Origin of the sequence: Megasphaera stantonii (genome assembly GCF_003367905.1) — a bacterium.
GTDB lineage: Bacteria > Bacillota > Negativicutes > Veillonellales > Megasphaeraceae > Megasphaera > Megasphaera stantonii.
Map to the genome: position 1 here is coordinate 115343 of NZ_CP029462.1, position 115343 is coordinate 230685.

Genomic DNA, 115343 nt, shown 5'->3' on the forward strand with positions numbered 1-115343 from the left:
ACGCTGATAAAAGGTCAGCAATGCCGTATACATGTGCTGAAAGCCGGGGACCCGTTGCTGAGCCCGGCGTCGGGCTGCGTCTATTTCACAGGCATAGCTGTAATAACGTTCTGCCAGGCGACGGGCGCTTTCTTTGTTATGGCAGAGGGAAAATTGGCCGGCGCAGTCGAACAGCTTACCTAAGAGGTAGTATATATCCCACGATTTCTCGTAGGCCTGCTTGGCCTGTATGACGGCGGCCATGTCTTCGATATGGCGCGGCAAGCCTTCTATTTCCAGCACCCGTTCCAAGCAGTCATAGATGCGGCGAAGCCGGGCCAGATGGCCGCCGCGGCTGCCGTATACGCTGCTCGGTACGGAAAATACGAGCATCAGCTCTTCCAGTACGAAGGAGTTAAGGGAAAACGATTCCAGGCCGCAGCGGGACAAGCCGTAGCAGGCGCGGCAGTACAGCCCTTTATCGGCTGGGCCCCATTTTTCCAGCAAGGATACCGTTTCGTCATACACCCTATAGGCTTGCTCCTTTTGCCGGCAGAGAGCGGCAAAATCGCCTTGTCCTTGTCCATCTTTGGCATTTCTGTATAATATCTGCGCATAGCGGTACAGCTGCTCCGGCTGCCGCCCCTTTTCCAGCAAGAGTTCCAACGTATCCCTAGCCTTCTGAAAGCACTCTTGTTTGTCATAGGGCAAGGCGCCGAAAGGCCGGCTCGTAAATCGTACCATATAATCCCGATAGTATAACGAGGCCAATCCTTGGAGCGCGCATCTGTCGTCCCGACGGGCCGGATCTGCCAATACGGCGCAGTAGGCCTGTTCTGCCAGCTGAAGCAGACGTTTCTCTCCGCTTTCTTTACGCAGCTGCTCCGCCAGCTGCAAGCACTCATTCCAGCGCTTCTGCCGGATGTGCTGCATCAGCTGTTGTTCCTGCCGTTCTATCTTGTTCATGCTTGTCGCCTCCTTGTCGATGAAAGGTTATTCTTATCAATAGTATGACGAATAATGATTAAACTTTGACAAGAAAGGCATTAAAGTTATATTAAATTGGATTGGCCTTATCATTTTGCATTTGTCAAGAGGCAACAGAAAAGAGACGATATGCGGTAGTATCCGTTTATCGTCTCTTAGTATGTACAGGTATTACATATTGTTAGCGCGGAGTTCGTTTAAAATAGCTTGCACGCGGGCGGCGCTGTCGGCGATGGCGGCGACTTCTTCATGGCCCGTACGGCGCACCTTAATTTCTACGGTCTGATCGGCGGCGCTCTTCTTGCCTACGGTGATGCGGACGGGATATCCAATGAGGTCGGCGTCGTTGAATTTTACGCCGGCCCGTTCGTTCCTGTCGTCAAAGAGGACGTCGACGCCCATGCCTTTCAGCTGCGTATACAGCCCTTCGGCAATCTTCATCTGTTCTTCGTCCTTGCTGCTGACGGGTACGACGACGACTTCGTACGGCGCGATGGCTACGGGCCACATGATGCCCTTGTCGTCGTGGAACTGTTCGATAGCCGCGGCAATCGTCCGGGTTACGCCGATGCCGTAGCAGCCCATGACATAGGGCTTGGCCTTGCCGTTCTGGTCGAGGAAAGTCGCATTCAGGGCTTCGGAGTATTTCGTGCCCAGTTCAAATACCTGGCCGACTTCAATGCCCCGGACGATGTCGATAGGCGCGCCGCAGTGCGGGCAGACGTCGTCTTTAGTCATGAGGCGGATCGTAGCAACCGTGACGTTTTGGAAATCCCGTTTGGGATTGACGTTCTTATAATGATAGCCGTGCTTATTAGCGCCGGTCACGCCGTTCGGCACGTTCATTGCCGTCGGGTCTACGATGACATAAAAGCTTTCATTATCCGGCGTATCTGCGCCCATGGGGCTCATATAACCGGGCTGGAGGCCGTGAGCCTTCAGTTCTTCGTCTGTCGCCGGTTCAATCGTATTGCCGCCGACAAGATTCTGTACGGCTACGTCGTTTACTTCATGGTCGCCGCGAACCATGCAGAGGACCGTTTTTCCATCTACGTCGAAGGCTACGGCTTTAATCGTCTTTTCTACGGGAATTTGCAGGAAGTTGGCCAGATCTTCGATGGTCGAGCAGTTCGGCGTTTCGATGAGCTCTACGTCGGCTGCGTCTTCAGCCGCCATGTCCAGCGTATTTGGGACGGCCTTTTCAATATCGGCGGCATACTGGCACTTCGAGCAGGAGACGACTTCGGCTTCGCCAGCTGCGGCCAGGGCCATGAATTCATGGGTATGGCTGCCGCCGATTTGGCCGCTGTCTGCTTCTACGGGCTTAAAATTCAAGCCGCAGCGCGTAAATACGCGGTCGTACGCGTCATACATAATCTGATAGGTCTTATGGAGGCCTTCTTCGTCAACATCGAAAGAATAGGCGTCCTTCATGACGAATTCGCGGCTACGCATGAGGCCGAAGCGGGGACGGATTTCGTCGCGGTATTTATTCTGCATCTGCCAAAGGATCAGGGGCATCTGCTTATACGAACGCAGTTCGTTGCGGAGAAGCGTCGTAATCAATTCTTCATGGGTCGGCCCGAGGCAGTAGCCGTTGTCATGGCGGTCCTGCAGCTTGAACATTTCCGGACCGTAAGCGCTCCACCGGCCCGATTCATGCCAGATTTCGGCAGGCTGCATGATGGGCATCATGATTTCCTGGGCGCCTGTAGCGTCCATTTCTTCGCGGACGATCTGTTCTACCTTCAGCGTCACGCGGCGGCCCAAGGGCAGGAAGCTGTACAAGCCGCTGCCGTTTTTCCGCAGCATGCCCGCTTTCAGCATATATTGATGGCTGGCAATCTCAGCGTCTGCCGGAATCTCCCGCAGCGTAGGACTATATAATTTTGATGCTAACATAGACTTAAGACTCCTTTGTAATAGATTTATGTATTTCTTCCAGCAAAGCCGGTACGAGCTGATTTTCAGGCACGCTCTTCAACACCTTGCCGTGGGAAAAGACGATGCCCATTCCCTTGCCGCCGGCGATGCCGAAATCGGCTTCCCGCGCTTCACCGGGACCGTTGACGACGCAGCCCATGACGGCGACCTTAATCGGCGCTGTGATGCCGGATAAGGCTTCCTGTACTTCCTGAGCCAGGCCGATTAAATCGACTTGCGTACGGCCGCAGGTCGGGCAAGAAATCAGCGTCGGTCCGAAGGTCCTGAGGCCCAGGGCTGTGAGAATCGTCTGCCCGGCCGCGATTTCTTCCACCGGATCGCCCGTCAGTGACACGCGGATCGTATCGCCGATGCCGTTGTACAAGAGATGGCCGATGCCGATGGCCGACTTAATGCTGCCCTCACGGACCAGGCCGGCTTCCGTCACGCCTAAATGCAGGGCGTAAGGAACCTTTTCGGCCAGGGCCGTGTAGGCTTCGATCATCAGCGGTACGTCGGACGCCTTCAGGGAAATGACCATATTGCGGTAATCCAGCCGTTCCAGGATACGGATATGGCGCAAAGCCCCTTCCACCATGGCTTCGGCCGTAGGATGGCCGCCGTTCGCTTCCAGCAGGTCTTCCGGCAGCGAGCCGGCGTTGATGCCGATACGGATGGGAATCTGGCGCGAACGCACCTTTTCCACCACCTTTACGACGTTTTCATCGGCGCCGATATTGCCGGGATTGATGCGCAGGGCATGGACGCCGCTGTCTACGGCCTCCAAAGCCAGCCGATAGTCAAAGTGGATATCGGCGACGATCGGCACGGGAGACGCGGCAGTTACAGCCTTCAAGCCCTTAGCGGCAGCCATATCGGGAACGGCAAACCGCACGATTTCCGCGCCGTAAGAGGCCAGGCGGCGCACGTCGGCGACGGCCCGCTCCTCATCGGCAGGAGTAATCGTCGACATCGTCTGTACCGAAATGGGAGCGTCGCCCCCTATCGTAAGATTCCCGACAGTTACGGGAAGTGAATGTCTTCGTTTCATAGTAATCCGGCCTTTCTAAAAACGGCTGATGTCCTGGAACATGGCGAATAAGAACAGCACTCCCAGAATTACCATGCCTGTCGCCTGGATGTACTGCAGCGCCTTTTTAGGCATACGCCGGCCAGAAATTCCTTCTAAAATCAGCAGGATAATATATCCGCCGTCTAACAGCGGAATGGGCAGCAGATTTAAAATGCCCAGGTTGATGCTCAGGAAGGCCGTAAAGACGAGAAGGTTTACAAAGCCTACGGACGCTACCTGCCCGGCCAGCTGGGCTACACCGATGGGTCCGGCCAGGTCAGCCTTCGTTTCGCCGGTAATCATTTCATAGATGCCGACGAGCATGAGCTGGCAAAGCTGCCCCGTCCGCTGAACGGCCATGCCGGCCGATTCAAAAAATCCATGGGACTGTTTCGTTATGACCGGCATGATGCCGAGGGTAGCGCGCTGCGACTGGCTGTCTACCTGAGGGATCATGTCCAGGCTCAGCTCCTTGCCGTCCCGTTCGACGACGACGGTGACGACAGATCGGCTGTGTTCGGCTACGGCCTGAGAAATATCGCTCCACTGCGTAATAGCCGTGCCACCGATGGATACGATGCGGTCGCCCTCCTGCATGTCGGCCTGGCTGGCTGCGGAGTTTTCAATGACCGAGCCGACGACGGCCTGAGGCGATACGGTCATCGTGCCTACGGCAAAGGTAACGCCCCACAAGATGAGAATCGCCAGCAGAAAGTTCATGATGCCGCCGGCGGCAATGACCAGCAGCCGGGACGGAACGGGCTTATTCAAAAACGACCGTTCGTTCAGCGGCTCGTCTTCGGTCATGCCGGCGATGCGGTTAAATCCGCCCAAGGGCACGGCCCGCAGGGAATACAGCGTCGAACCATAGGTGCAGCTGTAAATCTTGGGGCCAAAGCCGATGGCAAATTCGTCGACCTGCATGCCCGTTAATTTTGCTGTAATGAAATGTCCAAATTCATGGACAAATACGATGAGACTGAATACAAATACAGTCGCTGCAATGGTAATACCCAATGTCCCAACACCTTTCTACAGTAAAGACGCCGCGCAGCGACGGGCCCAGGCGTCGGCGCTGCGAATCGCGTCTAAGGAAACGTCGCGGCATACCGTATGGCGTTCCATGACGGTGCGTACGACGTCAAATATGCGTGTAAAAGAAATTTCCCGCCGCAAAAAGGCGTATACGGCGACTTCGTTCGCCCCGTTCAGCACGCAGGGCATCGTGCCTCCCGCCTTCCCTGCTTCATAGGCCAGGGGCAGGGAGGGAAATTTTTCAGGATCCGGCGCGAAGAATTCCAGGCTGCCCAACGTTTTCCAGTCAATAGCCTTAGCTCCGCGCACGGGATAGCGCTGCGGATAGGTAAAGGCATATTGAATCGGCAGCCTCATATCGGGCATTCCCAGCTGAGCCAGGACGGAGCCGTCCGTAAATTGTATCATCGAGTGGATGATGCTCTGGGGCTGGACGACGACTTCGATGCGGTCGTAGGGCATATCGAACAGCCAGTGCGCTTCGATGACTTCCAGGCCCTTATTGAACATCGTCGCCGAGTCAATCGTAATCTTGCCGCCCATATTCCACGTCGGATGCTTGAGGCACTGCTCTACCGTAATGGACGGGAATTCTTCCAATGGCCGGTGAAAATGGGGGCCGCCTGAGGCCGTAATCAGCAGCTTGTCGACTTCACTGCCGCTGCGTCCTTCCAGACATTGGAAAATCGCTCCATGCTCGCTGTCGACAGGCAGGATGCGGACGCCGCGGCGCGCAGCCTCGGCCATGACCAGCTCGCCTGCCGCCACGAGGGTTTCCTTGTTGGCCAGGGCAATATCCAGCCCCTTCTCGATGGCATGGAGCGTCGGCTCAATGCCGGCAGCCCCGACTAAGGACGTCAGCACCATATCGGCTTCGCATTCGTCAATGAGTTTGAGCAGACCTTCAGGCCCGGAAAAAACCGTGCACCTTTCGCCTACTTCCTGCCGCAGCTTTTCGGCTGCCGGCTCGTCGGTCATGCAGGCAAAGGCTGCGCCGTGGGCCTGAATCTGGCGAGCTGCCAGCTCCCAGTTCGAATGAGCGGCAACGGCGGCGAGGGTAAACAGCTGCGGATGAGCTTCAATGACGTCGACGGCCTGGGTGCCGATCGACCCCGTACTGCCGAGGATGATAATTTTCTTCAATGCAGGGCCTCCTCTCAGGCGATGAGTGTGAGATATACATATACGGCCGGAGCGGCGAACAGCAGGCTGTCAAAGCGATCCAGCACGCCGCCGTGCCCCGGAATCAGCGTCCCCGAATCCTTTACCTGGCAGACTCGTTTCAGTATCGATTCTACCAAGTCGCCGAGAGGAGCCGCCACGGCGACGATGATGCCGATAGCTAAGGCGTGGATGAGGGAAAACTGGAAAATAAGCGAAAAGACGAGAGCCGTGACGACGGTGCCGATAAAGCCTCCCAAAGCCCCTTCCTGCGTTTTGCCGGGGCTGATGGACGGGCACAATTTATTTTTCCCCTTAACTTTTCCTACGGCAAAGGCAAAGGTATCGCTGGCCCACGTGGAAAAAATCAGGAGAAACATGAAAAAGCGCGCCGGCTCCAGCATGACGGACGAAAAAGCGTCGGTCATATACGATGCAATCTGCCCGTTTCGCAGCGCCAGCATAGCTAAAAAGCCTCCGCTTACGTACAGCAGGCCGTACAGCGTATAGGCGCTGTCTACAGGCTTTATCTTCCCATGAAACAGGACGGTCTGCAGCAGCAGCCACAGCATGGCGGCTACGGCCAGCAGCATCATCACCTTTACGCTGCCGAACCAATAGGCGGCAAAAAAGCAGACGATCCATCCCGCTCCCATCCGTTCCGACAGATTCGCGCCCAGTTTGCGGACTAAATTACAATACTCATGCCATCCCAAAATAGCCAGCAGGATTATCATGAAAAAAAACAGCCAGTCCCCTTCATAGATAATCCCTATCGTCAGGGCGCCGCCTATGACGCCGGTTATAATTCGTTTTGCCAACATATGTTTCGTTTACCTACCTTATTTCAAACCGCCAAAGCGGCGTTCTCTGCCCTGAAAGGCGAGAATCGCCTCTATGAGCGTCTCTTTTGTAAAATCAGGCCAGCACAAATCGGTATACCAGAATTCGGCGTAAGCCATCTGCCACAACAGGAAATTGCTGACCCGTTTGTCCGCGCCGGGCCGGATGAGCAGGTCCACGTCGTTTTCCGGCGCCGTATACAAATACGAAGCCAGGGAGTCTTCCGTAATATCCTCCGGCTCCAGACGGCCGGCCTTGACGTCGGACGCCAGCTTCTGCATGGCCTGGGTCAGTTCCAGGCGGCCGCCGTAATTGACGGCGACGTTTAAAATCAATCCCGTGTTTCCGGCCATGTTCCGTTCCGCTTCGTCAAAGGCCTGGCGGAGCGACGGGGAAAGGCGGCTCAAATCGCCGATAAAGTGCAGGCGCACATTATGCTCGTTCAGTTCCAGAAGGTTTTTGCTCAGGTACTCCTTCATGAGCTTCATAATATAGGAAACTTCCTCGTCAGGCCGTTTCCAGTTTTCCGTCGAAAAGGCGTATACCGTCAGCACCTTGATTCCTAATTCCCCGGCGGCGGCGACAATTTTCTTCAGCGTGTCCGCGCCGGCCCTGTGGCCGTAGCTGCGCGGCATGCTCCGCCGTTTAGCCCAGCGGCCGTTGCCGTCCATGATGATGGCGACGTGGCGGGGAATGTTGTTCGTATCGAGCAGTTCTATTCCTGTATGCCGTTCTTCCTTCTTCTTTTTTCCTAAAAAGTTAATCATTCTTGCACTTCTCCACCTTGCAGCATGCGAGTTACGCTTTCGCTTTTCTTCAAATTCGCGTTTACCAGAAGATATACGACGCCGTCCCGCTCGCGGGCCCGGACGACGTAGGGATCTTCTTCATCGCGGGGAAAAAAGCGGCTTCGCGCCGTCGTGCGCTCTACTTCATACGGCACGTTTTTTTCCTGTAATACAGATATGGCATACCGTAACGGCATGCCAATAAAATTTCGTATATCCATTATACTTCCATGACTTCTTTTTCTTTTTTCGCTTTGATTTCGTCGATCAGCTTGATCTTCTTGTCCGTCAGCTTCTGGATATTTTCCTGGGCTTCCTTGCTGTCGTCTTCCGTGATTTCCTTCTTCTTTTCCATCTTCTTGATGGCGTCGTTCGCGTCACGGCGGATATTGCGGATGACGACCTTAGAGTCTTCGGCGTCCTTGCTGACCTTCTTGCTTAATTCTTTACGGCGTTCTTCCGTCAGCTGGGGGATTTCCAGGCGGATCATCGTGCCGTCGTTGTTCGGGTTTAAGCCCAGATCGGATTTCAAAATAGCCCGTTCGATGTCGCCGAGCATTTTCCGTTCCCAGGGAACAATCGTAATGAGGCGCGGTTCCGGGGCGGATACGTTTGCAACCTGCTTGACCGGCGTAGGCGTACCATAGTAATCAACGCTGATACGGTCCAGTAGCGTCGTACTGGCCCGGCCAGTGCGAATCGAAGCCAAATCGCGCTTCAATGCTTCTATGGTCTTATCCATCTTTTCTTCGTTCTGCGTTAATAAGGTCTTTACGTCCATACTATTCACTTCCTTAATCGTAATAATGGTATATATGTATATAATACAGCTTTTAGCCTTCTTTGTCGACTAATGTCCCCAAATCTTTTCCGCTGGCGGCGGCGATGATATTGCCTTCGACGTCGATGTTGAATACGACGATGGGAATGTTATTGTTCATGCACAGCGTCGTAGCCGTCGCGTCCATGACTTTGAGCTCTTTATTGATGACATCCATGTAGGACAAGCGGCGGAACATCTTCGCGTCGGGATTGAGCTTCGGGTCGCTGTCGTATACGCCGTCTACGCCGTTCTTTGCCATGAGGATTGCGTCGGCTTCGATTTCTGCAGCCCGCAGTGCCGCCGTCGTATCCGTAGAGAAATAGGGATTGCCCGTACCAGCGCCGAAGATGACGACGCGGCCCTTTTCCATGTGGCGGATCGCCCGGCGGCGGATGTACGGTTCTGCAACCTGCTGCATGTTGATAGCCGTCTGTACGCGCGTCGCAACGCCGTTCTTTTCCATAGCGTCCTGCAGCGCCAGGGCGTTCATGACCGTTGCCAGCATGCCCATGTAGTCAGCTGATACGCGGTCCATGCCTTTTGCGCTGCCCGACAGGCCGCGCCAGATATTACCGCCACCTACGACGATAGCTACCTGAATGCCCAGCTTATTTACTTCTACGACTTGCTTGGCAATTGTTTCGACCGTTTCCGGGTCGATGCCGTATCCCTGGGCTCCCGCCAACGCTTCGCCGCTCAATTTCAATACAATGCGATTATATTTTTTCGTTTCCATACCAAGGCCTCCTGCTCCCGGCGCTGCCGCGCCGTATAAAGTCACATTAGAAAATAAGAGAACACGAAAATGGTGTTCTCTTATATGCAATCTTATTTAGCTTGTGCCATAACTTCGGAAACGAAATCGTCGTTGCGCTTCTGGAGGCCTTCGCCCAATTCGTAGCGGGTGTAACGGCGGATGTCGATTTTTTCACCGATTTTAGCGATATTTTCAGTAATAACCTGCTGAATCGTCTTGTCGGAATCTTTGATGAATTCCTGGTCGAGCAAGCAGTTTTCTTTGTAGAATTTTTCGATACGGCCGACGATCATCTTTTCGACGATTTTTTCCGGTTTGCCTTCGTTCAGAGCCTGCTGGCGGAGAACTTCTTTTTCATGTTCGAGAACGTCTTCCGGAACGTCTTCTCTCTTGAGGTATGCCGGGTTAGCTGCGGCGATCTGCATTGCAATGTCTTTGCAGAGGTCTTTGAAGTTGTCCGTCTGGGCTACGAAGTCCGTTTCGCAGTTGATTTCTACGAGAACGCCGATGCGGCCGTTGCCGTGGATATAGGAGTAAACCAAGCCTTCAGCTGCGATGCGGTCTGCTTTTTTAGCAGCGGCTGCCAAGCCTTTTTCGCGAAGGAAGTCGATTGCTTTTTCCATATCTCCATCCGTAGCTGCGAGCGCTTTTTTGCAGTCCATCATGCCAGCGCCAGTTTTTGTTCTTAAATCTTTTACCATGCTTGCTGTAATAGCCATCTTAGATATTCCTCCTAAACATAATATACAGTTTGAATAAAGGTAAGGAATGAAGCACTCCTTACCTTTATATAATGAGCCATGTAGTTCTCAAAGGGCCGATGTCTTAGTTTTCTTCAGCGACAGCTTCCGTTTCAACGGCTGCTTCTTCAGCGGCGCCTTCTTCAACCTGTTCGCCCTGGTTGCCTTCCAAAACGGCGTCGGCGATTTTGCCGGTCAGCAGTTTTACGGCGCGGATAGCGTCGTCGTTTGCCGGAATCGGGTAGTCGATGAGGTCGGGATCGCAGTTCGTGTCAACCGTAGCGATGATGGGGATGTTCAATTTGCGGGCTTCCGATACGGCGATTTCTTCTTTTTTCGGGTCGATAACGAAGAGAGCGTCCGGAAGTTTCTTCATGTCTTTGATGCCGCCGAGGTATTTCTGGAGTTTTTCCATTTCGTGTTTCAAAATGGTAACTTCCTTCTTCGGCAATACGTCGAACGTGCCGTCTTCAGCCTGTTTTTCCAGCGTCTTCAAGCGTTTTACGCGTTTTTCAATCGTCTGGAAGTTGGTCAGCATGCCGCCGAGCCAGCGTTCGTTTACATAGAACTGATTGCAGCGTTCGGCTTCGTTTTTAATGGATTCCTGAGCCTGTTTTTTCGTGCCGACGAAAAGGATCTTGCCGCCTTCAGCAGCCAGGTCGCGTACGAAATTGTAAGCTTCGTCCATTTTCTTTACGGTTTTCTGCAAGTCGATGATGTAGATGCCGTTGCGTTCCGTGAAGATGAAACGAGCCATTTTAGGGTTCCAGCGGCGAGTCTGGTGACCGAAGTGAACGCCTGCTTCCAATAATTGTTTCATAGATACTACTGCCATAATTGTTACTCCTCCTGTTGTTCCTCCGCCCGGTCATCGCCTGCCGTCACTGCCGAGCAGCACAGCTGCAGGCTCACCAAGCGTGCGTATTTTTAAGCATAGTACTTAAACCTTTGCTATTATATCACATTGTCTTCGACTGCACAAGCCGTTTTTACGCAAAAAAAGCCGCTCCTGCATGTACTGCCCGGAGCGGCTCCGCCTCTATTCCAAAATATATACCGGCACGGTGCGCCGTCCGAAGACCATGCAGGAATTGTAATCTTCCATGCACAAGTCGATGCGGTTTCCTAAAATATCTCCGCCCGTATCTTCGGCAATGGCTACGCCGTATCCCGGGATATACACCCGCGTTCCCAGCGGAATGACGTTGGGGTCTACGGCGACGACGCCGTAACGGGCGACGGTACCCATCTTGGTAATGCCCGCGCCGTTGCCGTCCGACGGCAGGTACGCTGTCGCTTCCATCGTAAAGACTTCCTTATACTTGGACACGTCGCCCGTATTGAGCGTTACGGTCTCCTGCGTGCCTACGCGGCGGATCAGGGGCTGCATTTCCGTCACCAGCGTCGTAGAGACGACTTCCTTCCCGACGACCTGGCCGTCGAGGCTGATGATATGAACAGTGACCTTCTTGCGGCCGTTCATCCCTTCCTGGACGATTTCTTCCTGACCCTGGCTCAGATTTTCATCAGGGATGCTTTCAATGGCAAAGGGAACGACTTCGTCTTCCGTGATGGCCTTGCGGGAAATATTCCCAATGCGTATCGTCATATCAGGAACGACCGGCGCGGACGTATCGCCGTAGGGACGATAATTCTCCGCGTCGTATCCATATTGTTCGGCTACTTCCTGTACGGTCTTTTTGGCGGACATAACAGTTTGTTGTTTACCCTTATGTTCCAATATGACGGGAACGGCCCGGCGAACCGTAACGGCAGTTCCTTCTAATAATTCGGATGTGGACATTTCAATTTCATCATATGACCCGAGCGCAATATTATTTTCGCGCATCAGCGCGTCAGCATTGACGGCGTGCGTATAGACAGAACGAGTCGCGCCGTCGGTCTGGATTGTGACGGATTTTCCTTTGTCAATAAATCCAGCTAAGGAAACTATGATTAATAAAGCGACTAAGGTTGCATACATGCGAGTAATGGGCCCTTGATATCGTTTGTTCATCAAATCCCTCCTAACTGGAAATCATTCTATCAAAGGCCTGTTACCCTGTCAATTTTTATCGGTTAACAATAATAGCAAAAATGAGGTAAATATCATATCTTCAGCACGATTGTCAACATTAAAGGGCCTGCGAAAAGGCTGTTTATACTGCGTGATAAGGGCGATTTTGAGAGAGCTTTACATGGTTTCCCACATTAAAGTAAAATTTTTTCAAAAAAGTATATTTTTGTGGTGAAAAAATCCTGTTTTTCTTGCAAAATATATCCTGTCCCCCACTTTCCTCATATGCCGTCCCTTTTATATTGGTTTTCTGCTCCATGAAAGCGCAAAAAACGTCCCCTCCGCAGGGAGGGGACGTCGAAGGCACGGCGCTTAACGGCGCTTGCTTTTCTTATGCTTTTTGTGTTTTTCTTCTGCTTCATGCTGGAGCATCATCTGGGCGTGAATCGGCGCTGCATCGGTCGGCCGTTCGTCGGCAATGTAGCGATACGTGCCGTCGGAATTCATGGCGTAGGCTTTTACATTGTCGTTGAAATACAGCGACAGGATTCCCTTGATGCGTTCCTTATGGGGACCGTATTCGACGGGAATCATCAGTTCCACCCGTTCGTTCAGGTTGCGGGGCATCCAGTCGGCCGACGAGATGAATACGTCTTCTTCCCCGTTATTGTAGAAGTAGAATAAACGGCTGTGTTCGAGGAACCGGCCGACGACGCTGTGCACTTCGATGTTTTCGCTGATTCCCGGCAGTCCCGGCCGCAGGACGCAGATCCCGCGGACGATGAGATGGATTTTAACGCCGGCAGCCGACGCTTCGTACAATTTAGCGATGACCTCCTTGTCAAGGAGGGAATTCATCTTGGCGACGATGAAGGCTTTCTTGCCCTTTTTAGCCCAGGCCGTTTCCTGTTCTATCTTTTCATAAATCCGTTCGCGCAGATTCAGCGGCGCGACGGCCAGCTTGTTCCACTGCGGCGGGTCAGAATATCCCGACAGGAGATTGAAAAAGGCTGAGGCGTCGACGCCGATGAGCGTATTGGCCGTCAGGATGCCTACGTCCGTGTAAATGCGGGCCGTCTTGCCGTTGTAGTTGCCCGTCGCCAAATGGACGTAACGGCGGATGCCTTCTTCTTCTCGGCGGACTACCAGGGTGATTTTCGAATGGGTCTTTAATCCCATGATGCCGTAAATAACGTGGCAGCCGGCCTTTTCCAGCTTGCGGGCCATGAAGATGTTGTTTTCTTCGTCAAACCGGGCCTTAACTTCCATGAGGACCGTGACCTGTTTGCCGTTTTCTGCAGCTTCCGCCAATGCGGCGATGATGGGAGACCGGCTGCTGACGCGGTACAGGGTCTGCTTGATAGCCAGCACATCCGGGTCTGTAGCAGCTAATTTGATAAAGTTCTCTACAGTATCAAAGGTTTCGTACGGATGATGTACCATAATATCCTGCTTAGCAATGGCCGTCCACATATCAGGTGCGCCAAGTTCTTCCAATTCATACGACGGCTGAGGCGACGCGGCAGGATAACGGAGATGATCATACCCCTCGATTCCCGTAAAGGAGAAAAATACCTTGCAGTCCAAGGGGCCGGGTATCATATACAAGTCCTTGTCTTCCAGCTGCAGCTCGCCGCGCAGGAATTCCCGGACCATACGGCTCGCCGACTGGGCCAGTTCCAAGCGGACGGCTGCGCCCTTGCGGCGTTTTTTCAGGGATTTTTCCACTTCTACGAGCAAATCTTCCGCTTCGTCGTCAATATCTAGGTCGGCGTCGCGGGTTATGCGGAACGGCACGGCTTCGAGGATATCGCAGCCCAGGAAGAAACGGTTGGCATAGGCGCCGAGGATGTCCTCCAGAAAGAGGAACTGCTTCGCGTCGCCGGCAGCTACGGGCACCTTGATGATGCGGGGAATGATCGGCGACGGCACGGGCAAAATGGCCGTCTTTACCGACGTATCGCCCTGTTTCTTGCGCAGCAGGACGGCCAGATTCAGATTCAGGCTGGCGAGGAAGGGAAAGGGATGGCTCGAGTCGACGGCCATAGGCGTGACGACGGGGTAAATTTCCCGCTCGAAATAGCTGTCCAGCCAGATGCGCTGCTCTTCATTCAGCTCGTCGACGCTGACAAAATGAAGGCCTTCCTGCTGCAGCTTGTCCTGAATGACCGAATAATATTCGTACTGCTGGTCCACCAGCGTGTGTACCATAGACTGGATGGCTTCAAACTGCTCTTGCGGCGTCATGCCGGCAATGTCGATATGCTTAACGCCGCTTTCGATGAGGTGTTTGACGCCGGCCACGCGGATCATAAAGAATTCGTCCAGATTTGACGCGGCAATAGCTACGAAATTCAGCTGTTCCAGCAAGGGATTGGACGGCACGATGGCTTCCCGCAGAACCCGTTCGTTAAACTTGATCCACGTACATTCCCGGTTTAAATAATTTTCTGGTTCTGTATACTTCAAAATAGTCACTTATCCTTTCAGTAATTTAGGCGAAATGCCGAAGACTTCGGCGAAATTGACGGCCGTCTTCATGAACGTCCACCGTTCCAGGGAAATATCCAAATCGGAATGGTAGCGGACGATGAGTTCGTTGCCGACCAATTCGGCCTGTATGCGCTTTATCTTTCCTAAATGGCTCTTGTCGAGGGAGTCGGCCAGGCTGAAAATCGCCGCGAGCTTGGCCGCCGTAATCTTCTGCTCCGGCGACAGGACGTCGTACATGTCCGACGAATCCTGTATCACGCCACCGTCGGCGTAATAGGCAATGTTGGCCAGCACTTCCTTTTCTTCGTCTGTAATGCCGAATAAGTCCGTTTCCATGATAAGGTGATACGTGCAGAGATTGTGCTTGCGGATGTTGACGTATTTGCCCGTTTCATGAAGGATCGACGCCAGCTGCAGCAAGTAGCCGCACGAGAATTTCAAGCCGATTTCCTTATACACGGCGTTGAACAAAATACCGCAGAACTCGCCTACGCAGGCGGCATGTTCCGGCGCGTACCAATACTTGCCGGCAATGCGGCGCGTCAAGTTGAGCAGCAGCCCCCGCTGATGGGCTACGTAAGAATTATCGGTCTGCTCGGCTACGTAATGCATGGAATAGCCCTCCGTAAAGGTCGTGCTCATCATGACCAGCAGGTCGACGTCGATGATGCGCAGGAGCTCGTAATACAGGAGCAGCGTCGGCATGATGACGTTGGCCAGATTTTCCGAAAGCTTGCAGCGCTGCATGAGCTTAAAGGGCGTAATGCCGTGGAAGGAATTGACGAACTGGCGCAGCTCGTCGGCCTTGATGAGGCGGACGCCGTTCGTTTCTTCCTTATGCATGAGCTTGCCGATGAGCGTTGCCGCCCGGCCCGACAGGACGATGTATTTAATATCGTGATGGCGCACGCTGGCCCACAGGGGGGACAAGGCGCCGTAGATGTATTCGCGGGCTGCCGTCGGAAAGGTCAGCTCTTCCCGCTGCTTAGGCGTGAAGTTTTCCAAAATGCGCAGCGAGCCGATGTGGACGTTTTGCTGAAACAGGAGCTCGTCCGATTTCCAGCAGGTCAGCCCTACGCCGCCGGACGTAATATCCAGCAGGAGGACGGCCTTGTCGGCAAAGTTGAATTTCCCCTTCAGTACGTGATAATACAAGCCGAAGAATTTATAGTAAATTTCCTTGGCCATGCGCACGACAGTGACGCGGAAGCCCGTGCGGAAATAAATTTGATCGATGACATTGAGCAGGTTGTCGGCTTCGCGGATAGCCGTCGTCGACAAGACGCGCACGTCCGTGACGTCGTAGTCCCGCAGGAGCTGCTTGAATTTATTTAAAATCGTGCAGATTTCGTTGAGAGACTGGAAGCTGACGTGATGGCGCGTAAAGACTTCCCCGCCGTACTGGACTTCCCGCGATACATTTTCAATGACCTCCATATCGTCCAGCGACGAATACGCGATGATTTTCAAGGTCATATTGACCGTGCCGATATGTATGATGCCAAATTGCCGCTTGGCCTGATATTCCATAGTAGTTCCTCGCCTTCCTTGCTGATGACGCGAAGACTCTCTCCCCGCCGTCTCTTCATATATTATACATGAAATACCGGCGATGGTGGCGATCTTTTTGTATAATTTGTGTAAAAAATGAAAAAAGCTTGTATAATAGGCGGCTCTGCAAAAAATACGGAAGAATCCTCCCCATTTTCTTTAGTCATACGAATTATTTCCATTTCGTTTTAACGGCAAATTTTGCAAAATCGTTTCATCGTCTCGGCAAGATGTAGTATAATAACAGAAGATTATGGATTACAAAGAAAAGAGGTATACAATGGAAAAATTAGCCATCATCGATATGGGCTCCAACTCCATCCGGTTTGTCGTCCTCCAGATAAACGACAACAAATCGTATTCCTTCCTGTATCAGGAAAAAGAATCCATACGCCTCGGGCAAGGCCTTACCCAGACGGGCGAACTGAGCGACGCCGGCATGGAACGGGCCATGAAATGCTTAAAGGTATATAAGCACATCATGGAGGTTATGGAAATCCAAAACTGCATCGCCGTCGCCACCGCCGCCGTGCGCAACGCCTCGAACGGCGACGAGTTCCTGAAGCGGATTTACGCGGAAACGGGCGTAGCCATGACTGTCATTACAGGCGAACGGGAAGCCTATCTCGGCTATTTGGGCGTCATCAACACCATCGCCATGAAGGACTTTCTCCTGTTCGACTTGGGCGGCGCCAGCGTCGAGCTGACCCTGGTGCAAGAAGGCGAACCAGTTCATTCCGTTTCCATCCCCATCGGCGCCGTAACGGTTACGGAAAAATTCAATCTCCAGGGCAACGTAGACGCAATCGCCCTGCAGGACTGCCTGAAATTCGTACGGAAAAAGCTCCTCGCTGCCGACTGGATTAAAAATCTGCGCCTCCCCCTCGTCGGCATTGGCGGCACGGCCCGTACTTTTGCCAAGATGGATCAGCGGACAACGAATTACGAGCTGACGAAGGTGCATAACTACATCCTGCCGGCAGAGCACTTCGACGCCCTGTATACGGAAATTACGACGCGGACCAGCGCCAACCGCAAGAAGATCCCCGGCCTGTCGAGCGAACGGGCCGACCTCATCGTCGCCGGCGCCGCCGTCATCAAGACCCTGTTCGATACGGCAGGCAGCCCGGAACTGGTCGTCAGCGGCTGCGGCCTGCGCGAAGGGCTGTTCTTTGAATACTATACCTCTTACTTCCACCTGCCTGCGCCTCGTTTTGACGATATCCTGAAATTCAGCATCCGCAACTTCGTCGGCACCCTGGGCGGCATCGTCAACGAATCCCACTGCCAGCAGGTCACCCATACAGCAGGCCTTCTCTTTGACCAGCTGAAAGACCTGCACGGCTACGGCGAGCGGGAACGGCTGTACCTCACGACGGCGGCCCAGCTTCACGACGTAGGCAAAATCATCAATTTCTACGATCACGCCCGCCACTCGGCCTTCATGATCGGCCACGCGCCCCTGTACGGCCTGACGCAGCGCGAGCAGCTCATCGTCAGCTTCATCGCCGGCTTCCACCACGGCATCAGCCGCAAGACCCTGCGGGCCTACCGCTACGCCAACATGGTCACGGCAGAAGACTGGGCGATGGTCCGCAAGCTCTCCACCTTCCTGGCCTTGGCCGAAGCATCGGACATTACGTACGAGCAAGTCGTCCAGGATATTCACGTCACCACTGCGGAAAACGTCGCCGTCGCCGTCATTACGACGGCTCCCGGCGTAGCCTACAACGCGGCGGACTACGAAATGAACCAGCTGACCAAGCAATTCAAAAAGGAATTCGGCATCTCCCTGCTCCTCGTCTGGAAGTGAGCCTGTAAGGAGGCCATGTAATAGTATAAAGAAAGACACTTTCCAACGACATGTCAGAAAGTGTCTTTTTTTATGTCTGTATATCAGATAGTTTCAGGTTAGCGGATCGATACGTCTTCTCCGGCGAGGATTTTCTTCATCGTCCGGGCCGGGCACATTTTGCCGCACATCGTGCAAGTGCCTTCGCATTCGGGCTTGCTCGATTCATAGTAGCGGCGAGCCTTTTCCGGGTCGATGGACAAGGAAATCATCGTTTCAAAATCTACTTCCACGCGGGCCTTGCTCATAGCGTCGTCCCATTCCTGCGCGCCGGGGATGCCCTTGGCCAGGTCGGCGGCGTGCGCGGCGATACGGGCGGCGATGATGCCTTCCTTAACGTCGTTTACGTCGGGCAGGCGCAGGTGTTCGGCCGGCGTAACATAGCACAGGAAGTCGGCTCCGGATGCACCAGCAATGGCCCCGCCGATAGCGCTCGTAATGTGGTCATAGCCCGGAGCGATATCCGTGACGATGGGGCCCAATACGTAGAAGGGCGCGCCGTGGCACAGGCGTTTTTCAATCTTCATGTTGGCGGCGATTTCCGTCAGGACCATGTGGCCCGGGCCTTCGATCATGACCTGGACGTTGTGTTCCCAAGCCCGTTTCGTCAATTCGCCGAGGGTAATGAGTTCTTCGATCTGGGCTGCGTCCGTCGCGTCGTGGGTGCAGCCGGGACGGCAGGCGTCGCCCAAGCTCAGGGTAACGTCGTATTTTTCACAGATGTCGAGGAGACGATCATAGTATTCATAGAAGGGGTTTTCCTGATTGTTCATTTCCATCCAGGCAAACAGCAGCGAGCCGCCGCGGGATACGATATTGGTCAGGCGGGGGTTCTTCTTGATACGTTCAGCCGTCTTGCGGTTCATGCCGCAGTGGATGGTCATGAAGTCTACGCCGTCTTCTGCGTGCTGTTCGACGACGGAGAAGAATTCATCTACAGTAATATCCTTCAAGTCTTTTTCCAGCATGCCGACGGCGTCATACATGGGAACGGTACCGATCATAGCCGTAGACATATCGACGAGCTTGCGGCGGAATTCGCGGGTCTTGCCGAAGTTGCTCAAGTCCATGATGGCTTCAGCCTTCATGTTGATGGCGTTCTGCACCTTCTGCAGTTCCAATTCATGGTCGTTATGTTCCGGCGATACGCCGAGGTTGACGTTGATTTTCGTGCGGCAGTCCTGGCCGACGGCTTCTGGCGAAAGGCTGGTGTGAAGCTTATTGGCCGGGATAGCGACCTTGCCTTCAGCTACGAGCTTCATGAGCTTTTCCATCGGCATTTTTTCTTTTTCCGCAACGATTTTCATCTGCGGCGTAACGATGCCTTTGCGGGCTGCGTCCATCTGAGTTGTGTAAGTCATAAAACGTACCTCCTGCTAATGAGTTTAACCTAAATATAGAAAGAAATGATAGAAACAGGTAAATAAAAAAGCTCACCTCCGCAGGTGAGCTTTTTAATCCCGTAAAGCTTCCCTACGTCGGCATTATCCGAATCAGGTACATGAGGGACAAGCGCGAATCCAAACGCTTTCTCAGCCTTGCGGCGCCCCTAGCTTTTTTAGTTATCTCGCTTTATTATAATATACTTGCGTAGATAATGCAAATATAAATTATCGTCCGGCAAATTGACGGCAGCATCGCTCCTATGTTTCCGGAAGATATTTTTATGCAGAAAAAGGCTGCGGCCGATTGGAGGTACAATAACTCGGATTAGATAGTTTTTGTTGCCCTTTACAAATTACAGGAATCCTCCTCCCCGTTTCTTATCTGGGTTTCAGCGGACCGTAAAAGTACGAGGCCGTCGCGCCGCCGTCAATGAGGAAATCGGCACCTGTAATAAACGCGCCTTTTTCGCTCAGCAGCAGCTCCGCCACGTGGGCTATTTCGTCAGCCGTTCCTGGCCTGCCTGCCGGACATTTTGCAAACATATTTTTGTAAAAATCGCCGCGCGGACCGTTAAATTCGTCCTGGGCCAGAGGCGTTACAATAATCCCCGGCGAAATAGAATTGATGCGGGCGCCACGCATTCCCCAGCGAACTGATTCAGCCATCACTCTCTTGACGTTGCAGCGTTTAGCCAGCTGATAGGCATGAAGGGTATCACGGATACGCGAGGGATGCAGCATATCCAATGTCAGCAGGTCTTCGGCAGGCGTACAGGCCAGCAGTTCGTCTTCTTCCGGACTAAGAGCCGACAGACGATGCCCTGACTGACTGGAAATAGTTACGCCGACACCTCCGTCGGCGATGACCTTGCCGACTTCTTCCAGCAAAACGGCCGTACCATACAAGTCAACATTTAAAATCGTTTTAATCGGAGCCTGGCTTGGCGATACGCCGGCGGCATTTATTAATACAGAAATATTACCATACGCTCTTCCAACGCTTATATATTCCTGAATAGACGCACGGCTTGCCAAATCCATTTCCATAGGAACGGCATCAAATCCGGCTCCTTGCATCAATCCGGCAGTGCGCTTTGCTTTTTCCAGTATTTTATCTCCTATGATAATCTTCATCCCCGTTCCTGTACGGCGGGCAATAGCCATACCGATGTCTCCTGCACCAACCCACAGCATTACGCATTTTGTCATAAAAATTCTCTCCTTTGCTGTTTTTCATAACAGGCAGCCGTCTTAATCCGTAAGCATCACAGCAGCCTCATGCACCTATTATTGTAGAGACAGGGTCCAAAAACAGCAATCTCGATTTCAGCAGCAATTCATAAGTACTGCTTATGTAAAAACTGCATCTTCATTAAGAGATACAGATGATGACTCATTCATGACGAACTAGTTTTCGCAGCGTTTCAGCAAATTCTTCTATATAATACTGGGTATGCTCCCTGCGCCAAAACAGGCAGTACGTGCGACATAACTGACGCTTCCCCTGGCAGATGGGCAGCCGCCGTATAGACGCGTGAGCCGGCGGCAGCGTGCCCATACGTTCAACAGGCAAAAATCCCCTGTTTCCCAAAACCATCAGCCGGCCTTCTTCCAGCGTAGGGGCAAATAAGAAGCTTCCGCCGAAGTTCAGCGTCTTCTCATAATATTCCTGCTCTGCACGGCGCTGCTCTTTCGTAGAAATCAAGATGCATGGGACAGATTTTAAATCCTGAAGCTGTACCGACTCCTGTCGGCTAAGAGGATGCCGGGCAGACAATTCAGCATAGCAGCTGCACGATAAAAGCTGATAATTCACATAATCGTCAGAAAAGGCTCTCCGCTGATCACTTAGAATAATATCGACGCCGCCATGACGAAGCAAATTATATAATTCTTCATGCGTACCCGTTGCAATATCAATGAACACTTCAGGATATACTTGAGAAAAATCGGCTACAGCCTGATATAATTCCTGGCCGCTGTAGCAGCGCAGATACCCGATGCGCAGCACCGATTCCGCATCGCGTCCGATGCGGGATGTTTCATAACATATGTCATCGACTTCTTTCAGCAGCCCCTTGCAGCGCATATAAAAATATTCACCGGCCGGCGTCAGGGAAAACCGGCGTTTCTCTCGTATCAAAAGGGAAGCGCCTAATTCCTTTTCCAAGGCCTGTACCTGCTGAGATACGGCAGATTGTGAAATATAACATCGCTCTGCCGCATCCGTAAAGCTGCCGCAGTCTACGACAGCCATAAAATACTGTATTTGCCTGAGCAACATCCGTATTGCCTTCTTTCCTTAGTTACTGTTTTTATTATATACATATTTTAATGCCTAGATTGCGGCAATGCAAAAAACATACCTATCTCTGTACTTTATAAAAGACATCGGAAAATGCATCAAGCAAAAAAATGGTACATGCTGCTCCGCTCCCTTGCCTGCTGTGCGCCGTATTCCCCATCAAGGCAGCCTTAGGATATCCCTGTATATCCGGCGTAAATCTGCCCTAAACGGAGACATAAAGGATATATTGCGACAGACCAACAAAAAAAATCGAGACTCCTTATGAAGTCCCGATTATACTCGAATGACAGGATATATGGCAAAATCATGCAGACACCCGACTATACCGCAGCCATAAGACATGGCCTTCCCTGACGTTTGCTTCTTTCAGATGAAACGCCACAGGCCGGCCTTCCGGAAGAAAAGCCGCCTTGTCAAATAACGACGCCGACTCCGTATTTCCATCTACTACAGGTGCAATAACCCAGCTCAGCTCGTCGATAAGTCCTTCCTGCAAAAAGGATTCATTCATGATGCCGCCGCCGGCAACCATAACTTTATCAACAGAAAAATACTGAACCAGTTTTTCCAGCAAAACAGCACAATGTATCTGCTTTTCGCCGGCAAATACATAAGAAATGCCGATGCTTCGCAAATAGGACAGATAGGCCGGCGATGCAGATTCAGTCAGTACCTCGATAATATGAGCTGCCGGGCGGCCCTTCTTTTCCATCACAGGTGATGAAAAGGCCACAGTGCCCTGAGGATCAACGGCGACGATAAATTGTTCTGCATTCCTTCCGTATGGACTAATATAATCTTCTTTCGGCAAGATCTCTTCTGCAGGCGGCAGTTCCGGCAGCAAGCCGTCAGAATAGCTGCCCAAAATAGTGGCCATGCCATATATGGTTGCCTGGCACTGGTAAACATTTCTCAGCTCGCCGTACAGCTGCAGTGCCGGAGCCGTCTCAGCAGCTCCGAAAAAGGGACCGTCGATTTTGCCGTCTACAGACGTGAGCATATGGCATACGACAAAAGGTCGTTTCATTATACTATTCTCCTTTCGATTAAATATATATCATTATCATTTAACTAAATTTAAATATACAGTTCTGCACATTCTATTCCGCAGTGTTTCCTCTTTCCTGCTGCGCCGGTCCTTACGCCTTCGTCGCCGTGCCGCCGAAGACGGCAGACATGGGAACGGACTGGAGGGCCTGATCCAGGGCTGATACTTCATCTGCCGTCAGCATGATATCTGCAGCTCCGGCATTTTCTGCCATTCTTCCTTCCTGACGCGTGCCGGGAATCGGAACGATCCACGGCTTCTTGCACAACATCCAGGCCAATGAAATTTGACTGCACGTCGCTCCTTTGGCTTCTGCATATATCTGCAGGAGATGCAGCAATTCCTGATTGACGGCAAGGTTCTCTGGCTGGAACTGCGGCATAGCGCTGCGGTAATCGTCTTTGGAATTAAACGATGAATCTCTGCCGTAGCATCCCGTCAAAAATCCATTGGCCAAAGGCGAAAAAGCAACCAGTCCGATACCCAGTTCTTCTAATACGGGAAAGAGCGCTTCGTAATGGCGGGCCATCATGGAGTACCGATTCTGCACAGCCGCAACAGGGCAGACAGCATGGGCACGGCGCAAATACGCTTCGTTCACTTCAGAAATGCCCCAATGAAGAATTTTTCCCTCCTTGATGAGCTCGGCCATAACACCGGCAACGTCTTCAGCCGGAATCCTGGGGTCGACGCGGTGCTGAAAATACAGGTCGATGTAGTCCGTCTGCAGCCGCCGCAGTGAGCCTTCGACAGACCGGCGTATTTGTTCAGGACGGGAATCGGTTATAAGCGGATACGGCGTCGTGCCAGACGACGTATCAAAGACAATGCCGAATTTGGTAGCAATCTGCACCTCGTGCCTGCATGACGCCAGCGCTTTCCCGACAATGCGTTCATTGTCATGGGGATCTGACGGCGTTCCATATACTTCAGCCGTATCAAAAAACGTATATCCCATTCCGACAGCTCGTCGAATACGCCATATTGCCTCAGAAGGCGCTGTCGGCGCGCCGTAGGCATGAGAAAATCCCATGCAGCCGAGCCCTATAGCAGAAACGGACAATGTATGTCCCAGCAATCGCTGTTTCATCTGTACTGATCTCTCCTTTATCAATGTCAAAAATCTGAACTGACACTTAAATCTTTCTGAGCCTGCGCTTCAGCCAGCCGTCGTTCTAGTTCAGCGCAGACAATGGCTGAGGCGTCGCTGCCCAACAAAAGGCGCTGCGGAGGATTTGGCTGCTCAACCGCATCTACGATAACGCGTCCGGCTTTTTCCGGGTCTCCTGGCTGGTCATGATGGTTTATAATGTGTTCCTTTCGGTTTTTACCGGCTGTTTCTGCATAATCCTTGATTTTCACGGCCGTTCCTTTCAGGGAGTCGTCAAAAAAGCGCGTGCGGAATGCTCCTGGTTCTACAGTCATTACGGTGATGCCAAGGGGTGCTACTTCCTGCCGCAAGGCATCGGAAAGAAGTTCCAGCGCACCTTTTGTCGCTGCGTAATAGCCTGAACCGACGACGGCGCAGACGGCAGCTATAGAGGACACGTTGATAATGGCCCCTGCCTTTTGCCGTCTCATCTGAGGCAGTACCGCTTTCATGAGCGCTACCGGGCCGAAGAGATTCGTCTGAAAAAGTTCAGACACATTATTATCTTCTCCCTCCTCCAGAGCAGCTCTATAACCGTGTCCCGCATTATTGACCAGAACGTCGACAGGTCCGAATCGCTCTTCGGCTGCTTGAAGAGCCTTCCTAATGCTGTCAGGTTTCGTCACATCCAATGCGGCTGCCAGAGCCCTTTGCGGATAAGCCGCTGTAAGGTCCTGCACCGTTTCCAGTCTGCGGGCTGTTGCCACAACCTGATATCCCTTCTGCAGAGCTGCCTTGGCAATGCCTCGGCCAATTCCGCTGGAACAGCCTGTAATAAGCCATGTTTTCATATGTTTTCTCCTTTTCACAATCATTTATACTATTGAAGCTGCCTTTCCCAAAAACAGACGGCCTCGTCAAGCCACCCCTCAGCCGGCGTACCCGTACCGAGACCAAAGCCATGACGCAGTCCTGGATAATGGTGAAATTCCGTGTCAATACCCAAGGCTTTTAATTTTTGAAGACGCCTTTTCATGGTCAGCCAATCAGCAATGCCGTCTTCTTCTCCCACACAGGCATACGTCGGCGGATCGGCAGCGCTGTACTCACTGTACCCCGTATACTGCATGATGACCGCAGCCGGTTTTGGCAAATTTCCTCCGCTAAAAGCAGCCGTTCCATACGATCCGACCCAGGCAGCCATGCGGGCACCAGCAGATCCTCCCCACAAAGAATATCCATAGGTCCTAACTCCCAGCTCATCAGCATGGGCAAAAATGAAGGCAATGGCCCGAGACAAATCTTCACAAGCCTTTTGCGCATCGGGACGGTAAATCAGCGCAAAAGCATTATACCCTCTTTTGGATAATTCCAGCGCCTGCGGAAAGCTGTCATGCATAGCTGCTACATAGGCAAATCCGCCGCCGGCGCTGCAGACGGCAAAAGGCGCACCGGCTCTTCCTTTAAAAAAGAACAATCCCGTATTGTTTTTTTCTGAATCCGCTGCCTTTTCTTCTTCTGTATATATATCATAAAAAATGGTTTCTCCCGCTTCGGCGCGCTTTTTTAAATAGTTGGCTATTTCTACAGTTTTCTTCGGATCTATGCAGCTGTACCACGTCAGCTGCAAGCTGCCCAAGGTACGACCGTTGTAATACCAGGGCTGCTGCGGAAACAGAAGCCGCCCATAGTCAGCAAAAACGGGATCGCCTGCAACGTCTGAAATCGGAGTATATGCAGTATAGGCACCGTCAGTTTGAGAATGAGGCGCCGTCTTCATTTCTCCCCGATACGGCAGCGTCACCTCTTGTGTCTGACTCGTTTCGGCACTGCAGCCAGAGGCAATACACGCCGTCAGACATCCGAACAACCCGAACCACATCTTCTTTGACACAGCTTTCACCTCTCTTTCCATTACAGATTATAAAAAAATCGAGACTTCGGCAGAAGTCTCGATTCGTTAACACATATAATCTATAAGTTAGGAGTCACCATATTTAATTTACATATATCCCAGCTCACAAAGGCTCGAAAAGGTGCCGTCGCCGATGATGATGTGATCCAGGACGGGAATTTCCATGATATGGCCGGCCTGGGCTATTTGTCTCGTCACGGCGATATCGTCGCTGCTGGGAGCGGGATCGCCGCTGGGATGGTTATGTACCAGGACGACGGCGGCAGCGTTGTACTGAATAGCAAATCGAAAGACCTCGCGGGACTTTGCCAAGCTGGAATTTATCGTGCCGATCGTCAGTGTCCGCACGGCGATGAGCTGATTTTTCGTCGATAAGTATACGGCACGGAACTGCTCCTGCGGCAGGAAGCGCATATCTTCCATGACGTATTCGGCAATGGCTGCAGGCGTACTGAAATCAGGAGCATTCTGCTTGACCCGCTGGCGGGCAATGCGCCGTCCCAACTCGACAGCCGCGCAGATCGTCACAGCCTTATCGGAGCCTACGCCGCGAACGGCACATAAGTCCGCCACGCTGGCTTCGCTGAGGTAATAAAGGTTCTCTCCAGGCAGAGAGCGCAGCAGAGACCGCGATACGTCTAAAACGGAGTGCCCCTTTACGCCCGTACGCAGCAAAATGGCCAACAAATCCTGATCCGTCACGGCTTGCGCGCCTTGCTGGAGAAATTTTTCCCGCGGCTTTTCACAGCAGGCCATAGGCTGGACCGGGCTCATCAGAAGGCTACCTTGGCCTTGTGAAGCATCCGGCAGACTTGAGATAATGGCAGGCCGACGACGTTCGTATAGGAACCGTTGATCTTATCGACAAAGGAGGCTGCCCGTCCTTGAATGCCATAGGAACCGGCTTTATCCAAGGGATCGCCGCTGGATACGTAGGCATCGATTTCCTGATCTGTCAGCCGCCGAAACCATACCTTCGTTTCGACGACCTTTGTGTATATTTCCTTATCGCGCACCAGAGCCACGCCGGTCAATACGGAGTGCTTCCCATTGGAAAGGCGATGAAGCATGGCCGAAGCCTCTTTGGCATTGCGGGGCTTTCCTAATATTTCGCCGTCTACGACGACAATCGTATCGGCTCCCAGCACCCACTGGCCGGGATATTTTTCAGCAACGTCGCAGGCTTTGCCGACGGCCTGGGCCTGTACGTATTTTTCCGGGTCCTTCTTTTTCGGCGAATCTTCCTGATACGTACTGGGGTTTACCATATAGGTAATACCGGCCTGAGTGAGTAATTCGCGCCGCCGCGGCGACCCTGAAGCTAAAATCAACACGGGAATAACCTCCTCTAACTGACGTGACGATAGATAAACAACGCTACGAAGATCCCAAGGATGCTCAGCAAGTTGGGAGCAAAGCGAATGCCAAAATTAATCTGCATGATATATAAGTTTAAATCGACGTTCTGAATATTAAAGATTTCATAATGCTGCGACAGCATGGGCATGAGGTTGCCCAGCTGGATTCCCGATAAAACTTCTCCAAGAATGCCGCCCAACAGGCCGCCTGCCAACAGAAACAATATGAGAAGCAGCACGCCATGAGACCCAATGGATTTCATAACTTATAGTTCCCCCTCTACCAGTAATGGTGTGATTTCATTATACAGTGTTCCCTGCGGCACTGCAACTGAAATACAAAAACGAACCGGTATTCTCATCGAAATTTAAGACCGATGGAAAGACCGGTTCGTTTTCTCATGCTATTTTAATCTTCTTTTAAGATTTCTCTCATCTTACTGCTTTTTCTGCATCTTGGCCCACGTATCGCGCAGCCCGACGATGCGGTTTACGACGAGGCGTTCCGGCGTCGAGTCCTTGTCGATGACGAAGTAGCCCTGACGGAGGAACTGGAATTTGTCGCCGGCATGGTAGGAAGCCAGAGCGGCTTCGCCCTTGCTGGCAAAGGTTTCCAGGCTGTTGGGGTTGATCTGGGACAGAAAATCCTTCTTGTCGCCTTCGGCGTCGTCCGATTCATCGGTCTTAAACAGGTAGTCGTAGACCCGCGTTTCGACGTCGACAGCGTCTTCGGCGTTGACCCAGTGGAGGGTGCCCTTCACCTTGCGGCCTGCATTGGCGCCGCTGCCGCTCTTGCTTTCCGGGTCGTACGTGCAGTGCAGCTCGACGATGTTGCCGGCTTCGTCCTTGACGACGTCTTCACACTTGATGATATAGCTGTATTTCAGGCGGACTTCCTTGCCCGGAGCCAGGCGGAAGAACTTCTTAACCGGTTCTTCCATGAAGTCGTTCTTTTCGATGTAGATGGTCTTGCTGAAGGTAATCTGACGGGTGCCCATGGCTTCGTTTTCCTGATTGTTTTCCGCCGTTATCGTTTCCGTCTGGCCGTCGGGATAGTTGGTAATGACGACCTTCAGGGGATCGATGACCGTCATGAGACGCGGCGCTTTGAGCTTTAAGTCTTCACGGATGCAGTACTCGAGAAGGGATATGTCAACCATGCTGTCAGCTTTGGCTACGCCGATGCGTTCGCAGAAGTCGCGGATGGCTTCGGGCGTGTAGCCGCGGCGGCGAATACCGGAAATGGTCGGCATACGCGGGTCATCCCAGCCGCTGACGATGCCTTTTTCTACGAGGGTGCGCAGCTTGCGCTTGCTTGTAATCATATTGGTGACGTTCAGACGGGCGAATTCAATCTGGCGCGGCTTCTGGCCTTCCGGGTCGTCCCATTCTTCGAGGACCCAGTTGTACAGGGGGCGGTGGTCTTCAAATTCAAGGGTACAGATCGAGTGGGTAATCCGTTCAATGGCGTCCGATACGGGATGGGCGAAGTCGTACATCGGGTAAATGCACCATTTGTCACCTGTGCGGTGATGATGGGCATGGACGATGCGGTACAGGACAGGATCGCGCATATTGAGGTTCGGGCTGGCCATGTCGATCTTAGCACGCAGTACTTTTTCGCCGTCGCCGTACTTGCCTTCCTTCATTTCGGCAAAGAGCTTCAGGTTTTCTTCGACGCTGCGGCTGCGGTACGGGCTTTCCTTGCCCGGCGTGCTGAAGGTGCCGCGGTATTCGCGGATTTCATCGCCTGACAAATCGTCGACGTAGGCCTTGCCCAATTTGATCAATTTGACGGCGTAGTTGTACAGGGTATCGAAATAATCAGAAGCGTAGAACATGCGGTCGTCCCAGGTAAAGCCCAGCCACTGGACGTCTTCCTTGATGGAATTGACGTATTCTACGTCTTCCTTGGACGGGTTCGTATCGTCGAAGCGCAGGTTCGTAATGCCGCCGTACTTTTTGGCGATGCCGAAGTTCAAGCAAATCGATTTCGCGTGACCGATGTGGAGATAGCCGTTCGGTTCCGGCGGAAAACGGGTGTGGATGCGCTTTCCATATGTATTTTTTTCGTTATCTTCATCGATAATATTTTCAATAAAATTCTTTGTGATTTCGTTATCCATGAACGAGTCTCCCCTTTATGCCTTATGTATGATGTTTTATTTTATCACAAATTACAGAGCCTTTCTACTTATAAATTCAGCAAACCAGCCGGTTTCTGGCATTTTCAAGATATTTTTCTACAGAATCGCAGCCAAAATTCACCTATATCACATATTGTCGGAATCGTTCTGCATATATTGGCGGCAGGCCTGTTCCAGCAACGGGAAACAACAGCATCGCTGCATAACTTTTTTGTCAATCGATTTCAGCGTATCGCCCCCGACAAAGAACAGATTTCGTAACGCCCTTGCAATTTTTATAATGTTCGCTTCGTCTTCTTTGATGTATTCATATTGATGCTGCAGCAGCCGCCGATACTGTTTATCTTGAATGGCGTCGAAATCAATGAGCAGTAATTCCGCGACGGGTACTGGAATCATATTGTTAAAATTAATAGCGCCGTATACGCCTTTATTAATTTTTCTAAAATCTTTTCCGTTTTTCATTTTCAAATGCTTGGGCTTAGGCGACGATAAAGGCGCGTAATACGTCACGCCCCCTACTTCTACGACAATTCCTACATACGGTCGCTTTTGATTTTTATTATCCGGCACTTTTTCATCAAACTGCTTTAGATATTGTATATACGTATCGCTGACATGATACAGACGCATAGCTTCTCCTTTTTATACAAAAATAGAGGACGTTTTCACGCCCTCCATCGTTTTTTAGGTCCTCACTTTATGGTAGAGGCTCACCGCTTTTTTAGGTCCTCACTTTATGGTAGAGGCTCACCGCTTTTTTAGGTCCTCACTTTATGGTAGAGGCTCACCGCTTTCTTTCATTTATATTTTACAAAACATTTCTTCCGCAGTCAATACGCATTCTCGTCTCGACAGTGTCAAGTTGTTGTGGGTATATATTTGACAGAAACATCTTGGCATGTAAATCCGGCCTTTTAGTATCTAATGTATATGGTGATATCCACTGTTTTGGATATCTTTCATCCATCTTCCGTGTAATGCGCCTTCGCTCCCCGGCATACGGCAGCTGTGCTCTGCATCATACACGCAGTACGGCAGCCGCCGGCGTCGGCATTGCCTCGTCAATTCCTGTTCATTCAGGTCTGGTACTGTATCGGAGTGTTTCTTCGTCAGGCAATCTAAGGCATAGCGCCACACGTCGCCGCCGTTTTCTGCCAGCGTCCGCAATCGGGCAATCCGTTCCGCCCCGTCTTTGCTCCAGCCCATTCCACGTGAGCTCAGCCGGGCCGACAGGATATGACTGACATGCCCTTCCGTACTGCTGGCGAATGTCTCCCGGTTCTGCAGCCAGTCCCGAATCCCTTCCCAATGGTTCAGGATATATTGCTGACCTCTTCGAATCGCTTTTCTCCGATACGGACGGTGCCGTATCTTCTGTTCAGCTTCCCGGCAGAATTGCTCCCGGTCATTGGCCAGCAAGGCGTCATACAGAGGTTGGATCGTTTCCGTCCCCGCTATCTGCCGCAAGTATTTGACAACATGAAATCCGTCCGTGACGCAGCGGCTCTTTTCCAGGTACGACGTCGCGCTCTGTATCCACGCCGCCCCGTCTCCCAGAATCGTAATCTCTGGACTGTCGTATACGGTTTGGATATATTCCTTGATTTCCTTCCAAGGCATCCCATATCCCGTAAACACCCGTTTGGCTGTCAGTGTTCTCCGTTTTTTTCCCTCCGCTACTTTCCCTTCATATACATAGGCCAGCCGCAGCTGCCGGCTGTTTCCCTGCTGCATAGCCACATGGTCTTCGTCGGCTTCGATGAACAGTTCGGATACCTTCGGCCTCCGTTCCGGCAGGGGAGCCGCCGTATTGGGGATCGTCCCCAACCGGCATAAGACGTTCCGCACGCTCTGTTTGCTTACCGGGACCGGAGTGGCTACTTGGGCTGCTTTCGCATAACTCATATCCTTGGCATGTTCTGCCATTCGGGCCTGACAGGAAGCCTCGATCCGGCTGTACGCCGGTAGCTGGCACCATTCGTCCAGCAGATAGGTGTAGCGGCCCGTGTCTTTCTGTCGGTAATACCGGCGGTGAAAGGTGATTTCTCCAAACGTGGTTACCAAGGTACGCGAACGGGCTGTTTCTTTGATCTGATAGGTACGTTGCGGCTTCACCGTTTCATAGATGGCTTCATCGGCCTGTTCTAACATTGCCGACAACACCTCCCGCCCCAGGTTCTGCACAAACTCTTGTACAGCCAGCGTCACGTCGGTCAGGGACGCCTGGCCCGTTACTAACGATTCCATGTTTGTATTAAAAAAGTCTGTACTGAGAGAAAGAATCTGTTGTATAATGTTCATGAGAAGGACTCCTTTGCGTGAGATTGTGGTGATTTCATTATACCAAAGAAGTTCCTTCTCTTTTTATATGTTCTTCACTTTTGTGCAGTAAAGTTTTCCCACAATTATTTTACACTAACCTCGTCTCAGCGCTATATTGCCTATAACATATGTGATATAATAAAATATACATATATCTTTAAGAATTAAAGGAGACGATTGGACATGATGATAAAAAAATTAGTAACCTACGAGGATATGGGCCTGGTGCAGTGGGGCGTCCTCGACGAGACGGAAACAGGCGTATACGGTGCCATTGCACTGGAAGAGGCCTTCTTTACGCCGCTGCCGGAAACGCTTCTCGAATTCATCCGTCAGGGAAATGAAGGCCTGCTGGCCTTAGCCGACGCGCTGGAGCAGAATGAAAAGACCTACGCCGTCGCGGCTCAGCCCCTGGATACGGTTCGCATTATGGCTCCCATTCCTCATGTAGAGCGCAATATCTTCTGCATCGGCAAGAACTATGCCGACCACATTGCCGAATTTGACAAGACCGCCGTGCCGGAGCTGCCGAAATATCCCATGATTTTCACCAAGGCCACGACGTCGGTCATCGGCCCTGACGACCTCATCGATCCCCATAAAAACGTCACCAGCGCCCTCGACTATGAAGGCGAGCTGGCCGTCATCATCGGCAAAGAAGGCTCCGATATTCCCGTCGGCGAAGCCATGGATTACGTATACGGCTTTACGATTTTAAACGACGTGACGGCCCGCGACCTCCAGGCTAATCACGGCCAATGGTTCCACGGCAAGAGCCTGGATACGTTCTGCCCTATGGGGCCCTTCCTGCTCCTGCGGGACGCTGCGCCCGATACCTTTACGGTCGTCACCAAGGTCAACGGCGAAGTGCGACAGGACGCGACGACAGGCGAATTTATCTTCACCATTCCCCAGCTCATCCAGACCCTCTCGCAGGGAACGACCCTCCTGCCCGGCGACATCATCGCTACGGGCACGCCGTCCGGCGTAGGCGTAGGCTTCAATCCGCCTAAGTTCATCCATTCCGGCGACGTCGTAGAAATCTCCATTTCCGATATTGGAACGCTGACTAACAAAGTAAAATAAAGGGCTATGCAAAAACAGCTTCTCTCTGCCAAATATCACCGGCAGGCAGAGAAGCTGTTTTTCATACAAAACGCCCCGCTCCTAAGGGAAACGGGACGTTTGCGTCATTCATATGTCGTTGTCAGGGCTATTACCCGTGCAGTTCCCGATCCAGGGCTTCTAAGCGGGCAATGCGGTTTTCCGTAGACGGATGGGTGCTGAATAAATTCATCAAATTGCCTTTGAGACCCGAGAAGGGATTGATGATGCACATGTGGGCCGTCGACTGAGTCGCACCGGGCATGACCCGGTAATGGGCGTAGTTATCGATTTTAGCCAGCGCTCTGGCCAGAGCCAGCGGGTCGTCGATCATGCGGCCCCCTTCTTCGTCGGCCATGTATTCGCGCGTACGGGAAATGGCGAACTGAATCAGCGCCGCCGCAATGGGCGCAATGATAATCGTGCCGATCAGGGCGATGGGATTAGTGCTTTCGCCGTCTTCATCACGGCCGCCGCCGAAGATAGCCGCCCACTGGGCGATGTTGGCGATCATGGAAATGACGCTGGCGAAGCAGGCGACAATCGTGCTAATCAGGATATCGCGGTGCATGATGTGGGACATTTCATGGGCCAAGACGCCGCGGATTTCGTCTTCGTCCAGCATCTCCATGATGCCCTCCGTAGCCGCGACGGCTGCATGGGAAGGGTTGCGGCCCGTAGCAAAGGCGTTGGGCACGTCCGTCGGAATGACATATACCTTCGGCATGGGAAGTTCCGCCCGCCGGGCTAGGTCTTCGACGATATGGTACAGGTAATGGCCTTGGCCGACTTCCTGGGCTTTATACATTTTTAAGACAATCGAATCGCTGAACCAATAGGAAAAGAAATTCATCCCTAAGGCGATGACCAGCATGATCATGACGCCGCCGCGGCCGCCGAAGGCTCCGCCGATGAGCATCATAATACAAGCCAGCAAAGTCATCAAAAACACTGTTTTTACACTATTCATGGTGACGTCTCCTCACTCTTCAAGGAATATAAAAGTCAAAAAGTAAAATGGTGTACTATTATTATATATGAGAATCTTTTTTATGTCAATAGAACATGGACTTTTGTCTTGTCATTCCTTTAAAACATGATTATTGTATCGGCGGATGACGACGGCATACATGCCGTCCTTATCCTTTTCCGCCTTAGCGAAGACGACGATAGTCACGTCGCCGCGGACCCACGTCGTCATGCGGCCGCTCTGCCTGACGGGAAAGTCGTCCATGGCGGCGTAAATGCTGGCGCGAAGACGCCGGTAGATGTCGCGGGCCGTCTTTTTGTCGGCCGTGCGGAAATAATTGTCGAAGGCTAATACCTTGCTGTCAGCCGCCGTATCGTCCGTCAGGATGACCAGGCCTTCCTGCACGGTCACGCCGTCGCGGGTCACAGACCGCTCCGCCCGTTCCAGCTTGGACGTCGTATTTCCGTAAAAAGTCCAGCCGGGCAACGCGGAAAAGTTAGCGTCGAAATCTGCCCGGGACATGCCCAGGTGCACCGTGTCATAGGCCGTCGTCGGGCTGAGGGAAATCTCGTCGACAGACTGATCGTAGTCGAAGGCCGACGCCGTCATCGGGCCTAGCACCAGGCAGCAGGCAAAGGCGAGGGCGCAAAAAATCCGTTTCATAGTTTAAACCTGCCTTTCTCTTATAAAAAAGGAAGCAATGCCAGACTAAATACGCTGAATACGAGCCGCTGCAGGGGAATCAAAATATACGAGAAGACCGGCGTCATCATCAAGGCAATGAGGATGATAAAGCTGTACCGTTCCAGGCTCGCCAGGCGATAGTTCCATTCCGACGGCAGGAAGCACATGAGGATGCGCGAGCCGTCCAGCGGCGGCAGGGGCAGCAAGTTGAAGATGGCAAAGTTGATATTATATATGACGATCATGCTCAGGACAAGCTGCAGGGCCGTACCGGTAAATAAATCCAGTCGGCTGAAGACAACCTGGGCGACAAGGGCGACGAACGCCACGATCAGATTGGCCGCCGGACCGGCAAAGGCTACGCACAGCTCCCCCTTCCGCCAGCTGCGGAAATTATTGGGGTTGATCATGACCGGCTTGGCCCAGCCGAAGCGGGCTACGAGGAGCATGAGCGCCCCGATGGGGTCGATATGGGCCATAGGGTTCAGCGTCAGCCGTCCCATCAGGCGCGGCGTGTCGTCGCCCATATAATCGGCCACGAGCGCATGGGCGTATTCGTGCATGACCATGGCGATGAGCAGGCCGGGAATACCAGCGACGATATGCAATATGTTGAAATCAAACATGTATGTTCCTCCATTATACGTTGTTGTAAAATATACTATTTATGTATTTTATAGTAATATACGATGCGCAAAAAGTCAACGACAACGAGCCGCTGAAGCAGCTCCAGCGGCTCGTTGTCCTCTATCGTTTACCTAAATTTTACATTCCGGCGGCCTGAATGCGGCTCTATCGCCTCTCAGCAGATTTCCCATACAAAGGTTGCCGAATCGCCGGCGTGAATATCTTCCGGTTCCATATCGATGGATTTCACGCTCTTCACGCTGCTCAGACATTCGCTTTCGTAGGAAAAACGGGTCGACGAATAGATAGACAGCTCGTCCCAGCTGTAATGTATCGACAGCAGAGCGCCCAGGGACGCCCCCGACGCTTCACACAGGATTTCAGCCCTGCGCCGCGCGTTTTCCGCAGCCGAGCGAAGGATGTCGTCTTTTAATTTCTCCGAGTCCTTTACGGAAAAGCGGATTTCTATTTCCGGAGCGGATATGCAGGCCGCCATAGCTGAAAGAGCCTGCGACAGGCGGCGCGATTCGAAATCAAACTGCAGCCTTACGTCGTGATGCACGACAAACCCTTCAAATATGCGCTTATAATTGCCATCTCTGTCCTTTATCGTGTCATATGCCGTATCGACCCTGAACTTCGTCGTCTTAAGGTCGTCGGCTCCAAATCCGGCATGTTTCAGCGCCCGGCTGAGGCCGTCGATCTTTTCCGCCGCCCTATCCATCGCCGTATCATATTCCATGTCGCTCGTCTTCATAGACATATTGATAGTAACGAAGTCGGCTTTCGCCGTCGCTTTTCCTACGCCCCGCACGGTAATAGTTCTCGTCATGTTACATTCCTCCTATGCTAAATACAGTATTCCATATCACTTCATTTAGAAAAAAATTGACAACAAGCCGCTGCCGGTTATAATGAAAGTCATCACTACAAGTAACAACATAACTAAAAGGGACGTGACGACATGACAAAAGAAGCTTTGTGGACTAAACCGTTCTTGCTGACGGGCGGCGTCAATTTTTTCCAGCTGTTTACCCAATATATCCTGATTACGACGCTGCCCCTCTGTATCATCGACGAATTTCATGGCAGCGAGCTCGAAGCCGGCCTGGCCATGACGTTTTTTCAGATCGGCACCAGCGTCTTCCGGCCTGTCGCCGGATATTTGGTAGACGAAAAGCAGAAGAGACGCCTCCTCTTAGGCTCCCTGGTTTTATTTTTCCTGGTCATGGCCGCCTTCAACGCCGCCGACTGCGTCGAAGCGCTGTACGGCCTGCGCCTCGTCCACGGCATCGTCTTCGCTTTGGCTACGACGACGGCTGCTTCTATCGCCGTGTTAGTCATTCCGCCGTCGCGGCGCGGCGAAGGCATTGGATATTTTTCCGTCACGACCAATATGGCGATGGTCGTCGGGCCGCTGGCCGGGCTGCTGTTATACCAGACGCTCCGCATATCTGGCTTGTTCCTGGCCCTCGCAGTCCTGGCCGCTCTGATTCTCGCCGCGGCCTCGGCCATTTCCCTGCCGCCAAAGGCGGTGCAGCCATCGCCCTCTGCCTCTAAAACGCCTTTTTTTGAACATTTCATCGAAAAGCGCTCTCTTTTAGCGTCATTCTTAGGCGGACTGGTATTCTTCGCCTACGGCGGCATCCTGACCTTTATTCCCCTGTACGCCGCGTCCCTGCACATGGCCGAAAGCACAGGATTATTTTTTGCCGTCTTTGCCGTCGTCATCGTCGCCAGCCGCCCCGTCGTAGGAAACGTACTGGACCGCGTCGGCCCCAGCCACGTCGTATATCCCGGCTTCGCCTTATTTATCATCGGCTTTATTCTCTTCGGTTTTGTCAGTACGAAGCTGTGGTTTCTCCTGTCGGCGGCTATCCTCGGTCTCGGCTTCGGCGCTCTCAGTCCCGTATTTCAGACACTGGCCGTTCAAAGCGTTCCTGCCAGCCGGGCCGGCGCCGCTACGGCCACGTACTTTTGGTTCCTGGATATCTTCGTCGGCCTGGCCGCCATGACCTTAGGCCTCGTCGCCCAATGGTTCGGCTACAGCCTGCTCTACGGCGTCCTCTGCCCAGCCGTCGTACTGGTCACGGCAGCCCTGTATTACGTCGAGTATACCCGCCGCTGCTTTCACTCCTAAAAGAATATCGCCTTTATGTATAGGATATTATCACAAGACGACAGATCTTGTCGCTGCCAAAAAGTCCCAGAATATATTTCTGAGACTTTTTTTGCGCCCAGTCTAATCCAGCAGTTTTGCCACGAGCTTTACCGTCGAGATGCAACCCATCAGGCCGTCGACCTGGCGGGATTCGGAAATGCCCGTCTTGCACCACAAGGCGAAGTGTTCGCAGTTGTTTTCCAGCAAATCGTAGGATTTTTCGCCAATGCGCCGCCTGGCCCTGGCTATGGTAGACTGAGGCGTATACAGATGAAACTGCTCCTTAGGCTCTTCTTCGCCGACGATGGCCTCCAAGGCCGAGCGAAATATGTCCCACCACGAATCATCATCGTCATCGCGATGGTCGTCCTCAGAAAAGTCGCATACATAGTAGGTCTCATCGCCGTCTAAAAACTCCTCCATAGAAGCCTCATGAATACAGGCCTCGTCGGCGTCAAACTTGAATTCGCCCTTTGGCGGCGCATAGTGTATGACCCGGTCGTGTCCGACATATACGCCGAAATGGCGAAACAGCCCCCGGTCTACAAATATGACGTCGCCGGCCTTTGCCTTCTTCTTTGCCATCGTTTCTACCTTCCTGTCTGTCCATTGCGCTAGAGCCGCCGCTCAGCGCCCGCTTATATTCATTATATCATATCAATCCAAGGATAAACGCACAAAAAAACGCGGCCCCCTTTTCGGAACAGCCGCGTTGTGCCTTGCTTATAAAATTTTCGAAAGGAAGGACTTCGTCCGTTCTTCCTGGGGATGGAAAAAGATATCGTCAGGCTTGCCTTCTTCGAGGATATAGCCGCCGTCGATGAACAAGACGCGGTCGGCTACTTCGCGGGCAAAGCCCATTTCGTGAGTGACGATAGCCATGGCCATACCTTCCTTGGCCAAGTCCTTAATGACGTCCAGTACTTCCCGGACCATTTCCGGGTCGAGAGCTGACGTCGGTTCGTCAAAGAGCATGAATTTCGGCTTCATCGCCAAGGCGCGGGCAATGGCAACACGCTGCTGCTGGCCGCCGGACAAGGTTCCCGGATAGGCGTCCTTCTTATCGGCCAAGCCGACCTTTTCCAAGAGCTTAATTGCCGTTTTTTCCGCATCTTCCCGCGATTCGCCTCTCGTCTTCATCGGCGACAGGACGATATTTTCCAATACGGTCATGTGAGGAAATAAATTAAAGCGCTGGAAGACCATGCCGACTTCCTTGCGGATACTGTTGATGCTCTTGGCATCGCTCATGCTGATGCCGTCAACGATGATTTCACCGGCTGTAGGATGTTCCAGATAGTTTATGCAGCGAAGGATAGTGCTCTTGCCGGAACCGGACGGGCCGATGATGACCACGACTTCTTTATCGTGAATGGTCAAGTCGATGCCCTTCAGGACATCGTGCTTGCCGAAGCTCTTTTTTAATCCTTTAATTTCTATCATCCGTTGCAAACCTCCGTTCCAAGAAGCTGACCAGCTGGGCAATGCTCAGGGTCATGATTAAATACAGGGCCGCGACGGTCATCCAGATTTCAAAGGAGCCGTAGGTCTTTGCGATAATGAGCTGACCGCGGCGCGTCAATTCTTCAAAGCCGATGACCGAAACCAAGGACGTTTCCTTGGTCATGGAAATGAATTCGTTGCCCAAGGGCGGGATGACATTTTTAAAAGCCTGAGGCAGGATGATGTACCGCATCGTCTGCATCCACGACAACCCCAGGGAACGGCCTGCTTCCATCTGTCCCTTATCGACAGCCTGAATGCCGGCACGGAAGATTTCCGATACGTAGGCGCCGCTGTTGATCGAGCAGGCGGCAACGGCGGCGACAAAGGGATTGATGCGCTCGCCGATAATCATAGGCAGGGCAAAGTAAATCAGGAAGATCTGTACCAGCATAGGCGTACCGCGGATGATATTTACATAGCAAATCGCAATGACCCGCAGGATCTTAATGCTCGACAGGCGGCAGACGCTGGTGATCAGGCCCAGGATAAAGCCTAAGGCCACGGCAATAGCCGTGATTTCAATCGTAACGGCAGCACCGGTGAGCAGCAAGGGCAAGGAGTCTATAATAAGACTAAAATCAAATGACATAAAAAACACTCCTATTCCGCAACAATATGCATAAAACATGCAATTACCAGATAAATTATACCTTGACCTATTATAATTGCATTTTTATGCGTTGTCAACGCATTATTCCCTTATCGGCCCAACATATGAACAAGTTGGTACATATTATCGCTGATGGGGAAATGGAAATGCGGCGCTTCGGAATACGGCGTCGCGGCGATGCGGCGGCCAATGAGTCCGATAACGCAGTTATATGTTCCCGCCAGCAGGGAATCAATGGCTTTCTGAGCGTATAAGCCAGCCATGGTAGCGTCGAGGGCGCTGGGCGCGCCGCCGCGCTGTACATATCCGAGAACGGTCAGATTCGGTTCGAGATAGGTGTGCTCTTTGATGTAATCCACGACATCCGTTCCCTTAGCCGCACCTTCCGCAACAACGACAATGCTGCTCAGCTTGCCGATGCGGTGCGATTCTGCCAAGTGCTCGCACAAGCGCGGCAGGTTTACTTCATGCTCCGGCACGAGAACCGCTTCCGCCCCGGAGGCCATGCCGGCGTACAAGGCGATGAAGCCGGCGTTGCGGCCCATAACTTCGATGACGGCAACCCGTTCATGAGATGAGGCCGTATCGCGGATTTTATTGATCGATTCGAGAACGGTATTGACCGTCGTATCGAAACCGATGGTGTACTGGGTTCCCATCATGTCGTTGTCGATAGTTCCGGGGATAACCATCGTTGGAATCCCGCAGTGGCTCAGCGCCTGGGCACCGCGCATGGAGCCGTCGCCGCCGATGACGACGAGGGCGTCGATTTCCAGGGACCGCAGGTAATCTGCCGCTTCCTTCTGCACGTCTTTTTCCATAAATTCCAGACAGCGGGCTGTGCGCAGGATCGTACCGCCGCGGTGGATGATGCCGCCGACAGTCCTGCGATCCAAGGTTATCGTTTCATGACGAAGCAGTCCTTCGTAACCGCGGATAATCCCTTCAACAGCCAAACCCTTTTCAATCGCATAGCGCGTTACGCCGCGAATAGCCGCATTCATGCCCGGGGCGTCGCCGCCGCTGGTCAATACGCCGATTTTACTAATCATAATGACATCATACTCCTTTTTCTCTGGCAATAAACTGCACTTTCTTTTCTTCTATCTTCTGGACAATCGTATCAACGATTTGCGATGCTCCGCCCCGCGTCGTATCGACGACACAATCGCAGTAGGGATAGATTTCTTCCCACTGGCGCATCATCTTATGGACAAATTCCCGTAAGTTGTCGTAATCGACAGTAGGCCGCTTGCCGATGTGACGGCTCACCCGCTCTTCTACGCGGAACGGCTCCGACAAAAGGGCGATAATGAAACCATGGCGGTGCAAAATCCGGTAGGTCTCTATACTCATGGGAAAATTGCCGCCAAAGGAAATAACCGCTTCGTGATAGCGGCTGACCTGGTGCAGGACGTTGAGCTCCCGTTCGCGAAACCCCTTTTCGCCGGCATGGGCGTAGAATTCGGCGATGGTCATGCCGACGGCCCGCTCGATGCGCCGGTCCGTGTCGACGAACTGCCATCCTAGACGCTGAGCCAGTTTTCGTCCTATATGACTTTTGCCGCTCCCCATCATGCCTACGAGAACAATATTCCGTTTCATCGTCGCACCTCCCTTGCTTAGTATTCTCCATCTTTGGGTACGTTTTCTATTATAGCAAAATTTTTCTATCTTGCCACATGAAAATGATAGAAAAAGGCGCATTTTACATATAATTTCTTTCAAAAATATGTAAGATGCGCCTTGTATTTCTTTTTGGTCCCAATGATACTGCCGGATGACCGACGGACGAGGCGGGCTGTTCGCGACCCTGCGGGGGACGAAATGTCTACCCTACTCCGGGTAAATGCGGAACCATGCCGCATACATCGTCGGCAGGACTAGTAAAGTCAGCACGGTCGCGCCGAGAAGGCCGCCGGCAATGGCCACGGCCATCGGTCCCCAGAAAATGCTGGTCATGAGGGGAACCATGCCGAGAATCGCCGCCGCAGCCGTCAGCATGATCGGGCGGAACCGCAGGACGGCCGAGTCGATGACGGCGTGCCACGGGTCTTCACCGGCAGCCAAATGCTGCTTAATCTGGTCGATGAGGATGACCGAATTGCGGATGATCATGCCGCCCAGGGCCAAGATGCCCAGATACGCCACAAACCCCAGAGACTTGCCGAGCAGCAGCATGGCGATGGCTACGCCGACAACGCCCATAGGAGCTGTAATCAGGGTCAGAGCCATGAGAGAGACGCTGCGGAGCTGGATCATGAGCAGGGTCATGATGAGCAGCACCATGACCGGCACGGGCTTGAGCAGATATCCAAGGGATTTTTGGCTGTTTTCCAAATCGCCGTCTACTTCAATGGAATACCCGAAGGGCAGACTACTGCGGATGGCCGCCGTGTCGTCGTAGGCCTTCTGCGTCGCGTCGTTGGCCGTACCGGAGCGAATCGTCCCTTCGACGGTGATGGTCGGCTTCAAATCGCGCCGCCAGATAAGGCCCTCTTCAGCGCCGTAGGAAATCGTCGCCACCTGCTCCAGCGGCACGTAGCCTGCCGTGCCGGCGTAGACGGGCAGGCTGCGGATACGGGATAAATCATTCCGCCCGTCCGGCGAAAGGCGAAGCTGGATGGCGATGGTCTTGTCAGGAGCCCCGTAATACTCAGCAATCGTCGCGCCGCTCAGTTCCGTATACAGCGTCTGGGCAATGGTCTGACCCGATGCGCCCATAGCCCGCAGCTTTTCCTGATCGAGGCGGACCTGGACGATTTCGCTCTTCTGTTCCCAGTTGAGGAAGACCTGACGGACATTCAGGTCCTGCCGCACCGCGTCGGCGGCCTGGGCAGCGTAGGCCTTCACCTTGTCTATGTCATAGCCGGACACGCGCAGCATGATAGGATAATCCGAAGGCGGCCCCAGGGGGATGCTCTTGATATTGCAGCGCACGCCGGGCTGTCTTTCTTCTATTTCGCGCCGTATATCCTCGGCCAGGGCTTCCCGCCCCTCTACGTCGGCCGCTACGACGACGAACTGGGCGTAATTGTCAGCCGGAAGGACGGGCTCCAGGGTCAGGACAAAGCGGGGCGCCCCTTCGCCGACATAATAAGAATAATTTTTTATCTGGCCGGGCTTCGTATCCAGATACCGGGCCAACGCAGCTGCTTCCTTTTCCGTCGCCGCCAGCGACGAGCCTTCGGGCAAGGTCATTTCAACGATGATTTCCGGCCGCAGGGACGGCGGAAAAAATTCCTGGGGAATATACTTCATCAGTCCCGCCGCGGCAATGCACAACGCCGCCGTGCCGCCTATAACGGCCCGCCGATGAGACAGGCACCATACGAGAACGGCGCGGAACCCATCGTAAAAGCGGTTTTGGTACAGCGTCTCTTCCGTCTTAACCGCTTTCACCCGGATAAGATAGTACCCGAACAAGGGCGCAGCCATGACCGACACGAGCCACGACAACACCAGAGCCGACAAGATAACCGGGAACAAGGCCTGACAAAATTCCGATGCCGCGCCGTCGGAAAAGGCCACGGGGATAAAACCGGCGCAGGTGACGAGGGTCCCCGTCAGCATGGGCTTGGCCGTCACCTTAAAGGCATGGCAGGCCGCGTCGAGACGGTTCATGCCCCTCTCAAGCTGGACGCTCATCATTTCCACGGCGATGATGGCGTCGTCGACGAGAAGGCCCAGGGAAATGATCAGGGCCCCTAAGGATACCTTGTGCAGGTCAATGCCGGCCACTTCCATGACGCAGAATACGCCCGTCAGGACCAGGGGAATACAGCAGGCTACGACAAGGCCCGTCCGCAGGCCCAGGCTCAGGAAGCTAACGGCCAGCACGATGAGGATAGCTTCGCGGAGGGTATCGACGAAGTCGTCGATAGATTCCTCGACGACCTTAGGCTGGTCCGATACCTGATGGAGCTCCATGCCGGCCGGTAAATTTTGCTTGACGTACTGCTGCATCTCTTCCAGATTGCTTCCCAGCTCCAATATATTGCCGCCGTTTTTCATGGACAAGGCAATGCCTACAGCAGGTTTACCGTCGAAAAACATCTTCGGGTCCGCCGGCTCCGTATAGCGCCGTTCGACGGAAGCGATATCGCCGAGGCGGAACAGACGGCCGTTGGCGTTTATGGGCAGGTTGCGGATGCTTTCCAAATCGTCAAAGACGCCGCTGACGCGGAGGTATACGTTGTCTGATTCCGTATCGACCATGCCGGCCGGCGTCATGGCGTTCTGCCCGCTGACGGCGTCGGAAATAGCCGTCGGCGGAATTCCCAGCTCGGCCAATTTATCGTTGGCAACTTCTATGTAGACTGCTTCCGACTGCTCGCCGACGAGCTCTACCTTGCTCACGTCGTCGACGGTCAGCATGATGCGGCGGATTTCCTCGGCCTTCTGCCGCAGCTCTTCATAGGAGTAGTCGTCGCCGGTTACGGCGTACACCGAGCCGTATACGTCGTCGAAGCGGTCGTTGAAGAACGGCCCGACGACGCCGTCAGGCAGCTCCGATTTCATGTCTTCCGTCAAATTGCGCACCTCGTGCCACGTGTCGCGGATACTGTCCCGCGGCGCCTGGTCGGTCAGGTACACGTAAATGACCGTTTGGCCGGGGCGGGAATAGCTTTTCAGGTAGTCGAGGTTCGGCGTATCCTGGAGCTTCTTTTCGATTTTATCCGTCACCTGCTCTTCCATCTGCCGGGCCGTCGCGCCGGGCCAGGCGGCAGTGACGACCATTTGCCGCACTGTATAGGCCGGGTCTTCCATGCGGCCCAGCTTCATATAGGAAAAGACGCCGGCAATAGCGATGACGATGATGAAATACCAGACGAGGGTTCTGTTTTTAATAGCCAGTTCCGATAAGTTTCTCATGTACCCTCACCTTCCGTTCGTACCGTCTGCCCTTCGCGCAGCATATGGACGCCGGCTGTGACGACGACATCGCCGGCGGCAAGGCCCGTCACGGCGACGGTATTATCGCCGAAGCCTTCGACGGAAACAGTCTTCAAAGATAAGGTCCCGTCTTTGCCGACGACCCAGACCTGCGGCGCATCGTCTGTCTGGTACAGGGCAGATAAGGGCAAGGTATACGAGCCGCTCCCATCTGCCGCGCTGACATGCACGCTGGCCGTCATGCCCAGCTGCATGCCTTCTGGAGGTGACGGAACGGCGACGCGCACGGCGTAGGTACGGGAAGCCGCATCAGCCATGGGCGATACTTCCCGTACCGTCCCCTGAGCCTTCTGACCGGGCAGGGCCCAAAAGGAAAGGGTTACGGCCTGTCCGACGGGGAATTCAGCCAGCTTGTTTTCAGGCACGTCGATCTGCACCTCCAGTTCGCCAGAATGGACGAGGGTCAGCACAGTCTGGCCGGCGGCAACGACCTGCCCTACTTCGCCAGAAAGAGCCGATACGACGCCGTCGGCGTCAGCCGTCAAATTCGTATAGGACAGCTGGTTCTCCTGAGCCTGCTGCAGAGCGGCCGCCTGCTGGTATTGGGCTGCCGCCTGGTCGTAAGCCGTCTGATATTGGTCGAGGGCGGCGGCGCTCACGGCGTCCTGGGCAAAGAGCTGCTTGTAGCGGGCCAGATTCGCTTCGGCTAATTGAAGCTGGGCTTGGGCCGCACTGACCTGGGCCTGAGCCTGGTACACGGACTGGACGACGTCCTTAGGGTCCACCGTCATGAGGACGTCGCCGGCATGGACGACGCTGCCAAGCTGGACGTTGCGCGCCGTAATGCGTCCTCCGGCCTGAAAGGCCAGGGCGCTTTCATAACGGCCCCGCACCGTGCCGGAGTAAGCGCTGCCTTCTCTTTCGGCCTCAGCGCCTACGGTGACAGTACGGACCAGCTGCGGCGCTTCCGTCTCTGCCGGCTGCTGGCCGCATCCGGCCGCCGCCGCGGTGAACACGACGAGAGCCGCGACATACAGCCACGTTTGCGATGCCTTCATATGTCATCCCTCCATTTCTCCGTCGGCTTTGTTCCAAGTCAGGGAGGCCGCGTTATCCGCCGCCTTCGTCATCCCCTGTATCGTAGTTTCTATAAGAGCGTCATCCATATCCTTGGTCAAGGCTCGAATCCATATTTCCGACAGGCGCAGCAGTTCTTTCTGAGCTTGCCGGGCCGTTTCTGTCAGATAAATATATTTAAAACGCTTGTCCTTTTCATCCTGCCTGCGCCGTACATAGCCTTTTTCTTCCAGCGATTTGACGCAGCGGGCGATTAAACCCTTGTCGACGGATAATTGCCTGCTCAGCTCATCCTGGCTGCAGCCGTCGCCGCGGTACAGCTCGACGAGCAGCACATATTCGCTGTAGCCGATATGCCACGGCCGGCAGGCGTCGGTAATATAAGCCTGGGAACGGCGGTTCAGCACGCCGAAAGCATATCGTATCTGCGAGTAATCCATACGCAAGTTCGCCTCCTTCACCAATTATTCGGTTGACTTAATCAACTATCTATATATAGTATAGCAGAGTTATCCTACCGGCACAAGAACAAAAAGCCTGTCCTTGCCCCTATCGGCATCACGGGGAAAGACAGGCGTTACAAACGTAAATTATTATGAAATCAGGCGTCCCGCGTCAGCTTGTACAGCAGGGCGTTGCAGATCGCCGCGGCGATGTTGCTGCCGCCCTTGCGGCCTTTGGCTGCAATATAAGGCGCCCTGCCGGCCATGATGAGCTCCTTGGCATAGACGACGTTGACGAAGCCTACGGGAACAGCGATGACGAGCTCCGGCCGTATCTTTCCCTGCTCCATGAGCTCGTGAAGGCGGATGAGGGCCGTCGGTGCGTTGCCGACGGCGATGATGACCGGCCCCTCGAGACGGCAGGCCTTGTCCATGCAGGCAGCGGCCCGCGTCGTCCCCTTGGCCTTTGCTTCGGCAGCTACGTCGGCGTCGGCCATAAAGCAGACCTTGCGGCACCCCAGCTTGTCGAGGGCGGCCTGGCTGATGCCCGTGCAGGCCATGTTCGTATCGGTCACAATAGTACAGCCTTGCCGCAACGCAGCCAATCCCCGCTCCACAGCGGCATCGCTGAAACGCAGCGTCCGGGCGTACTCGAAATCGGCGCTGGTATGGATAACCCGCTTAATAACGTCCTTTTCCATAGGCGGCAGGCAGATTTCTCCCAGTTCTTCTTCGATAATTTCCATGCTGCGCCGTTCGATGTCAGCCGGCAAAATATGTTCAATCTTCATGATGGCGTTCCTCCCTGTACGTACGGCATGCGGCGACGAACCGGCGGGCCCAGTCCGGATTGCTCCAGAAATGAATGTGCGGATACGCCGCGACAATGCGGCCTTCGCTGCGCCCGCAGGGCCACGACCGCCTTCCCGACGCCTTTCGGGCCGTAAAGGCAGCGCCGTTGTCCGTGCTGTCGGAATAATGAAATTCGTGGGCGCAGATGGTATCGCCGCGGCGGCAGAGCATTGTATCCTCTTCGGCCGTCAGCGTGACGTAGCCGAATCGGGTCAGGTGATCCGTCATCTTCGAACTTCCCGGCAGGACGCCGCACCAGGAAACGGATTGCTCTCCTGCGGAAAATTCTTCCAACAGGTACATAAAGCCGCCGCACTCAGCAACGCAGGGCATGCCATCTGACAAAGCCCGTTTTAAACTGCCCTTCATCGCGGCGTTGGCTGCTAAGGCTTCTGCGTAGAGCTCCGGATAGCCGCCGCCGAGGTACACGCCTTCGCAGTCAGGCAGCCTTTCGTCGTGGAGGGGACTAAAATATACCAGCTCCGCTCCCAGCTGCTTCAGCAAGGTCAGACTGTCTTCATAATAAAAGCAGAAGGCTTCGTCCCGAGCGACAGCGATCCGGGCAGGTCCTGCCGGCTTCAGTACAGGCTCTTCGTACGGCAAAGGCCGGGCTGACCGGGCCAGGGACAGGAGAGCAGCCACGTCGACAGACTGCATTACCTGCTCGGCCAGTGCGTCTATTTTACTTCGGAAATCTTTAATCTCCCCGGCTGTGACCAATCCTAAATGGCGGCTGGCAAAGGCGCAGCCGGCCATGTCGGGAAAACAGCCGAAGGCGGTCAATCCTGTTTCTTTTTCCCACACATCCTTAAAATACGCGTACACGCCGGGCTTAATGCGATTGACGATAAACCCGGCAATCCGGCTATCCCTGCGGAAAGCCGCCGTCCCTTTAATTTGAGCCGCCAGGGACAGGCCTGCGCCGGAGCCGTCGATGACGAGGACGACGGGCGTATTCGTGACCTTAGCCAAATCATAAGCGCTGGCCTCGCTCGTCGTGCCGACGCCGTCGTAATAGCCCATGGCGCCTTCCAATACGGCGATATCTGCGCCGTCGCTGCCTGACGCCAGCAAGTAACGGGCCGTTGCTGTCCCCTGCTCGCCTCTTCCGAATAAAAACAAATCCAGATTATGAGACGCCGTCTGGAGAACGCGGCTGTGAAATAAGGGGTCGATGTAATCGGGGCCGCTCTTAAAAGCTGCCGCCGTCAATCCCATCTTCTGCAGGGCCCGCAGAAGCGCGCAGACGATGGTCGTTTTGCCGCCGCCGCTTTTAGGGGCGGCAATCATCAGCCGCGGCGTCCTCGTCTCCTTCATAGGCGTCCCTCCTTCGGCAGCGCCGTCAGGATATAGACGGGATTTTGCCCCGTCATCATGTGGTACGGGCCGACGCGCCGGCTCTCGGCTGCGCTGAGCTGCGTAATATCCAGCGTATACCGTTTCTTTTCTTTATAATAAGCCGTAATATCAGCCAGCGTCTCGATGGTAATAGCCGTCATGACGATGCGGCAGGCCGCGTTTTTTCCGTATATGCCGTCCAGGATATCCGTCATCTTTCCCTTCGTGCCGCCGATAAAGGCGCAGTCCGGCGCTGGAATAGGCTCCATCGTTTCGGCGGCGTCGCCCGGGACGATGGAAACGTTTTCCACGGCGAAGCGGCGGCAGTTTTCCTGCACCAGGGATAAGGCCTCTTCGTCGATTTCAAAGGCGAATACATGTCCAAAAGGAGTCTGGCGAGCCAGCTCGACCGTGCAGGACCCCGTACCGGATCCGATATCGTACACGCAGTCGCCGGCCTGCGGCGCCAGATGGGAAATGGCGACAGCCCGGACAGAACGCTTGGTCATAGGTGCGCCGCTGCGGACAAAGGCGTCGTCGGGCAGGCCGTGGACAGGCGTCGTCGTCGGCAAGGGATGATCGTTGTATATCATCATGACGGCCAGGCCGCCAATATCCTGCGCCGCCATCTCTTCCGCCGTGCCGGACAGAATTTGCTCGTCTTCATAGGATAAATTCTGTCCAACATCGACGCGGACATGGCCTAAGCCGGCCTGGCACAGCTCCCGGCAAATCAGAGATACGGTATCGCTGCCGCCGGTCAGGCAGAATACCTTATGATGGCCGTATACGGCGGCGGCGACAGACTCCCGGCGGCCGTGCCGGCTGACGCAGTACGCATCGTGCCATGGCGTCCGCACTTTAGCGGCAAAATACGCGAGGCTGCTGATACCCGGGCAGGATATGACCGTACAGCCCGGAATGTCCGTCAGCAGCCGTCCTAAACTAAAAAAGCCGACGTCGCCGGACACGACGACGGCCGCCGGCCCGTCTCCGTCTTCCATAGACGCTAAGACGCGCCGTATTTCCGACGGTTTATACGTTGAAATGATTTTCTTTCCCAGGGAAGAAAAGGCCTCGGTCATCCGCCTGTCGCCCAAGATAACCTGGCTTTCTTCGACAGCCCGTTTTCCCTGTATCGTCAAAAAATCAGGATGTCCCGGCCCCATGCCGACGATATACACCTTCATGCCATTTCCTCCTCACAAGCTGCCTGCCGCAGCCGTTTTGTTGCGTCTTCCAGTGAACTTCCCCTTTCCGCCGTCCGCTTCACGACGATAAGGACTGCGCCGGCTCGACGGGCTCCCTCTTCTTTTTCGCCATAGCCTCCGGCCTGCCCTGAGTCCTTGGTAACGACATAGGACGCCCGGGTCTGGGCAAACATAGCGGCGTTCAGGTCAGCCGAAAAGGGTCCCTGCATGCAGATAATATGGGCCGGGTTATAGCCCAGATTCAGCGTCCGCTCCAGAGATGACGGCAGGGGCAGAATGCGCAGATACATGCGCTCCCTGTAATCGGGAACGGCGGCAAAGATATCCAAATCCTTGCTGCCTGTCGTCAGGAATATCCTTCCCGTCGTATGGCTCAGCATGTCCGCTGCCTCTTCCATCGAGTCGACTGTGACGACGCCGCCGTGCTCCGTACAGGGCCGGACGACGCGGCAATAAGGAACCCTCCCTTCCCGGCAGGCTGCCTGTATGTTTTCCGTCGCCGCCGCGGCGTAGGGATGGGTCGCGTCGACGGCCAGCCGTATATGATACTCGCGCAGAAAGGCAATCATAGCCTGCCGGTCCATGCGCCGCCGGACAATGCGGATATGATCCGCCTTCGGCAGCAGGGCTGCGCCGTAGTCCGTTGCGACGGACACGTATACCGTCAGGGGCAGCCCCGCCGCGTATTCCGCCAGCAGCCGACCTTCCGTCGTGCCGCCGGCAATCCAGACGGCCGTCACAGGACGTACCCGCGCGGCGTCACCATCTTCTCCTTCAGCACTTTGGTCTGGCTGTTGCCGATAAAGACAGTGGAAAACATATCCAGCACCATGTCCTGCAGCTGTGTCAGCGTCGTGATTTCCGCCGTCTCGCCGTCGCGGCCGATATGGCGGACGATGCCGGCCGGCGTATTTCCCGGCCGATAAGGCAGGATAATCTGACAGGCCTTGCGCAGGTAGCCGGCCCGTTTTTTGCTGGCCGGATTGTACAGGACGATGACGAAATCGCCTTCAGCGGCGCAGCGCAGGCGCTTTTCGATGACTTCCCAGGGCGTAAGCAGGTCGCTGAGGGAAATGAGGCAGACATCGTGAGTCAAAGGTGCGCCCAGCAGAGCTGCCCCCGAGCAGGCCGCCGTCACGCCGGCCACGACGACGACGTCGATGTCATCGCAGTCCGCCGCCACTTCGTGCATGATGCCGGCCATGCCGTACACGCCGGCGTCACCGCTGGAAACGAGGGCCACCGTCTTGCCTTCGCGGGCCTTGTCTATGACCAAGCGGCAGCGGTCGGCTTCCTTCGTCATCCCCGTATCTAACAGCTCTTTATGAGAGTACTCTTCTTTTATCAGTCCAATATACGTAGTGTATCCAATAATGCAGTCGCAGCGGTCCAGCACCTGACGAGCCTCGGCCGTCATGCCAGCAGGGCCGCCCGGCCCGATACCGACGACATACACCGTATGCTTCATACCTTGTCCTCCTTCTTGCCGAACTGGACGACGTATTCTTCGCAGGCAATGGCTACAGTTACGCCGTCGCGGCCCGATTTTTCCAGCAGCAGCCGGCCGCCATGGCTGGATAAGACGGCAGCCCGTTCGCAGACGTTATCCGTACCGACGACGCGCCGCACAAAGCCTGACGAAATAAATTTTCCCGGTGCGTCGTTGAGCTGCCGCGCCGTATAGTAGCGCACCGGCAGATGGCGTGCCCGGGCAAATTCCGTAATACCTACTTCGTCCTTCTTTATATCAATCGTGCTGACATCGGCTACGGCATCCCAGCTCAGGTGGAGCTGTTCCATATCCTCGCCGACGCGGCGGGCGATGAAATCGGCGCTCGCGCCGCGGCGGCAGCCTACACCGATGTGCAGGATCGGCGGGCGGGCTACGACGGTCACGGCGAAGGGATGGCATTCGTCCTTTACCGTAACAGCTAGACCTGCCGGGCCCTGTTCGGCCTGCACCAGACTGGCCGGCACGTCGCCGCCTAAGGGAAAGTCGCTGTACAAGCCAGCCTGTCCCCGTTCGAGAAGAGCCGCGGCGAAGGCCTTGGCGTCGGTCAGAGACGACAAGCGCAGTCCCTGCACTGCCGCCCATTCGTCGACGGCAAAGAGATTGTTGACGTCCGTCGCCGTCGTGATGACGGCATGGCCGCCTAATCCCTTCGCCAGATACCGGGCGATGTTGTTCGCCCCGCCGATATGGCCGGACAGCAGGGGAACAACGTATTCCCCTTTTTCGTCGACGACCAGCACGGCCGGATCCTTCTCCTTGCCCCGCAGCTGCGGAGCGACAGAGCGCACGGCGATGCCTGCCGCGCCGACGAAGACGAGGGCCTCGGCGTTGCGGAAAGCCAGGCGGACGCTTTCGGCTACATTCAGTGGAAAGGGCCGCAGCACGGCCGGGTTCATAGGAATAAATTTATTCATCGTTTCATGGGTTACGATGAATCCCAATTCAGATAATACGGGGCCGATGCGCAAGCTCAGCGCCGTCCCCGCGGCGGTAAATGAAAAAACGACTGCTTCCATACCAATCTGCCTCCTCGTACGGGCATACCTTGCCGTATCCGGGCCGCCTTATTTCCTCTTTCCTTGGCGATACCCGTGGGTAAACGCAGGATCATATAATAAGCTTCTGTCATAGGCGCTGCCGAGAAACTCGCCGACGAGGATGAGGGCCGTCTTGTCGATGCCCTGTGTTTTGGCCGTCTCGGCCAGCGTACTGACAGTGCAGCGGCAGACCCGTTCTTCCGGCCACGACGCCTTGTAGACGATCGCTGCCGGCGTCTGTCCGTCGTATCCGCCTTTCTGCAGCTCCTCCTGCAGTCCTTCCAGCAAGCCGGCGCTGAGGAAAATGACCATCGTCGCCTGGTGGGCGGCATAATCGGCGATTTTCTGCCGGTCCGGCACAGGCGTACGCCCTTCCATGCGCGTGATGACGACGGACTGGCTTACGCCGGGCAGGGTGTATTCGGCCTGCAGAGCCGCCGCCGCTGCACAGAAGGAGCTGACGCCGGGCACGACGTCGAAGGCGATTCCCTTCTCCGCCAGGATATCCATCTGCTCGCGGATCGCTCCGTATACGGACGGGTCGCCCGTATGCAGGCGGACCGTGACCTTTCCTTCCGCCTCGGCTTGTTCCATGACAGAAATGACCTCTTCCAAGGTCATAGATGCGCTGTTTTTCACGACGCATCCCTCTTTAGCATACTCCAAAAGAGCCGGATTCACCAGAGATCCGGCGTAAATAATGACATCGGCCTGTTCCAGCAGGGATTTTCCCCGCAAGGTGATCAAGTCGGGCGCGCCTGGTCCGGCGCCGACGAAATGTACCATGGCAGCCTCCTATTCCTTGACCAGAACGACGGAAAAATACGGCCCGTCTTCTGCGTCCTTCAGCGACGTATATATCTTCTCCCCAGCCATGCCGCACCGCTCGACCATAGACGCGGCGTCCAGCCTGCCGGCGGCGGCCAAATCCTGTTTCAAATCAGCCAGCGGCCCCGCCGGCTTCATGACGACCTTGCTTCCGTCCATGGCCAGCAATTCCCAGCGGTCGCTCCGATTTCCGGGAATGATCGTCAGCGTTTCGTCCTTTTCGCACAAGGGCCGTCCCAATCGGGCCGCGGCGGCGCAGAAGCTGGGCACGCCGGGGATGATTTCCGTCTTGTAACCGTGTTTCTCGACGATGCGCTGGACGTACAGGCTTGACGCGTAGATCGTCGGGCAGCCCAGCGTAATGAGGGCGACGTCCCGTCCGGCCGCCAGCTTTTCTTCCAGCGCCGCCGCACCGGCTGCATGGGCTTTTGCCAGAGCAGCTTCGTCGCGGGTCATGGGAAAATCGATGTTCAATATGTCTTTTCCCTGCAAATCTACGTCGGCCATCGCGGCGACGGCCTGCAGCAGAATATCCTTAGCCGTCCCTACGCCGGCCCGTCCCTGCGGAGCGGCCAGTACCGGACAGGCTTGAATGCGTTTTAACGCCTTGACCGTAATGAGCTCCGGGTCGCCCGGCCCGACGCCGATACAATATAAGGTTCCCTTCATCATAGTATCTCCCTTGTTGTATGATGCAGCAGCAGCTCCTTCGCCCGGCTCGTATATCCCAGGACGCCGTACGTATTGGAAAATAGGACGGCGCCGGTCTGCACTTCGCCATGAACGCGCTGCTCCATGTAATATTCTATCTTTTGACACGTAAAGGCCATGACGGCCTCCCGCAGCCCTTCCTGCGTCAGGATGCGCATGGCTTCGTCCGTCGTCACGGCGTCGTATACGGCCCGTCCTGTCTTTCGGGACGCACCGCACAGCATAGCCGCCAGCGCCAGGAAAGACGTGCGCCCGTCGGCATAGGACGAATGCGTGTTCATAATACCTTGGGCTACCTTGACCAGCTTGCCCAGATGGCCGATGAGCAGGATGTCCTCAAAGCCGCAGTACAGGCCGTAGTCCAGAAGCTCTCCGACGTAGTTGCTGATCGTCACCCGCTTGGACACGTCGACGCCCAGCCGGCTACGGCTGAAATCGACGCCGTAGTTTCCGAAGAAGGCCAGCACATGCCTGTCGCCGGCAGCCTTGCGGGAATCCATTTCCAGTCGTATCGTATCGACGAGAGCTTTCTCGCTCATGGGCTCGACGATGCCCGTCGTCCCTAAGATGGATAAGCCGCCGACGATGCCCAGACGGGGATTGAAAGTCTTCTTCGCTACCTCTTCGCCGCCGGGAATGGAAATCGTCACGGCAAAGCCGCCGCCATAGCCGCAGGCTGTCCCTACATCTTCCAGAGCCTGGCAAATCATGCGGCGCGGTACGGGATTGATAGCCCATTCGCCTACAGGGCAGGCAAGGCCGGCTTTCGTCACCGTGCCGACACCCTCGCCGCCGCGAATAGCCACGCCCTGCGCCGTTAAGGCCACGTCGGCATAGACGAGCAGGCCGTTCGTGATATCCGGGTCGTCGCCGCCGTCCTTGACGACAGCGCAGCGCGCCTTGCCGGGCCGCATGGTGCTGTCTTGTATTTCCAAGGTCAGCACGACGCCCCTCGGCGTGGTAATCGATACGGCGGCTGCGGCCTCTCCCGTCAGAGCCATGCGGGCCGCCGCTTTCGCCGCCGCAGCGGCGCAGGAGCCCGTCGTATAGCCGCAGCGCAGCTTTTTGCCGCCTGTTACGGAAAATAAATCCATAGGCCCCTCCTTATCGTTCCAATCCCAGGGGGATTAAAGCCCTGCGGCCGTCTGACATCTGAACCAGCTCGGCCTGTACACCGAAGACGCGGCGCATCAGATCCGGCGTCAGCACGTCGGCTGTACGTCCTGTGCAGACGATTTCTCCGTCTTTCATGACGATGGCCTGCTGCGTGTACTGCAGAGCCTGATTCATATCGTGAAGGACGACGACGATGGTCAGTCCTAATTTTTCGTTTATATGGTTCAGCAGGCGCATCATGTGCAGCTGATGGCGCATGTCCAAATACGTCGTCGGCTCATCCAAATATAAAATCGACGACCGCTGGGCCAAGAGCATGGCCAGCCAGACGCGCTGCTGCTCGCCGCCCGATAACTGCTGAACCACGGCGTCGGCCTTGTCTTCCAGCCGGACAGCATGCAGAGCCTTTTCCACATACAGTTCATCCTTCGGCGACGCCGGGCGGTAAAACGTCCGATAGGGAAACCGCCCCATGCGCGCCAATTCGCGGACCGTCATGTCGTCGGGAGCCTGATGCAACTGAGGCAATACGGCGATATGACGAGCCAGCTCCCGCCGGCTGAAGGAAGTGATGTCCCGTCCGAAAATAGTAATCGTCCCCTTGTCCGGTCGCAGCATGCGGCTCATGGTCTTGAGAAGCGTACTCTTGCCGCAGCCATTGGGCCCGACGACGGCCGTGATGCTGCCCGTTCCAATGGAAAGGGTAACATCGCGCAGGATATCCCTGCCTCCCAGGGAAAGGGACAGATGTTCTGCCGAAACGGCGTAATCCATGGCTGTCACACTTCCTTCCGCAGGAGAAATAAAAAGAACGGCGCGCCGATGAAGGCCATGATCAGGCCTGCCGGCAGTTCGACCGGCGCGAAGATCACCCGGGCCAGCGTATCGCTCAGCGTCACGACGGCCATGCCCAGCAAGGCCGAGCCGGGAATGATATAGCTGTAATTCGTGCCGACGAGAAGGCGCACCATGTGCGGCACGACGAGGCCGACAAAGCCCAGCAGGCCGGCTACGCTGACCGAGCTGGCGGCCAATAAGGCGGCCACTGCCGTGAGCAGCACCCGGGCCAGCTCGATATTCAGTCCCAGCGCCCGGGCCATGTCGTCGCCGAGCTGCAGGACGTTGAGGTAATAAGCGCCAATCAAAGCCAGCAGCAAGCCAGCGCACCAATACGGCGCGACGACGGCCGCTTCATTCCAGCTGGCCGCCGAAAAGCCGCCGACCATCCACAACAGCGCGCCGTGCACCCTGTCGCTGTAAAATACGAGAATCCCTGAAATGCCGGCGCTCAAAAAGGCCGAAACAGCTACGCCGGCCAAAATAATCCGCACCGGCTTGATGCCGTTTTTCCAGGCCAGGGCATAAATCGCTCCGGCCGCCGCCATCGCCCCGAGAAACGCCACGGGCGTCATGAGATAGGTCATGGCCGGAAACAGGACGAGGACGACGATACCCGTAATGCCTGCACCGGCAGAAATGCCGATAATATGGGGGTCTGCCAAGGGATTGCGCATAACCGCCTGCAAGATAGCTCCGGCTACGGCCAGATTCGACCCGACCATGGCCCCCGTCAGCGCCCTGGGCAGGCGCAGGTTCCACACGATTTGATCCGCCGTCTGGGCCGTCGGGTTCCATAAAATAGAAAGCACCTGACTAGGCGGAATCACCGCCGCCCCCTGGGCGACAGAAGCGACGATACCAATAAGGGCCGCCGCCGCAAAAACAACCAGCATGAACCAGCGCCAGGCCAGACGGTTGCGCGGCCTGATCATGAGAAGACCTCCGGATAGGCGAGCCTGGCCATGTAGGCTACGGCGTCGGGATAGTCGAGACCGGGATTCAGGAGGAAGTACCGCTCAGGCAAAACGTATACCTTTCCTTCCTTTACGGCCCGCAGCGTCGCCCAGGCCGGATTCGACATGACATCCTGACGAATCCGCTCTTCTATTTTTTCCGCCGGCCCCATAGAGGTGAAGAAGATAATGTCGGGATCCTTTTCCGCCAGCGCTTCCATGCTGTAGGGAACCTTTTCCATCGTTCCGCTGGTTTGGGCATCGTCGGCGACGTTGTCCAGATGAAGCATTTTGGCCGCGCAGCCGGCAATGCTGGTTTCGAGCTGTACCGTCACCGAGCTGGGCGTCGCGTGGATGATAGCGACCTTTTTATGATCCTGCGGCGCTTTGGCGACGATGGCCTCTATGGCCTCATCCATTTCCGCCGCCCGAGCCTCGGCCGCCTCTTTCTTGCCGTAAATCGTCCCGAAGACGGCTAAATTCCGCTTTACGTCGTCATAGGTCTTGCTGCGCAGGGCGATGACGGGAATGCCGTTCTGCTCCAGCAAGGACACCAGTTTTTGGTGCTGCACCTCGCTGGCTACGACTAGATCGGGCTGGAGCTCGATGATTTTCTCGACGCTCACGTTATACACGGGCCCTACGTCCGGCACCGCTGCATATCGCTCAGGCAGCTCGGCGTCTTCGGCCTTGACCGTCGCCCGGCCGGCCAGCTCGCCGTCGAGGGCGTCGGCCATATTCAATAAGGACGTAGACAGGACGACGACGCGCTGTGGCTTCTCTGCCAGCCGTACGTTCCGGCCCATATCGTCCGTAATAACGGCATAGGCTCCGTCGGCCTGATCTCTTTCTTGGGCCGTCGCGGCGTTCTGCGGCGCGCAGCCGGCGGCAAACAGAGCAAACAAACACAAACATAGACCGGCCCAAAGGAACCACCGTTTCGTACGCATCCTATCCCCTCCTGTCATCTGTTAAAAGCTGTATTTCGCCCCGGCCAGCCAGAACCGCCCTGCCGACGGGTAATCGTGGTACATGTCGTACCCTTCGTTGGTCAGGTTATTTACCTGAGCGTATACGGTAAAATCTTTCGTAACGTCATAGCTTACGCCGAGGTCCCACGTCACGTAGGAGCCGTGCATGTAGTAATCATCGTCGCGGCCTGTGCCGGCGTTCATGGTCATATTGACCTTCCAAGCCTTGTTGTGGAAATGCAAGCCGGCGTGATAGCCATTAGGACGGTTGAACGATTCGTCGCCATGCATTCCCTTGCCATCGCCTTCATCAATTTTCGTATGAATATAAGAATATCCTAATTCATAATCCCACTTGTCGTTGATAGTCTTATTCATGGAAATTTCTATGCCGCGTTTTTCTTCTTTATTAAGATTTTTCACTTCCTTAGTAGAATCGCTTCTATACCACCGGATAGCATTGCTAAGACTGCTGCAGAAAAAGTTGACATTAAACGACGTTTTCATATCGTATTGATAACTAAAACCTAGGTTTTGCGTATATCCTTCCTCCGGTTCCAAGAACGGATTGCCGTATGATCCCCTTTTGTCATTACTGTAGTACAGGTCATTGAGTTTCGGTGCGGAAAAAACGCGGCTCCAGTTAGCATATACATTCCATTTTTCATTTGGCTGATAATTCATAGCAATACGCGGCGTCTTATGAAAACCGAATTCACTGTTGTCATCCAAACGAATTCCCGGCGTAATATTCAATTTACCGAAAGTCATAACATTTTCCAAATAGACGGCCCGGTTTGTCCGCTCTTTATCAATATATCCTGAGGACACATTAGTTCCCTCATCCTTCGTCCATTCTACGCCGGCCGTCAGCACGTTGTGATCACCCAGCTTCCAGCTGTTTTCAGCCTGCACACCCTGGTAGCGGGAATGGAAATGGTAGGTCCAAAGATTTTTGGAATAGTTATTGAAATAGCGGATAAAGCCCGGTGTATCGCCGTCTTCACCAAAGGTATACGTAAGGCTGTAATTGTTGTTCAGCCGCTCAATCCGCTTGTTGGCCGTAATCGTCTGCAAACCCGGCTGTTCATCGGAGTCGTCGAAGGTCGAGCCATGGCCCTGAAAATTCGTATGGGCAGCCCAAAAAGTCAAGGAGCTGCTGTCGTTCAGTTTCTGGTCGATGCGGGCCGTCAGGGAATCCTTATTGTAATCGCCGCGGCTTTCATCCGTATCGTATCCGTCGTCGTTGAACTGGTAATACTTCCGATGGCCCAGGCTGCCCGTGACGTACCATGACGTATTGCCGCTGGAGCCGCTCGTCGTCAAGGAGTAATTATGCGTTCCCCACGAGCCCGTATTGACGTCCAGCGTCGTCCGGTTTTGGCCGCCTCGTTTCGTAATGATGTTGACGACGCCGCCGACAGCGCCGCTGCCGTAGCGGACGGACCCGCTGCCCTTGGTCACTTCAATCCGTTCGATATGGTCGACGCCGGGCAAGGTCTGCAAATCGACGGTGCCGCGGCCATAGGCGGCGCTCTGGGGATTGGTAATCGGCTGGCCGTCGACGAGGACGAGAACCCGGTCGTCGCCGTTCAGGCGGATATAGGCCGACGTTCCCGGCACCTGTTCCGTCACGGTGACGCCGTTTACCTGTTCCAGCGCTGTCTGCACGTCGATATATTGATTTCGTTCCAAATCTTCCGCCGTGATAACCGCCGTGTTCGACTGTTTTTCCTGCAACGCCTGGGCCGTCAGCACCGGCTGATAGCGATCGGCCGTTACGACGATTGTATCTGTATCTGCGTCCGTTGCCGCCGCGCCGACAGGTATGCTTCCTGCCAGCGACAAGCAGATCAGCGAAAGCAGCGTTTTATGTGATGTCATATATGTGCTCCTTATATACTATATAGTACCATTAACGTATTTGAAAGGGAATATTCAGCTCTCTTTCCGAAGCTACAGCCTGACCGTAGCTGTTCTGCGCCGGTTCGTACACGCAGCCGTAGGCGATCTGCACGGCCGCCTCGTCCATGGCCGCATATCCCGACGAAGCAGAAACCGACGCGCTGGCAACGGAGCCGTCCGCACTGACGACGATGTGAACCGTCACGGTTCCGCCGATATTTTTCCGCCGCAGTTCTTCCGGATAATAGGAATTCACGTCGGGTACCGATACGAGGCGGGCTTTCGTCGCCGGCCGCAGTCCGTCGCCGCCGGGAACACCGGCAGCGCTTCCGCCGGAGCCAGACTCGCTCCCCGAACCGGACGCTCCCTGCCCTGCACCGCGGCCCTGTCTGTCCGACGAAGGGCTTTGCCCAGCCGCGGATTGCGTTTTATGAGCCGCCGCGATTTCCTTAGCCTGGGCGGCGTCGACGCCCGTCTCGGCCATGATTTTCTGTACCTCCCGCTGTTCCTGCACCTCTTCGGTATAGGACTCGTCGATAGCCGGCATCGGGCTGGCCGGCGCTTCATACGTCGGGGCGCCGTCTCCGCCGCCCAATTTCGGCAGGTTGTTCATCGAATCTTCATTATATACCGTCACGTCGATTGGCTCGACCTGGGAACGGGTCTGGATAAAGGTAAACACGCCAGCCGCCGCCAGTACGACAAACAGCGTCCCATGGACAGCCAGCGAGACAAACAGAGCCAGCCGCTTATCCTTGTCCTCGCGCCTCACTTCGCACCGCCGCTTTCCGCAGCCAGGCCGAAATGGGTAACGCCTGCACCCTTCAGCTCATCGAGCAGGGCCATGACTTGTCCGTAATCCAATCCTTGATCGGCTCGGATGACGACGGAAAACTGCCCGCTGCGGCGCTGCGCTTCGGCAGCCTGCCGCACTAAATCACCGCGGCTGATTTTCTTATCTTCCAGCCATAGCGTCCCGTCTTTTTTCATCGTCACGACGTAGTTGACCTTCGTCTGAGCCTCGGCATGGACGGCCTGGGGCAAATCGACGCCGACGGTCTTCAAGTCGACCATGTACAGCGTGCTGATCATAAAGAAAACCAGGAGGAAAAACATGATGTCGATCATGGGGATAATCATGACCTCCGGCTTCGTAAATTGCCGTCTGTCCCGCAGTCTCATGATACTCGCTCCCGTTCCTTGCGCGGCATCAGCTCAAGAGCAGAAAAACACAGTTCCATATCCGTGATGATGCGGTCCAAGCGCTGTGTAAAATAGGCATGAACGGCCAGAGCCAAAATGGCTACGCACAACCCGAAGGCCGTCGCCACGAGAGCCTCGCCGACGCCGCCCGTAATAGCGATAGCCTGCCCCGATTCGACGTTGAAAATGCTGAACGACGTAATCATGCCGCTGATCGTCCCGAGAAGCCCCAGCAAGGGAGCCATGGTGACGATGACGCTCAAATAATACAAGCGGCTACGCAGCTTGGCCAGCAATACGCCCGACTGCACTTCGACAAAAGCGCCGCGCCGCTCGTCGTCGCAAGCGAAGGCGTCGGACAAAATCAAAGCCAGACCGCCCTGCCCCCGACGGGCCGCTTCGCAGGCTTCGTCATATTTTTTCAATTTCATGTACGTGTAAAATTGCTGGGCAAAAGCCTTCCCGGCGTCCATGCGCTGATAAAAAAGCCACCGCTCGACACCTACGTACACGACAAACAACGAACAGGCCAGCAGGGCGTACATGACGATGCCGCCCCTTTGAAACAACTGCAGGCCTTCTGCTATGGATTCCATATCTCCCTCCCCGGCAATGCCGTCACCGTTTCCTAAATCAAAAAAGCCGCAAGGATATCCCTCACGGCTATTCGCGCAACATTGAATCTCCATTCCCATCGCTCGCAGGTCTATCGGTGATTATCAGTCAGGCAGTTCTTCTGGCTCAGATTCATCGCTCCGCTGCGCCTTCCCATACCCAATGGGGTACAGTGACATATTGCAGCATCGCTCCTCGTTACAGCGGCGGGACCGCGCCGGAGTTTCACCGGACTTCTCTATTAAGTCTGCGACACCTGACCTGCATATAAATAGATTTTAATTAACTATAGCATGCCCCCTAGAGCCTGTCAATATGCGGATGGTTGTACGAACGGCTTCATTTTGTCATAGAAAATGAAAAGAGTCATAGAAAATGAAAAGAGTCATTCCCCTATACATTCCCGACAGTATCAAGTGGTGGATGATATTTATTTGATGAGGACGTCGCAGTATCCTTTTGCTTCCCGTCCTTCGGCAGTTTTGATCGGCATCATGCACATAATCCGATACTACCGCCATTTTCTTCCAATGTACGCAGCCGAATGATTCGTTTCGCCCACTTTTTACACAACTTCAATTTTCTAAACTGCCTATGCGGCAGATAACGGCAATCATTCGGCCGAGTTCTTCGTTTTGCTTTTCTAAACTGCCTATGCGGCAGATAACAACATGGCCGTATCCGCACAAGACTTGTCGGCTTTCTAAACTGCCTATGCGGCAGATAACGTGATTTGGATTTTTTTGCTGCTGCCGTTGAATTTCTAAACTGCCTATGTGGCAGATAACCATTTGGGCTACGACGGCGGTAATTTCCTAATTTTCTAAACTGCCTATGCGGCAGATAACGTCAAACAGCTTTGAATCGGTTAACTGCGCAATTTCTAAACTGCCTATGCGGCAGATAACGTTGTTGAAGTGTTGAAGCGTGCTGCGACTGATTTCTAAACTGCCTATGCGGCAGATAACGAAAAGCTGCGGCGGGCCGTGACGGCGACAATTTTCTAAACTGCCTATGCGGCAGATAACGCTATGGTGATTGATTATGTTACCGGTGTACTTTTCTAAACTGCCTATGCGGCAGATAACATTTGGGAAACTTCGGACGAATACAAAGATGTTTTCTAAACTGCCTATGCGGCAGATAACTTAGGATGGGATCAATCCCTTGAAGTCTTGTTTTTCTAAACTGCCTATGCGGCAGATAACCATATCGATGACATCTAGTTTTTTCGTCGTTCTTTCTAAACTGCCTATGCGGCAGATAACCATATCGATGACATCTAGTTTTTTCGTCGTTCTTTCTAAACTGCCTATGCGGCAGATAACTACTGATGGCGATAAAAAGGTAGACGGTCATTTTTCTAAACTGCCTATGCGGCAGATAACCAAAAGCCGCCAATCGTTACGCCGCCTTCACCTTTCTAAACTGCCTATGCGGCAGATAACGATGTCAAGCCGCTCCGCACATTGTCTACGACTTTCTAAACTGCCTATGCGGCAGATAACATCACAATGACGACGAGCTTAACCGGCGTTACTTTCTAAACTGCCTATGCGGCAGATAACGCATTAGCAAATGCCATCGTCCCCGGAAATACTTTCTAAACTGCCTATGCGGCAGATAACAAATCCGCCTTCGTAAATCCAATTTACACCTTTTTCTAAACTGCCTATGCGGCAGATAACAAATCCGCCTTCGTAAATCCAATTTACACCTTTTTCTAAACTGCCTATGCGGCAGATAACTGTTCCCCGACGGCTTCGGCCATTTTTTCCCATTTCTAAACTGCCTATGCGGCAGATAACACATGGCATGTTTCCCTCTCCCTTTTCCATCATTTCTAAACTGCCTATGCGGCAGATAACGTCAAACAGCTTTGAATCGGTTGACAGCGAGATTTCTAAACTGCCTATGCGGCAGATAACAATTACACCCTTGTCCTCGTCAAACTCACCAATTTCTAAACTGCCTATGCGGCAGATAACTGCCGGTTGACGTCCCTTGCGGACGTTGTATATTTCTAAACTGCCTATGCGGCAGATAACAAAAAATAGTCAGCGGAAATTTAAAAAGAATTTTTTCTAAACTGCCTATGCGGCAGATAACGCAAATGGCCCCTTGTCACCTCGATTAGTCAATTTCTAAACTGCCTATGCGGCAGATAACTTCGCACGTATTATGAACATGCTGAATCTGAATTTCTAAACTGCCTATGCGGCAGATAACTGTAAGAAAACATACTGCCATACGGCATACATACTGGCATGGCAGTATGTTTTCCTTATTTTACCCTAAATTTTTCCAGATAGCAAAAATCCGCATATTTCCAAGGATTTTCCTTTACTCATTTTATTTTGGTTAAAATTCGGGTACTGCGGAATGAGGACTCAATCCATAACTGCCAAAATGATTTTTCTCTCCTGGTTCAGCTTTCGTCCGTTTAATGAACAATCGGAATGGATTGTGGTTCGTCATGCTACACATCTGAATATACGGCAGCTGCGTCGCCCGATTCTTTGATTTCATAATCTGGAGAGCCTGTTCATAGGAAGTATCAGGATGGCGCTGGCTGTACCGTCTTGCTTTTTGATGGACGGAGCTGTCTGGCTGATATCGGCTGTACACAGCATAGCCTTTTATCTTTTTATATGGTATTTTCTTTATCTTTCCAATATCAGCATAATCAGCAAAACGCCGCAATACACCCTTTATATTCAACATTTCCAATAGGTGTTCATCTTCTGCCAAAATCCGCAGCTTAGTCCCTAATGAAGTTTCTCCATACTCTGGAAAAGATACGGCAATATTCGTAATTCCCTGCGTATTTTTTAGATCTGCCAAAGCAATATGAACTGCTGTAAATACTTTCCCCCAGAGAAAATTTACAGAAGAGCCTTCATCAGGAAGCAGCGTGATCTCCTGATAGTACTGCATGATATCATTCCTTTCCGCTTTGTCCGAAGACGCCGCCGCGCACTAATACGGCCATGACATAGTGTTCGTCTTCCTCACATTCCAGCGCTTCTCCTACAGAGTATTTATCAAATAAGGTATAAAAATCCTTCTTGCTCGTGCCTGTCCGATAGGCTTTCCCCAAATTCGTAACGGCGCCGTACGGTTCTATCGCAATGGGACGCAGGACGTCGTCGTATTCCGGATACCACGTATCAATAGTCCTCAAGGCATTGCCTAACTTTTGAGAATGCATAGCCGCTGTATCGTTTACGGCGTATAAAATCTTGCTTTTTTCACTCTTCTTGTCGAGGACTAATTCTTCGCTCGGATATACTTCTTGTCCACGGCCCAGCAGCACATTGGCTTCGACATCAAGAAAAAGATACGGTTTAGTGCCGCACAAGGCGTCGGCAATGCAGTTTGCCAGAGCTAAGATATTGGCATCTTCATCGTCAAAATCGCGTAAGCTGTAGTCGTACGCATTAAATACCCATTGTGATTCCAGCTCTTTTGCCGTCACGATAATTTCTATTTGCTCTGCGCCGACGCGATTTCTCCACAAAAACCGTCCGTTAGCAATATTGAAAGCATATCGTTTCGCTAATTCGGTAAAGCCGTAACGGTCTTTATAAGCTTGGATCATGCCGTTGATTTTCTGATAGTGTTCTTCATTATTACAGGCTGACGGCTGCTGCACCGGCAAAAATTTCAGTGTAAAACAAAGCTTTAACGTATCGCATTCCATAGATAAAGAAGCGCTGTCTACAGTTTGCAAATTTGCTTTTTCTACTTCTGCATTCAGTTTTGCCGGGTCATTTTTAACGGCGTTCTTCAGCCGATTGGAAATAGTGCCCCGCACCGATTTTTCTGCTAAGCGAATCGGAGTTTTTTCCGCCTTCCTCACATCCCACTGCGTTTCATACATATATCCGTCCGAAGGAACCATCCGCTTTTCAAAGGCCAATACAGACGCGATAACAGAATCTCTTTTTGCCATAACAAACTCCTCCTTTTACTGCAACTTCTGATTTCTGCAAATATATAGTCCCTGTTCTTCATCGTATTCATAGTGCCACATCATGTCGTCAATATCATCAAATTGATACGGCATCTTAAACTCGCCCAGCGTAACGATATTTTCGGCAAAGCGATGCGGTTTTGTCATATCTCTCTGATGAGATACCTGCATCAGCGGCGATATCGCCTTAAATCCTACAGAAATGGGAATAATCCAGCCGGGTATTGCTCTTTCGTACGTCCAATCCGTACGATCCGATTCGGATGACGAATCGGCATGGCAATGAATCCTCAAAAACTTCAGCAATGTATCCAACCCATCTTCGGAACCAGCGGCTTCCTGCTCCAGTATATCCCGCCGTTCAATCAGCACATATCCAGGCATCATCTTGGCAATAAGCGGCTTATACCCATAGTCTTTTTCCTCGTCAATATATACGATCTCTGCCTTACCGGCTTTGAGAATATCTCCAGAAGCGATTTTCATAGTTGGCAGCAGCATTGTGATCGCATGTTCACATCGCTCCTTATATTCCGGAAGAACCCGGCTCGTTTCGATTACCAAGGTTACAGTCACATGAACTCGTGCTTCGGCAATAAACGGCGGCCGTTCGTAGGCTCCGCCTTTCTTTTTCAGCGGATTGGCCGTCCCGATAATCGCGTTTCTGTACCCTTTTTGAACCTGTAAATTACAGGAATGGCAGACAACAGCCGTTTTAGAAAATGTAATATCTGAAAAAATGGGGTCCCATACCGATAGGTTCCGCTGCAGAGCATGCACAGCTCCCAGCCATGCTGTCATTGCCGGAAAGCCAATGGTATAGGTGCTGCTCATCGCATTGGCATTGTGAATCTGCACATCAGGCAATACGATATACGTCTTCATCATTCGCATCTCACCGCCTTATCCAGCTCATCTCTGAACTTATGCTTAAAAAAGTGCATTTCTCCATCCCCTAAGGTGCAGCTTTCTTTCTTCAATATATATTCATAAGTACGTATTACCCAGCGTCCAAAATCAGCACTCAGCTCCTCACGCCATTCTTCTTCTTTCCGCTGCAGCGCATAATGAGGATCTAGCCAAATTTTCTGATGCTGCGGCAAGGACGCATAGGCTCCGTCGTCGCTCCATCCCTCACCCTCGCGGCGAAGGGCATAGGCCGTCATCATAGCCTGGGAAATAAGCTGATCTATATACGCTCTTACGGCGTCGCGGATTTGCTTATTATTCCTGTCCTCTTTAAACAGTACATGAAGTTCCTTAAATATGTACTTATAATTTCTAAATGAAAGGGATTCCCTAAAAAAATTCCTTTTAGGTTTCCGCACTTGCCGGCCAGACAGTACAGGCGGCAGCGAGGGCAGCAAGTACGCCGTTCCTCCGTTGGCGCTGTTTAAATAGCTGATATTCTGGGGTTTTGTCCCACCGAAGGAAATAGCCGTCAAATCCCAAAGTTCATCATAATCAGCACCAGCCTCACGGCACTGCTTCCGGTGTTCGTCTAATTGTTTAACCTTTCCTTTCAGTTTCAGCAATACGCTGGAAGACGGCATGACCGTCAGCAAGTGATAGGCATTGCCCCCAATAGGAAAATATACTTGCTTAAGCAGTCCGTCGGTCGTATCGGGGAAGCTCGGCTGACTGCATTGCAGGATCCGTTCTTTAAAGATATGATACAATGCCTCGTCTAGGTGCAAAGCTTTAAATTCTTCTTCTACCAAAGAGCTTCCTGTTACTACATGAAAAAATACATTATGACCATCGTCCAAAAGTTTATCAAACAATAATTTAGCTGTCCCCATATACGCGGCGTTGACAGAAACATCTACATCATGAGCCGAATTCGACGTAGCAACATATCCTTTGCAAGGAGAATCAGACGTATCGTATAGGGTTACTTTAGCATCTGGATGGGAAAACTTTCCGACATGCGTAGCTATCTTGCAGAAGGGAATCTCATCTATCCGTTTTTGCATCCATTCCGTCACTGACAGCTTCTTGTTTTCTGCCTGTTCTTCTATGTACGTCTTAAGAATTCCCATAATCATCACTCCGTTTCCATTGTATAATATCCATTTTATTTTATTTTATAAATGTTATACTATAATTAGGGGAAAATGACAACTATCTGAACATATACCCATTCCTAAAGAGTTGCTGTGACACGCCTTATATTGGTCAATCCAGCATGCTATTATCTCTCCCGTACAACTCTCTAACGAAAAAACGCCAACATCCAATTGAACCAGATAAAATGCAATTCCATATCCAAAAAAGAAAAAAGCCAGCCTGAATTAGCTGGCAGAGAAAAAAGTTCATGCAAACAACAGCGGCACGTTCCGCACAAGTGCTCCGGACAGTGACAGAAAGTACATAGTTCCGGAAACACCATTTACAGCTGCTCACATCCATAGAACAAATAGCTCGTCAAACTGCCTTTGCGGCAGATACTCATAAATTAAAAAAAAATTTTCTAAACTGCTTATCCAGCAGATATTCTCATTATACCATGGACATAAAAGCCTAACAATGCCGAGATTGCTAGCGCTGCCACCGATAAAGGTAATCTTTTATACGTCTTTGCCGGTCTGAAATAGTTTCATGCCTATAACTCTGTTTTCATCTCATCTTTTTGAATATGCCGAATTGATCGTCATAAAACCATGTTTCATCGCCGCTATCAACGGGTAAAGTAATTTCTCCGTATTTGTTAGATAGCGTCTCCAGCAGCTCTTCTTCCGGAAGGTCGTCGTCTTCTGGAATGCGGCGACAAAGCGCGTCTTCATATGTACGCGGCAGCCATATTCTTTCGGCCCCATATTCTATAGTATCTTGTTTAATATGCAGCGTATCTCCGCAGTCAATACATTCGCCGTCTTCATACATAGAAAAGTGAATCTTCCCGTCTCTATATACGCCTATAAGCTTCCTATCAGCCTGGCCCTCACGAAACCGGTTGAATGTCTGCGGCAGCGCCGTAAGCCACCAATACTCGTCAATCCAGCCGGACAGTCCCTGCGGCCCTGGCTCAGCACTGTTAAAATCTTCCATTGTCATATGTTCCAAGTCGATTAATAGGGAAACGTCTTTTTTATCGGTGCCATTCATGACAGGCTTTCGTATACGCAGTACGGCGTCGATTTTTTTATGAAAGGCTCCTTCATCTATAATATCATGCAGGTCGTGACTGCGGAGATGATACGGCTTGACTTCGTATCCCGGCTTTGTAAAGGCCTGCGGCTTACCCTGAAGAGCTTTTATATTGTACTGCATTACAGCAATATTCGGCTTTATAATATCCGCATACACCATGCGATGGCGCAGCACGCGCCCAGCCAGCTGAATAAAAGAACGATATGACGACGGCTCGACGACAGCCCAGTCAAAATCATGGTCCCGGCCAATTTCTTCTACAGGCGTTGCGACGACGATAAACAAGACGTTATCTTCCTCAACGCTATCTAAATGGCGGCGAATCACCGGGTCTCGTATATCTATCGGAACGGAGCTGTCGTACTTTCGTTTCAAGACGGCGTCTAAATATTTTTCCTGCTCATGGCGCATAATCAGAAGTTGCCGACTATGGTAGGTCATAATCCGAATAGCATATCCTTTCGGCAGCATGCATTCGCTGCTCAGCAAATACGAGCTGCACGCCACGCAGGGATTGATATTAGCCAGGCGGATAAGGCCAAAGGATACGCGTTTTTTCGTCCTTTTATCAATAATGTAATTATCATCATGCAGGGCAACTGCCGCCTTCTTGGCCGCCTCAAAAAATCGGGTAATCCGGCTTCCCCCTTCCGGAGCCTCTGGGATGTCAACGATTATGCCTTTTCGTTTGATGACTTGCTTTTCCAAATGCTGTACCCGTTTATCGACAAAAGCGCCATGCATTGCTTCATAAGCCTGAAAGTCACCCATAGCAATCCGGCCTGCTACGGTCTTAAACTCATCGCACAAGACGACGCCGCACTTCTTTGCTTCGGTAAAAAACTGATTATAGCAGGCTAAGCCGCGCATATACGCCCGGAACATACCCTGAGCCAAATCAGGCGGTATCGTCGCCGAAGATATGGCTACGCTCCGTCCCATCATTCCGGCTAAATGAACTAATCGTGAAATGGCAATTAAATCTTTTTTATCAAAATCATCAATTTCATCGATGACCAAGTCGGACGACATGAGGCGCAGCAACGGAAGCATATATTTTCCGCCGCGTATGGTCTCTGTCGCAGCCATCATATAATCTATCGTCGCAGTCAAGACGGGCTTATACAAAAAGGCCTTATACTTTTGCGGGTTATGCTGGAAAAATATGTCTAAAAACGCCGTCTGTTCTGCATTGCATGTATCTTCATAGTCCAATTCCTCCTGCAGCAGGGCTTCTGTTTCTCCTACAGATGACATATCCTCTTCAGCCATTTTATCTTGTTCATGGAGCGACTGGATGACGCTGGAGCCAATCATAACGGCTAATTCGCTTTTATCCAGCCCGATTCGGGTCCTATACTCGTCTCCCGTCTGCAGCGTAAGAGTCCGCAATCCAAGAGCCAAGACGTAGCGAAGAGATTTTCCATCTTCTGATACAGCATTCATGAGCTTAGCATTGGCAATCGTTTTCCCGCATCCCGTACTCGCCATATTTACGATGAAATAGGCCATCTTCCCTCGTTCTCTCTGCCGGAATTGCTTGATTTTTTCAACAGCTCCATCTTGCCAGCGGAAAGACCTGGGACTTTGCTTCTTCAGAAAGGCAATATCTTCTGCCTTTTCCATCCGGGCAGCAAAGTTCGGCAATTGATGAGCTATCTGCAAGGCCTGTTCCATAACGGAAACGACGTGCTCCTCCAAGGATTGTTTTAATCCTTTATTGCGATCCGTATTGGCCCATAACTCAACAGAGCTCCACGAATGCTTCTTTTTATACGTTGCTTTTCCTGTATCTTCACAAGGCAGTGAAGAAATGTAATGGTCAGAGAGCATCAGGCACAATCGGGCATAGGTGACTATGCTGCGAAAGGCCAGATCTCCCTCCCGAATCAGCGTACACAAAACACTTTCTTCGCGAAGCATCCTGGCAGCCCATTTTTTCAAAGCTTTTTGCCAAAGGAGCCCGTCATCCCACAACAATCCTTGCTGAAAGGAAAAGCACTGTTTTTCTCTTTTCCCTTCTTCTTCATCACTTTGCTGTCTGCTGTATCCCCAGGAAGCACGTATGCGCTCTATCATTTGCTGGAAGGAATACACGCCGTCGCTTTGGTACCCAGTTCTGTCATTCTCATCATCTATATATGGCAGCCGGTGATGAGATAGGATAATCCACGCCAGCATACTAGCAATAGGCGGCATAGAGCCTAACGTCTCCATATTCTTGCCTGCCAGCTCAGCCAATGCTTTCGTATTAATTGTTCCTTCTGCCAAGGCAGTCAACCATTTCTTATCGTCATCATATGCGTCCGTATACCGCACTAAGGCTTCCAGCAATTTGCAGGATACCCATTCATGGCGAAACGGATCGGCTTCCAGTTTTCCCTTTCCAGCTGTTTTTAACTTATGCTGAAACAAATCCGACGCCTTACCCCAGTCATGAAGCAGCGCTGCCAAGGCGGCAATCGCTTTAATCAGGGACAAATACTGCCAATCGTTTTCCCATTCACTGTGCACGATATTTTTTGACGTATAATGCACTGGCACAATTCCTTCTTCATTAAACTTGCTGCGCTTTCCTACGATCCATACCAGCTCGCTTCGGCTGCGAGAACGAATCCAATGACACGAAACAGCCGTACTCTTTGTCGCGCTGCGCCGCAACAGTGTCCTAACCGTCGCAAGCCCCTCTTCCGTAATGACCGTTTTCCAGGTATCCGTGCCGATTCGCAGGGCAAAGCTGTCTAAAATCCTTCTGACAACAGGAATGGATTTTCCTTCGCTTTTACTGACAAAAATTACCATCATACGACATCACCCCCACTGCGGGCAAACATTGTGCTGCACTCCTTGACCTGAGAAAACATAAAATCCAGCGCTTTGTGTTCTGTAAATTTCTGCAAGCAGACCTGCCTGAATTCCTGATCTGTCGTATTCCTTTCCGCACAAATAAAGGCCCAAGGCAGGACGATGGCATCCTTTATCAAATCGGCCACATCAAAAACCAGCGCGCCGCGCCGCGTTTTTCCATGCATGACAGCAAACCCATGAGGAATCCCCAATACCCATAAGGTACAGGCCGCCAGCCCATAGGCCAGATAATTGCCATGGTTCAAAAAGACATTTGCTTTGTCATCGCCTTGCTGCCGTCTTGTAAATTCTCCCCAGTCCGATTGTTTGGCCGCATACTTGTAAAGCTTTTTCGTAAATGCAGCTTCTTTCGTAAGCAGTTCCGTCACGTTTCCCGCCTTGGGAATCTCTTTTTCATAAGTCTTTAACGCTTGTTTTATTTCCAAATCGTCACAATCAAACAGTTCATCCTGCAGTTCCCTGTCCTTACCCCAAACAGTACGTAAAAACTGGCACCGTTCCTGTTGAAAGGCCTTAGCCGCCTCCAAGCGCTTCGCCTCGTCAAACCAAAAGGACAGCCATCCCTGCACATATACAGTCGGCCTGTATTCGCTCTGCGGATTCAGCCATTCTATTTCCGAACCGGCAAACAAAGGCGTACTGCCTCCTCCACAGAACCCAACCAGAACGCCGGCACTGGCCAATAACCGCATAGCCGCCTGCGTAATAGACGTACCTGTTCCCAATAAAATTACCGTCGTATTGGCAATCGGGATGTTCCAGTACAAATTTTCCTTTTCCGTCTCTGTCAAATAGACAATACGGCCGTTCTTCTGCATGACACGGCATTTCTCCAGATAGAAGACATTGGCTCGCTTGGAATGAAGAATCGTTTTTAAATCGGAAGACGTTAGGTTCTGTTTCATAGGGCATCTCATCCTTTGCAGAGATATTCTTTAAGGCAAGGTGTTGCTATTTTATTTATTAGTACTGTTATTCGTCAAGAAGCCTCTCAATTACGAAACATGTTGCGGGGCTTCTTGACTGGTCAAAATGCTTGCAGAATTCATATTGAATAAACCTAGTATTGTCAGTGTTTAAACATTTCAATCCGCACTCCCGTACGAGAAGTGACGAAACCTGACAGCAGTCGTCATGCACAGCGCGACATTTCAATCCGCACTCTCGCACGAGAAGTGACTGTAACGGCCAATCCGTTTGACAGCCCGCAGGAAATTTCAATCCGCACCCTCGCACGAGAAGTGACGGAACGTGGTATCCGCTTTCTGAAAGACGAAATCATTTCAATCCACACCCTCACACGAGAAGTGACACGACGGCGACCGCATTGCACAGATTAAACTTGTATTTCAATCCACACCCTCGCACGAGAAGTGACGTAAATGAGTTTAGATAGTCTGATGACGGGCTTCGATTTCAATCCACACCCTCGCACGAGAAGTGACTGCTACATTTAGTATACTACAAAAACAACCTCAGCAAATATAGGCATCAATAACTGTATTTAGTAATTTATACCACTTTTTTGCATCACCAAACAGCATCGTTCCATATATGTCAGTGCGGAACCAAAGGGAAAATGCCGCATACTTCTGGTTCGCACAAGCGGCCTTATGATGTTTTCCTCTATCCGTATGGCTATCTTTATTATACCAGATGAATCCTTTCTACCGTTCATCTCATTATGATCGACATTGTCCCACATCTCGCTAAATCCGACAGCATTTTATCCTCCCCCATTTCCCCGCGTCTCGGCCAGTTAGTGTAAAATAATTGTGGGAAAACTTTACTGCACAAAAGTGAAGAACATATAAAAAGAGAAGGAACTTCTTTGGTATAATGAAATCACCACAATCTCACGCAAAGGAGTCCTTCTCATGAACATTATACAACAGATTCTTTCTCTCAGTACAGACTTTTTCAACACAAATATGGAATCGTTAGTAACGGGCCAGGCGTCCCTGACCGACGTGACGCTGGCTGTACAAGAGTTTGTGCAGAACCTAGGGCGGGAGGTGTTGTCGGCAATGTTAGAACAGGCCGATGAAGCCATCTATGAAACGGTGAAGCCGCAACGTACCTATCAGATCAAAGAAACAGCCCGTTCGCGTACCTTGGTAACCACGTTTGGAGAAATCACCTTTCACCGCCGGTATTACCGACAGAAAGACACGGGCCGCTACACCTATCTGCTGGACGAATGGTGCCAGCTACCGGCGTACAGCCGGATCGAGGCTTCCTGTCAGGCCCGAATGGCAGAACATGCCAAGGATATGAGTTATGCGAAAGCAGCCCAAGTAGCCACTCCGGTCCCGGTAAGCAAACAGAGCGTGCGGAACGTCTTATGCCGGTTGGGGACGATCCCCAATACGGCGGCTCCCCTGCCGGAACGGAGGCCGAAGGTATCCGAACTGTTCATCGAAGCCGACGAAGACCATGTGGCTATGCAGCAGGGAAACAGCCGGCAGCTGCGGCTGGCCTATGTATATGAAGGGAAAGTAGCGGAGGGAAAAAAACGGAGAACACTGACAGCCAAACGGGTGTTTACGGGATATGGGATGCCTTGGAAGGAAATCAAGGAATATATCCAAACCGTATACGACAGTCCAGAGATTACGATTCTGGGAGACGGGGCGGCGTGGATACAGAGCGCGACGTCGTACCTGGAAAAGAGCCGCTGCGTCACGGACGGATTTCATGTTGTCAAATACTTGCGGCAGATAGCGGGGACGGAAACGATCCAACCTCTGTATGACGCCTTGCTGGCCAATGACCGGGAGCAATTCTGCCGGGAAGCTGAACAGAAGATACGGCACCGTCCGTATCGGAGAAAAGCGATTCGAAGAGGTCAGCAATATATCCTGAACCATTGGGAAGGGATTCGGGACTGGCTGCAGAACCGGGAGACATTCGCCAGCAGTACGGAAGGGCATGTCAGTCATATCCTGTCGGCCCGGCTGAGCTCACGTGGAATGGGCTGGAGCAAAGACGGGGCGGAACGGATTGCCCGATTGCGGACGCTGGCAGAAAACGGCGGCGACGTGTGGCGCTATGCCTTAGATTGCCTGACGAAGAAACACTCCGAATACATTAGATACTAAAAGGCCGGATTTACATGCCAAGATGTTTCTGTCAAATATATACCCACAACAACTTGACACTGTCCTCTCGGCCAAACGAATTTGACATTTTGTTCTTTCCGTGCTATAGTGCAAATTAAGTATTCGTATAGAGGAGGTATATTTCATGAAAGTTGTGTTATTAAACGGCAGCCGCCGTGAAGCGGGCTGCACGTATACAGCCTTATCCGTCGTCGCCGATGTCCTGAAGGAAAACGGCGTCGACGCAGAAATTATTCATGCCGTACCGACAGACGATGTCGTCAAAGCCGTTGCTGAAAAAGTTAAGGAAGCCGACGGATTAGTCGTCGGTTCGCCCGTGTATTGGGCTTCTCCGTCGGGAGAAATTATTTCCTTTATGGATAAGCTGGCCGGCGCGGCTGGTTCTGCTCTGATCCACAAACCGGCTGCCGCTGTCGCATCGGCTCGCCGGGCTGGCACGACAGCTACGCTGGACGTACTGAATAAGTACTTCGCCTATCATCAGATGCCTATCGTTTCGTCCAACTACTGGAACGTCGTCCACGGCAACACGCCTGACGAAGTGAAGCAGGATGCCGAAGGCATGCAGATCATGCGCGTCTTAGGCCGCAACATGGCTTGGCTCCTCAAATGCATCGAAGCCGGCAAAACCGCCGGCATTACAGCTCCTGAAACAGAAGCTAAGGTCATGACCAATTTCATTCGGTAAATTGCCCGCAAAAAAGACTGGCTTGCTCTGCGCAGGTCAGTCTTTTATCGTATAACCGATATGCATTTAGTCTCCTCTTACCCATTGACAGGCCTATTTACCATGCCGTACCATAAGCATATACTGTTTCGTTTTGTCATATCATGTCAAAGGAGGATGTATCATGGGATTTTTTAGTGAAATGCTGGGCAATGCGTCGGAAATAAACATTGATGAAATCCGCGAGGACTATGCCAAGTTTTTGGCGCCGGGCGAGCGCATTGAGCACGCCTACCGGCTGATTCGCGATTTGTTCATCTTTACGGATAAGCGGCTCATTCTTGTCGACGTGCAGGGATTGACCGGAAAAAAGACGGAATACCTCTCGATTCCCTATAAGAGTATTACTCACTTTAGTATCGAGACAGCCGGCCACTTCGATTTAGACGCCGAGCTGAAAATCTGGATTTCCGGCATGGGCACGGAGCCGTTGTGCAAGCGGTTCAACAAGAGCCTGAACATCTATGCGCTGCAACAACTGCTGGCGCAATACATTTTAATCTGATACGTGCAAAGAGGCCTGATCGCAGCAGGCCTCTGTTTCCTATGGGCGCATTTCAGCAATTTCCCGTATACACATGGGACAAATACGTTCCGGCAATATCCCTCAGGCGATATACGGTTTCTACCTTCGTCGGCCCCCGGTCGGTCATGCGGTACTGCGGGAAAAAGCGGGTAACGTGAAGGGGAATAGCCGCGTCCAGCGACGCAATCCACTTCGCTTCGGCTTCCATTTCGTCTTCGCCGTCGTTTTCACCGGGAACGATCAGCGTCGTCAGCTCAACGTGGTAGTCCCGGGCCGCTCTGGCGATAAACGCCTTGACCGTTTCCAGATTTCCGCCCAGCTTCTGGTAATACTCGTCGGTAAATCCCTTCAAGTCGATGTTCATAGCGTCTATATAGGGCAGCAGCTCTTCCAGTATGAGCAGTTCGGCAAAACCATTAGTCACCATGACGTTCTTCATGCCCCGCTCATGAACCAGCCGCGCCGTGTTGCGGACAAATTCATAGCCTACGAGAGGCTCGTTGTACGTAAAGGCGATACCCATATTTCCGTGGCTTCGGTACGCCTCGGCCAAGGCCGCCAGCTGTACCGGCGTAATCTCCCGCCAGGGAACGTCGGCCTGGCCGGCCATGGAGATTTCGTGGTTTTGGCAAAACGGGCAGGATAAATTGCAGCCGAAGGTGCCGACGGAAAGGATCATGCTGCCGGGATAAAACCGGCGCAAGGGCTTCTTCTCGATGGGATCCAGCATAAGAGACGTAATCTTGCCGTAATTGACGCTGACAATACGGTTTTGTTCTCTCTTCCGGGCCCGGCAGCGGCCGTACTGGCCTTCGGCCAACGTGCAGTGATGGGGACAGACGGGACAGCGAAGCAGGCCTTCTACCTGCGTTCTTTGGGACAGCGTAGTGTTCGTCATCAATAGTGTCTCACCACCTCAAACCGTTCCAGCTGTACGTCCTCGTCGGCGGCGATGCCGGCTTTGTGCTTGGCAATAGCTACCTGTTCCTGTACGGTATTAACGCCCTCCAGATTGGGCAGGAGCAATCCTCTCCGGCTGCCTCTGGTCACGATGACGCCGTACCGCCGTACGTCCAGTTCTTCTTCTGATGCGATGATTTCAGCTGGGCTAAGCACGTCGACGCTGTATTCCAGCCGCTCTAATTCATCTTCCCTTACAGCATGAAACCGCGGGTCCTTCGTCGACGCGCTGACGGCATTTTCGATGATTTCCTCAGCGATGCTGTTTCGTACCGGCCCAATCGTGCCGATACAGCCCCGCAGAGCACCTTCTTCCTTCAGGGAAACAAATACGCCGGCCCGGTTGGCATACATTTCGTCGGGAAGTCCGTCAGGCACGCTGATTTTTTTGCCCGTCCGGATGTACGTTTCTATGGTCTGCCGAGCCAAGCGCACGTACGCATCTTCCGCCTCTTTCCGCCGGGCAGCCTGCGCGCAGACTCGTTCTTCATACTGGCGCAGGAAATCGCGCTGCGGCGCAGCCCCTTCCGCTTCATATACGCAGACGCCATATCCCACGCCGAAAGGCCCTTCATAAGACAGGCTTTCGGCTTTGACAGCCAGACAATCTAAGGCGCCGGCCATGATGACAAAGGAACGCTGGCCGCATTCCGCTGCTTTGGCGCAAAAATCCTCAGACAAATCGAAAAGACGGCCAAAGTCGCCTGCCCCCATGATGTCCATGACTTTTTCGTCGTATACGGGCCCTTCTGCCTGAAAACCGTACGGGCCGTCGTCTTTGAGCTTATGGGATAAATCGCCGCTGGCGATGACCGCAATGCGCCGCTCTAATAGCTCCGCCGTTTTTTGAATGCACTGGCCCAGCTTATAGTGCTGGGAAAAAGGCAGGCCCGACAGACCGATGCGCACCGTTTGGTACCCTTCGTAATACTGATTCAGGAACCAAAGGGGAATCATCGTCCCGTGATCCAGACTGCTGTCCCGTTCGCCAAGGGTACCGGCCGAAACGCCGCAGCCTGCTGCTTTATGGGACAGCATATCGACAAATTCTGTATCATACTGCACCTTGATTTCTACCTGCGGTGCCCGGAAGGCCCCGAAATTCCCTTGAGCCCCGCGGCCCGGCGAAATATGAAAATAATCGGCATACATGACCGAATGAGGCGACAGGACGACGACCGTATCGGGCTTCCACGATGCCAGCCTCTTGGCCGCTTCATGATATGCCTGTATCGTCGCCTGAATGCCCCGTTCCTGTCCTCGCCCGACCTCTGGAATAATGAGGGGCGGATGGGGAACCATGATTGCACCTAACATTGCCATACTACATCCCTCCCTGCAACATGTACTCGTCACCATGTCTTGCCGTATACAATCGTCATATGCAGCAAGACTTTTTTTATTTTATTATAATCCACAACACGGGCAGCCTACAACTGCTGTCCGACTGCAGCGTAAAAAAGAGCCTGCGTTTCCACAAGCTCTCTCTGTCGGTTTTCTTATAAACCATTCGTATACACATCGTTAATGACTGCCTGCGCCCGTTCCGTTTCCTTCTTCCGAATCAGACGGTCCCTATCGCTGACAATAGCCAGCATCTCGTCGACGACCATTTCCAGACTCGGCTCGCTGACCCGATATAAATAACCAATCATCTGCATCGCCGTAAAATCCGTGTTCAGCGTATGATAGGCAATTTCCTGACAAAAGGGCTGGGGATATCCCTTGCTCAGCAGGAGCTCGTATAATTCATCAGTCTTCGTCGCCATGAGCCGCCACCACTTTCTCAAAACGGTATTTCTGCGACGCTGCGGGATACTTGTCATGATCTACTTCGCTCATAAACATGGCGTACGGCCGGGCGCATATCTTAAAGGGCGCATATAAGGCCTGATACACGACGAGCCGCTCGCCCGTCTCCGTATGTTGGGCAAAAGCCAGTACCTTGTACAAATATTCCGACGTGTCAGCCGGTACCCATTCCCTCTTGAAATGGCGCACGATGTCGCCGGCGCAGATATCCCGTACGGGCACATCCTCTTCCGGCGTCTCTGGCTCTGTCGCAACCTCTATGTAGTCGCCGCGGCGCAGAGAAACGGTTTTGCCTGAGGCAGTGACAATCGTCACGCCTTCGTCCCCCGCAGCGGCAATGTCAAAGACGTCACCAAAGGCATAGCCGGCATCTGTATCTATATGTTTCTGTATAATTTTAATCTTCCCCATAATCCATTCCTTTCAATGCAAATATAACAATCCGCTCCCGCTCGTTATTTCCTTCCAAGTCACGACAATCGATTTCATCGAATACCGTCAGTTCGTCAGAAGCCAGCAAATAGGCCATATACTCATCGGAGGGGTAATAGAAAAACAACAGTATGTCCCGCGGCGCGGCATAATACGACGCCAGAATGCGGCTCATGGCTTTCTGCAGTATTTGCAGGGAAAAGGGATTGAAAAAGTAAATGCGGTCTACTGTCTCCGGCACGGCAAAGTGCTCGGCATTAGCCAGCAAGAAGGATACTCGTCCCGAAGCAGTTCCTGACGTTAGGTTCTCTATCGCCTTTTCGTAAATCCGCTCGTCGTACTCAACGCCAACAGAGTGGCAGCGCGTCTGCCAAGACAGAAAGAAATCGACGCGCCCCTTGCCGCATCCGTAATCGAGAAGGGTATTGCCCTTGCGTATGTAACCGGCATTAGCCAGCCGCTCCAGCACCGAATAGGGCGTCGGCTCATAAGGGTAGCGGTACACGTCGGCGTGGGTATCGTCCCGCCCCGTCGTCTTAATCTGCAATATTTTATCCCATTCGCTATCGGTCATCGTCAAATCAATATCCCTTCCAAGTGGTCCAGTTCGTGCTGGCAAATCTGAGCCGGCAGGCCGCGCAGTTTCTGCCGCCGCTTCTTCCAGCTCATATCGTAAAATTCCACTTCGATATACTCATACCGCGTCGTCTTGCGGACGCCGTCCAACGACAGACACCCTTCTTCCGCCTCATAGGGTCCTTCCTTCTTCAGCACGACGGGATTAAACATGACGATATCAGCCGCGCCCATATGAACGACGATGACGGCTTTCCGCACGCCGATCATATTCGCCGCCATGCCTACGCACCGATCGCAATTCGCCTGCAGCGTATCCAATAAATCCCGGCCAACAGCCATATCGGCTTTAACAGCCCGTTCAGCCTTTTGTCCTAAAAAGAATATATCTCTTACGATTGGTTTAATCATAGTCAAGTTCCTCTAATTCTTTTAATTTTTTATTATCATGGGCCGCTGATTACAAATTTTACAGCTTGCGGCTCAGCATTTCGTACCTCTGTCAAAGCTTTATAAAAGGCCAGATAAAAATCTGTAATAATCCCAATATGTTGGATCAAAAACTCACATTGAATATCATAACTGCTTTTATATAATTTATCAAATAAAATGCCCCTATTATCCGATATGTCATATAATTCAATTACCCGCAATTGGTTCAGAATAGTATCTTCGTACGTATTTTTCAGGATGACATATCAGATTTTTATATACTTCATACACATTTCTCAAGAAATCATCTATAACGGCAACTGGATAGATATTCTCTCCCCAATGTTCAAACTCACCCTGGCGGCTTGCTGTATCATATGCTTCATTTTCATTTTTCACATTGAATGTACCAAATATCCATTCAAGTAAAGCCCCAGAACGATCTTCTTCGACGCTAATTGCGCAATTTGGTTTTCTGTACCAATACTCCCACGGCCTACGGTATTGACCTTCTATGTTTTCATCAATACAAATTCCATATTGTGTGTTCCCACCGCCCATCGTTCCTTGCTTTATAAACAAGCGCGTAAATTTATCCTGTATGTTGTAAATATTTTCATTATATACATAACGTAAGAATTCATGTCCCATGAAGGCTTCACCCCTTACTGATATATATTATTTATATCATATACATTGATAAACAAGTGCTTATGCTTTATTTATAATTCAATAAACTTCTTCATATGATTAATATACCATTAGTTATATTTTAGTCAATCACGATTTACTAAACCATAAACTACTTAACATTTCACAGCGCACAAAGAAAACAGCCCCCATACTATAGGGGCTGCGTTCTTTTACTGATATATTCTATTCTCTAAACAGCCAGTCCTGGAATTCTTCTTCGGTGATAATATGAGTTCCTAACTGACGGGCTTTTTCGTATTTGCTGCCGGGATCGGCGCCGATGACGACGAGGGTCGTCTTTTTCGTAACCGACGAGGTACATTTGCCGCCGCGGGATTCTACGGCTTGTTCCGCTTCCTTCCGGGTCATGGTCTGGAGCTTACCGGTCAGGACGACGATTTCTCCGTCGAAGGATGTGTTGATGAGCTGGCGTTTTTCCGCGGTCATGTCAACGCCGTACGACGCAAGCTTGCCTACGAGGCTGCGGTTCTTTTCATCACCAAAATAAGCGACGACGCTTTCGGCAATGCGCGGGCCGATTTCATCGATAGCCGTCAAGTCGTCTGCCGACGCGGCCATGAGAGCCTCGACGGAACCGAAGCATTCGGCCAGAATACGGCCGGCTTTGGCGCCGACGAAGCGGATGCCCAGAGCGAAGAGGACGCGGGCCAAGCCGACGGATTTGCTGGCTTCAATGGCTTTAAGCAGGTTGTCTGCAGATTTTTCACCGAAGCCTTCGAGCTCGACGAGGTCTTCTTTTTTCAGCGTGTAGATGTCGGACACGTCGTGAATCAAGTGGTTCTGCAGCAGCTGCTGCACGATGGCGTCGCCCAAGCCGTCGATGTTCATGGCGTTGCGCGACACGAAGTGAGCGATTTTCTCACCGACGACAGCCGGGCAATCGGGATTGATGCAGCGCGTCGCCGCTTCCCCCTCCTTGCGCACGACGGGACCGCCGCAGCTCGGACAGGTGCTGGGCATGACGAATTCCCGTTCGGAGCCGTCCCGTTCCGATACGACGGCCCGTACGACTTCGGGAATGATTTCGCCGGCCTTCTGGATAATGACCGTATCGCCGATGCGGATGTCCTTTTCCTTGATATAGTCCTCGTTATGCAGCGTCGCCCTCTTGACCGTCGTGCCGGCTAAATGAACGGGCTGGAGATCTGCCGCCGGCGTCAGGACGCCTGTACGGCCGAGGGAAACGGAAATTCCCAGCACCTTGGTCTTCGCCTGTTCCGGCGGGAATTTATAGGCGATGGCCCAGCGGGGAATCTTGACGGTATTTCCCAGCCGCTCCTGCTGGGAAAAGGAGTTTACCTTGACGACCATGCCGTCCGTCGCGTAAGGCAAGGTATCGCGCTTTTCATCCCAGCTGTGAATATAGGCGATGACTTCTTCCATGGTTTTGCATTTGCAGTATTCCGGATTGACCTGGAAGCGGAAGGCCTTTAGGTCTGCAAGCAGCTCTTCCTGGCTGTGGATTTCCACGCCGACGTTGCCGCCCAGGGCATAGGCGAAGAACGCCAGCTTGCGCTGAGCCGTAATGCGCGGATCGAGCTGGCGCAGCGAGCCGGCCGCGGCGTTGCGGGGATTGGCAAAGGGCTCCAGCTCGTCGTCGCGGCGCTGGGCATTGAGCTGAGCGAAGGACTCGATGGGCATGTACACTTCGCCGCGGATTTCAATATGAGGCGAATCGTTGTCGATGCGCAGCGGAATCGTCCGGATGGTACGGACGTTGTTCGTAATGTCTTCGCCGACCCGTCCGTCGCCGCGGGTGACGCCGCGGACAAACTGGCCGTACTCGTAAATGAGGTTGACTGCCAGCCCGTCGATTTTCAGCTCGACGACGTATTCCAGCGCTTCGCCGCCTAAATCATTGCGGACGCGCTGGTCGAATTCCATGAGCTCGGCGTCGTTGAACACGTCGCCTAAGCTGAGCATGGGCTGGTCATGCGTGTATTTTTCAAAGCCGCCGGAAATCTTCGATCCGACGCGCTGTGTCGGCGAATCGGGCGTCACCCATTCGGGATGGGCCTTTTCAATCGTTTCCAATTCGCGGTACATCATGTCGTACTCGTAGTCCGTTACGGTCGGTTTGTCCAGTGTATAATACTGATAGCTCAGTTCATCAATTATGTGACGCAGCTCTAAGAGACGTGCTTTTTGCTTTACATCATCCATACGTGCCTCCTGTAAAAATATGCGCAGCTATTTCAAGTTGCTGGCCTGGTCTATATCCGTTTCGATTTCAAAGGCGCTGTCCTCACCAGAACGGGCGACGGCCAGCAGATGGCAGAGACGCTGGTGCTTCGACCGCTCGATAAACTGATGGGCGATCATGTCGGGAATCGTAGCGCCCAAGGCGATAGCCAGGATAATCATAAAGGCCTGAACGCCGCTTTGTATGGCCGTGAGCAGCCCCTGCGGGTCCAGGGAGGGAATATAAAAAATGCCGATGAGCAGGCGGTACATGAGGACGCCTGGAATCATGGGAATGACGGCAGGGACGGTTACGACGGACCGGGGAGCGCGAAGGCGACCGGCAAGCTTAAAGCCGACGACGCTGACGAGGGCCGCCCCCCAAAAGGAGGCCCAAGCCATAGGAACGTCAAAGCCAATCGCCAGGATATTCCGCGTGCCGACGGCCATGACGGCGCCGATGCCGGCGACGGGCAGCAGGCGCGGCGGGATATTGAAGATAACGGAAAACCCCATGGCCGCCAGCGCTGCGGCGATAGCTTGAGAGCCATAGATGCTGTCAGGTACGATGTCGTACGTCGAATAGGCCGGAATCTGACACAGGCTGATGGCCCCGACGATGCCGAAGGTCATGGCCAGGACGACGAGCATCGTGTTCATGGCCCGGGTCATGCCCGATACGATGTAGTTGTTCATGAGGTCGTCAAAGGAGTTGATGAGCGGCACGCCCGGCACGAGAAACAGCATGCAGGCAATCATGGGAAACCATGGCGTTGCCGATCCCGGCAGTACCTGCGTCCAATAGGCCGCAGCCGTCGCGATACAGGCCGACGCGGCGATGCTGATGTAGGGGTTGACGCCGAAGCGGTTGCAGCCGTGGCGCACCCAAAAGCCGATGCAGGCCGCCAGGGCCGTATAGACAAAGGCAACCCAGTCACAGCCGAATAATTTGCAGAACCCGCCGCAGGCAATGCCCGCCGCCAACGACGTCGCCCACTGGGGATAATGGCGGCACATACTTTTTTCCTTCATGCCTTCCAGGTCGGCCTTAAAGGTCCCCGTTTCATATTTCTGTTCCAAGGCCCGCCAGGACAGCTGGCTGACGTCGGCAATCGTCGTCATGTTGATGCCGTGAATGCGGCATTTCCGAAACACTGTATAGGATTTCTTCTCGCCGTCGTAATTGGCCATAATCGTCGTATAGGTCATGTGGAAGTTCAAATGCTTCCAATGCAGCCCTAAATAGGCCGCCGCCCGCAGCATGTCCCTGACGATGCTCTTTGAATCGCCGCCGCTCTCCATGAGCAGCTGGCCGATATCCAGCACCATTTCCATTTTATCCTTAATCGTAGCTTGTCTGGCCGAACAAATGTCGATAGACGACATGGCCGTTTCCAAGCCCTTGGTCATAGTCTGTCTCCTCGCTTCCTGCTAGGCCTTTTCCAGCGGCGCGTACTTGACGACGACCTGCCGGACGCCTTTCGTCGGAAATTGTATCTTCATCTGCATGTTCTGCCCTTCGCCGATGACTTCCAGGACGGTGCCGATGCCCCAAATCTTATGGCGCACCTTATCTCCGGCGGCAAAGGACGTGTCGACGGCATGCTTTTTCGGCAGCGTCGTCGCCACGGGCTTGGACAGAATCGATACGCGCTGCCGTCCCGGCACGGACGGCGACTGCTGGGGCATGGCCGTCTTGCGGCGGAATTCTTCTATGAGCTCCGCCGGGATTTCGGTTAAGAAACGGCTGGGCAAATACGCCGATATGCGGCCGTACATCGTCCGCGTCGAAGCGTTGGTCACGTACAGCTGCCGTTCGGCCCGCGTAATGCCGACGTAAGCTAGGCGGCGCTCTTCTTCCACCTGCGACGAATCCATGAGGGTGCGGCTGTGCGGGAACAGTCCTTCATCGAGGCCAACGAGAAAGACGACGGGGAATTCCAGCCCCTTTGCGGCATGCAGCGTCATGAGCGTCACCTTGGACTCGCTGCCCTCAAATTCGTCGACGTCGCTGACCAAGGCGATATTTTCCAGAAAATCCTGCAAATTCCCCTGGGGATTGGAATCCATGTAATCCTTGGCGACGGAAAGGAACTCGCCGACATTTTCTTTGCGGCTTTCGCCCTGCACGTCGTGCTCGGCGTCCTTATCGAGCATGGCCCCGTAACCGGACTGCTTGATGGTCTCTTCGATAAGGGTCTGTACGTCCCATTCGTCGACGTGGTTGAGCAGCTCGAAGATCATGATAGAAAACTCTTCCAGCGACGCCCTGGCCCGCTTCGTAATGGCCGGAATATCGTCTGTCGAAGACAAGGCTTCAAAGAGGGAAATGCCGTTCTGCTCGGCGTAGTCGGCCAGATGCTCTATCGTCGTCGCGCCGATGTTTCGCTTCGGCACGTTGATAACCCGCATGAGGCTCAGGCTGTCTTCAGGATTATACAGCAGGCGCAGGTAGGCGATGACATCCTTGATTTCCTTGCGGTCGTAGAACTTCGTCCCGCCGACCATCGTGTAAGGAATGGCGTAGCGCATGAGCTTTTCTTCCAGCACGCGGGACTGGGAGTTGGTACGGAATAAAATCGCCATGTCGCCGTAGGGCTCGTTTCCGATTTCGTGGCGGTTATAAATGACGCCGGCGACGTAATCGGCTTCGTCGTGCTCCGTCTGGGCATGGTAGTGAATAATTTTATTGCCTGCCGGATTTTCCGTCCACAAGACCTTCTTCGGCCGGCTTTCGTTGTTGTCGATGACGGCGTTGGCGGCGTTCAAAATAGTCTTCGTCGAGCGATAGTTCTGCTCCAGCTTGATAGACGCCGCGTCGGGATAATCGCGCGTAAAGTCGATGATATTGCGGATGTCCGCGCCGCGCCAGGCGTAAATGCTTTGGTCCGCGTCGCCGACGACGCAGATGTTGCGCCATTTCTGGGCCAGCAACTTCGTCAGCGTGTACTGGGCGTGGTTCGTATCCTGGTATTCGTCGACGAGGATATACTGAAAGCGGTTCTGGTATTTTTCCCGCACGTCTTCGCATTCCTGCAGCAGGCGCACGGCCAGGCGCAGCAGGTCGTCGAAATCCATGGCGTTGTTTTCCTTCAGCTTCTTTTCATACAGCGTATATACCTCGGCGACTTTCTGGGCGTAGAAATCATCGGCCCGGCCGGTAAATTCATAGGCGTCCATCAGGGCGTTCTTCGCCGACGAAATCGTCCCCAGGACGGACCGGGGCGGAAACTGCTTGTCGTCCAGATTGACCTGCTTCAGGCAGTCCTTAATGAGCGTCATCTGGTCCGTCGTATCGTAAATCGTAAAATTGCGGGTATAGCCGAAGCGGCCGTCGATTTCAAAGCGCAGCAATTTAGCGCAGAACGAATGGAAGGTGCTGATCCACATGCTTTCAGCCCGCGGGCCGACCAGCTTTTCCACTCGTTCCCGCATTTCCTTGGCCGCCTTATTGGTGAAGGTAATCGCCAGGATGGCATAAGGCGACACGCCCTTCTCCAGCAGGTAGGCAATGCGGCAGGTCAGTACCTTCGTCTTCCCCGACCCGGCGCCGGCCGTGATGAGCAGCGGCCCTTCGGTCAGCTGCACCGCTTCGAGCTGCCGGTCGTTCAATGTATCTAAAATAGGATTCATACAAACTCCTTTGCCATAATCAGTAAAAAAGCCTCACCGGGAAGATGAGGCTTTGGTTCATATACGGGTAAAGGCTTATTTCAGAGCTGCCAAAATCTGCGGGACGATCTGCTTCTTACGGCTCATAACGCCGGGCAGGTATACTTCCTTGTCGAGAACGTCCTTGGCAAAGGCCTTGCCTACGACGGCGTCCATGTTGCCGGCGAAAATGAGGTTCGTCGATTCGTCGATAATACTTGTAATCATGAGGAACGAAGCGGCGTAGTTTTTAGCCGAACGCATTTTTTCCAGGGCGTTGAGGAGGACCTGCTTCTGTTCAAGCAAATCCGTCGTATCCATGACCTGTACCTGGGAAATCGTAAAGGTTACGCTGCCGTCGGAGAATTCCTTCATGTCGTTCTGAGCGATCTGATCCGGCGTCAAATCGGATACGTTGGCGCCGGCTTTCAGCATGTCCATGCCGTAAGCCTGCAGGTCTACGCCGGCAATAGCGGCTAGCTTTTCAGCCGTTTCCCGATCCTGCTGGGTGCAGGTCGGCGAGCGGAACAATACGGTGTCGGAAATAACGGCCGACAGGAGCAGGCCGGCGATTTCCTTCGGAATGGCGATGTTTGCCTGTTCGTACAGGGACGTTACGATCGTAGCCGTGCAGCCGACGGGCTGGAACAAAATGAAAATCGGGCCTTCCGTCGCCAAGGTGCCGCCGATGCGGTGATGGTCTACAACGCTGATGATTTCAGCTTCGTCGATGCCGTCGATGATCTGCTTCTTTTCGTTGTGGTCGACGAGCATGACTTTTCTCTTTTCTACGGCGGCTACGCAGTCTGCGCAGACCATGCCGACGTACTTGCCGTCGTCGACGACGACGTAGCGGCCTTCAGCCGGAACGTCATGGCCGTTGTCCGACGTGCTGAATATCGTAGCGGCGTCCTGCACCAGGCTCTTTACCGTGCTCAGTTCTTCGCCCAATACAGTCTTGACGAATTCGCCGGCTAAGCTGGACTTATACAATACGCCGACAAAATTGCCGTTTTCCGCAACAGGCGCTACGTCGCTGTCGTGATCGGCAAACCATTTCGCCGCGTCCTTCAGGCTGGCGCTGTACGGCAGAGCTTCGACGTCCTTGCGGACCGCTTCGCCGACCTTTACGTAAAAATCTTTGACCAGGGGCTGCGCTTCTACGTGGAAGTAATCCAGGGCGTAAGCCGTTTCTTTATTGATGTCACCGGCGCGGACAGCGACTGCGTCGACGCCTTTTAATTGCTGTAATTTTGCAAATGCAATGGAAGAACAAATCGAATCCGTATCCGGATTTTTATGTCCTGTAACAAAAATCTGTTTTGCCACAATACATCACCTCATTCATAATTATGACTTTCATTAGATTGGCACTCAATATATTATATCATATGCCGGACGCGGTATCTAGTAAAAAAACAAGGACTGGAATATATCCAATCCTTGTTTTATGTGTTCTTGCTTGGGAATTACCGACGTTCGCGAATACGGGCAGCTTTGCCTGTCAGACCGCGGAGGTAGTTCAGTTTTGCACGGCGAACGATACCGCGGCGAACGACTTCGATTTTAGCCAGACGCGGGGAATGTACCAGGAAAGTACGTTCTACGCCTACGCCATAGGAAATGCGGCGAACGGTGAAGGTTTCGCGGACACCGCCGTTCTGACGGCCGATGACGACGCCTTCAAAAATCTGGATACGTTCGCGGTTACCTTCGACAACCTTTACATGAACCTTGACGGTGTCGCCAGGGCGGAATGCAGGAATGTCGCTGCGAAGCTGTTCTTGTTCAAGTACGCTGATAATATTCATCTTTTTTTCCTCCTATAAGACATTCGTGTTCCCCGTTGCCGCCCAACACACGACAATCGTAAAACGAACAGAGGACTGCCTAAATTAACGAAAACAATTATAGCATGTTACGCAGGGTATTTCAAGAAAGGCCTTTGATTTTCCGCTATTCTGATTTCGCATGTACATGTTCTATTTTATCATGGGCCGCCCGGCCTAATTTCCCCTCCGACAAGGCCAGCCCCAGCAAGGTCAGGGCCGTGCCGGCAACGGTCATCGTCGTAACCGGTTCCCGGAGGACGACAGCCGACGTGGCCACCGTGACGACGGGCAGCAAATAAATGTAGACGCTGGTCTTCACAGCTCCCAAGATCGCCACGGCGCTGCTCCAGGTAACGAAGCACAAAGCCGACGCCCCCAGCCCCAGGAACAAGAGGTTGAAAATGACGATCCCGTCGGCAAAGCGGGCCGGCGCCCATTGAAAGTCAAAGAGATATAAGGCCGGAATCATCCACAAGATGCCGTAGAAAAAAGTCCGCCGCGTCGTCAAGAGGACGGGATAGTCAAAACGGCTGATCTTCTTAATTAAAATGGAATAGCAGGCCCATACGACGGCCGCCAGCACGGCCAGCATGTCGCCCAGCGGGTTGAGCTCCATCGCCGAGCCGTTGAAGCTGATCAGGCAGATACCGGCGATGGCCAGAAAAAATCCAATGAAAAACTGCGGCGTCAGGGGCTTCTCCGATTTGATGAATACAGCCGCCAGCATGGCCGTAAAAAAGGGCGATACGGAACAAATGACGCCGACGTTCGACGCCATCGTATAGGTCAGGGCGATGTTTTCCAATAAATAATACAAACAGATTCCCGTAAATCCCGCGGCGGCAAAGGTCGCCTCTTCCCGCCATCCCGACATGTGAAACCACCGGGGACAGCAGCACCACAGCACGGTATAGGCCATGACAAAGCGGAAGAATAAAATTTCTACAGGCTGAAAATCAGCCAGCAGGACCTTCGTCGATATAAAGGTAGTCCCCCAAATAAATACGGTCAGCAGCGCCGCTATATGGCCTTTTGTCGCAGAATGTGCCACGTCCAGTCTCCTCTCTTCTTCCCTTGCAGGCGCGCAAAAAAGTGCAGGCGCACAAAAAAGGGCACGCCCTCTTCTGTTTCAGGCATGCCCGTTTACGCGCTTCCGCGCCCTGTTACATCTTTACGCCGTTCGGCACAAAGCTGCGCGTCATGTGGGAAATGATCTTGTCGTATTTATCTTTCTTTTCTGTCGGATATACGACGGAAAAGGCCGTGTAGGTCTGATTCTTTTCGTTTAAGAACAATTCATGATAATACGATTTCGCGCCGTCCGTCCAGGCGATGGCATAGCTGTTTTTCGTGCGCACGTTCATGGTCAGCTCAGGCGAGCCGTTGACGCCGATATCCATGTTGCATAATTCGTCGATGGAGAAATTCAGGGCATTTTTCGCCGCGTAAGTCATAAACAAGGCGTCGTCCTTCGGATCCTGGAAATAGCAGCCGTCGCCGCCTTCGTTCATATCGGCCTGGGTAGCCGATTTCGGGATATCGACGACGTAGCCGTACATGCTGTTGTAATATTGATAGTAGTCGCCGTCTTTGGCTTTATATACTAATACTTCCGCATAGCTGTCTCTATTTGAGCTCTTAATCGTCATGGTGTCGGCGGCAAACGACGTCGAACCGGCCACGCATGCGATACCCGCCAGTACTAAGGCGATTTTTTTCATATTCATAAGCAGTCACTCCTTTACGCCAAGCTTATTTTCATAAGGCAATAGCAGATGCGGGAATAGACCGCACCTGCTATGTATTATATCACATATAAATTTTAAAACACAAGGAAGGACGCTCGTCCATGCCTAATTGTAAAGAAGCTGTGACAATAGCCTTACGACAGCTTCTTGATGTCGCCGATGGGGCTGATGAGGCTGTACGTCAAGGTCAGCAGGTGGATGCGGTTTTCCTTTACGGCCGCATTTTCATGCATGACGAGGACGTTGTCGAGGAAATCGTTGATAGCGCCGATGCCTTCGGACAGGATATCAGCCGCAGCGGCGTAATCGTAAACGGCGTACGCCTGGGCCAATCCCGATTCCATAGCCTGGCAGGCGGCGTACAGCGCCTTTTCTTCGTCCGTTTCAAACAAGGAAGCGTCGACAGTCGTGTCTTCCGCATCCTTGATCATGTTGCCTACGCGGGTAAAGGCCTGGAGCAGTTCCGTCTTGCCCATGAGGTCGGCGTCGATGAGGGCCTGGGCGCGGCGGGCGGCCTTGGCAGCGTTGAGCGTATCGTCGCTGAGGACACAGTCGATGATATGGTAATCCACACCCTTGTCCTGGAAGATGTTTTTCAGGCGCAGGACGAAGTAATCGTTGAGCTGGCCCATGACTTCCATCTGTTTGTCCTTATCCACCTGGAGAAGGTCGAGGACGAAGGCGAATACTTCATGGCAGTTCAGGTTCCAGCCGGCATCCATGAGGATGTTCAGGACGCCGATAGTCTGACGGCGCAGCGCGAAGGGGTCCTGGGAGCCCGTCGGGATGAAGCCCCGGCTGAACATGCCCGTAATGGTGTCGAATTTATCAGCCAGGCCGAGGACCTTGCCCATATCAGTCTGCGGCAGTTCGTCGCCGGCAAAGCGCGGCTGATACTGTTCCGTAAGGGCTTCGGCGACGTCTTCTCCTTCGCCGTCGATCATGGCGTATTCCTTGCCCATGACGCCCTGCAATTCCGTAAATTCCATGACCATCTGCGTAGCCAGGTCGGCCTTAGCCAGCAGGGACGCCCGCTTCAAGGCTTCGTCGGACAAGCCGAGATCTAATTTCTGATTGAGGAACACCGTGATCTGTTCCAGGCGCAGGGCCTTATCGTACAGCGTGCCGAGGCCGTCCTGGAAGACGATTTTCTTCAATTTTTCTACGTAATCGACGAGCTTATGCTTCTTGTCTTCTTCAAAGAAGAACTTGGCGTCGTCAAGGCGGGCCCGGAGTACCCGTTCGTTGCCGTGCTGCACCGTTTCCAGATGGTAGTCGTCGCCGTTGCGAACCGTCAGGAACAGGTTCATGAGCTTGCCATCCTTGTCGCGCATGGGGAAATACCGCTGGTGGTCCTTCATCGGCGTGATGATCGCCGCTTCGGGCAGCTTCAGGTAGTCTTCGTCAAATTCGCCGCACAAGGCCGTCGGGTATTCGACGAGGAAAATGACTTCTTCCAGCAGGTCGTCGTCCATGATGATCGTGCCGCCTTTTTCATCGGCCAGCTTCTGCAGCCCTGCTAAGATCAGTTCTTTTCGTTCTTCCGGGTCGACGATGATGAAATGTTCCTTCGCCGTGCGTTCATAGGCGGCCATAGAAGGAATTTCGAAATCGCCTGTGCCGAGGAAGCGGTGGCCGCGGCTTATCCGGCCGGATTTGACGCCGGCTAATTCAAAGGGAACGACGTCGTCGCCGAAGAGGGCCACAAGCCAGCGGATCGGGCGGACAAAATGGAAATCCAGAGAGCCCCAGTGCATGCTCTTGGGGAAGCCCAATCCCGTAATAATGCCGGTCAAAATATCAGGCAAGAGGCCCGCCGTTTCCGCGCCGATGCTGGTAACGTTGGCGTAGACGTAGCCGTCTTCTACGACCAGGTCTTCTACGGCGATTTTCTGGCCCCGGGCAAAGCCCATGGCGGCCTTCGTCGGATTGCCGTCGCTGTCGTAAGCGATTTTGACGGACGGCCCTTTGTTCTTAGACGAAATATCGGCCTGCTTTTCCGCGACGCCCTTGACGAGGAGGGCTACGCGGCGCGGCGTTCCGACGGCGCGGATAGTTTCATAGGCGATGTTCGCTTTATTCAATTTATCAGCAGCCAGCTGCTGTACCTGCGAGAGGACGCTCGGCATATAATGAGCCGGGATTTCTTCGGTGCCGATTTCAAGTAATACGTCTTTGCTCATTTAGTTTTCCTCCTTTTTCAACATGGGGAAGCCCAGTTTTTCCCGCTGTTCCAAATAGGCCTTGGCGCAGGCCCGGGCCATGTTGCGGACCCGGCCGATGAAGGCGGCCCGTTCGCTGACGCTGATAGCGCCGCGGGCGTCGAGCAGGTTAAACGTATGGGAACATTTCAGCACGTAGTCGTAAGCCGGGATGACGAAGCCGGCTTTAATGACCCGCATAGCTTCTTTTTCATACTGGTCAAAGAGGTGGAACAGCAAATCGGAGTCGCTCAATTCAAAGGAATACGTCGACTGTTCCACTTCGTTCTGATGGAAAATATCGCCGTACGTCACGTCGTCGTTCCATTTCAAGTCGTAGACGTTTTCTACGCCCTGAATGTACATGGCCAGACGTTCCATGCCGTATGTAATTTCCGACGAAACGGGAGCGACGTCGATGCCGCCTACCTGCTGGAAGTACGTAAACTGCGTGATTTCCATGCCGTCGAGCCAGACTTCCCAGCCGAGGCCCCAGGCGCCTAAGGTCGGCGATTCCCAGTTGTCTTCGACAAAGCGGATATCGTGTTCCTTCGGGTTGATGCCCAAGGTTTCCAGGCTCTTTAAATACAGCTCCTGGATGTTGTCCGGCGAAGGCTTGCAGATGACCTGGAACTGATGGTGCTGGTACAAGCGGTTCGGGTTGTCGCCGTAGCGGCCGTCGGCAGGACGGCGGGACGGTTCTACGTAGGCGACGTGCCACGGTTCGGGACCGAGCGTCCGCAGAAACGTAGCCGGATTCATGGTGCCTGCCCCTTTTTCTAAATCATAGGGTTCATAAATGATGCAGCCTTGGGAGGACCAAAATTCTTTCAAAGCAGAAATCATATCCTGAAAATTCATTCGTTTTCCCTCCTAATAATACAAAAAGTCCCTGTAACATCGTGAAATGTTACAGGGACGAGTATCCATTACCCGCGGTTCCACCCTGGTTGGTCGAAAGACCCGCTTCATTTGCCGGCCATACGCATCACCTAGCGGTGACTTCCTGCCGCGGCCTTCGGAGCGCCTTCAGCACCAAACGATAAGCTCACACCGTCCTTATCTCGCTGGCATCGTGCTTACTTCCTCTCCTGCATCGCCGTACTTCATGCCAATTATCATAGCATAAAAGTACAAAAAGGGCAAGCAGAAATCCATGCCTGGCAGTCCCACTTACCGGCGGCGGTCCTCCTTGTCATCATCAATGGGCTTTACGTCGATGGTCATGCCCTTATGGCGGAATCGTTCTTCCCGCATGGCCGCTTCATAGCCGCGGCGGTAGGCGTCGTCATCGGAGGTATTCTTTTTGCCTCTAAACTTGCGCCACAAGTGAGAAATAAGGGATACGATAACCAGCAGCAGGATGATATTGAACATAACGCCGAGAATATCAGCCATAAAGCCCATATTCCCCCAGCCGAACAAGCTGCTCAGCATACTGCCTAAAAACATGCCGCCGGCCAGCAAGCCGATATTGCGCATGGCACTGCCCCAGCCCGACGATTGGTTCGTCCGGGTCTGCGTATTCGTGCGGGCATTGGCCTGCTGCGCGTTTTGGCGGGCCTGCTGATTGGTCTGATTATTCGTCGTTCTGTTCGTCGTGTTGTTTCGGACGGTCCCCTTCGATCCCGACGGCAAGGCTTTGGGAGCCGACACGCGCACGCCGCCGCGGGCGGCAAAGACCGGCGTCGAAACGACAGGCGCGGCCGCGGCAATGACCAGTCCGGCCAAACATACGACAGCAATTTTCTTTAATTTCATAGTACACTCTCCATTTCAATATCTAGGCATTACTATATTACAATACTGTATATATTATATTACACTAAAAACGCAAAAAAGAGCAAGGCGAAAACTTGCTCCTCTTATGTAAAATCCATATATGCCGCCGCGAAAGCTATGTATTGGATTATATTAATCGAATTAAATTGGGGAAAATAAACCGACGATTGCCGGTTTATTTCAATTTCTGATTCTGACACGTACCGCTGACGAGGTCGTACAAATTGACGCCGGAAAAATACGCCGTCAGCTGTTCCTGCAGCTGCCCGAAAGACGTATGAAGGCCGCAGTCGCCGCCGTTGCGTTCGCGGTAGGGACACACAAACCCCTCGTCCAGGCAGTTGCTGAGCATATTTTCCCTGTCCATGACCTGAATCAAATCCATCAACGTAATATCATGCAGATTCTTTACCAGCCGGCAGCCGCCCTGGGCTCCGCGGATAATTTCGATGTATCCGGCCCGTTCCATTTTCTTGGAAATTTTATATGCAAACTGCCGCGGTATGAGCTGTTCATCGCTGATTTCCCGGATGTTTTTCAGCCGCAGGTTAATTAAAGAACGTAAAATTCTTACAGCATAATCAGTTTCTCTTGTAATGATCACGTTGAATCCCCTTTTACTTTGATGTAATTCTTGTCTTACGGTTTACCTGTTTTAGTACAGCGCAGATTCGCCTTCTTTCCTTACAATCCACTCTAATAGTACTTTATATAGTTACTATTATACTAAATTCTTCATTATTTTTCATCATTTTTTTTACAAAATAATTGTCCTTTTGGCGCCTGTTTCATATGCCTCCCCCTCCCGTATCAGCCGGCGGCCGCAAACGAAAGCCGCCTCTTGCACGGCCGATAAAAACCTTATATAATTATTACCAGTTGTATTTTAGGTTTATTGTATAAATGAGGTGGAATATGTCTTTAGTTGACGAAGTAAATAATCGCCGTACCTTTGCCATCATCTCCCATCCTGATGCTGGCAAGACGACGCTTACGGAAAAATTGTTGCTGTACGGAGGCGCAATCCATTTAGCCGGATCAGTCAAAGCGAGAAAAACGGCTAAACACGCCGTGTCCGACTGGATGGAAATCGAAAAGCAGCGCGGCATTTCCGTCACCAGTTCGGTCCTGCAGTTTGACTACGAAGGCCATCACATCAACATACTCGACACGCCGGGCCATCAGGACTTCAGCGAAGACACGTACCGCACCCTTATGGCAGCCGACAGTGCCGTCATGCTCATCGACGTGGCAAAGGGCGTCGAAGCGCAGACGAAAAAGCTGTTCCGCGTCTGTAAGGACAGAGGCATCCCTATCTTTACCTTTGTCAATAAAATCGACCATTTCGGACGAAATCCCTTCGACCTGATGGACGAAATCGAAAACATCCTCGGCATCCACGCCTACCCCATGAACTGGCCTATCGGCATCAACGGCAACTACGAAGGCATTTACGACCGGGAATCGGCCTCCATCGAGCTGTTTGAAAAGGACACGTCTCACGGCCAGCGCAAACTGGCTTCGACGAAGGGTTCTGCCGACGACCCCATTTTCAAGGACCTCCTCGACGAAGAAATTCACCAGTCCCTGATAGACGACATCGAGCTCCTCGACGCGGCCGGCGACAGCTTCGACATGGAAAAAGTAAAAAAGGGCCAGCTGACGCCTATGTTCTTCGGCTCGGCCATGACCAATTTCGGCGTCAAGCCCTTCCTGGAAAAATTCCTGGAAATGGCTCCCAAGCCTCAGCCTCGAAAATGTCTGGAAGGCGTAGTGGATCCCGAGTCGGATCAGTTCACATCCTTTGTCTTCAAAATTCAAGCCAACATGAATCCCCAGCATCATGACCGGGTCGTATTCATGCGCATCTGCTCCGGCAAGTTCGAAAAAGGCATGTCCGTCACCCATCGCCAGTCGGGCAAGACGCTGCGTTTAATGCAGCCTCAGCAGTTCCTGGCGACGGAGCGAACGATCATCGACGACGCCTACCCCGGCGACATCATCGGCGTATTCGACAACGGCACCATGGGCGTCGGCGACACCCTCTATGCCGGAAAGAAAAAGGTCACCTTCAAGGATTTCCCGACCTTCCCGCCGGAGCTGTTCGCCCGCATCCGGGCTAAGGACTCGATGAAGCGCAAACAGTTCCTCAAGGGCATGACCCAGCTGGCTCAGGAAGGGGCCGTCCAGATTTATGAAAATCTCGGCTCCATGGAAAGCTACATCGTCGGCGCCGTCGGGAAGCTGCAGTTTGAAGTGCTGGAATACCGACTCAAGCACGAATACGGCGTAGACTTGGAAATGAACATGCTGCCCTTTACGGTCGCCCGCTGGCTCCAGCTGAACGGCCACGAATACAGGGAACTGAAAAACGTCGACAGCGCCATGCTGGTCAAGGACCACAAGCAGCGATTGGTACTGCTCATCGCCAACGAATGGCAGACCAACTGGATTTGCGAGCGCAATCCGGACATTACGTTCTGCACGACGCCCGATGAGCTGGCCCTCGATGACGACGAAGAATAATAAATAATATCTGCATAATAAAAACACCTTCTCATGCTGACCACAGCACCGAGAAGGTGTTTGTTTTTATATGTTACCACATGCCCTTGGATTTCCAGAAGCTGCGCCGGCACATGACCAGCAAGGTCAGGATTTCCAGCCGGCCCAGCAGCATGGACAAGCACAGAATGCTTTTTGCAAAATCAGACAAATTCGCATACGTACACGTCGCGCCGGTAATCCCAAAGGCCGGGCCGATGCAGCCCATGGTGCTGACGCTGATGCCGACGGCATCGAAAATGTTCACGCCGTCCCACGTAAGCAGCAGCGCCCATAATACGATAAAGGCCATGTACAAAAAGAAAAACTGGCTCACGCGGACGACTGTATCGTCGCCGACGTAATGGCCGTTGATTTCTACGCGGCGCACCATGTTGGGATGAACCTTTTGAAAGGCCGTAATCCACAGGGCCTTGACCAAGATGACGACGCGGGATACCTTGAGGCCCGCCGCCGTCGAACCGGCACAGCCGCCGCAGATCATGAGAAAGAGCAGCAGCAGCTTGGAAAAGGCCGGCCACGTGTCATAATCTGCCGATACGAAGCCCGTCGTCGCAATGGATGCAACCTGGAACGAGGCGTATCGGAAGGCCGTCGTCCACTCGCCGCCGAAGGCATAGGCCAAATTCAGCATGATGAGGAGCGTCACAACGCCTAATATGAGCAAATAGGCCTTAAATTCCGTGTTCCGCCGCAAGACGCCGGGCCCCTTTTGATACACCTGATAGTACAAGCCGAAGTTTCCGCCGGCCAGTATCATGAAAAAGGTAATCCACCCTTCTACAACAGGATCGTCGAAATGGGCCACGCTGGCACTAAAGGTTGAAAACCCGCCGGCCGAAATAGTCGACAAGGCGTGGTTCAGGGCATTGATAAAATCCATGCCGCACAGGAGGAAAATAACCAGGGCGATGAGGGTAAAGCCGGAATACATGCGGAATAAGACATTCGTCATATCGTGAAGGCGGGGCAGCACGCGCTCCCGCGTCGGCCCGGCCACCTCGGCGTTGTACATGGACATAGTCGACTGTCCCGCTTCAGGCAGCAGGGCGATAAAGATGACGACGATGCCCAGCCCGCCGAGCCAATGGGTCATGCTGCGCCAAAAGAGGATGCTGTTCGGCAGCACCTCCAGGTCTTCAATGACCGTCGCCCCCGTGCCGGTAAACCCGGAAATACTTTCAAAGAGCCCGTCGAGGATTCCCAAGTACCCGCCCAATACATAGGGCAGCATGCCCAGGCCCGTCGCCAGCAGCCAGCCCAGGCCGGTAATGGCAATGCCTTCGCGTATCGTCAGGGCCTTCGTCCGGACGTGTCCCCGGCGCTGGCACAGAAAGGACACGGCCACGGCCGCGCCGATCGTCAGGATAAAGGGCACGGCGCTCTCTTCGCCGCACCAGAAAGCGATGCCCAGCGGGATGAGCATAGTCAGTCCCTGGATAAATGAAATTTTTCCTAAAAACCGGCATACGACATGTAAATCCATAGGCATCCTTTCGTTGAAATTCTCTGCTGGCCGCACGGCGGCAAACCTACCAGACGCGGCGCTTCCAAAACGACGGCATCAACAGGGCCAGGACGGGAAAAATTTCCAGCCTTCCCATGAGCATGGACAGGCACACGACGGCCTTGCTGAACGAGGGCATATCCGCATAGGTGCACGTCGCCCCAAACAGGCCGAAGCTCGGCCCGCAGCTGCCCATCGTCGTGATAGCTACGCCCAGGGCGTCAAAAATGGGAATGCCGTCGAAGACCAGCAGCACGGTCCACAATATGTCCAGCATGACATATACGAAGAAAAACCGGGCTACGCCGTACAGTACGTCTTCGGAAAAGTCCTCCCCGTTGGAGCGGACATGCAGGACGAGGTGCGGGTGCATCTTCTGCCGTATGCGCAGGACGATCGTCTTGGCCAGCAGCATGAGGCGCGTCACCTTCAGCCCGCCGGCCGTCGAGCCGGCGCAGCCGCCGACAAAGATGAGAAAGACCAGGATAAACTGGGAAAAGGCCGGCCATTTGTCGAAATCGCTGGAAATGAACCCCGTCGACGACGACAAGGATGCAGCCTGGAAAAAGGACTGGCGGAACGCTTCGCTCCACGCCCAGCCCTGCGCAGAGGCCAAATTGGCCGCCATCAGCACCGTCGCCGCGGCGACGAGGCCGACATAGGTGCGAAATTCCGTATCGTGCAGGATGACCTTGGGCCCCCGCTTCCACGCCGCCACGTACATGCCGAAGTTGGCGCTGGAAATCATCATGAAAAAGGCCAGCACCCCTTCGATCAGCGGGCTGTCGAAATAGGCCACGCTGGTGTTATAAGGGGAAAAGCCGCCCGTCGCAATCGTCGAGCAGGCATGGTTCAGCGCTATGAGGAACGACATGCCGCAGGCCATGCAGGCCAGCGTAGCCGCCGTCGTAAATACGACGTACACGCAGAACAGGGCTTTAGCCATTTCCTTTACGCGCGGCACGTTCCGGTCCGACGTCGGCCCCGTGCTCTCGGCGTTGAACATATGAACCGTCCCCCGCCCCAACTGAGGAAATAAGGCGATAAAGATAACGATGATGCCGAGACCACCGAACCAATGGGTCAGGGACCGCCACAGCAAAATGCCCTGCGGCATGATTTCCAAATCGGGAATGACCGTCGCCCCCGTGCCGGACAAGCCGGAAATGCACTCGAATATGCCGTCCAGCACAGACAAATAGCCGCCGGCAGCATAGGGCACCATGCCCAAAAACATGACCATAATCCATCCTAAGGCCGTAATCGCAATGCCCTCGCGGTTCGTAACCTCACCGGCAGGCGCCGTTCCGTATGCCGTCAGGCCCTTGCCCAAGGCCAGGCACACGCTGATGGCGACGGCAAAGGCGAATACGCTGCTTTCACTATACCACAAGGACACGGCCAGGGGAAGGACCATGCCGCAGCCGTAGGCCCAGGACAGCCGGCCTAATACATACCATACTATTTTCAAATCCATTTAACGCGACGCCTCCTACCAACGGCGCTTAAAGGCCTGGGCTGCCGTCTGCAGCACGATGAGAAAGGAAAAGATTTCCAATCGTCCCAGAATCATCAAAAAAGCGCAGTAGGCCTTCAGCCAGGCCGGTTCTGCGGAAAATTCGACGACGCCGAACAAGTGGGCCGTCGCGCCGGCGCTGGTCAGGCAGCCCGCCGCGACCCCCATGGACTGCAAGGGCGTCATGCCGGACAACGAGATGATAATCGTCGATACGAAAAATACAGCCATAAATAAGAAAAAATAGCTGAGAACCCGGCTGATGATCTTCATATCGACAGGAACGCCGCTGACCTTTAAGCTGATGACCATGCGCGGATGCAGGAGATGGCGCATTTCCTGAGCCGCTATCTTGAACAGCACGATAAACCGCATGACCCGCAGGCCGCCCGTCGCCGAGCCGATACAGCCGCCGACAAAGACGATGAGCAATAAGATAAATTTATCAAAATCAGGCCATGCCGAAACGTCGGCCGTAATAAAACCGCTCGTACTATAAAAGGAAAGGACGTGGAAAAATCCGAACCGCAGGCTGTCTGCCCCGTCGTACACGCCCATCTTCCACAAGTGGAAGGACACGAGAAGGGCCGTCCCCAGCAAGACGCCTAAAAACACGCGGAGCTCCGTATCCTGAAAGGCCGACCTGAGGTCCCGCCGCTCAAAGCTTTTCCAATACAGCAGGAAATTGCCGCAGGCCAACAGCATGGAAAAGGCGCAGGCCCATTCCAGGGCCGGATTGCCGCCGGACATGAAGGAAAATGGCGCGTCGCCGCTCGTCGATATGCTGCGAAAAGCGCTCGTGCAGGCATCGAACAAGGACAGTCCGGCCAGCAAATAAGCCAGGATAGACAGGACCGTAATGGCCGCGTATATCTTCCCTACCTGGCGGGCCGCAATATCCATGCGCCCCAGCATGGGGCTGAAGCTGATGCTCTGATGAACGGACAAGGTCAGGCCGAAGCAGCCGCTGACCTGAGGAATAATCGTCACCATCAGCAGGATGAAGTTCAAGCCGCCCAGCCATTCCATCAGGCCGTGCCACAAGACCAGCGAACGGGGCACATCGCCGGCCGGCCCGACGGCGCAGGACAGGCCGACAGTCGTATAGGCCGAAATGCTTTCAAAAAACGCGTCGGCGACAGGTAAAGCACCGGAAAATAGATACGGCAGCATGCCGACGCCTCCCAGCATGACCCATACGAGAACCATGTACCAGGCGCCGCCGGCAACGCCCAGCTGCTTGCTGTGCCGGCGGCCGAATCCCATCATCAGCCCGCCCAAGACCAGCGTGACTGCCATGGAAGGGCCGAAATACAAATACGCCGGCTCTCCCCAGGAAAAGGCGCACAGCAGGGGAATCAAAAAGGCCAGGCCGTTCAGAATTGCCATCCTTCCCAGAAGGAAGAAAAACAAATACATGTGCATCTCAATCCCTGCCTTTGAAATATTTCATGACTTCCTTGGAATGCGTCGTCTGGATAAACAAGATAACCCGGTCGCCGGCCATCAGCGCCGACTGGCCGTTTGGAATAAAGGCGTCTTCACCGCGCACGTAAGCGCATACCAGGCATTCCCTGGGCAGCCGGACGTCCATGAGGCGTTTGCCGGCTACAGGAGCGCCGTCCTGAACGATGACTTCGACAGCTTCGGCTTTAGCCCCCTCCAAGAGGGAAACAGACACGACGCCGCCGCGGCGGACGAAGGCCAATACTTCGCTGGCCGACAAGAGGCGCGTAGACAATACGATGTCGACGCCGACCTTTTCCATCAGGTCCGTATATTCAGCCCGCGATACGCGGACGATGGTCTTCTTCGCGCCGAAATGCTTGGCGATCAGGGCCAGCATGAGGTTCAGGCGGTCGTCGTCTGTAATGCACACGACGACGTCCGCTTCGGCAATGCCTTCCTGCTCCAGCAGGTTCAGGTCCGTGCCGTCGCCGCAGATAGCGATGCCGTTGTCCATTTTTTCCGCCGCCAGCAGGCACCGTTCCCTGTTTTTGTCGAAAATCTTGACCTGCACGCCCTGCTTGTCCAGCATGGGGGCGAGAAAGCGTCCTGTCCGGCCAGCGCCGATGATGATGGCCCGCTCTACCCGCTTCGTGTCGCTCTGCACAAAATTCACGCTGAATTTCTCGATCGCCTTGGGGTCGCCGATAAAATACGCGTTGTCATGAGGCAGAAGCTGGTCATCGCCGTGAGGGATAATCATGCGGTGGTCCCGGAAAATCATGCCGACCAGTATAGACGGCGGAATTTCCAGATCCTTGAAGGGAATATTGACCAAGGGAGAACGGCGCCGCACTTTGGTTTCAAACAAGCGCACCTTGCCGTTGGCAAAATCCTCTACGTTCAGCGCCGCCGGCGTCATGATAATGCGGTTGATTTCCTGGGCCGTAATCAGCTCCGGATTCAGCATCAAATCGATATCGAAATTTTCTTTTAAATAATCTTTTGCTTCCGATAAAAACTGCATATCCCGGATACGGGCCGCTGTATAGGCAATGCCGTGCTTCTTCGCCAGAATACAAGCTACCATATTGACTTCGTCGATAGCCGTCGCCGCGACGAGGACGTCCGAGCCTTGTATGTCGGGATTGTTCATCGTAATCGGGCTGGCGCCGTTGGCATGGACAGTCAGGACGTCTAAGGTATTTTTGACGACTTCCAGCCGCTCCTCATCGTGGTCTACGACGACGACGTCGAACTGCTCGTTTGACAACAGCTCGGCAATGCTGTATCCCAGCTTGCCGGCGCCTACAACTACTATGCGCATATGCTCACCTCTGTATCGTAAAAATGCTCATGCTGCTTTGATTATAGCAGCACATTAGGCAGTGTATGTTATACTGCATTCACTGTCTACGCTACTATATCATAAAAGCACTGCCGTGGCTAGAAGCGAACAGACAATCGCCGGAAATTTTACATGGATAAGCCTGTATCTCTAGCAACAACAGGCTAAATATGATAAAATTAGTTGTTTGTTATATCATGTAAAAATTATGAAACAAGAGGGTTATCATGGCTAATAAGTTCGTATCGGGGACCTTGATTCTGACGCTTTCCGGCTTTGTCGTCAAAGCCATCGGCAGCATCAACTGGATTATCTTATCCCGTATTCTCGGCGGCGAAGGCATTGGCATTTACCAAATGGCCTTCCCTATTTATCTGCTGGCACTGGACGTATCCAGCGCCGGCCTCCCTATCGCCATTTCCATCATTACGGCGGAAAAGGTAGCGAAGCAGGACTATCTCGGGGCACAGCGCATCTTCCGCGTGTCCTTGTCCATGCTGTGCACGACGGCTTTATTTCTCAGCATCCTCATGTTCTTCGGCGCGGAGTTCCTCATCGACGAACAGATCATCCGTGAAAGCCGTGCCTATTATTCGCTCATCGCCTTAGCGCCGGCTATCTTCTTCACGACGGTCATTGCCGGATACCGCGGGTATTTGCAGGGCTGGCAGCAAATGACTCCGACAGCCCTATCCCAAATCGTAGAGCAGCTGGTCCGCGTCGTCGTCATGCTCGGCTTTGCGGCCCTGCTCCTGCCTTACGGCCTCGACTACGCCGCAGGCGGCGCCAGCTTGGGCGCGGGCGCAGGCGGTCTGGCAGCCTGGCTCGTCTTAATTTATTACTATTATAAGCTGAAGCGCTCCCTGCCCTCGGACGGCCCTGTATATCCGAAGGAAGACATCCGGCATATTTTAAAGCGCCTCGTCGTCCTGGCCGTGCCCATCTCCTTATCGAGCATCATGCTTCCCGTCGTGTCGAACCTGGATTTGCTCATCGTTCCCCGCCGTCTGGAAGTCGCAGGATACGCTACGGCCCAGGCGACGGAATTGTTCGGCTATCTGACGGGCATGTCCGTGCCCCTCATCAACTTGGCGACAATTTTGACGGCGGCCATGGCCATGAGCCTCGTGCCGGCCATCAGCCACAGCTTTACGCTGAAAAATTTCGACGAAATATACGAGCGCACGGCCAGCGCCATGCGCATCTCCTTTCTCGTGACGATTCCCTTCAGCGTCATGCTTTACGTCATGGCCGAGCCCGTCGTCACCTTTATTTACAACGCGCCGGCTGCGACGGATGCGACGAGAGCCGTTGCCATCGCCATTTGCTTCCTCGGCCTGCATCAGATCACGACGGCTATCCTCCAGGGCTTAAAGAAGCCTAAAATCCCGGTCATCAACATGGCCGTAGCCTGCGTGGCCAAGGTGGCCTGCAACTGGTTCTTAGTCGCCATTCCGGCCTTCGGCATCACCGGCGCCTCCTATGCGACTGTAGCCGACATCGGCGTCGCCGCCGCCCTGAACCTGTTTTTCATCTACCGCCATACGGGCTATATCATTCACGCCAATATCATCGTAAAGAACGTCGTTTCTGCCGCGATTATGGGCGTCATCATGTATTTCGTCTACGATTTCCTCTATCTGCACATCGGCCTGTTCCTCAGCCTCTTCCTGACCTGCCTGTTAGGCTCGGCAATCTACATCGGCCTCATGGCCCTGACCGGCGGCGTAACCAGAGAAGACGCCGCAAAGATGCCCTTCATAGGCCGGTTCTTTTAAACAGTATATCTCATCAATCAAACTATCAGTAAATGATAAGTACCCTCTTTACTGGACACCCCAGTAAGGAGGGTACTTTTTATGCGTTATCCCTATAAATTTAAGAGAACCTGTGTAAACTTATATCGCAAAGGAAGCTGGCCCCCACACCGAAGAACTGAACACCCGGCAAAGTCATAAAACGATCCGGGAATCGTTCCGCATGGAAAAAGCACAATATCTCGAATTGATTTGCTTGGGATTCTAATGGCGCCGCCCTGAATACGGCCGGTGTTCTGCACAACCCCTGCCTGAATTTGGACCGTCTTTCCCTGCAGTACGCCGCTGCTTTCCACAGCTTCCTTCGTATCCATTTCGAGATTCTTGGCGCATCCTCTGAAACAAGGTCGGCATTTTCAGCAATATTGTCCATAAGAAATCCTAACTGCAATCCAGCATTCACTTTGCTGCCGACAGTTTTAGAAAGTACACTCACTTGGCTGTTGTAGAAATACTCTTCTCAACCGTGATTTGTGTCAATTTTTCACTAGCCTTAGCAGCTGCCAAGGCAGCTACTTTTTTAACATTTCCCATATACCACTGAAAAGTTCTCGCCTGATCCGTGCGGATAATGATTCGGTAACTTTAACTATATATTTCTATCATATACGCAAAACACGGAGGCAGCAAGTTCTCTGCACTTGCTGCCTCCGTGTTTTATATTCAGATGCCGAACCTTCTATCCTGCATCTATGATTCAGTTGGTGGGCTTACCGAGCATATACTCGAACCACTTTATTCAAGTATTCGATCGATATTTTACTATCTCCATTCCGCGCAATCCATTCAATGCGTTCATTTCAAATTGATGAGCATTTTACATCATGAATTCCATTGTGTAACCATAAATTTCTTAATATCTTTAACTAATTTTTCAACAAACCGAATTTGTTCTTCACATTCCTCCTGACTTACAACAAAAAAGTCATCGTAATCGCTGGCTTCCCTAATAAGGGCCAACATGTGTATCCCTCTGCCACATTCTTTGGGTAATTTTCCAGTAGAAATATATTCTTTATTAAAATTTCCCAATAACGTTTTATGTTTTTTAAAATCTGTATTTTGCAAGGCAAATACAGCTCTCATTGCAAAAAAAGCCGCATAGTAACTGCGATTAATTGCGTCTTTATAGTGTTTATTCGTGTATAATTCTTTTGCAACAATAAGCGTTTCTTCAGCTCTGGCCAATCTATACCGGGATAATTCTATATTATCCAATTCTGATGCCTTCTTTCTGTATATTCTGATAATATGGAACTATCTTTTCTCTTTGTTTAAATAATTCATAATTTTGAAAAACAGGAGAAATCCATACATTGTATTTATCATTATACTCCATCGTAACATCTACAATTTTTTTCATCAAACTTATATATTGGTCTTGGGTTTTCTTTGTAAATATTACAATATCAATATCCGAATCATCGGTCTGTTCTCCACGCGCAAAGGAGCCATACAATTTTGCGGCAATAAAATCATCTTGTAAAATGGTGCTGATTCGCTTAACATATTCAATTAAAAATTCAGGAGTTTTTTGTTGATATTGTCCCATAAAAAATATCCTCCTTCATATTAATTATGTCATTATTATACTATGAAATGCAGGAAATATATAGAATGATAAATTACGTACAACATGCTATACATCCACAGATTACGGCATTACCCGAAAATCAATGATGATTGACAAAGGCTTTTCTACCTATATTCCACGACAACAAACTACTTAAAAATCACTAAAACAGAGCATCGCAAACCATACGGCATGCTTACCGGTAAACAAAAGTCAAATACCAAAAAAGCGCCCATATCTTGAGCGCTCTTTTGATAGCATGGTTACAATACATCAGGATGAGATCGGGCAGGATACCGTTACAATCAGCTATTCATTGAGTATCATATATACTACAACTAATCCGGCTGTATATGACATTCGCGAAAGCCAATATAATTTCCTACCAGTGCATGGTCTTTATATTTTGCATCCAACAGCTTCCCTTCCAATAATGTATCGAGAACCTCCTGCAGCAGCTTCAAATTTTTGCCGCGCTTCTTCATGAGTTTGATATCTTTGCGGAATTTTGCAGTCGTGACTAATTCATACGTCATACGCCCAAGTCCTCAAATAATTCTTTCGCATTCGCATACCGCTTTGCCGGAACCATTCCTGCCGCAATGTTCCTAGCTTCCTGCATAGCCGCTTCGGTTTCCGCATTATACCGCGGCTGTTTCACGTCAAAGGGCAGCCCGCCTTCCATCAACGATTTGCGCAAAAAGATATTTACGGCGTCGCTGACGGTAATCCCAAAGCTGGAAAATAGCTTTTCTACATCGGCTTTAATTTCTGGCTCAATTCGTATATTAATTGTCGCTGTTTTGGCCATAATAATCACCTCTTATGGTCATTGTATTATGTTTGTATTACATTTACAATACAAATATGCAAATTAATTGATAATGTGTAAATGTAGCAGCACAGAACAAAGCCGATCCTAACAGCACCATAGATGACTATAAGGCCATCTGCTACGGCAGCTCCGTCAACGCACACATCCATCGGGAATCCAATACCAGGATATATCTGTATAGACGACAATCGTACATAAGGCCATGACAGCCATATGCCGTATCCCCAGCTCAAGGCGGCAGCTGTATCAACAGTTATGTCTCAGGCATCAGCTGCTCTCCGCAGCTGTCATCCGATGGTTGGCTGCCGAATCATAGGTCACGCCGTCAAATACGCCGGACACGACGCCTTCGCTGTTAATACTGTATTCCGCTCCGTCCGGCAATGTGGGCTTGGACTGGAGATAGGCTTTGCCGGAGCTGTCCTTCTTTACCAGATCGTCGACGGAATTGGGATACGCGTTAGTTTCGACTGCATACAGCGCCGCCGCATTGCTGATCGTATGCAAATCGGCCTCACGCTTAGCGATTTTTGTAGTTTTCCCGGCCGATGTGAACTTCGGCACGGCAACGGTAGCTAAAATCAAAATAATGCTGACGACAACCAGCATTTCCATGTATGTATGGTAGTGTAATTTCTACACTTCATTTTCGCCGATTAAAAAAAATCGTCACTACTAAGCAAGTAGTGACGATTAGAACTCCCATGAAATTATTAAATTTGAAGATTGTGATTATGAAAAATCATCCTCTTCTTCTAATTTTTCCAATATTTCTTCCATATCAACCTCATCACCGTTTGGTAACTCTACGGTATCTTCTTCTGTTTTATTTGCAATGTCTATTGCAAATATCGTACAGTTCTCTCCATCCATTCCCGCTTGAATAGCAGCCTCTTCCAAATTTTTCTCATTCGGATCATCAATCTCCCAATCGTTCAAAACTTCTTGACAAGCTTTGTCGAAGTGATCTTTAGAAAATGCTTGCGCTTTTTCTTTATCTCTTGACACATATACAATAGAACCATCCAGCATTACAACATAAACGTAATCTTTACTCATTAAAGCACCTCATTTCTATTAATGTTTTATGTTAATTATATCATATTTTTTGTTCGTGATGAATTCGTAAATCCCGAAACGAGTTGTCAAGGATTTTTCAATCATTTCATAAAAAATTCAGTTGACTTAGTGTTCCTTGCCTCTTACAATGAAAATAGCAAACGGACATTGCCTTTGAAAAGGAGGTGAATATACATGGCAAAGAAACTTGATTTTTCGTACCTAAACGATTCGGGTAAAAAGGTATCTGGTGCCGCTGCATTTACCCATTATGTTTATACTGAAAAAGGCGGGGTTCAGGGTTATAATGACGAAGTTGGAGCCGAATATGTTGCCGAGTTTATTCGTCAAAATTCCGACATCATTAACGAAGGAATAGAGAAAAAAGTTCGTCGTTCTCGCCTTAAAGTCGTGTAATAAAAAGGGTATCATCGAGCTTGCAACCTCGATGATACCCTTTTTATGTTGTTCTATCACATCTGCTGTATCTCGTTTTTGAGCATACGCTTGATTTTGTCGCTCATGGTTTCGGTGCTGGTATCGCTGAAATGGACGCGCACCTTGTAGGTGGTCTTACCGATTTTCTTTACCAGCGCGGGGACGTCCTCCGGCGCTCTGGCCGGGGTAGTGTCTACATTCTGAATGGTACGGGTTTCTTCGCTCATGGCGCTCCTTTCTCCGGGCGGGGCTGCGCCGTCCGGCAAAAAATTACTCATGCTTACGGTTTACAATGTCTTTCGCCGCCTGTTTGGTGGCTCCGGCGTTTTCCTCCCGGAAGTTCTTCCCGGCAAGGTCGATATTATGGCCGGCTTCAACGAGCAGCACGCCATCGTCACCTGTCACGGCAATCCCTGCCGTGCGGTTCAGCACATCCTGATTGGCAAAATGCGTTACCGTAGTATCCATGACGACATCATGCTGCGCCGACAACTGCACGGAATCGGCCGCCGTCAGCAGGCCGCCCTGGTAGATATCCGATTCGCTTTGGATTCCAATGGAGCCGCCCTGAATACGGCCAGTGTTCTGTACCAGCCCTGCCTGAATTTGAACAGTCTTTCCCTGCAGCACGCCGCTGTTTTCCACAGCTTCTTTCGTATCGATCACGAGATTCTTGGCGCTCAGCAGACTGCCGTCGGCAGATAACGTCATATCGCTGTTGGCCCGCAGATAGACACGGGGATAAACGACCTCCTGCGGCTCGCCGTTTACCATGACCGTCTTCGTTTCCAGCCATACCATATCGCTGGTAAGGGCTGCGACTTGTTCCGGCGATAGGGATACGCCCGGCACGAGGCCCGTTTCTTTGGCATAGGCAATCCCTGCATCCATCAGGGCCTTATACTCTTCCATATCGCTGCTGTAACCGTCCAGATACCGCTGTCCCGTCTGGTTTAAAATCTGGTCGCGGATGAGCTGTTGTTCGTAAAACCCATCGCCTAAGCGTTTCCGTACCCGTTCCAGGTGTCATTTTATCTGTTCCTACATATAGTCCGAAAATAAAGAAATAATTATGTGTATATTATTACTATTAATATAAGAAAAAGAAACACATCAATATAAGCGTCTTTTTTTTGATCATGAATTTTAAAATACTTACATCTAGCATAGACTACAACTAAAAACCATAATATGAAAGCACCTGATAAAAGATTTAAAGAAGTTTTCATACTTTCTAATGAAGAGGTGTATATATTTGTATAAATAGAATATACTAACGAAAAAATAAAAAGAATATTAGTAAACCAAAAAAAACTTAGATGGAGCATACATATTTATCATCATTTCTTTTTTAGTTAAGAATTTTTTTAATATAAATGATTTTACGAGCCATAGAATTATTAGCGGAAACATTACATAGTAAGTCATAAAGAATTTTAAATTCATATTTATTTTCCTCCATAGTTATTTATTCTTTTTTTGCTTTTCTTCCATTTTTTCTTTCGCTTCCATTTCACGTTTAGCAATTTCTGATTTTTGAGATTCGATTGTTGTAACTACAATAGCACTTGCTACCCCACCAACTGGTCCTATTGCTCTATTTCCAATAGCTCCTGCAGCAAATCCTTTTCCCCATGCTGTTAAGTCCATCCAATCTGCTTCTAATTCATTATTTATGTCGGTAAATCTCCTATGATTTTCCCAAAGATTATCTCCAGTTGCAATAAAATCAAAAAGAGAACCAGATCTTTGTCCTAGAGTTTTACTAAGTATTTTTTCTATCTTCAGGTGAAAGCGAGTAGCTCTTATCACCAGCAACTTTAGTTAATTTTTCAACACAAACTCATATAATGCAGTACTGAATCCAGAAGTCGTCCCAATGCCTTCTCCAGCAAATATATCTGTCAGTGAGTTTCTATCCAGTTGTGAAGCTATAAACCAATTTCCACCATCGTTCAAGTCTCCGCTTATATTGTCCGAATTTCCTATGTGCGTGTAATATAAATCTAATGCCACATAATATTTCAGCTTATCTATAAACTGTTCTCTCGTAATATTCCCTTTATAAAATGCTCGATATCTTTCAGGAAATACTGCTGGTCTTCGTGTGGGATAAAGTTATATTCTGTTTTCGTCGATTTCAAAGAAATCGTCACTATTAAGTAAATAATAACACTAAAAATCCCTATTAAATCCTCCTCAACGGCAAGATGATAATCTTGACTGGAATGAGATGCAGAGTAGTAAAACAACATAAACATTCTCGACATCTCACCTCTTCTAAGACTACATGAATCAAGAAATGGGGCTATACATAATGGATTTAACTCCTTATGTATAGCTCCATTTTTTTAGCGGATAAAATTCATAAAAGTCTTTTCTTCCCTCTTTGGTGGTTTTACAACCGAGGCGCCGGCATGCATTACATGGAGCAGCCAGGCCATGTTCTGTCCGAGAACGCGCATGATCTGCATGCCCTCTGCGTCCTGCGTCACGTCTCCCGGCTCTGTCCCATACGCTACATTCCAGTAATTGGAAGACGGCATGACCATCTCGGAATAATTAATAAAATTATTCAGCTGATCAAATACGGCGGTGCCGCCGGCCCGACGGTCTGCAACGACACTTACGCCAACTTTATGACGAAACAGGCCTTGATTTACGGAAGCAACATAAAACGCCCTGTCCAAAAATGATTTCATCGTCCCGCCGATAGCAGAAAAATGCACAGGCGATCCCAGAATGATGCCGTCTGCTGCTTTCATTTTCTGAATCCACTCATTTACGCTGTCTTGCTTCATAACACACAGTTCATTCTGATTCCGCGCGCAGCCGTCGCAAGCCATACAACCGCGTATCACCTGGTTTCCTACGTGGACAATTTCTACCTCTATGCCGTTTTTTTCCAATTCATCAGCAACAGCACGGATAGCCTGGTATGTATTTCCCTTGCTTTTGGGACTACCGTTAAATGCAACTACTTTCATAACCTAATATCTCCTTGTTAAAAATCAACATGATCCGGATGAAGACCTGAACCGGCGCAGTCCGTGATACGGTCTATCTGTTTCATATCCTCGTCTGAAATCGTAAAATCAAAAATATGCAGGTTATCCTGAATCCGTTCCGGCGTGACGGATTTGGGTAACGGCACAATTCCTTTCTGCACAAGCCAGCGAAGCGCTATCTGAGCTACGGATTTACGATACTTCCCGGCAATTTCCTGCAATACGTGATTTCCAAAAATCTGCCCGTTTGAAAATGGGGCCCATGCTTCTACCAGAATATCGTGGGCATGGCAAAAATCTACGGTTTCCTGCTGCAGCATCCCTGGATGAATTTCTATTTGATTCACCATGGGAGGAATTTCTGCCGCCGCCAACAGAGGCTCTAAATGACGGGGCAAAAAATTACTCACACCGATAGCTTTAATCTTTCCGCCTCGATACAGCCCTCCAAAGCCCGCCAGATTTCCAAATTGGTCTGTTGCCAGCGATCCCGACTTGCCTTGGCAATCGGCCAATGAATCAGGTACAAATCCAGATAGTCCGTCTGCAAATCCTGAAGAGTCCGGTAAAACGCATTTTTTGTAGACTGATAGCCCTTATCGTCGTTCCATACCTTACTGGTAATAAACAGGTCTTTACGCATTACACCTGATTTTTGTATAGCTCTTCCTACGCTTTTCTCATTCCCATACGCCGCTGCTCCGTCAATATGGCGGAACCCGGCTTTAAGTGCCAGCCGTACTGCGTTTTCAGTCTCGGTGCCGTCCGCCGTGCGGAACGTACCGTATCCAACCGCAGGAATTGCATAGTGATTTCGTAAATAATATGATGGTGTCATAAACTTCTCCTTTACTTTACAATGGGTTGCCTGTATTATAAACACAATGAGGTACCGCTGTGAAGTACCTACTTTTTCGTGATATACTTACCCTATGGTAAGTTTTGCATAACTAGGAGGCGTATAGGATATGAAAAAAATGTACAATATCGGTGTAGAAGCAACCATGGATGTCATCGGCGGAAAATGGAAGCCTATTATACTGTGTAATCTGCGGCACGGAACCCTCCGAACCAGCGAGCTGCAAAAGAAAATCCCCAACATCAGCCAGAAGATGCTGATTCAGCAGCTTCGCGAACTGGAGCGCGATAAGATTATATGCCGGAAGGTATATCAGGAAGTGCCGCCTCGCGTAGAATATTCCCTGAGCACCTACGGAATCACCTTATCAGACGTATTGGACCTTCTCTGTAACTGGGGTGAAGCGCATGTACATAAATTAATCGCGGAAGGGCATGAGGTCTCCTTATCCTGCTCTGGGCAGCACTAATCCGACACCCTTAGAATGTAGATGCCCAGTATCATGTCATCAACACAACGAATTCACGAAATGCAATGTTCTGACACGGAGTTTCTTCCAAGTAAAAACCTCCTGAAATATGAGGAGTAATATACTTTTGCCAACATTCCTTTGCTGATAGCACTGATTCAATCAGTTTCAACAACACCGATTCTCCGGCCAATATAAAAACCACGACTTAGATGTTATTACTGCAAAGCAGGGAGCATCATAAAGCCGACATGTTTCCGGGGTGTCCAGCAGAATGGTGAATAATATCTGACCGCCCCAAGCTGCAAAACAGCCTACATAGAGTACACATTCTATGCAGGCTGTTTTGCAGATAAGTTCAAAAGTTGATATCAATGGTCTAATTTAGGAGTATAGAGATAGGTATGATAAGAATCTTGAATATAAAAAGCACCATTCCCTTGTATTGCCCAAATTATAACATATAGAAATAAAAAATGCAAGTTTAATAAATTTAAATTATACATAAAGCCCATTTCAAGGTTTATACAAAACTTGAAATGGGCTCTTGTTTTATGTTACCTAGTTCAAAACTGCCTATAGTGATGCCAAAATGTGGTGTCAAATCAACAATCATTGTTAATCTAAAAACCGTTTTCCTTCCTCCATTTTATGAATGTCATCCCTCCCATACCCAATAGCATCCGATAATTACTGTACCGATAATCCATTCTCTTATTGTAACCGCTTTATATTATCCGCAACAACCTGATTCATAAACGGCGGGGACGTGTGGCGCTATGCCTTAGATTGCCTGACGAAAACCCCCTCCGATACAGTACCAGGCCTGAACTCACAGGAACTTATGCGACAATGCCGACGCCGGCGGCTGCCGTATTGCGTGTACGATGCAGAGCACAGCTACCGCATGCCGGAGAGCAAAGGCGCATGGCACGAAAGGGAGGAAAGATATTCAAAACAGCATATATCACCATATACATTAGATACAAAAAGGCTGATTTCTATGTCAAGAGGTTTCTGTCCACTACATACCCACAACAACTTGACACTGTCTCGCTCTATCTATGAATTGAAATTTCACGAAAACTAATGTAGAATAAGAGAATGAATTTTTTTGCTTATTTTTAAAGAGAGGGGGTAACTGTATGCCTGATGTCATTGATTTGTTTGCTGGAGCTGGCGGATTAAGTCTTGGAGCATCGCGGGCAGGGTTCAATGTTGTTGCCGCCGTCGAATTAGATTCACACGCTATTGCATCGCATATCACCAATTTTCCACATAGTACTCATATCCAAAGAGATATAATGGAATTAGATGGGCAAACATTATTGGAACTCTCAGGAGTAGCTGCAGACAACTTAGTTGGCATTATAGGTGGCCCACCTTGTCAAGGCTTTAGTAGCATTGGTCATGGTGACATAAACGATACTCGAAATCAACTGTTCGAAAAATTTTTTATATTGATAAAACAGTTAAAACCCATTTTTTTTGTCGCAGAAAATGTTCCCGGAATTATGAACCCTAAATATGACGCAATACGAGAAAGAGCATTTTCACATGTGAAAGATTACCACTTACTTCCTCCGATAAGTATAAATGCAAGTGAATATGGTGCACCGACTACACGTACAAGATACTTTTTTATAGGTTTTAGAGATCATCCGGCTATTCAGCCATTTACTATTGCAGATATAGCGTGTATGAAAGTGGCTGCGAATGAACAAACACGAGTTCGAGCAGCTTTGGAAGGAATTCCATCGAATATACATTTTCATGCTAATAGCAATGGTCTACAAACATTATTAGCTGATTACTTTAATCCAAACATTCAACATCTTCAGTCGGAGTTCTTCTATCAAAGAGTAGTCGGCATGCGTCCTTTAGGCGTCGGCAATGATGAATACATCCGACGTTATGAAACCCGACACGAAGTAAACGGCTGTTTTCCAACAAAACATACAACTCCTGTGCGCCGCAGATATGCAACTCTTGCTTACGGCCAACAAGATCGCATCTCAAAATCCACTAGACTTAATCCGGAAGGATTTTGTCCCACACTTAGAGCTGGTACAGGTCCAGAGAAAGGGAGTTTTCAGGCTGTTCGGCCAATTCATTATCAATACGCTAGGGTGATAACTCCACGAGAAGCCGCTCGCTTGCAAGGTTTTCCAGACTGGTATAAACTTCCTGATACAATTTGGCACGGCTTTCGACAAATTGGTAATAGTGTATCACCTATCGTTGCTGAACGAGTACTTAGTGCAATTTTTCAAAAACTGACTTGATGATAATTGGGATAATACTTGTAGTAGAATATATAGCTATCTACGGCCTGTCCTTCCTTTTCTGAAAAAATAAACGGAAACAGTTCAATAAGTTGCTGCCTTATATCTGGATTTGGCAGCAACTTATTTAATTCTGTGATTTCTCGGACAGATAGAGCGGGAATCTCTATTCTTGAGGGGGTATCCCATGAAAAAGTATTATGTGGATAATTTTTAAGAGACTCTTTAATTCTGGCTTCTTTTTCATGGGAATCTAAAACTATGCCAGTAAATGTCACCATTTGTTGTCCATCAGCATATACACTGGAAAATAGTGGAAGCATGAAATTGGGGCTGTACGGTGGATTTTCCGACAAGCACTCCATAGTAGCCGCTTTTAATATTTTTAGTAACGTAAGAGGATATTTTTTGTTGTCACATCTACCGAAGAAATTGAAGGCCAGATATAAGAATCGGGAACTCTATCTATGAGTGTTTGTAATCTCTGTTCTTGCAACTTATCTGGGCGTTGACTCTTTCCGAGTGAATCAGGATTGGCATTTAGTGTTATACGAACAATGTCATCAGGATTTAATTGATTGAGCAATGTTGAATAATCTGACAATTGGGTACCAAGTTCACTAGGACTTACAAAGTCAAGCCAAAAAATATTGTGCTCGCCATCTTGAATCGATAAATCTGATATATACTGTGTGCTTTCTGTATTTTTTATGGAAATGCATCCATAAGGTGAATTAAATTGAGCACGTTGAAACGCGAGTTCATCTTTTTCTAAAGAAACCATATCAGAAATATTGAGTGTATCATGCAACAATTTAAAATCATCAAATAGATATGAGCCAAATCCGGTATATTTGTAATCAGATATTGGAAGTTCACGGCTAAGCCCAATTAACGTCTGAACAAAAAGGCTTCGATCAATACTTTTGTTCGGACGCAAATGATAGAAAGGTTGCTTTGCCAAATCATTCACCTTCCTTACTGTGGGCTTTAACTAATATGAGGTCAAAACATTTTTCTCCAACTTGTGAAGGGGTCATGCAATGCTCTCTATCGTCATACAAGTATTCAATAATATCTTTGACTTCATCAATACTACGACTGAAGCTAATTCTACGATAAGGCTTGTCATTTTTTGGTTTTGGCAGAGTTGGTTT

The 115343-nt window shown here is 52.0% G+C and carries 106 protein-coding genes, 2 pseudogenes, 2 CRISPR repeat arrays and 2 riboswitches (2 of these 112 running past the window's edge); of the genes and pseudogenes, 11 read left to right on the plus strand and 97 right to left on the minus strand.

All coding sequences use genetic code 11. The features are described 5' to 3' along the window. From DKB62_RS00525 to DKB62_RS00595, 15 genes are all read right to left on the minus strand, one after another. Positions 1-945: the 5' portion of a hypothetical protein gene (locus DKB62_RS00525; protein ID WP_107195490.1), read on the minus strand. The gene continues 327 nt to the left of window position 1, outside the view; only the first 945 of its 1272 coding nucleotides appear in the window; it begins with the start codon at positions 943-945; its stop codon lies off the left edge, out of view. Positions 946-1137: 192 nt separating this feature from the next. Beyond that, positions 1138-2868, minus strand: coding sequence for a proline--tRNA ligase (locus DKB62_RS00530; RefSeq protein ID WP_087477428.1), 1731 nt, complete (start codon positions 2866-2868; stop codon positions 1138-1140). Between the two features lie 4 nt (positions 2869-2872). Next, entirely contained in the window at positions 2873-3940 is a 1068-nt protein-coding gene (ispG, locus tag DKB62_RS00535; RefSeq protein ID WP_107195489.1) for a flavodoxin-dependent (E)-4-hydroxy-3-methylbut-2-enyl-diphosphate synthase, read from the minus strand. 15 nt (positions 3941-3955) lie between these two features. Beyond that, positions 3956-4978, minus strand: coding sequence for an RIP metalloprotease RseP (gene rseP, locus DKB62_RS00540; RefSeq protein ID WP_107195488.1), 1023 nt, complete (start codon positions 4976-4978; stop codon positions 3956-3958). A 15-nt stretch (positions 4979-4993) separates the two neighbouring features. Then, complete coding sequence (locus tag DKB62_RS00545) at positions 4994-6139, minus strand: 1-deoxy-D-xylulose-5-phosphate reductoisomerase (protein ID WP_087477431.1); 1146 nt, start codon at positions 6137-6139, stop codon at positions 4994-4996. Between the two features lie 14 nt (positions 6140-6153). Then, positions 6154-6981, minus strand: coding sequence for a phosphatidate cytidylyltransferase (locus DKB62_RS00550; RefSeq protein ID WP_107195487.1), 828 nt, complete (start codon positions 6979-6981; stop codon positions 6154-6156). Between the two features lie 18 nt (positions 6982-6999). Continuing rightward, a complete protein-coding gene (locus tag DKB62_RS00555; RefSeq protein ID WP_087477433.1) occupies positions 7000-7767 on the minus strand; it encodes an undecaprenyl pyrophosphate synthase in 768 nt (255 codons plus the stop codon). Continuing rightward, a complete protein-coding gene (locus tag DKB62_RS00560) occupies positions 7764-7943 on the minus strand; it encodes a hypothetical protein (RefSeq protein WP_232818738.1) in 180 nt (59 codons plus the stop codon). Before DKB62_RS00560 ends, DKB62_RS00555 begins: the two co-directional genes overlap by 4 nt. 65 nt (positions 7944-8008) lie before the next feature. Further along, the gene (gene frr / locus DKB62_RS00565) at positions 8009-8569 is read right to left on the minus strand and encodes a ribosome recycling factor (RefSeq protein ID WP_087477435.1); all 561 of its coding nucleotides are present in this window, start codon (positions 8567-8569) and stop codon (positions 8009-8011) included. Positions 8570-8621: 52 nt separating this feature from the next. Further along, positions 8622-9347: a UMP kinase gene (gene pyrH / locus DKB62_RS00570; RefSeq protein WP_087477436.1), complete on the minus strand. Its 726-nt coding sequence runs from the start codon at positions 9345-9347 to the stop codon at positions 8622-8624. Positions 9348-9439: 92 nt separating this feature from the next. After that, positions 9440-10087, minus strand: coding sequence for a translation elongation factor Ts (tsf, locus tag DKB62_RS00575; RefSeq protein WP_087477437.1), 648 nt, complete (start codon positions 10085-10087; stop codon positions 9440-9442). A 106-nt stretch (positions 10088-10193) separates the two neighbouring features. Continuing rightward, positions 10194-10943 carry a 30S ribosomal protein S2 gene (rpsB, locus tag DKB62_RS00580; protein WP_087477438.1) on the minus strand — a complete coding sequence of 250 codons (750 nt, stop codon included), beginning with the start codon at positions 10941-10943 and terminating at the stop codon, positions 10194-10196. A 204-nt stretch (positions 10944-11147) separates the two neighbouring features. Continuing rightward, positions 11148-12125, minus strand: coding sequence for a resuscitation-promoting factor (locus tag DKB62_RS00585; RefSeq protein WP_087477439.1), 978 nt, complete (start codon positions 12123-12125; stop codon positions 11148-11150). A 372-nt stretch (positions 12126-12497) separates the two neighbouring features. Continuing rightward, positions 12498-14594, minus strand: coding sequence for a polyphosphate kinase 1 (ppk1, locus tag DKB62_RS00590; protein ID WP_239477942.1), 2097 nt, complete (start codon positions 14592-14594; stop codon positions 12498-12500). Positions 14595-14603: 9 nt separating this feature from the next. Continuing rightward, the gene (locus DKB62_RS00595; RefSeq protein ID WP_087477440.1) at positions 14604-16148 is read right to left on the minus strand and encodes a Ppx/GppA phosphatase family protein; all 1545 of its coding nucleotides are present in this window, start codon (positions 16146-16148) and stop codon (positions 14604-14606) included. A gap of 301 nt (positions 16149-16449) precedes the next feature. Between DKB62_RS00595 and ppx the strand changes: the two genes are divergently transcribed. Beyond that, on the plus strand, positions 16450-17982 hold the full coding sequence (ppx, locus tag DKB62_RS00600; protein ID WP_095628879.1) for an exopolyphosphatase: 1533 nt from the start codon (positions 16450-16452) through the stop codon (positions 17980-17982). Positions 17983-18080: 98 nt separating this feature from the next. On the opposite strand, the gene thiC is transcribed toward ppx, so the two are convergent. From thiC to DKB62_RS00665, 13 genes are all read right to left on the minus strand, one after another. After that, positions 18081-19382, minus strand: coding sequence for a phosphomethylpyrimidine synthase ThiC (gene thiC / locus DKB62_RS00605; protein ID WP_087477442.1), 1302 nt, complete (start codon positions 19380-19382; stop codon positions 18081-18083). Positions 19383-19474: 92 nt separating this feature from the next. Next, a riboswitch (TPP riboswitch) is annotated at positions 19475-19582 on the minus strand. A 202-nt stretch (positions 19583-19784) separates the two neighbouring features. Then, positions 19785-20615, minus strand: a complete 831-nt coding sequence (locus tag DKB62_RS00610) for an SDR family oxidoreductase (protein WP_107195486.1) — start codon at positions 20613-20615, stop codon at positions 19785-19787. Between the two features lie 184 nt (positions 20616-20799). Further along, a complete protein-coding gene (locus DKB62_RS00615; RefSeq protein ID WP_107195485.1) occupies positions 20800-21690 on the minus strand; it encodes a LysR family transcriptional regulator in 891 nt (296 codons plus the stop codon). Between the two features lie 328 nt (positions 21691-22018). Further along, a complete protein-coding gene (locus DKB62_RS00620; RefSeq protein WP_107195484.1) occupies positions 22019-22741 on the minus strand; it encodes a RibD family protein in 723 nt (240 codons plus the stop codon). 112 nt (positions 22742-22853) lie between these two features. Further along, positions 22854-23852, minus strand: a complete 999-nt coding sequence (locus DKB62_RS00625) for an aldo/keto reductase (protein WP_107195483.1) — start codon at positions 23850-23852, stop codon at positions 22854-22856. A 26-nt stretch (positions 23853-23878) separates the two neighbouring features. Continuing rightward, the gene (locus tag DKB62_RS00630; RefSeq protein ID WP_107195482.1) at positions 23879-24703 is read right to left on the minus strand and encodes an oxidoreductase; all 825 of its coding nucleotides are present in this window, start codon (positions 24701-24703) and stop codon (positions 23879-23881) included. A 29-nt stretch (positions 24704-24732) separates the two neighbouring features. Then, on the minus strand, positions 24733-25767 hold the full coding sequence (locus DKB62_RS00635) for an alpha/beta hydrolase (protein WP_107195481.1): 1035 nt from the start codon (positions 25765-25767) through the stop codon (positions 24733-24735). Between the two features lie 87 nt (positions 25768-25854). Further along, complete coding sequence (gene radC, locus DKB62_RS00640) at positions 25855-26541, minus strand: RadC family protein (protein WP_162860274.1); 687 nt, start codon at positions 26539-26541, stop codon at positions 25855-25857. Further along, complete coding sequence (locus DKB62_RS00645; RefSeq protein ID WP_107195479.1) at positions 26541-27101, minus strand: Maf family protein; 561 nt, start codon at positions 27099-27101, stop codon at positions 26541-26543. The genes radC and DKB62_RS00645 overlap by 1 nt, the downstream gene beginning before the upstream one ends. A gap of 14 nt (positions 27102-27115) precedes the next feature. Then, positions 27116-27388: a DUF4321 domain-containing protein gene (locus DKB62_RS00650; RefSeq protein WP_107195478.1), complete on the minus strand. Its 273-nt coding sequence runs from the start codon at positions 27386-27388 to the stop codon at positions 27116-27118. Positions 27389-27562: 174 nt separating this feature from the next. Then, the gene (locus DKB62_RS00655; protein ID WP_087478831.1) at positions 27563-29251 is read right to left on the minus strand and encodes a glutamine--tRNA ligase/YqeY domain fusion protein; all 1689 of its coding nucleotides are present in this window, start codon (positions 29249-29251) and stop codon (positions 27563-27565) included. A 147-nt stretch (positions 29252-29398) separates the two neighbouring features. Then, entirely contained in the window at positions 29399-29905 is a 507-nt protein-coding gene (locus tag DKB62_RS00660) for a type III toxin-antitoxin system ToxN/AbiQ family toxin (protein WP_107195477.1), read from the minus strand. A 291-nt stretch (positions 29906-30196) separates the two neighbouring features. Beyond that, entirely contained in the window at positions 30197-31522 is a 1326-nt protein-coding gene (locus DKB62_RS00665) for an ISLre2 family transposase (protein WP_240320119.1), read from the minus strand. Between the two features lie 258 nt (positions 31523-31780). On the opposite strand from DKB62_RS00665, the gene DKB62_RS00670 reads away from it, so the two are divergent. Continuing rightward, the gene (locus tag DKB62_RS00670) at positions 31781-32683 is read left to right on the plus strand and encodes a fumarylacetoacetate hydrolase family protein (protein WP_095628889.1); all 903 of its coding nucleotides are present in this window, start codon (positions 31781-31783) and stop codon (positions 32681-32683) included. 130 nt (positions 32684-32813) lie between these two features. Here the strand turns inward: DKB62_RS00670 and htpX are convergent, their stop codons facing one another. The 4 genes from htpX to DKB62_RS00690 form a co-directional block, all read right to left on the minus strand. Then, a complete protein-coding gene (gene htpX / locus DKB62_RS00675; protein WP_087478834.1) occupies positions 32814-33671 on the minus strand; it encodes a zinc metalloprotease HtpX in 858 nt (285 codons plus the stop codon). A 111-nt stretch (positions 33672-33782) separates the two neighbouring features. Beyond that, positions 33783-34334, minus strand: coding sequence for a hypothetical protein (locus tag DKB62_RS00680; protein WP_232818857.1), 552 nt, complete (start codon positions 34332-34334; stop codon positions 33783-33785). Between the two features lie 20 nt (positions 34335-34354). After that, positions 34355-34981 carry a site-2 protease family protein gene (locus DKB62_RS00685; protein ID WP_087478835.1) on the minus strand — a complete coding sequence of 209 codons (627 nt, stop codon included), beginning with the start codon at positions 34979-34981 and terminating at the stop codon, positions 34355-34357. Between the two features lie 176 nt (positions 34982-35157). Beyond that, the gene (locus DKB62_RS00690; protein ID WP_087478836.1) at positions 35158-35814 is read right to left on the minus strand and encodes an SIMPL domain-containing protein; all 657 of its coding nucleotides are present in this window, start codon (positions 35812-35814) and stop codon (positions 35158-35160) included. A gap of 132 nt (positions 35815-35946) precedes the next feature. Between DKB62_RS00690 and DKB62_RS00695 the strand changes: the two genes are divergently transcribed. Then, a complete protein-coding gene (locus DKB62_RS00695; RefSeq protein WP_095628891.1) occupies positions 35947-37122 on the plus strand; it encodes an MFS transporter in 1176 nt (391 codons plus the stop codon). Positions 37123-37224: 102 nt separating this feature from the next. Here the strand turns inward: DKB62_RS00695 and DKB62_RS00700 are convergent, their stop codons facing one another. The 30 genes from DKB62_RS00700 to cas1f all read right to left on the minus strand — a co-directional run bounded on the left by DKB62_RS00700 (position 37225) and on the right by cas1f (position 71670). Further along, positions 37225-37728 (minus strand): lecithin retinol acyltransferase family protein, encoded by a 504-nt coding sequence (locus DKB62_RS00700; RefSeq protein ID WP_087478691.1) that lies wholly within the window; start codon positions 37726-37728, stop codon positions 37225-37227. Between the two features lie 138 nt (positions 37729-37866). Next, the gene (locus DKB62_RS00705; protein ID WP_095628892.1) at positions 37867-38586 is read right to left on the minus strand and encodes an amino acid ABC transporter ATP-binding protein; all 720 of its coding nucleotides are present in this window, start codon (positions 38584-38586) and stop codon (positions 37867-37869) included. Further along, positions 38573-39238, minus strand: a complete 666-nt coding sequence (locus tag DKB62_RS00710) for an amino acid ABC transporter permease (RefSeq protein WP_087478689.1) — start codon at positions 39236-39238, stop codon at positions 38573-38575. Before DKB62_RS00710 ends, DKB62_RS00705 begins: the two co-directional genes overlap by 14 nt. A gap of 110 nt (positions 39239-39348) precedes the next feature. Further along, positions 39349-40311, minus strand: coding sequence for an ATP-dependent 6-phosphofructokinase (locus DKB62_RS00715; RefSeq protein WP_087478688.1), 963 nt, complete (start codon positions 40309-40311; stop codon positions 39349-39351). A gap of 7 nt (positions 40312-40318) precedes the next feature. After that, on the minus strand, positions 40319-40864 hold the full coding sequence (locus DKB62_RS00720; RefSeq protein ID WP_107196835.1) for a shikimate kinase: 546 nt from the start codon (positions 40862-40864) through the stop codon (positions 40319-40321). A gap of 231 nt (positions 40865-41095) precedes the next feature. Then, positions 41096-44134, minus strand: coding sequence for an efflux RND transporter permease subunit (locus DKB62_RS00725; protein WP_107196834.1), 3039 nt, complete (start codon positions 44132-44134; stop codon positions 41096-41098). Continuing rightward, positions 44131-45213, minus strand: coding sequence for an efflux RND transporter periplasmic adaptor subunit (locus DKB62_RS00730; protein ID WP_107196833.1), 1083 nt, complete (start codon positions 45211-45213; stop codon positions 44131-44133). The genes DKB62_RS00725 and DKB62_RS00730 overlap by 4 nt, the downstream gene beginning before the upstream one ends. Before the next feature lie 3 nt (positions 45214-45216). Further along, complete coding sequence (locus DKB62_RS00735) at positions 45217-45672, minus strand: MarR family winged helix-turn-helix transcriptional regulator (RefSeq protein ID WP_107196832.1); 456 nt, start codon at positions 45670-45672, stop codon at positions 45217-45219. Between the two features lie 161 nt (positions 45673-45833). Further along, on the minus strand, positions 45834-46466 hold the full coding sequence (locus DKB62_RS00740; RefSeq protein ID WP_107196831.1) for a precorrin-8X methylmutase: 633 nt from the start codon (positions 46464-46466) through the stop codon (positions 45834-45836). Beyond that, on the minus strand, positions 46456-47844 hold the full coding sequence (locus DKB62_RS00745) for a cobyrinic acid a,c-diamide synthase CobB (RefSeq protein ID WP_198643564.1): 1389 nt from the start codon (positions 47842-47844) through the stop codon (positions 46456-46458). Before DKB62_RS00745 ends, DKB62_RS00740 begins: the two co-directional genes overlap by 11 nt. Further along, a complete protein-coding gene (gene cbiE / locus DKB62_RS00750) occupies positions 47841-49055 on the minus strand; it encodes a precorrin-6y C5,15-methyltransferase (decarboxylating) subunit CbiE (protein WP_107196830.1) in 1215 nt (404 codons plus the stop codon). Before cbiE ends, DKB62_RS00745 begins: the two co-directional genes overlap by 4 nt. Then, positions 49052-49816, minus strand: coding sequence for a precorrin-6A reductase (gene cobK / locus DKB62_RS00755; protein WP_107196829.1), 765 nt, complete (start codon positions 49814-49816; stop codon positions 49052-49054). Before cobK ends, cbiE begins: the two co-directional genes overlap by 4 nt. After that, positions 49813-50544 (minus strand): precorrin-3B C(17)-methyltransferase, encoded by a 732-nt coding sequence (cobJ, locus tag DKB62_RS00760; protein WP_107196828.1) that lies wholly within the window; start codon positions 50542-50544, stop codon positions 49813-49815. Before cobJ ends, cobK begins: the two co-directional genes overlap by 4 nt. Further along, positions 50541-51605: a cobalt-precorrin 5A hydrolase gene (locus tag DKB62_RS00765; RefSeq protein ID WP_087478679.1), complete on the minus strand. Its 1065-nt coding sequence runs from the start codon at positions 51603-51605 to the stop codon at positions 50541-50543. The genes cobJ and DKB62_RS00765 overlap by 4 nt, the downstream gene beginning before the upstream one ends. Before the next feature lie 48 nt (positions 51606-51653). Beyond that, entirely contained in the window at positions 51654-52412 is a 759-nt protein-coding gene (gene cobM / locus DKB62_RS00770) for a precorrin-4 C(11)-methyltransferase (RefSeq protein ID WP_107196827.1), read from the minus strand. A gap of 9 nt (positions 52413-52421) precedes the next feature. Next, positions 52422-53126 carry a precorrin-2 C(20)-methyltransferase gene (gene cobI / locus DKB62_RS00775; RefSeq protein ID WP_107196826.1) on the minus strand — a complete coding sequence of 235 codons (705 nt, stop codon included), beginning with the start codon at positions 53124-53126 and terminating at the stop codon, positions 52422-52424. Next, the gene (gene cbiD / locus DKB62_RS00780) at positions 53123-54259 is read right to left on the minus strand and encodes a cobalt-precorrin-5B (C(1))-methyltransferase CbiD (RefSeq protein WP_107196825.1); all 1137 of its coding nucleotides are present in this window, start codon (positions 54257-54259) and stop codon (positions 53123-53125) included. The genes cobI and cbiD overlap by 4 nt, the downstream gene beginning before the upstream one ends. A gap of 10 nt (positions 54260-54269) precedes the next feature. After that, the gene (locus DKB62_RS00785) at positions 54270-55055 is read right to left on the minus strand and encodes an ABC transporter ATP-binding protein (RefSeq protein ID WP_107196824.1); all 786 of its coding nucleotides are present in this window, start codon (positions 55053-55055) and stop codon (positions 54270-54272) included. A 5-nt stretch (positions 55056-55060) separates the two neighbouring features. After that, a complete protein-coding gene (locus tag DKB62_RS00790) occupies positions 55061-56053 on the minus strand; it encodes a FecCD family ABC transporter permease (protein ID WP_107196823.1) in 993 nt (330 codons plus the stop codon). Next, positions 56050-57024, minus strand: a complete 975-nt coding sequence (locus tag DKB62_RS00795; RefSeq protein ID WP_107196822.1) for an ABC transporter substrate-binding protein — start codon at positions 57022-57024, stop codon at positions 56050-56052. Before DKB62_RS00795 ends, DKB62_RS00790 begins: the two co-directional genes overlap by 4 nt. Positions 57025-57045: 21 nt before the next feature. Continuing rightward, complete coding sequence (locus tag DKB62_RS00800; RefSeq protein WP_107196821.1) at positions 57046-58929, minus strand: TonB-dependent receptor plug domain-containing protein; 1884 nt, start codon at positions 58927-58929, stop codon at positions 57046-57048. 31 nt (positions 58930-58960) lie between these two features. Next, a complete protein-coding gene (locus DKB62_RS00805; protein WP_107196820.1) occupies positions 58961-59722 on the minus strand; it encodes a TonB family protein in 762 nt (253 codons plus the stop codon). After that, positions 59719-60132: an ExbD/TolR family protein gene (locus tag DKB62_RS00810; RefSeq protein WP_095628908.1), complete on the minus strand. Its 414-nt coding sequence runs from the start codon at positions 60130-60132 to the stop codon at positions 59719-59721. Before DKB62_RS00810 ends, DKB62_RS00805 begins: the two co-directional genes overlap by 4 nt. Then, entirely contained in the window at positions 60129-60749 is a 621-nt protein-coding gene (locus DKB62_RS00815; protein ID WP_107196819.1) for a MotA/TolQ/ExbB proton channel family protein, read from the minus strand. Before DKB62_RS00815 ends, DKB62_RS00810 begins: the two co-directional genes overlap by 4 nt. 113 nt (positions 60750-60862) lie before the next feature. After that, positions 60863-61043, minus strand: a riboswitch (cobalamin riboswitch). A gap of 305 nt (positions 61044-61348) precedes the next feature. Further along, positions 61349-62997: a CRISPR direct-repeat array (repeat unit 28 nt; unit sequence TTTCTAAACTGCCTATGCGGCAGATAAC). 132 nt (positions 62998-63129) lie between these two features. Then, positions 63130-63705 carry a type I-F CRISPR-associated endoribonuclease Cas6/Csy4 gene (gene cas6f / locus DKB62_RS00820; RefSeq protein WP_107196818.1) on the minus strand — a complete coding sequence of 192 codons (576 nt, stop codon included), beginning with the start codon at positions 63703-63705 and terminating at the stop codon, positions 63130-63132. Positions 63706-63709: 4 nt separating this feature from the next. Continuing rightward, positions 63710-64723, minus strand: a complete 1014-nt coding sequence (csy3, locus tag DKB62_RS00825) for a type I-F CRISPR-associated protein Csy3 (protein ID WP_107196817.1) — start codon at positions 64721-64723, stop codon at positions 63710-63712. Between the two features lie 15 nt (positions 64724-64738). After that, positions 64739-65632: a type I-F CRISPR-associated protein Csy2 gene (gene csy2 / locus DKB62_RS00830; RefSeq protein WP_232818856.1), complete on the minus strand. Its 894-nt coding sequence runs from the start codon at positions 65630-65632 to the stop codon at positions 64739-64741. Then, positions 65629-66792: a type I-F CRISPR-associated protein Csy1 gene (locus DKB62_RS00835; protein WP_107196816.1), complete on the minus strand. Its 1164-nt coding sequence runs from the start codon at positions 66790-66792 to the stop codon at positions 65629-65631. The genes csy2 and DKB62_RS00835 overlap by 4 nt, the downstream gene beginning before the upstream one ends. 571 nt (positions 66793-67363) lie before the next feature. Then, positions 67364-70702, minus strand: coding sequence for a type I-F CRISPR-associated helicase Cas3f (cas3f, locus tag DKB62_RS00840; RefSeq protein ID WP_107196815.1), 3339 nt, complete (start codon positions 70700-70702; stop codon positions 67364-67366). Continuing rightward, entirely contained in the window at positions 70699-71670 is a 972-nt protein-coding gene (cas1f, locus tag DKB62_RS00845; RefSeq protein WP_107196814.1) for a type I-F CRISPR-associated endonuclease Cas1f, read from the minus strand. The genes cas3f and cas1f overlap by 4 nt, the downstream gene beginning before the upstream one ends. Before the next feature lie 177 nt (positions 71671-71847). Beyond that, a CRISPR array of direct repeats spans positions 71848-72210; the repeat unit is 32 nt; unit sequence ATTTCAATCCACACCCTCGCACGAGAAGTGAC. Positions 72211-72696: 486 nt separating this feature from the next. Between cas1f and DKB62_RS00850 the strand changes: the two genes are divergently transcribed. The 3 genes from DKB62_RS00850 to DKB62_RS00860 all read left to right on the plus strand — a co-directional run bounded on the left by DKB62_RS00850 (position 72697) and on the right by DKB62_RS00860 (position 75119). Then, positions 72697-73866 (plus strand): ISLre2 family transposase, encoded by a 1170-nt coding sequence (locus DKB62_RS00850; RefSeq protein ID WP_240320121.1) that lies wholly within the window; start codon positions 72697-72699, stop codon positions 73864-73866. A gap of 145 nt (positions 73867-74011) precedes the next feature. Then, positions 74012-74575, plus strand: coding sequence for a flavodoxin family protein (locus DKB62_RS00855; protein ID WP_095628916.1), 564 nt, complete (start codon positions 74012-74014; stop codon positions 74573-74575). 163 nt (positions 74576-74738) lie between these two features. Continuing rightward, entirely contained in the window at positions 74739-75119 is a 381-nt protein-coding gene (locus tag DKB62_RS00860) for a PH domain-containing protein (protein WP_107196130.1), read from the plus strand. A gap of 52 nt (positions 75120-75171) precedes the next feature. Here DKB62_RS00860 and amrS read toward each other — a convergent pair whose 3' ends face one another. From amrS to DKB62_RS00950, 18 genes are all read right to left on the minus strand, one after another. Then, positions 75172-76038, minus strand: a complete 867-nt coding sequence (gene amrS / locus DKB62_RS00865) for an AmmeMemoRadiSam system radical SAM enzyme (RefSeq protein ID WP_107196129.1) — start codon at positions 76036-76038, stop codon at positions 75172-75174. After that, complete coding sequence (gene amrA, locus DKB62_RS00870; protein WP_107196128.1) at positions 76038-77423, minus strand: AmmeMemoRadiSam system protein A; 1386 nt, start codon at positions 77421-77423, stop codon at positions 76038-76040. Before amrA ends, amrS begins: the two co-directional genes overlap by 1 nt. A gap of 176 nt (positions 77424-77599) precedes the next feature. Then, a complete protein-coding gene (locus DKB62_RS00875; RefSeq protein ID WP_107196127.1) occupies positions 77600-77869 on the minus strand; it encodes a hypothetical protein in 270 nt (89 codons plus the stop codon). Next, complete coding sequence (locus tag DKB62_RS12905; protein WP_107196126.1) at positions 77853-78323, minus strand: DUF1653 domain-containing protein; 471 nt, start codon at positions 78321-78323, stop codon at positions 77853-77855. Before DKB62_RS12905 ends, DKB62_RS00875 begins: the two co-directional genes overlap by 17 nt. After that, the gene (locus DKB62_RS00885) at positions 78310-78918 is read right to left on the minus strand and encodes a methyltransferase domain-containing protein (RefSeq protein ID WP_107196132.1); all 609 of its coding nucleotides are present in this window, start codon (positions 78916-78918) and stop codon (positions 78310-78312) included. The genes DKB62_RS12905 and DKB62_RS00885 overlap by 14 nt, the downstream gene beginning before the upstream one ends. Before the next feature lie 2 nt (positions 78919-78920). Then, the gene (locus tag DKB62_RS00890) at positions 78921-79331 is read right to left on the minus strand and encodes a peptide deformylase (RefSeq protein WP_107196125.1); all 411 of its coding nucleotides are present in this window, start codon (positions 79329-79331) and stop codon (positions 78921-78923) included. Positions 79332-79559: 228 nt separating this feature from the next. After that, a complete protein-coding gene (locus DKB62_RS00895) occupies positions 79560-80003 on the minus strand; it encodes a hypothetical protein (RefSeq protein WP_107196124.1) in 444 nt (147 codons plus the stop codon). A 225-nt stretch (positions 80004-80228) separates the two neighbouring features. Then, complete coding sequence (gene ligA / locus DKB62_RS00900; protein ID WP_107196123.1) at positions 80229-82229, minus strand: NAD-dependent DNA ligase LigA; 2001 nt, start codon at positions 82227-82229, stop codon at positions 80229-80231. Positions 82230-82256: 27 nt separating this feature from the next. Beyond that, positions 82257-83657, minus strand: coding sequence for a threonine/serine exporter family protein (locus DKB62_RS00905; protein ID WP_107196122.1), 1401 nt, complete (start codon positions 83655-83657; stop codon positions 82257-82259). A gap of 21 nt (positions 83658-83678) precedes the next feature. Further along, entirely contained in the window at positions 83679-85880 is a 2202-nt protein-coding gene (gene pcrA / locus DKB62_RS00910; protein ID WP_107196121.1) for a DNA helicase PcrA, read from the minus strand. A gap of 75 nt (positions 85881-85955) precedes the next feature. Continuing rightward, a complete protein-coding gene (locus tag DKB62_RS00915) occupies positions 85956-87227 on the minus strand; it encodes a manganese-dependent inorganic pyrophosphatase (protein WP_095628926.1) in 1272 nt (423 codons plus the stop codon). Positions 87228-87367: 140 nt separating this feature from the next. Further along, a complete protein-coding gene (gene rplS / locus DKB62_RS00920) occupies positions 87368-87709 on the minus strand; it encodes a 50S ribosomal protein L19 (RefSeq protein ID WP_087477012.1) in 342 nt (113 codons plus the stop codon). Between the two features lie 145 nt (positions 87710-87854). Further along, positions 87855-88781 (minus strand): DMT family transporter, encoded by a 927-nt coding sequence (locus DKB62_RS00925; protein WP_087477013.1) that lies wholly within the window; start codon positions 88779-88781, stop codon positions 87855-87857. A 112-nt stretch (positions 88782-88893) separates the two neighbouring features. Further along, positions 88894-89457 (minus strand): hypothetical protein, encoded by a 564-nt coding sequence (locus tag DKB62_RS00930; RefSeq protein WP_095628928.1) that lies wholly within the window; start codon positions 89455-89457, stop codon positions 88894-88896. A gap of 155 nt (positions 89458-89612) precedes the next feature. Then, positions 89613-91661, minus strand: coding sequence for a glycine--tRNA ligase subunit beta (glyS, locus tag DKB62_RS00935; protein WP_107196120.1), 2049 nt, complete (start codon positions 91659-91661; stop codon positions 89613-89615). Further along, complete coding sequence (gene glyQ / locus DKB62_RS00940; protein ID WP_107196119.1) at positions 91662-92540, minus strand: glycine--tRNA ligase subunit alpha; 879 nt, start codon at positions 92538-92540, stop codon at positions 91662-91664. A gap of 312 nt (positions 92541-92852) precedes the next feature. Beyond that, the gene (locus DKB62_RS00945) at positions 92853-93440 is read right to left on the minus strand and encodes a hypothetical protein (protein ID WP_107196118.1); all 588 of its coding nucleotides are present in this window, start codon (positions 93438-93440) and stop codon (positions 92853-92855) included. 196 nt (positions 93441-93636) lie between these two features. Then, the gene (locus DKB62_RS00950) at positions 93637-94065 is read right to left on the minus strand and encodes an RrF2 family transcriptional regulator (RefSeq protein WP_087477018.1); all 429 of its coding nucleotides are present in this window, start codon (positions 94063-94065) and stop codon (positions 93637-93639) included. A 311-nt stretch (positions 94066-94376) separates the two neighbouring features. Here DKB62_RS00950 and DKB62_RS00955 point away from each other — a divergent pair, with 311 nt between their 5' ends. Next, entirely contained in the window at positions 94377-95987 is a 1611-nt protein-coding gene (locus DKB62_RS00955; RefSeq protein ID WP_107196117.1) for a peptide chain release factor 3, read from the plus strand. Positions 95988-96060: 73 nt separating this feature from the next. On the opposite strand, the gene DKB62_RS00960 is transcribed toward DKB62_RS00955, so the two are convergent. From DKB62_RS00960 to trkA, 4 genes are read right to left on the minus strand one after another with little or no spacing between them, the layout of a single operon-like run. Further along, positions 96061-97512, minus strand: a complete 1452-nt coding sequence (locus DKB62_RS00960) for a TrkH family potassium uptake protein (protein ID WP_107196116.1) — start codon at positions 97510-97512, stop codon at positions 96061-96063. A gap of 46 nt (positions 97513-97558) precedes the next feature. Continuing rightward, positions 97559-99010 carry a TrkH family potassium uptake protein gene (locus DKB62_RS00965; protein ID WP_107196115.1) on the minus strand — a complete coding sequence of 484 codons (1452 nt, stop codon included), beginning with the start codon at positions 99008-99010 and terminating at the stop codon, positions 97559-97561. 15 nt (positions 99011-99025) lie between these two features. After that, positions 99026-100438, minus strand: a complete 1413-nt coding sequence (locus DKB62_RS00970; protein ID WP_232818796.1) for a TrkH family potassium uptake protein — start codon at positions 100436-100438, stop codon at positions 99026-99028. A gap of 37 nt (positions 100439-100475) precedes the next feature. After that, positions 100476-101822 (minus strand): Trk system potassium transporter TrkA, encoded by a 1347-nt coding sequence (gene trkA / locus DKB62_RS00975; RefSeq protein ID WP_107196113.1) that lies wholly within the window; start codon positions 101820-101822, stop codon positions 100476-100478. Between the two features lie 248 nt (positions 101823-102070). Here trkA and DKB62_RS00980 point away from each other — a divergent pair, with 248 nt between their 5' ends. Beyond that, positions 102071-103621: a putative polysaccharide biosynthesis protein gene (locus DKB62_RS00980; RefSeq protein WP_087477024.1), complete on the plus strand. Its 1551-nt coding sequence runs from the start codon at positions 102071-102073 to the stop codon at positions 103619-103621. Between the two features lie 861 nt (positions 103622-104482). Here the strand turns inward: DKB62_RS00980 and DKB62_RS00990 are convergent. The 6 genes from DKB62_RS00990 to DKB62_RS01015 all read right to left on the minus strand — a co-directional run bounded on the left by DKB62_RS00990 (position 104483) and on the right by DKB62_RS01015 (position 107127). Next, complete coding sequence (locus DKB62_RS00990) at positions 104483-104878, minus strand: HEPN domain-containing protein (RefSeq protein WP_157949714.1); 396 nt, start codon at positions 104876-104878, stop codon at positions 104483-104485. Next, positions 104871-105212 carry a nucleotidyltransferase domain-containing protein gene (locus tag DKB62_RS00995; RefSeq protein ID WP_107196110.1) on the minus strand — a complete coding sequence of 114 codons (342 nt, stop codon included), beginning with the start codon at positions 105210-105212 and terminating at the stop codon, positions 104871-104873. The genes DKB62_RS00990 and DKB62_RS00995 overlap by 8 nt, the downstream gene beginning before the upstream one ends. 359 nt (positions 105213-105571) lie before the next feature. Beyond that, positions 105572-105769 (minus strand): type II toxin-antitoxin system YafQ family toxin, encoded by a 198-nt coding sequence (locus DKB62_RS01000; protein ID WP_107196109.1) that lies wholly within the window; start codon positions 105767-105769, stop codon positions 105572-105574. Beyond that, positions 105766-106044, minus strand: a complete 279-nt coding sequence (locus DKB62_RS01005; protein WP_107196108.1) for a type II toxin-antitoxin system RelB/DinJ family antitoxin — start codon at positions 106042-106044, stop codon at positions 105766-105768. Before DKB62_RS01005 ends, DKB62_RS01000 begins: the two co-directional genes overlap by 4 nt. A 291-nt stretch (positions 106045-106335) precedes the next feature. Further along, a complete protein-coding gene (locus DKB62_RS01010) occupies positions 106336-106683 on the minus strand; it encodes a competence type IV pilus major pilin ComGC (RefSeq protein WP_107196107.1) in 348 nt (115 codons plus the stop codon). A 117-nt stretch (positions 106684-106800) separates the two neighbouring features. Continuing rightward, positions 106801-107127, minus strand: a complete 327-nt coding sequence (locus DKB62_RS01015; protein ID WP_107196106.1) for a hypothetical protein — start codon at positions 107125-107127, stop codon at positions 106801-106803. A gap of 195 nt (positions 107128-107322) precedes the next feature. On the opposite strand from DKB62_RS01015, the gene DKB62_RS01020 reads away from it, so the two are divergent. Continuing rightward, positions 107323-107544, plus strand: a complete 222-nt coding sequence (locus DKB62_RS01020; RefSeq protein WP_107196105.1) for a hypothetical protein — start codon at positions 107323-107325, stop codon at positions 107542-107544. Positions 107545-107600: 56 nt separating this feature from the next. Here DKB62_RS01020 and DKB62_RS01025 read toward each other — a convergent pair whose 3' ends face one another. From DKB62_RS01025 to DKB62_RS12925, 5 genes and pseudogenes are all read right to left on the minus strand, one after another. After that, a complete protein-coding gene (locus DKB62_RS01025) occupies positions 107601-107792 on the minus strand; it encodes a transposon-encoded TnpW family protein (RefSeq protein ID WP_107196131.1) in 192 nt (63 codons plus the stop codon). 43 nt (positions 107793-107835) lie between these two features. Beyond that, positions 107836-108477 (minus strand): hypothetical protein, encoded by a 642-nt coding sequence (locus DKB62_RS01030; RefSeq protein WP_107196104.1) that lies wholly within the window; start codon positions 108475-108477, stop codon positions 107836-107838. A 552-nt stretch (positions 108478-109029) separates the two neighbouring features. After that, the gene (locus tag DKB62_RS12455) at positions 109030-109377 is read right to left on the minus strand and encodes a hypothetical protein (RefSeq protein WP_157949713.1); all 348 of its coding nucleotides are present in this window, start codon (positions 109375-109377) and stop codon (positions 109030-109032) included. 539 nt (positions 109378-109916) lie between these two features. Further along, entirely contained in the window at positions 109917-110552 is a 636-nt protein-coding gene (locus DKB62_RS01045) for a flavodoxin family protein (protein WP_107196101.1), read from the minus strand. 17 nt (positions 110553-110569) lie between these two features. After that, a pseudogene (locus DKB62_RS12925) lies at positions 110570-111411 on the minus strand (aldo/keto reductase). 130 nt (positions 111412-111541) lie between these two features. Between DKB62_RS12925 and DKB62_RS01055 the strand changes: the two are divergent. Next, on the plus strand, positions 111542-111901 hold the full coding sequence (locus DKB62_RS01055) for a winged helix-turn-helix transcriptional regulator (RefSeq protein ID WP_107196100.1): 360 nt from the start codon (positions 111542-111544) through the stop codon (positions 111899-111901). A gap of 1145 nt (positions 111902-113046) precedes the next feature. Continuing rightward, positions 113047-114186, plus strand: coding sequence for a DNA cytosine methyltransferase (locus tag DKB62_RS01060; protein WP_107196099.1), 1140 nt, complete (start codon positions 113047-113049; stop codon positions 114184-114186). On the opposite strand, the pseudogene DKB62_RS12930 reads toward DKB62_RS01060, so the two are convergent. Both DKB62_RS12930 and DKB62_RS01070 read right to left on the minus strand, forming a co-directional pair. Beyond that, positions 114171-115159: pseudogene (locus DKB62_RS12930) on the minus strand (O-methyltransferase). The gene DKB62_RS01060 and the pseudogene DKB62_RS12930 overlap by 16 nt on opposite strands. Further along, a protein-coding gene (locus DKB62_RS01070; RefSeq protein ID WP_157949711.1) for an ATP-binding protein crosses the window boundary here: on the minus strand, positions 115152-115343 show its end. It continues 1239 nt past the right edge of the window; the window shows 192 of its 1431 coding nt (coding positions 1240-1431); its start codon lies off the right edge, out of view; it ends in the stop codon at positions 115152-115154. Before DKB62_RS01070 ends, DKB62_RS12930 begins: the two are co-directional and overlap by 8 nt.

Bases quoted from the DNA above. Each gene is read 5' to 3' on its own strand.
- DKB62_RS00695 (WP_095628891.1), top strand. From the start codon at position 35,947: ATGACAAAAGAAGCTTTGTGGACTAAACCGTTCTTGCTGACGGGCGGC.
- cobI (WP_107196826.1), bottom strand. From the start codon at position 53,126: ATGATGAAGGGAACCTTATATTGTATCGGCGTCGGGCCGGGCGACCCG.
- DKB62_RS00790 (WP_107196823.1), bottom strand. From the start codon at position 56,053: ATGATCAGGCCGCGCAACCGTCTGGCCTGGCGCTGGTTCATGCTGGTT.
- cbiE (WP_107196830.1), bottom strand. From the start codon at position 49,055: ATGAAGGTGTATATCGTCGGCATGGGGCCGGGACATCCTGATTTTTTG.
- csy2 (WP_232818856.1), bottom strand. From the start codon at position 65,632: ATGATGAAGACGTATATCGTATTGCCTGATGTGCAGATTCACAATGCC.
- csy3 (WP_107196817.1), bottom strand. From the start codon at position 64,723: ATGGCAAAAAGAGATTCTGTTATCGCGTCTGTATTGGCCTTTGAAAAG.
- cobM (WP_107196827.1), bottom strand. From the start codon at position 52,412: ATGGTACATTTCGTCGGCGCCGGACCAGGCGCGCCCGACTTGATCACC.
- DKB62_RS01020 (WP_107196105.1), top strand. From the start codon at position 107,323: ATGGCAAAGAAACTTGATTTTTCGTACCTAAACGATTCGGGTAAAAAG.
- DKB62_RS00685 (WP_087478835.1), bottom strand. From the start codon at position 34,981: ATGTTTGATTTCAACATATTGCATATCGTCGCTGGTATTCCCGGCCTG.
- DKB62_RS00700 (WP_087478691.1), bottom strand. From the start codon at position 37,728: ATGGCAAAGAAGAAGGCAAAGGCCGGCGACGTCATATTTGTAGACCGG.
- trkA (WP_107196113.1), bottom strand. From the start codon at position 101,822: ATGCGCATAGTAGTTGTAGGCGCCGGCAAGCTGGGATACAGCATTGCC.
- DKB62_RS00630 (WP_107195482.1), bottom strand. From the start codon at position 24,703: ATGAAAACATGGCTTATTACAGGCTGTTCCAGCGGAATTGGCCGAGGC.
- DKB62_RS00625 (WP_107195483.1), bottom strand. From the start codon at position 23,852: ATGAAACAGCGATTGCTGGGACATACATTGTCCGTTTCTGCTATAGGG.
- pcrA (WP_107196121.1), bottom strand. From the start codon at position 85,880: ATGAATCCTATTTTAGATACATTGAACGACCGGCAGCTCGAAGCGGTG.
- ispG (WP_107195489.1), bottom strand. From the start codon at position 3,940: ATGAAACGAAGACATTCACTTCCCGTAACTGTCGGGAATCTTACGATA.
- htpX (WP_087478834.1), bottom strand. From the start codon at position 33,671: ATGAATAGTGTAAAAACAGTGTTTTTGATGACTTTGCTGGCTTGTATT.
- DKB62_RS00650 (WP_107195478.1), bottom strand. From the start codon at position 27,388: ATGAAATCCATTGGGTCTCATGGCGTGCTGCTTCTCATATTGTTTCTG.
- rpsB (WP_087477438.1), bottom strand. From the start codon at position 10,943: ATGGCAGTAGTATCTATGAAACAATTATTGGAAGCAGGCGTTCACTTC.
- thiC (WP_087477442.1), bottom strand. From the start codon at position 19,382: ATGACTTACACAACTCAGATGGACGCAGCCCGCAAAGGCATCGTTACG.
- DKB62_RS00725 (WP_107196834.1), bottom strand. From the start codon at position 44,134: ATGAGAAACTTATCGGAACTGGCTATTAAAAACAGAACCCTCGTCTGG.
- DKB62_RS00550 (WP_107195487.1), bottom strand. From the start codon at position 6,981: ATGTTGGCAAAACGAATTATAACCGGCGTCATAGGCGGCGCCCTGACG.
- amrA (WP_107196128.1), bottom strand. From the start codon at position 77,423: ATGGCAATGTTAGGTGCAATCATGGTTCCCCATCCGCCCCTCATTATT.
- frr (WP_087477435.1), bottom strand. From the start codon at position 8,569: ATGGACGTAAAGACCTTATTAACGCAGAACGAAGAAAAGATGGATAAG.
- DKB62_RS01015 (WP_107196106.1), bottom strand. From the start codon at position 107,127: ATGAGTAAAGATTACGTTTATGTTGTAATGCTGGATGGTTCTATTGTA.
- DKB62_RS00530 (WP_087477428.1), bottom strand. From the start codon at position 2,868: ATGTTAGCATCAAAATTATATAGTCCTACGCTGCGGGAGATTCCGGCA.
- DKB62_RS00620 (WP_107195484.1), bottom strand. From the start codon at position 22,741: ATGAAACGACCTTTTGTCGTATGCCATATGCTCACGTCTGTAGACGGC.
- DKB62_RS01005 (WP_107196108.1), bottom strand. From the start codon at position 106,044: ATGGCCAAAACAGCGACAATTAATATACGAATTGAGCCAGAAATTAAA.
- DKB62_RS00670 (WP_095628889.1), top strand. From the start codon at position 31,781: ATGATGATAAAAAAATTAGTAACCTACGAGGATATGGGCCTGGTGCAG.
- DKB62_RS00930 (WP_095628928.1), bottom strand. From the start codon at position 89,457: ATGAATATGAAAAAAATCGCCTTAGTACTGGCGGGTATCGCATGCGTG.
- DKB62_RS00890 (WP_107196125.1), bottom strand. From the start codon at position 79,331: ATGATTAAACCAATCGTAAGAGATATATTCTTTTTAGGACAAAAGGCT.
- DKB62_RS00595 (WP_087477440.1), bottom strand. From the start codon at position 16,148: ATGGAATATCAGGCCAAGCGGCAATTTGGCATCATACATATCGGCACG.
- DKB62_RS01055 (WP_107196100.1), top strand. From the start codon at position 111,542: ATGAAAAAAATGTACAATATCGGTGTAGAAGCAACCATGGATGTCATC.
- DKB62_RS00705 (WP_095628892.1), bottom strand. From the start codon at position 38,586: ATGATAGAAATTAAAGGATTAAAAAAGAGCTTCGGCAAGCACGATGTC.
- cas1f (WP_107196814.1), bottom strand. From the start codon at position 71,670: ATGAAACAGAACCTAACGTCTTCCGATTTAAAAACGATTCTTCATTCC.
- DKB62_RS00795 (WP_107196822.1), bottom strand. From the start codon at position 57,024: ATGCGTACGAAACGGTGGTTCCTTTGGGCCGGTCTATGTTTGTGTTTG.
- DKB62_RS00655 (WP_087478831.1), bottom strand. From the start codon at position 29,251: ATGGATAACGAAATCACAAAGAATTTTATTGAAAATATTATCGATGAA.
- DKB62_RS00970 (WP_232818796.1), bottom strand. From the start codon at position 100,438: ATGGCAATTCTGAACGGCCTGGCCTTTTTGATTCCCCTGCTGTGCGCC.
- cbiD (WP_107196825.1), bottom strand. From the start codon at position 54,259: ATGGATTTATTTTCCGTAACAGGCGGCAAAAAGCTGCGCTGCGGCTAT.
- DKB62_RS00785 (WP_107196824.1), bottom strand. From the start codon at position 55,055: ATGGATTACGCCGTTTCGGCAGAACATCTGTCCCTTTCCCTGGGAGGC.
- DKB62_RS01030 (WP_107196104.1), bottom strand. From the start codon at position 108,477: ATGGAAGAGTATAAGGCCCTGATGGATGCAGGGATTGCCTATGCCAAA.
- DKB62_RS00860 (WP_107196130.1), top strand. From the start codon at position 74,739: ATGGGATTTTTTAGTGAAATGCTGGGCAATGCGTCGGAAATAAACATT.
- DKB62_RS00730 (WP_107196833.1), bottom strand. From the start codon at position 45,213: ATGAAGGCATCGCAAACGTGGCTGTATGTCGCGGCTCTCGTCGTGTTC.
- DKB62_RS00855 (WP_095628916.1), top strand. From the start codon at position 74,012: ATGAAAGTTGTGTTATTAAACGGCAGCCGCCGTGAAGCGGGCTGCACG.
- DKB62_RS00635 (WP_107195481.1), bottom strand. From the start codon at position 25,767: ATGGAAAGAGAGGTGAAAGCTGTGTCAAAGAAGATGTGGTTCGGGTTG.
- cas3f (WP_107196815.1), bottom strand. From the start codon at position 70,702: ATGATGGTAATTTTTGTCAGTAAAAGCGAAGGAAAATCCATTCCTGTT.
- DKB62_RS01045 (WP_107196101.1), bottom strand. From the start codon at position 110,552: ATGAAAGTAGTTGCATTTAACGGTAGTCCCAAAAGCAAGGGAAATACA.
- cas6f (WP_107196818.1), bottom strand. From the start codon at position 63,705: ATGCAGTACTATCAGGAGATCACGCTGCTTCCTGATGAAGGCTCTTCT.
- DKB62_RS00690 (WP_087478836.1), bottom strand. From the start codon at position 35,814: ATGACGAGAACTATTACCGTGCGGGGCGTAGGAAAAGCGACGGCGAAA.
- DKB62_RS00735 (WP_107196832.1), bottom strand. From the start codon at position 45,672: ATGGATTACTCGCAGATACGATATGCTTTCGGCGTGCTGAACCGCCGT.
- DKB62_RS00815 (WP_107196819.1), bottom strand. From the start codon at position 60,749: ATGGAATCCATAGCAGAAGGCCTGCAGTTGTTTCAAAGGGGCGGCATC.
- DKB62_RS00895 (WP_107196124.1), bottom strand. From the start codon at position 80,003: ATGGGACATGAATTCTTACGTTATGTATATAATGAAAATATTTACAAC.
- amrS (WP_107196129.1), bottom strand. From the start codon at position 76,038: ATGACGAACACTACGCTGTCCCAAAGAACGCAGGTAGAAGGCCTGCTT.
- tsf (WP_087477437.1), bottom strand. From the start codon at position 10,087: ATGGCTATTACAGCAAGCATGGTAAAAGATTTAAGAACAAAAACTGGC.
- DKB62_RS00835 (WP_107196816.1), bottom strand. From the start codon at position 66,792: ATGATTATGGGAATTCTTAAGACGTACATAGAAGAACAGGCAGAAAAC.
- DKB62_RS01060 (WP_107196099.1), top strand. From the start codon at position 113,047: ATGCCTGATGTCATTGATTTGTTTGCTGGAGCTGGCGGATTAAGTCTT.
- DKB62_RS00585 (WP_087477439.1), bottom strand. From the start codon at position 12,125: ATGAACAAACGATATCAAGGGCCCATTACTCGCATGTATGCAACCTTA.
- DKB62_RS01025 (WP_107196131.1), bottom strand. From the start codon at position 107,792: ATGAGCGAAGAAACCCGTACCATTCAGAATGTAGACACTACCCCGGCC.
- DKB62_RS00615 (WP_107195485.1), bottom strand. From the start codon at position 21,690: ATGTTGCTCAGGCAAATACAGTATTTTATGGCTGTCGTAGACTGCGGC.
- cobJ (WP_107196828.1), bottom strand. From the start codon at position 50,544: ATGAAGCATACGGTGTATGTCGTCGGTATCGGGCCGGGCGGCCCTGCT.
- DKB62_RS00875 (WP_107196127.1), bottom strand. From the start codon at position 77,869: ATGGCGACGAAGACTGATGAATTATACGAGCTCCTGCTGAGCAAGGGA.
- radC (WP_162860274.1), bottom strand. From the start codon at position 26,541: ATGAGCCCGGTCCAGCCTATGGCCTGCTGTGAAAAGCCGCGGGAAAAA.
- DKB62_RS00745 (WP_198643564.1), bottom strand. From the start codon at position 47,844: ATGAAGGAGACGAGGACGCCGCGGCTGATGATTGCCGCCCCTAAAAGC.
- DKB62_RS00905 (WP_107196122.1), bottom strand. From the start codon at position 83,657: ATGACCAAGGGCTTGGAAACGGCCATGTCGTCTATCGACATTTGTTCG.
- glyQ (WP_107196119.1), bottom strand. From the start codon at position 92,540: ATGAATTTTCAGGATATGATTTCTGCTTTGAAAGAATTTTGGTCCTCC.
- DKB62_RS00610 (WP_107195486.1), bottom strand. From the start codon at position 20,615: ATGACAAAATGCGTAATGCTGTGGGTTGGTGCAGGAGACATCGGTATG.
- DKB62_RS00955 (WP_107196117.1), top strand. From the start codon at position 94,377: ATGTCTTTAGTTGACGAAGTAAATAATCGCCGTACCTTTGCCATCATC.
- rplS (WP_087477012.1), bottom strand. From the start codon at position 87,709: ATGAATATTATCAGCGTACTTGAACAAGAACAGCTTCGCAGCGACATT.
- DKB62_RS00660 (WP_107195477.1), bottom strand. From the start codon at position 29,905: ATGCGTCTGTATCATGTCAGCGATACGTATATACAATATCTAAAGCAG.
- ligA (WP_107196123.1), bottom strand. From the start codon at position 82,229: ATGGATGATGTAAAGCAAAAAGCACGTCTCTTAGAGCTGCGTCACATA.
- DKB62_RS00680 (WP_232818857.1), bottom strand. From the start codon at position 34,334: ATGAAACGGATTTTTTGCGCCCTCGCCTTTGCCTGCTGCCTGGTGCTA.
- glyS (WP_107196120.1), bottom strand. From the start codon at position 91,661: ATGAGCAAAGACGTATTACTTGAAATCGGCACCGAAGAAATCCCGGCT.
- DKB62_RS00720 (WP_107196835.1), bottom strand. From the start codon at position 40,864: ATGAAACGGAATATTGTTCTCGTAGGCATGATGGGGAGCGGCAAAAGT.
- pyrH (WP_087477436.1), bottom strand. From the start codon at position 9,347: ATGGAAACGAAAAAATATAATCGCATTGTATTGAAATTGAGCGGCGAA.
- DKB62_RS00555 (WP_087477433.1), bottom strand. From the start codon at position 7,767: ATGATTAACTTTTTAGGAAAAAAGAAGAAGGAAGAACGGCATACAGGA.
- DKB62_RS00965 (WP_107196115.1), bottom strand. From the start codon at position 99,010: ATGGATTTGAAAATAGTATGGTATGTATTAGGCCGGCTGTCCTGGGCC.
- DKB62_RS00960 (WP_107196116.1), bottom strand. From the start codon at position 97,512: ATGGATTTACATGTCGTATGCCGGTTTTTAGGAAAAATTTCATTTATC.
- DKB62_RS00710 (WP_087478689.1), bottom strand. From the start codon at position 39,238: ATGTCATTTGATTTTAGTCTTATTATAGACTCCTTGCCCTTGCTGCTC.
- DKB62_RS00885 (WP_107196132.1), bottom strand. From the start codon at position 78,918: ATGACCGATAGCGAATGGGATAAAATATTGCAGATTAAGACGACGGGG.
- DKB62_RS00995 (WP_107196110.1), bottom strand. From the start codon at position 105,212: ATGGGACAATATCAACAAAAAACTCCTGAATTTTTAATTGAATATGTT.
- DKB62_RS00850 (WP_240320121.1), top strand. From the start codon at position 72,697: ATGGAATCGTTAGTAACGGGCCAGGCGTCCCTGACCGACGTGACGCTG.
- DKB62_RS00765 (WP_087478679.1), bottom strand. From the start codon at position 51,605: ATGGAAGCAGTCGTTTTTTCATTTACCGCCGCGGGGACGGCGCTGAGC.
- DKB62_RS00800 (WP_107196821.1), bottom strand. From the start codon at position 58,929: ATGACATCACATAAAACGCTGCTTTCGCTGATCTGCTTGTCGCTGGCA.
- DKB62_RS01000 (WP_107196109.1), bottom strand. From the start codon at position 105,769: ATGACGTATGAATTAGTCACGACTGCAAAATTCCGCAAAGATATCAAA.
- DKB62_RS00810 (WP_095628908.1), bottom strand. From the start codon at position 60,132: ATGAGACTGCGGGACAGACGGCAATTTACGAAGCCGGAGGTCATGATT.
- DKB62_RS12905 (WP_107196126.1), bottom strand. From the start codon at position 78,323: ATGGGGAAGATTAAAATTATACAGAAACATATAGATACAGATGCCGGC.
- DKB62_RS00715 (WP_087478688.1), bottom strand. From the start codon at position 40,311: ATGATTAGTAAAATCGGCGTATTGACCAGCGGCGGCGACGCCCCGGGC.
- DKB62_RS01010 (WP_107196107.1), bottom strand. From the start codon at position 106,683: ATGGAAATGCTGGTTGTCGTCAGCATTATTTTGATTTTAGCTACCGTT.
- DKB62_RS00740 (WP_107196831.1), bottom strand. From the start codon at position 46,466: ATGAAGATTGAACATATTTTGCCGGCTGACATCGAACGGCGCAGCATG.
- ppx (WP_095628879.1), top strand. From the start codon at position 16,450: ATGGAAAAATTAGCCATCATCGATATGGGCTCCAACTCCATCCGGTTT.
- DKB62_RS00665 (WP_240320119.1), bottom strand. From the start codon at position 31,522: ATGGAATCGTTAGTAACGGGCCAGGCGTCCCTGACCGACGTGACGCTG.
- DKB62_RS00980 (WP_087477024.1), top strand. From the start codon at position 102,071: ATGGCTAATAAGTTCGTATCGGGGACCTTGATTCTGACGCTTTCCGGC.
- DKB62_RS00945 (WP_107196118.1), bottom strand. From the start codon at position 93,440: ATGAAATTAAAGAAAATTGCTGTCGTATGTTTGGCCGGACTGGTCATT.